Source organism: Bradyrhizobium sp. WSM3983 (genome assembly GCF_000473045.1).
Lineage (GTDB): Bacteria > Pseudomonadota > Alphaproteobacteria > Rhizobiales > Xanthobacteraceae > Bradyrhizobium.
In genome coordinates this window covers 57,672-166,885 of record NZ_AXAY01000002.1, presented here as the reverse complement: position 1 = coordinate 166,885, position 109,214 = coordinate 57,672, and the positions used below count along the sequence as shown (strand labels likewise).

Below are 109,214 nucleotides of genomic sequence, written 5' to 3'. Positions count from 1 at the left end.
GTTTGACGTTCGTCCGTCCCATGCGACAAACGTTCATCCGCCATTCAGCCAGCGCCGGCTGATATCGGCCGATCTCGCCTCGTGTTCTCACCGGGACCTCATTCGTGGCTTTGATGGTGGCTTGGCGCCGCATCGTGTTTGCTTTGCCGCTGCTGGCGCTGCCGCTGGGCGGCGCCGATAGCGCGTGCGCATCGGATGCGATCGAGCTCGCGCAAGCGCAGCCGCAGGCACAACCGACGCCCGCGCCCCCGCCGGCCTCATCAGCCTCGCCGACGCCAACCGCCGATGCGCAGCCCGCTGCCGTCGAGCCGATCGGCAATGTCGCGACGGTGACGGGGATTGCGACCGTGATCCGCGATAAAAACTCCTATCCGGTGAAAGTCCGCGACGACATCTATCTCAACGACGTCGTGCAGACGTCCTCGAATTCCTCGCTCGGCATCACCTTCAACGACGCCACCACGTTCAATCTCTCCGCCAGTTCCAAGATCACCATCGACAACTACGTCTATGAGGACGGCGGCAAGCAGAATTCGGCGATCTTCGACATCGGCAAGGGCACGGTCGCCTTCGTCGCGGCTGCCGTGGCGAAGACCGGCGACATGAAGATTGCAACGCCGACCGCGACGCTCGGCATTCGCGGCACCACCGGCGTCGTCGACGTGCCCGAGGGCGCGGCCGCGAGCAGCGCCAACAACGTCAACATCAAGCTCTATCCCGACGCCGATGGCCGGGTCGGCCATATCGACGTCAACGACCGCGCCAGCGGCACGCGTCTCGGTGTGCTGACGCAAGCCTCAAGCGGCTTTGCAATCCGGCCGGGCGCGGCCGGCCCGGGCGGCATGCGCTTCGCCGCAGTGCCGATCACGATCCCGCCGCAGCAGATTGCCCGCGACCGCGGCTTCGTCAGCCAGGTGCACGCGGCGCAGACCACCGGCCGCCAGATCGTCACCGAGCAGCGCGACTTCCGCCGCGCCAATCCGGCCGCGATCAGCCGGATTCCGCGCCCGGCACAGCCGCCGCAGCAGCAACAATTGCGTCCGAACACCGCGCCGAACCAGCAGCCGCAGCGGCCGAACGGCCAGCCCGGTCAGAACAACCGTCCGGGTCAACAGCCGCCGGGTGCGCCGAACCGCCAGGGAACGCAACAACGAACGCAACAGCCGCAGCGTCAGGGACAAGGCGGCGCCCAGCCGGGCACACCGCGCGCGGGCCAGAGTCAGCAGCAACAGGGCACGGGACACCCGTCCGGCCAGCCGCGCACTGGACAAGGCACGTCGCAGACACAGCCACAGCGCAGCGGACAATCTCCGCAAGCGCCTGGCGGCGCCACGCCACAACCGCAATCACCGCGCAACGGATTGCAGCCCGGTACACAGCCGACCGCCCAACCACAACAAGGTGCCGCGCCACGCCAGCCCGGCTTGCAGCAGCGCCTGCCCGCCGCACAACGCCCCTCCGCGCCGCGCAGGCCCGCGCCTGCTCCCGCGCCGAAGGAAAAGAAGAAGCGATAGATTGGAGGGCGCCGCCCCTCTCCGTCATTGCGAGCGAAACGAAACAATCCAGAGTCCCTCCGCAGAAAGATTCTGGATTGCTTCGCTACGCTCGCAATGACGACTTGGAGAGAGCTGACGCTAACTCAATCATGCTGACTCGCGGGTGCTCGCCCTCACGTACAAGCGGAGGCGAAAAGAGGTCACGCCTCGCCGCGCAGCCAGGCCCGCACCTTTTGCAGCAGGCCGTGCTGCAGTTCGTCGACGGAAGCAGCCTCAGCCGGTGTCGGGGTCTGCAACGCGGCATCGATGTCGTCGGCCGCCAGCGTTGGTGTCGGCTCGGGCGCGGGGGACGATGCGAAGCCGGCCGCGGCGATCGCGATCGGGCCGACCTGGGTGAGGAAGGCGCGCTCATATTCGCGCGACAGGCGCGCGAGCGCGTCGTCCAGCGATACCCAGTCGAGCGCCTCGATGTCGTTCGTCAGCTTGCGGACCTGGCCGCCCTCGGCTTCCATGCGCCAGAAATGCGCGACCTTGGATCGGCCACCCGACTGATAGACGAGCGTGCCCAGAAATTCATGGATGGCGACCTCGTGGCCGGTCTCCTCCAGCACCTCGCGGTGCGCGGCCTGTTTCGGCGTTTCGCCGTCGTCGAGCTTGCCCTTGGGCAAAACCCACTCGTTACGTTTGCGCTGGCGCACGATCGCAACCAGCGGCGGCGCGCCACGCCGCAGCACAATACCACCCGCCGCCATCACAGGCGCCCGTGCCATCACCAAATCCGTGTCGATATTCGTCCCCGCAGAAGATATAGGCGGCCGAAACGGCAGATTGAAGGCTAGATTTTCCTCAGCAGCGCTTGACCGGCGCGGATGCGCGTCCCTTCGCCGATCCCGTCACAGAAGGTAAAATCGCCGGGCGCGAGGATGATGATGGTCGAGCCATGCTCGAACCAGCCGAGCTCCTCGCCCTTGGCCACGTTGACGTCGCAGGGGAAATTGACCGGGCCTTTCGTCTGGGCATTCAGCACCATGTCGAGGAAGTGCAACCGGATGCTGGCGACCAGGATCGCTGCGACCGGCACCAGCGTCACGACCTCACCGGTTGCGAGATGCGTGCGGATCACCGCCCGCTCGTTCTTGCAGAACAGGCGCTCGACCCGCTTCAGCGCGATCGGGTTGACGTTCCAGACGTCGCCATGGATCAGCGTGACGCGCTCGATATGCGCATCGTACGGCGCGTGGAAGCGGTGATACATGCTCGAGGTCAGCCGCAGCGTCACGAAAGAGCCGTTGCGGTGCTGCTCAACGAGCGTGGGGTCGCCAAGCAGGTCGAGCAGCGAATAGGGCGCGCCCTTGACCTGGAACAGCTCGGTGTCGGCGATCCTTCCATGGGCGCCGACGATGCCGTCCGACGGGCTGGCGACCACCGAAGGATCGGGATCAAACGGCCGCAGGCCTGGCTTGAGCTCACGCGTGAAGCAATCGTGCAGGCTCCTGAAATGGTCTTTCTTGGCCTCCGACAGATCAAGGTCGGAGAACAGCTTCCACAGTGCGATGGAGCCGTCCCGCACCAGCGGATTCTCGATCTTGGAGAACCAGCCCATGAAGCGGGTCAGCGCCGCGCGGGGGATGCGGTTGGTCAACAGGAAGTTGAGGTCTTCCTGCTGGGTGAAAGAAGCGATGAGGGCTTTGACTGTCATGAATCTGTCAGCTCGCAGTATTAGCGCTTGTTGTCATGGAAACGACACTCCCGATTCTCTCATTTTCCGTGGCCGCCGCAGCGTCTGCTGCCGCCGTCTTCCCGAAGCTGAAAGCGCGCATCGCACTGTCCCGCGCCAAGCACCGGTCGCTCGCCGGACACTCCAAGATGTCGCGCCGGGTGGCAAAACTGCTCCCGTTCTACGAATTTGAGGGTGATCGTTACTTCGGCTGCGACGGCGCGCCGGCGAACGTGGTGATGCAGCGCAAGGACGCCTTCTTCCGTCTCGCGCGCGTCTACGCCGATCGCTACCCCAAGGGGCGCGCGATGACGAAGGAAGCGGCCGAGACGATCTCGGACCTCAACTTCACCGAAACCTACCGCGTGCCGTTCCAGTTCTCGCGTCTCGTTCGCGAGCATCTGGGCACCTCGACCTTCATGGAATCGTCGAGCGGCGTCACCGTCACGGATATCGACGGCAACACGTCCTACGATCTCACGGGGTCCTACGGCGTCAACATCTTCGGCAACGACTTCTACAAGGAGTGCATCGAGGGCTCCGAGAAGCGTGCGCATGCGCTCGGCCCAGTGCTCGGCCCCTACCATCCCGTCATCCTCGAGAACGTGCAGCGGCTCTGCCGGATCTCGGGCCTCGACGAGGTCTCGTTCCACATGTCCGGCACCGAAGCCGTCATGCAGGCGGTACGGCTGGCGCGCTACCACACCAAGCGCACGCATCTGGTTCGTTTCGCCGGCGCCTATCACGGCTGGTGGGGCGACGTGCAGCCCGGCGTCGGCAACCCGATCACCGCGCACGAGACCTACACTCTCGCCGAGATGTCCGAGAAGACCCTTCACGTGCTGCGCACGCGCAAGGACATTGCCTGCGTGCTGGTCAACCCGCTGCAAGGCCTGCATCCGAACGGCAATGCGCCCGGCGATTCCTCGCTGGTTGATAGTTCCCGTGGCGGCAATTTCGATCGCGCAGCCTACACCAAGTGGCTGAAGAAGCTGCGCGAGGTCTGCACCGAACGCGGCATCGTTCTGATCTTCGACGAGGTGTTCGTCGGCTTCCGCCTCGCTGCCGGCGGAGCCCAGGAATATTTTGGCGTCAAGGCCGACATGGTGACCTACGGCAAGAGCCTCGCCGGCGGCCTGCCGGTTGGCGTCGTCTGCGGCAGACGCGAATTGATGCGCCGCTTCCGCGACGATCGTCCCGCCGACATCTGCTTCGCCCGCGGCACCTTCAACTCGCATCCCTACGTCATGACGGCGATGGATGAGTTCCTGAGCCGGCTCGCTAGCCCGAACTTCCGCGCCATCTATGACGGACTGGATGCGACCTGGAACGGCCGCGTCCAGAAGCTCAACAAGATGATGACCGACGCCAAGCTGCCGGTGCAGTTCGCCAATTTCTCGTCGATCTGGACGGTGAAATACACCACCCCGTCCCGCTACAACTGGATGCTGCAATATTACCTGCGCGCCGAAGGCCTGTCGCTGAGCTGGGTCGGCACCGGGCGCCTGATCTTCAGCCTGAACTACACCGACGCCGACTTCAGCGAAGTCGCCGACCGCTTCGTCCGCGCCGCCGAGAAGATGAAGGCCGACGGCTTCTGGTGGCACGACGGCGCGCTCACCAACAAGAACATCAAGCGGCAGATCCTGAAAGAGATGTTGGCCAAGCGCTTGGGTCGCTGAGGCTGATTCCTCCAACACCGTCATGGCCGGGCTTGTCCCGGCCATCCACGCGCCTCTGCACGAAAGCTCAAAGACGTGGATGCCCGGGACAAGCCCGGGCATGACGTAGCCAATCGACATCGGAGTAATTTGTGAGAACAGCGCGCTCAGGCGTGCTGCTCTTCGAGCGTGGGCTCGGAGATCAGGCCCAGCGTGTGCTCGGGATTGAGGTGCAGGCCGGGGTCCATCAGCTCGCCGCGCATCAAAGCGAGCGGGGCGCTGCGATAGAGCATCAGATCATGGAAGGGGTCGGTCAGGATCTTGGTCATCCAGACGAGGCCTGTCTCGACATCGCGGATGAAGAACAGGTGCACGGTGCGAAACAGGAGACCACCGCCGCCGATCGCGAGCCAGATCTTGGCAACCTGACGCATGAAGTCCGCCGCGCTGGCCCAGGGCGTGAACAGGCCGAACAGCGTGGGATCGACGAACAGCACCAGCGGCGACAGCGCCCAGATCGCCATCAGCACCACCTTGCGCTGAAGGTTGTAACCGACCTTGATGTCTTCCTTGTACTCGTGCGTCGCCTGGTTGATATGGTCGTAATCATGCGGCTCGAAGAAGAAGTGACCAGCCTGGCGCGAGGTCATCGAGACCAGCCAGCCGACCAGTGCGGAGATCATGGGGTCGACGAACAGCCAGAGATAGGCAAAGAGAAAGCTCAGCGCGCTGACGAAGTGCAGGCTCTGATTGATGCGGCTGTGGTGATAGTAGCGATGGTCGTCCCAGCGCTGGATCCGCAGCTGCTCGAGATAATTCTTGATCATGCTCTCCCCCAAAATGCTTTCGGGTTCAGGATTTACAGGGATTCGATGTAGGTCGTGTGACATCATCATTTTGTCATATGACAATGTGCAGCGACGCGATGACGCACGCGAACGCGTGAGCGGCGGACCGAACCGCCGCTCCGACGCAGCCTTGCTCAGGCCGCCTTGGCGACGTCGACCTTGCGGAAGCGCACCAGCGAGAAATGACCAAGCGGCGGAATCAGGCGGCGCTCGGCGAGCTCGATGCCCTTGGCACCGGCGAGCCATTTGGCATAGCGCGACCAGGCGAACTCGGCGGTGCGGAAGCCGAGCGGACGCACCACCGGCTGGAGCTTCTGCTCGATGAAGCGGCGCATGCCGGTATCGGCGCTGACGCGGGTGAGAATGATCAGCTCACCGCCCGGACGCAGCACGCGGGCGAATTCATCGAGCGCCGTCTCCGGATTCGGCACCGCGGTGACGACGTACTGCGCCATCACGACGTCGAAGGAATTGTCGGGGAATTCGAGCTTCTCGGCGTCCATCACCGCGAGACCCTCGACGTTCTTCAGATTGCCTTCGCTGACGCGGCGGCGCGCCTTGTCGAGCATCGCTTCCGAAATGTCGGTGCCGAAGATGCGCAGGTTGGGGGCATAGAGCGGCAGCGAGATGCCGGTGCCGACGCCGACCTCGAGCACCCGACCACCGATCTTGTTGGTGGCTGTGATCGCGGCCTGACGGCCCTTGGCGAACACACCGCCGAACACGAGATCGTAGACCGGCGCCCAGCGATCATAGGCTTGCTCGACCGTGCCGCGGGTGAGGTCGAGCTGCTGGGTGCCGTCAAGGTTCATGATCTTAGCCATCGATGAGGTTCTCGCTGTGGGTCAAAGTATGGATCAGCCGCGCACCGGCCGCCGCGCCATGCGAGGCGAGGCGCGCAGGATGCGGCTGGGCTGGAGTGAGGTCAGATTGCCGACGAACTGGCGCGCGCTGTTCTCCCAGGAGCGCTCCAGCGCGAAGTTGCGGCAGGTCTCGCGCGACATTGAGAGTGCGCGCAAGCATGCGGCGCGCAGATCGTTGTCGATCGCGCCGATCGGATGATCGGCGATGACATCCTTCGGTCCCGTTACCGGAAACGCCGCAACCGGCGTGCCGCAGGCGAGCGCTTCGAGTTGCACCACGCCGAACGTATCGGTGAGGCTCGGGAAGACGAAGACGTCGGCGGCGGCGAGATGCGCGGTCAGGTCCGCGCCCTTCTTCTCGCCAAGGAAGACCACGTCGGGATATTTCTTCTCGAGCGCCGCCTTCTGCGGACCGTCGCCGACGACGACCTTGGTGCCGGGCAGATCGAGCGCGAGGAACGCCTCGAGATTCTTCTCCACCGCAACGCGGCCCATCGTCATGAAGATCGGGCCTGGCAGATCGAGCTTGGCTGGAGCGTCCGGATGAAACAGCTCGGTGTTGACGCCGCGTCCCCAGAAGCCGAGCCGCTTGAAGCCGCGACCTGACAGCTCCTGCCGCAGCGACGGCGTCGCCACCATGGTCATGGCGGCGGCATCGTGGAAGTGGCGCAGCACGGCATAACCGACGGCTGCCGGGATGCCGGTCCGCACCGAGACATATTCAGGAAAGCGCGTCGTGTAGGAGGTGGTGAAGGCGAGCCCGTTGCGGCGGCAATAGGCGCGCGCGGCCCAGCCGATCGGGCCTTCGGTTGCGATATGCAGCGCTTCGGGCGCGGCCTTCTCGATCCGCCGCGCGATCTCTTTGCCACTCGGAAGCGCCACGCGCAGGCCCGGATAGGTCGGCAGCGGCCACGACCGAAAGCCGTCCGGCGTCAGGAAGTCGATCTCGACATCGAGGGCCTTGGCGGCGGCCGCCAGCGAGGTCAGCGTCCGGACCACACCGTTGACCTGCGGATGCCAGGCGTCAGTCGCGATTAATACCCGCATGGGAAATCCCGAGAGTTTGATGATTCTCGGCTTAGGACCATCAACCACGGATATTTCAGGCGTGTGACGTCACATAAGTGTCGGCCCGCTGTTTTGTTCGTTAACGGTCTCGCGCAGCCACGAAACTGTCATGAAACAATCCTTGCCACGACGAAACCGTTTTCGGTTTTCCGCGCAAATGTCCCGAAACGTTTTGTCGTTAGTGATTTTACGCAACGGAGCACCGAAACGGTGCCGGGGTGACCAAGATCACCAAGCAAACAGGGGCGACCAATGTTCAAACTGGACACGTTCAAGACGTTTTCGCGCGCCGTTGCTGTCAGTGCAGTGGCCGTGACCGCAATCGCATTTGCCGGCCCGGCCAAAGCGGCGCCGGTGCAGCTGTTTCCGTTCTTCCAGCCGCTGCCGACGATGACCGCTCCGCAGCCGCTTCAACCGTACCAGCCCCATCAGGCGCCGGCCTATCAGGCCGCGCCGTCCGAGGATCAGGACGCCGTCGAGACGCCGGCGCGCTTCCGCCGCCAGACCGTCAGCTACTCAACACGTGAAGCCCCGGGCACCATCATCATCGATACGCCCAACACCTATCTTTATTACGTGCTCGGCAACGGCCAGGCGATCCGCTACGGCATCGGCGTCGGCCGCGACGGCTTCACCTGGTCCGGCACCCAGTCGGTGACCAAGAAGGCCGAGTGGCCGGATTGGACCCCGCCGCCGGAAATGATCCAGCGCCAGCCCTATCTGCCACGCCACATGGCCGGCGGCCCCGGCAACCCGCTCGGCGCGCGCGCCATGTATCTCGGCGGCACCGTCTACCGCATCCACGGCACCAACGCCCCCGACACGATCGGCAAGCACGTCTCCTCCGGCTGCATCCGCCTGACCAATGACGACGTCTCCGACCTCTACTCCCGCGTCAACGTCGGCACCAAGGTGATCGTGCTGCCGATGACCGACCGCCGCGCCGAGCTTCGGTAACGCGAGGCGCGGACGAGGTTGAAATGCGAGCGGCCCCGGCGAGACCGGGGCTGTGTTCGTTTGGAGCCGGGATTGCGGCCATCCTTCGAGACGCCCGCCTTTGGCGGGCTCCTCAGGATGAGGGCGGAGTGTGCGGCGACGAATTTTTCATGCTTGCCGCCCGTCATCGATGCCAGTTAGCCTCATCCTGAGGAGCGCGCCTTTGCGCGCGTCTCGAAGGATCGGGCGGGCACGATGATCGAAAGCGCGTACCTCTACATTCTCAAGTGTGCTGATGGCAGCTACTACATTGGCACGACACGAACCGAACTCGAGATAAGAGTCGCGCAGCACAACGCGGGCACGTTCGGCGGCTATACAAAGTCGCGCAGGCCCGTGACGCTCGTCTTCTCGCAATGGTTCGATCGGATCACCGACGCGATCGAATGCGAACGCAAGCTTAAGAAGTGGAGCCGCGCCAAGAAGGAAGCCTTCATGCGCGGCGATTTTACCGAGCTCCATGAACTGGCGAAGCGCGGACCTCATCATCCTTCGAGACGCCCGCCTTTGGCGGGCTCCTCAGGATGAGGGCGGAGTGTGCCGCGACGAATATTCATGCTTGCCGCCCGTCACGGATGCCAGTTGAGCCTCATCCTGAGGAGCCGCGTCAGCGGCGTCTCGAAGGACGAGGCGGGTGCGGGATAGCCGCTTACCGACCGCTTGCCCGCCTCCCCGAGATCAGCCGCAGCCACGCCGCTGAGTGAAACGCGCTCATCAGCAGATACATCGGCACCATCCCGCCCAGCGACAGTCCGTGGCCGGCGGAGCAGAGCATGTCCGCTTGTCCGCCGCCGATCATGGCCGTCAGCACGGCCATGATCGCGAAGGTCGGCGTGGCCGCAAGACTGAGCCATCGGGCGAGGCGGGATGCGGCGACGACCTCCCGGCCATCGCGACCGCCATCGGCGGCCGCGTTGACTGAGCAGATCTCCGTCACTGCGCGCCCGCCTCGCGGAGCGCCTTCTCGCCGGCGTCCGAGACCTCGACCCATTTCTTGTCGGGCGCGGCACCTTGCTCGTAGCTGTCGTGCCAGTTCCACCATTTGTAGGTCGGGGTCTGCGGATAGCCGGCCGGCGAGTCCTCCCAGACCTCCTGGCGACCGAGCGGCGTGATGTCGAGATAGTTCCAGGTGCCGCCCATCTGCTCGTCGCCGCGGCTCTTGATCAGATAGGTCCGGAAGATGCGCTCGCCGTCGCGGTAGAACACGTTGGTGCCGTGCCACTCGCCGACGCCGAAATCGGCATCAAAACTGTCGGTGATGGTGACCCACGGGATGTTCCAGCCCATCCGCGTCTTCAGCCGCGCGATATCGGCTTGCGACGCGCGCGAGGCGAACACCAGCGTGGTGTCGCGGGTGTTCAAATGGGAGACGTGGGCGACCTGGTCGGCCACCATGGAGCAGCCGCGGCAGGCATGGTCGGGCCAGCCGAACACGCCCGGCTCGAAGAAGGCCCGGTACAGGATCAGTTGCCGCCGGCCTTGGAACAGATCGAGCAGACTGGCCTTGCCCGAAGGCGCCTCGAATGCATAGGTTTTGTTCACTTCCATCCACGGCATGCGCCGGCGTTCGGCGGCGAGTGCGTCGCGGGCGCGGGTATGCGCCTTTTCCTTCACGAGCAGTTGCTGACGGGCTGCCTCCCAGTCCTGCGGCGACACCACCGGCGGTGTTTGCATGGCGGGCTGTCCTTTGGTTCCTGCGTTGTCTGCTGATGTCATCTTGGCTCTCCAAACCTCTTGCTCAATCTCTCTCCTGGGCGATGATCCCGCGCCTGGCGGAACCGCTCGCCCCTCACCGCACGTCGTCGGCCGTCAACGATTTCTGGCACCAAGCGGTTGCGCGGTGGGAGTAACAAGTGTGGCGGGATTTTCATGGAATCGCTGATCACGGCCGCGGCGCGCGCGTTAGAGGCCGGCGATCCGCTCGGCGCCCTGAACCGTGTCGCGTTGCGCAACGATGCGCCGTCGCTGGCGCTACGCGGCATCGCGATGGCGCAGCTCGGCGATCTCGCGAAAGCGAAGGTGCTGCTGCGCAGCGCCGCGCGCGCCTTCGGTCCGCGAGAAGCCGTCGCGCGCGCCAGATGCGTGGTGGCTGAGGCCGAGATCGCGCTGGTCTCGCGCGACCTCAGTTGGCCGGCGCACACGCTCGCAGCGGCGCGGGCGACGCTCGCAAGCCATGGCGATCTCGCCAATGCCGCCCATGCGGGCCATATCGAGGCCCGCCGTCTGCTCCTGCTCGGACGCGTCGACGAGGCCGAGCGCACGCTGGCCGAGATCGGCGTCTCCCCGCTCCCGCCTGCATCCCTGGTCGTTCGCGAGCTCGTCGTCGCCGGCATCGCCATCAGGCGGTTGAAAACACGAGATGCGCGCGCAGCACTCGACCGCGCAGGCAAGGCCGCGCGGCTGGCAAAAATCCCGGCGCTCGTCGCCGAGGTCGACAGCGCGAGCCTGATCCTGAACACGCCGGCCGCGCGCCTGATCGCGCGCGGCAGCGAACACCCGCTGTTGCTCGGAGAAGTCGAGAGGCTGGCGACCTCGACAGCTCTTGTCGTGGACACCTTCCATCATGTCGTGCGCAGGCAAGGCGTCGCCGTATCGTTGGGAACGCGGCCCGTGCTGTTCGCACTCGCCCGTCTGCTGGCGCAGGCATGGCCTGCGGATGTCTCGCGCGAGGCGTTGATATCAGGCGCGTTCCAGGCGAGACACGTCGATGAGTCGCACCGCGCGCGCTTGCGCGTCGAGATCGGGCGGCTTCGCACGCAGCTCAAGGCGCTGGCCGGGATCAGCGCGACCAAGCAGGGTTTTGAGCTGGCGCCACGGAAGACGCGTGACGTCATCGTGCTGGCGCGGCCGGTCGAGGAGAAGCACGCCGCCGTGCTTGCCATTCTTGCCGACGGCGAGCCATGGTCGAGCTCGGCGCTGGCGCTCGCGCTTGGCATGAGCACACGCACTGTACAACGGGCGCTCGAGGAGCTGGCGCGATCGAGCAAGGTGCAGTCGTTCGGACACGGCCGGGCACGCCGCTGGATGACCCCGCCCGTCCCCGGATTCCCGACAGGCTTGTTACTCCCCGGACCGCTATTAAAAGCGTAGGTTGGTCGCATCACAGGGATCGAACACATGAAGCGTTCTGCCGCCGAGATCGTCAAGGAGTACGGCCCTTTTCCGAGCGTCGAGGCCGTCCATGGCGTCACCTATGACGGCACTCATGTCTGGTTCGCATCGGGCGACAAATTGAACGCGGTCGATCCGGCCAACGGCAAGATCGCGCGCTCGCTCGATGTCGCCGCACACGCGGGCACGGCGTTCGATGGCCGCCACCTGTTCCAGATCGCGGAGGATCGCATCCAGAAGATCGACGCTGCGACCGGCAAGGTGCTCACCACGATCCCCGCGCCCGGTGGCGGCGGCGATTCCGGACTGGCCTGGGCCGAAGGCTCGCTCTGGGTTGGGCAATACCGCGAGCGCAAGATCCATCAGATCGATCCAGACACAGGAAAGATTCTTCGCACCATCGAAAGCAAGCGCTTCGTGACCGGGGTCACCTGGGTCGACGGCGAGCTCTGGCATGGCACCTGGGAAGGTGAGGACAGCGACATCCGGCGGATCGACCCTGACACCGGCAAGGTGCTTGAGCAGCTCGACCTGCCGGCCGGGACGATGGTTTCAGGGCTGGAATCCAACGGCGGTGATCGCCTGTTCTGCGGCGGCGGCGAGTCCGGCAAGGTGAGAGCAGTCCGCCGTCCCAGGCGCGGCTAGCTGCACGGCTCGCGGCCTGAACAGACGGACACGGCACGGCCGCAGCCGTTAACCGATTTGCCGCAATTCCACCCCATCGGTGCGCTCTAGCGCCCTCCTCGCCCGCCCTGTAGAATCCCAGTCGGGGCGGCTTGGGGGATTGATGCGCCTGACCTTGAACTTGAAGACTGGCCTGATCGCCATTGCGGTGCTTGCGGCGTCGTTTTTCATCAGCCTGAAGGCGATGGACTTGCTGTCGCCGCGCGCGACCAATTCGGCGCCGCCGCTCGCGCAACTGCCGCCGCTGCCGCCGGTCTCGAAAAGCTCGATTGTGGTCGCGCCAGTGGCGATCGCGTTGTCGGCGATCCGGGACCAGGCCGAGAAGGCCTCACCGCGCAATTTCGCCGGCAAGGCCGAGAATCCGATCTCGCAGATCCTGCAGGACGCCGATATCGGCTGGACCGCCGCGCGCGGACCGATGTCGGCCACCGGCGACAAGGATTTGCTGACGCTGTCGACGCCGATCACCGGCAAGCTGAACGTGACGGGGTCGTTGTCGTCGAAGGCGACCGGTGCGCTCGGCGAGGCGCTCGGCAGCGTGCTCGGCGGCGACGCGGCGAAACGGATCGGCGCGGTCAACATCAAGAATTTGAATGCGAGCGCCGAGATCAAAGGTAGCGTGGTCGTCACCTCGCGTCCAAAACTCGCGGCCGCCTGGCATCTCGAGCCCAATCTCGGCGCGCAGGTCAATCTCGGCGACACCAACCTCAATGTCGCGGGCGCCAAGGTCAATGTGCCCGCGCAGGTGAAGCCGCTGATCGACAAGACGGTCGGCGACCAGCTCAACGTCGTCTCCGAGCGCATCCGCAACGATCCCAGCCTGCGCGAGAACGCGAAGCTGCAATGGGCCAAGGCCTGCCGCTCGATCCCGCTGCAAGGCAGCGGTTCGTCGGCCGCGCTGCCGCCGCTCTGGCTCGAGATGAAGCCGACACGCGCCATCGCGGCGCAGCCGCGCGTCGACGCGCAGAACGTGACGCTGCTGCTTGGCCTCGAGGCCGAGACGCGCGTGACGTCGGCGCCGACCAAGCCGGACTGCCCGTTCCCCGACAAGATCTCGATCGTGCCGCCGACCGGCACCGGCGTGAACATCGGCGTGCCCATCGATGTACCCTTCACCGAGATCAACAAGCTGATCGCAGCCCAGATGGTCGGCCACACCTATCCCGAGGACGGCTCAGGTCCGGTCGACGTCACGGTGAAGAGCGTCAACGTCGTCCCGTCCGGCGAGCGGCTTCTGATCTCGCTGCTGGTGCGGGCCAAGGAGAAGAAGAGCTGGCTCGGGCTCGGCGCCGAGGCGACCGTGCATATCTGGGGCCGGCCGATGCTCGACCAGGCGCAGCAGACGCTGCGGCTCGCCGACATCCAGCTCGCGGTGGAGTCCGAGGCGGCCTTCGGCCTGCTGGGCGCCGCGGCCCGCGCAGTGGTGCCGCAGATGCAGCAGGCCCTGGTGCAGAAGGCGACGCTCGACCTGAAGCCGATCGCCGCCAACGCGCGTGAGAAGATTGCGGCCGTCATCGCCGACTTCCAGAAGAGCGAGGACGGCGTCAAGGTCGAGGCCAATATCAGCAGCCTCACGCTGGCCGACATCGCCTTCGATTCCAGGACGCTACGCGTGGTCGCGGAAGCCGGCGGTACACTCAACGTGTACGTGACCAAGCTGTCGGGCATGTAGCACATCTTCGCGGCACCTGCCGCCTCGCGCGCCGCTGGCATTCTCGTCGGAGGGTGCTAAGCTATTCGTGGCAACCTCGAAAGAGGTGCTGGGAGCATTGTAGGGGACACGCGAGGACAACATGGAAGCCGGCATGGTCACGCCTGCGCCGGCATTGGTGCGATTTTCCGGGATTCAGAAGACCTATGATGGCGAGCATCTCGTGGTGAAGAACCTCGATCTCGACATCAAAAAGGGCGAGTTCATCACCCTGCTCGGCCCGTCGGGCTCGGGCAAGACGACCACGCTGATGATGCTGGCCGGCTTCGAGGTTCCGACCCAGGGCGAGATCTACCTCGCCGACAGGGCGATCAAGAACATGCCGCCGCACAAGCGCGACATTGGCATGGTGTTCCAGAACTATGCCCTGTTTCCGCACCTGACGATCGAGGAGAACGTCGCCTTCCCGCTGTCCGTACGCAAGGTCAACAAGGCGGACACGCAAGCGCGCGTCAGGGCGGCTCTGCGCATGATCAAAATGGAAACGCTGGCGCAGCGGCGGCCCGGGCAACTGTCCGGCGGCCAGCAGCAGCGCGTGGCGCTGGCCCGCGCGCTGGTCTTCAACCCGCAGCTCGTGCTGATGGACGAGCCCTTGGGCGCCCTGGACAAGCGCCTGCGAGAGCAGATGCAGCTGGAGATCAAGCAGCTGCACGAGACGATGGGCATCACCGTCGTCTACGTCACCCACGACCAGAGCGAAGCGCTCACCATGTCGGACCGCATCGCCGTGTTCAACGACGGTATCGTGCAGCAGATCGACAGGCCCGATGCGCTCTATGAGCATCCCGTGAACAGCTTCGTCGCCAACTTCGTTGGCGAGAACAATGTGCTGGCCGGCACGGTGGAGACGGTCGACAAGGACTATTGCCGCGTCACTCTGGCGGCCGGTGGCTCCGTCATGGCCCGTGCGGTCAACGTATCAGGCGCGGGCACATCGACCTCCCTGTCGGTGCGGCCGGAGCGGGTCGCCATTATCCCGGACGGCAGCTCCAGCGACGGACCGAACCGGCTGCCGGCCAAAGTGCAGAACACCATCTATCTCGGCGACCACGCGCTGGCCGTGCTCGATGTCTCAGGGAACGCCGAGTTCATGGTCAAGCTTCAACTCGGGGCGCATGACAGCCTGCGGCACGGCGAAAGCGTGTTCATCACCTTTCGCCCCGAGGACTGCCTCGCGCTCGATCCCGTCTGATCCCAACGCAAGCGAACCTGCATCAATCAACCTCAACGCAACGCAGATGAAGAAGGAACAAGGACCATGCTGAAGCGCAAGATTGGCAAGATTGCTCTGGGTTTCGCCGCGGCGTTCAGCGCCAGCGCCGCGCTGGCCACGGTCGCGCAGGCGCGTGACCTTACCGTCGTGTCATGGGGCGGCGCGTATCAGGACGCCCAGAAGAAGGTCTATTTCGAGCCGTTCAAGAAGGCGGCCGGCATTGCCATGAACGACGAGTCCTGGGACGGCGGCGTCGGCGTGTTGCGCGCCAAGGTCCAGGGTGGCGCCGCCACCTGGGACGTCGTCCAGGTCGAGAGCGACGAACTCGCAGTCGGCTGCGAGGAAGGCCTGTTCGAGAAGCTGGACTATTCCAAGATCGGCGGCGAGGCGGCTTACATACAGCCGTCGGTCAATCCCTGCGGCGTCGGCGCCATCCTCTACGATTTCGTGCTCGGCTACGACAAGGACAAGCTGAAGGACGCGCCCAAAGGCTGGGCTGACTTCTTCGACACCAAGAAGATTCCGGGCAAGCGGGCCTTACGTCAGGGCCCGAAGACCACGCTCGAGATCGCCCTCATGGCGGACGGCGTCGCACCGAAGGACGTCTACAAGGTGCTGGCGACCGACGAGGGCGTCGATCGCGCGTTCAAGAAGCTGGACACCATCAAGGGCGACCTCGTCTGGTGGAAGGCAGGCGCTCAGCCGCCGCAATTGCTCGCCTCCGGCGAGGTGGCGATGACCTCGGTCTACAATGGCCGCATCGACACCGCGAACAAGAATGAGAAGAAGAACTTTGGCATGGTGTGGGACGGAGCGCTCTTTACCCTCGACAGCTGGGTCATCCTGAAGGGCAGCCCGAACAAGGACGCGGCTTACAAGTTCCTGGACTTCGCAGGCAAGGCGGAGAACCAGTCAAAACTGTCGGAGAACATTGCCTACGGCACCTCGAACAAGGGCGCCGCCGCCCTGATCCAGCCGGCCGTCCTGAAAGACCTGCCGACCGCGCCTGACAACATCAAGAATGCGGTCGAGATCAACGTCGCCTTCTGGCTCGAGAACATCGACCGCCTGACCGAGCGCTTCAACAAATGGGCCGCGAAATAGCGCGCGGACGCATGGGCGTGCGGCACAGGCGGAAGGTCGATCCCCTTTCGCCTGTCCCTCACCCCCTTACCTAAAATGGAAGGGCCACCGCATTTGAGAGCAGTTTCGTTGCGGCCATCCTTCGAGACGCCCGCTTTAGGCGGGCTCCTCAGGATGAGGACGGTGTGTGCGGTAGCCGATCCAGAGGCACCGATGTCGATGAGCCTCATCCTGAGGAGACCGCAAAGCGGTCGTCTCGAAGGACGAGGCGCGCGCTCAGGCCGCTCCAAAACATCACATGCGATTGCCCTACCCGAAATGGCGAGGGATGTCCGATCAAAGAGGCTCGCGCCATGACAGCAGCGTCCCTGACCGGCATCGATGCGCAGACTGAGGTGCCGCTCAAGCGCCGCCTCAAGCGAGCGGAGCGCGCACGCCAGATCAAGGCGCTGGCACTGGTTGTGCCGCTTCTGCTGTTTCTGCTCTTCACCTTCGCAAGCCCCATCGCCGGCATGCTGTGGCGCGCGGTCGATGACCGCGAGGTGCGCCAGGTTCTGCCTCAAACCGTCACTGCGCTCGCCAATTGGGACGGCAAGGACCTGCCGGACGAAAAGGCCTACGCTGCGCTGGCGAGCGACATCCTGGCGGCGCGCGCCTCCGGCACCGTCGCCATCGCGGCCAAGCGGCTCAATTACGCCCTGAACGGTTTTCGCACGATCCTGACCAGCACCGCACGCAGTCTGAAGGCGGCGCCCGAGCCCGGCACCGCCAGGGAAACGCTGGGCAAGATCAACCCGGCCTGGCGCGAGCGCGCCACCTGGACGACGATCAAGGATGCCAGTGGCCCGGTGACCGGCTTCTATCTTCTGGCAGCACTCGACCTGACGCGGAACGCGGACGGCGCGATCGTCGCAGCCGCGCCGGATCAGGCCATCTACCGCGGCGTCTTCGCCCGCACCTTCCTCATCAGCTTCAGTGTCACGGCACTCTGCCTGATCCTTGGCTTCCCGGTTGCCTACCTGCTGGCGACGCTGCCGCCCGGCCGGTCGAACCTGCTGATGATCTTCGTGCTGCTGCCGTTCTGGACATCGCTCCTGGTGCGCACCTGCGCCTGGATCGTGCTGTTGCAGAGCAAGGGCGTCGTGAACGACAGCCTGCACTGGCTTGGCATCATCGACGAGCCGCTGCGCCTGATCTACAACCGCTTCGGTGTCTGCGTGGCCATGACCCACGTGCTGCTGCCGTTCATGATCCTGCCGCTGTACAGCAGCATGAAGGCGATCTCGCCGGCTTACATGCGTGCCGCCGCCTCGCTCGGTGCGCCCCCCCTCATCGCCTTCCTGCGGATCTATCTGCCGCAAACCCTGCCCGGCATCGGCGCCGGGAGCCTGCTCGTCTTCATCCTGGCGCTTGGCTACTACATCACGCCTGCACTGGTCGGCGGCGCCGCCGACCAGATGATCAGCTACTTCATCGCGCTCTACACGACCGAGACGGCCAATTGGGGCCTTGCGTCGGCGTTGGGTGCGGTTCTGCTGCTGGCTACTATTCTGCTCGCTCTCGTCTACGGCAAGCTGGTGCAGGGACAGCAGGTCACGGGAGGGATGAAGAATTGAGCGACAATCCTTCCCTCCGCACGCCGAGCCAGCGCATCGCGTGGACCATCACCATCGTGATCTCAACGCTCGTGTTCATCTTCCTGATCACGCCCATCCTTGCGATCATGCCGCTGTCCTTCAGCTCGGGCTCGTACCTCACCTACCCGCTGCCGGGTCTCTCCCTGCGCTGGTACGACGATTTCATCAATTCGCCGCGCTGGATGAATTCGCTGAAGAACAGCATGATCATCGGCGTCGCCTCGACCTTGCTGTCGATGGTTCTGGGCACGCTGGCCGCGCTGGGGCTCGCGCAGTGGAAGAGCCGGTTCAAGCCGCTGGTGCTGGCTTTCGTGCTGTCGCCGGTCGTCGTGCCCGGTGTCATCACCGCGGTCGGTCTGTATTTCTTCTTCGCGCCGATCGGACTGACCGGCAGCTATCTCGGCTTGATCCTGGCTCACACTGCGCTTGCGACGCCGTTTGTGGTAATCACGGTTGGCGCGACGCTGCAAAGCTTCGACACCAACCTGGCGCGCGCCGCTGCCTCCCTTGGCGCCTCGCCACTTGATGCGTTCCGCCGCGTAATTCTGCCGCTGATCCTGCCGGGGCTCGCGTCGGGCGCGCTGTTCGCCTTCGCGACCAGCTTCGACGAGGTCGTGATCGTGCTGTTCATGGCGGGGCCAGAGCAGCGCACCCTGCCGCGCGAGATGTTCAGCGGCATCCGCGAGAACATCAGTCCGACCATCACCGCAGCGGCGGTCATTCTGACGACGGTGTCGGTCATCCTCCTCGCCGCCCTGGAAGGTCTGCGCCGGCGCAACGAACGGCTCAAGGGCAGCAGCGCCTGAGCGGTGGCGCCTTCTTCCCCCTTCGGCCTGTCCGTCACATGTATCGTCTTACGCTGTCGAGAAATCGTTGTTTCTCGCCGGGCGCGTAACCTTGGGAAGCTCCATAATACGGTTCATTGTATTGATTATACGGTGCGGACCGGGAGTGGATCGGCGGCGCAGGTGGCGTGTACGATCTGGTCTCGGCGGGCGCGGGCGATCTTGATCCGACTTGGCGAGAATAATGCCGATTGCTCCCCCTCACCGGCGCCGGCGCACGAGCGTAATACGGGTTGAGGACGCACATCTGACCGTTGGCTGACGCCCTGCATTGGTCCATCGTCGCGTAGCTGCATCGATAGTAAGGGGTGGCTCCGAATGAGACGACGTACAGGCAAACAGGAAAAGCCGGATCATATCTCTGAGCCCGGGCGTGCCCTGCTGTTAAAACGATACCCATCGTCAAAATCGTCAAAGCCAATGTGCGCATTGGAACCTCCAAGTCGTCACAACACTGGTGGCTCGTCCGACATCACCGGGATGCATCAGCGGCAATAGTCCGGATTGCTTCGTCGCTTCAGCGCAAAATTGCTTTTGCAACTTTGTCGCGAGCTCCTCGCAATCACGGGAGCCTGAAAGACACGACAGCGCGCTCGGTGAAAACCGGGCGCGCTTCATTTAGGCCGTCACGTGAACTGCATTACTCCGAGTACTTGAACTCGGGCATGTTCTTCAGCTCGTCCTTGGACGCGTTGAACACGGCGTGGTCCGGATACCATTTCGAGCCCGACGGCGCCGTCGTGGCCGTCTTCTCGGTGCCGGTCGCAGCGCCGGTGGTGGTGGTGGTCGACTTGCTCATGTTGCCGGGGGCGCCCGGAGCCGCGCCGGTGCCGGTGTAGGCTATCGCCTCATTGACGAATTTCAGCTTCTCATAGGGCACGGCGACGAGATGCTCGCCCATGCCGAGGAAGCCGCCGACGCCGATGACGGCGATCTTCACGGCGCCGGTCTTGTCCATCAGCAGGTCGTTGATCGAGCCGATGTTCTCGTTGGCCTCGTTATAGATCTTCACGCCCGCCATTTTCGAGGCGCGCCATTCGCCCGACGCGCTGGTGGTGGTCGTCGTCGCGGCGGCCGCAGGTGGAGACTTGTCGGTGGTGGCGGTCGGGTTTTGCGCAAACGCGACGGTTGCAAGCAAAGCTGTGCCGGCAAGGCCGGCGGCGATCGATTTCATCAACATTGTTGTCCTCTCCTTCAGCAGAAACTCATGCGGAGAGAACAGCCGCGATCACGTGCAGTTCCTGAGCTGCGGCAATTTCGTTGCGCCATTGCTGCACTGCATTGCGGGGAAGGTTCCTGCGTCACACAGAGAACGGTTTGCGGTTCCCCGCCGACGATCACGCGCCCTGGGATGTCACACGATCGCGGCGAGGAACGCGCCGACCCGCGTCGCGCGGGTCAGCTCTTGTAGTCGATCAGCAGCGCCGAAAAATCCGAACTGCTTGAGGAGGTGGTCGTGCCGTTGGCACCGTAGGATGAGCTCGAGGACTGCGACTGCTGCAGCGCCTGGAGGAATTGCTCGAGGATCTTGGCCGCGCTGCTATCGGTCGAGCTGCTGCTGGCCGTCTGGCCCGTCGACGACGCGGAATCCGAGGAGCCGTCATCCGACGGCGGTGGACCGGGAGGCGGGCCACCCGCGCCGCCGGGACCGCCGGGCCCTTTGGAGAAGGCAGACTGAAACACGCCCTTCAGCTCGTCGGCCTGGTCCGACGTCAACGTCCCGTTCGAGACCTCGGTGGAGATGAGATCGTCGATCTTCGATTTCAGCCCGTCCTTGGACGGCTTGCTGCCGCTCGACTGATCGCTGGACTTGCTCTGCTGAAGCGCCGTGTCAATGTCTTGCAGGGCGGTCGTGAGCGCGGACTGGTCCGACGACGAGATCGTCCCGTCGGACACTTCCGATTGCAATTCCTGCTGCAGCTTCTGCAGCGGCGACTGGTAGTTGCCGGCGGAGGCCGCCGAAATCGAGGTCATGATGGCTCCGTGGGGTTACGGGATTTCTTGCACTTCCACGCCACGGTATGGTTAACGGGCTTAACGAGACCTTGCCGTATGACTACGCGGTCGTTGCGAGGTGTTGCGGGAATACATTCGGAAACAATCTGAAACAAAAATCTTCGCCTTTTGGCCCGAATCTTGGACAAACAAAGCTCATGGCCATTCCCTCTCCCAACATCCTGGTCGTCGAGGACGACCGCGAAACCCGGACGTTGATTGCGAAGTATCTCCGCAACAACTCCTGCAACGTTACCGCTGTGAGCGACGGCCGCGAGATGTCGCGTGCCATGGCCGACCACCGCGTTGATCTCATCATTCTCGACGTCATGCTGCCGGGCGAAGACGGTCTCAGCCTGTGCCGCAAGGTGCGCGCCGAGGCGCAGACGCCGATCATCATGCTGACCGCGCGCGGCGAGGATGTCGACCGCATCGTCGGCCTCGAGATGGGCGCGGATGACTATCTGCCGAAACCGTTCAACCCGCGCGAGCTGCTCGCCCGTATCAACGCGGTGCTGCGGCGTCAGGCCTCCGCACAGGCCGCGAGCTCGATCGAGGGCGCCTCGACGCTCGCCTTCGAAGGCTGGCGCATCGACCTGCGCCTGCGCGAGCTGCGCAATCCGGAAGGCGCGCGCGTCGCGGTGACCAGCGCCGAGTTCGACCTGCTCAGGACGTTCTGCGAGCGTCCCGGCCGCGTGCTGTCGCGCGACAGCCTGCTCGACCTCACGCAGGGCCGCAGCACCGGCTCGTTCGAACGCTCCATCGACGTGCTGGTCAGCCGCATCCGCCGCAAGATCGAGCCCAATCCGGCCGATCCCACCATCATCAAGACGGTGCGTTCCGGCGGTTATTTGTTTACGCCCAGAACGGAAGCGGTTACGACGCCCCTGAGCAACTGACGGGGCTTTAAGACGATGAGGCCGTTCGGGTTCTTCCACCTCAAAGGCATCGGCGGGCAGATCGCCGCGCTCGTGCTGGCCTCGACCGTCGCGCTGCATCTCGTCGTCACCGCCGCCTTCCTGATCAGCCGGCCCGACCGCCCGGACCAGCCGCCGGACGGCGCGCCCCAATTGATGGATGCCGCGCTGCTGCTCGGCTCGGCCAAGCCCGACGACCGGCCGCGCCTCACCGCAGATCTCGCGCGCGCCTTCCCCAAGCTCAACATCGAGACGCACGCGCGTGATACGGCGATGGTGATCGAGGACAGTGAAAGCCAGCACCTGCGCGGGCTGCGCCGCCATCTCGGCCGCGGCTACAAGGTGATGCAGCTTGCGCCCGAGGGCGACGCCCGTCGCATCGGCGTGGAATTGCCTGACGGCACCATAATCGCGGGCCATGTCGAGAACGGCCCACGGCCGTGGTTCTGGGGCGGGCCGTGGCTGGTGACGCTGATGACCGCCTTCATCTCTATCAGCGTGCTCGGCCTGTGGGCGGCGCGCGCGCTGGCGACGCCGCTGTCATCCTTTGCCAAGGCGGCCGAGAATTTCAGCCTCGACGGCGCCGCCGAGCCGCTGCCCGAGCGCGGCCCGGAGGAGATCCGCTCAGTCGCCCGCGCGCTCAACCGCATGCATGAGCGGATCGCACGGCTGATGTCGGATCGCACCAAGATGCTGGCGGCGATCAGCCACGACCTGCGCACCCCGATCACGCGGCTGCGGCTGCGCGCCGAGTTCATCGAGGACGAGGGCAATCGCAAGCGCATGCTGATCGATCTCGACCAGATGCGCTCGATGCTGGAAAGCGTGCTGTCGCTGCTGCGCAACGACCGCAAGATCGAAGCCGTGACGCTGGTCGATATCGCCAGCACGCTGCAGCTGATCGCCGACCAGTTCGGCGACATGGGCCACGTCGTGCACTATGACGGCCCGACATCGGTAACCGCCGCCGCGCGCCCCGACGATCTGCATCGCGGCGTCACCAATTTGGTCGAGAACGCGGTGCGCTTCGGCGCCGAGGTGACGATCCGCCTCGATGTCGCTGGCACCAAGCTCGTCATCGACGTCGAGGATGACGGCCCCGGCATTTCGGATGCGCGCAAGCAGGAGATGCTGGAGCCGTTCGTGCGCGGCGACGATGCGCGCACCATGGACGATTCCACCGGCTTCGGCCTCGGCCTGTCGATCGCGCGCGCGATCGCGATCGCCCATGGCGGCGAGCTGTCGCTGCATGACCGCCAGCCGCACGGACTGATCGTGCGGATGCAATTGCCAGTGTGGCAGCAGCCGCGGCTGGCGGCGTAAGTCGCCGCTTAAGCGGCGAGCGGCGGGTGCTCGATCGCGGGCTGGTCGAAGATCGCCACCGCCTCGAAGCGATAGCCGCAGGCCTGGCAATTCCAGAGATAGGAAACGCGGCCTTCTCCCGGCTCGATCCAATCCGGGAACGGGATCGGCGTGCCGCATTGGGCACACGGGTTCTGCATGGGGATGTCGTCGATGTGTGCTCTGGTCATGGACGTCCTCCCAAAATGCCGTTTCTGACTTGCAGTTTTTGGGCGAAGGCGCGCGAATGGGCAGGCCTGTTGTCGCGCGCAACGCGCTCCGCCAGTATTGCTATTAACCCAAGTTTAAGTCGCAAAAACGACGAGGCAGCCAAAATCGGCGATGGCGGCGTTTCGCCACATCATCGCCGCGTTCCCACGGCCTAACGCGCACGGGCGCAGGTCCGTTCTGCCGAGGAACATTTCCGAGGAACATTTCGATGAAAATTTTTCGTATTGCCGTGCTCGTCGCGGCCGGACTGGTGTCGCCGCAGGCCGCATTCGCAGGCCAGACCGAATATGCCGAGATGGTCGCGATGCATGCGCGTGCCAACGGCGTGCCGGAGGCGCTCGTGCATCGCGTCATCATGCGCGAGAGCCGCTATCAGCCGGGCCTGGTCGGCCGTGGCGGCACCATCGGCATGATGCAGATCAAGCTCGCGACCGCCCGCGGCCTCGGCTACACCGGCGATGCCGCCGGCCTGCGCGACCCCGACACCAATCTCACCTATGCGGTGAAATATCTCGCCGGCGCCTACCATGCCGCCAACGGCGACCACGACCGAGCCGTGCGTTATTTCGCGGGCGGCTATTACTACGTTGCAAAGCGGCAGCGCCAGGAGATGGTGCAACAGGCGAGCTTCGAGCCTCAGCTCGAGCCGAACGGCAATCCGCAGCCGATATTTGGCACGTTGCAGCACCACAAGCTGGCCCAGCGCGTCCGCAACGCGCGGGCGCAGGCGTCCAAGTAGTCTCCTGTTCCGGGCCAAACGCGTTGACACAGGCCCCCACAAGCCTACATTAGAGCCGTTCCGAGGGGTGCTCCGAGGAGGAGCTGAGATACCGCTAAATGGGCAAAACCCGCCCAGGACCGTGGTGACCCTTTGAACCTGATCCGGGTCATGCCGGCGAAGGGACAGGGATGTTGCAGACGACCAAGCGATCGGATTCTCCGGTATCCATCATCGGTGCAGGCATAGCCGGAGCCTGGCAGGCGCTGTTGTTCGCGCAGGCCGGCCATTCCGTGACGTTACACGAGCGCGGTGACGCGGCCATGACCGACGCCACCAGCCATTGGGCCGGCGGCATGCTCGCGCCCTGGTGCGAGGCGGAGGTCGCCGAACCTATCATCAGCCGCTTAGGCCAGCGCTCGCTCGATATCTGGCGGCGCGAATTGCCGGATACCCCGTTCAACGGCTCGCTGGTGGTGGCCCATCCGCGCGAGCGCAACGACTTTGAGCGCTTTGCCCGGATGACCGACGGCCACCGCCGGCTCGATGCCACGGCTCTTGCCGAGATCGAACCGTCGCTGGAGGGCCGTTTCCGCGATGCGCTGTTCTTCCCGGCCGAGGGCCATGTCGAGCCGCGCCGCGTGCTGCCAAAACTGCACGAGCGCATCGTTGCCGCCGGCGGCACCATCAAGTTCGGCAGCGATGTCGCCGCCGCCGATCTCGCAAACCTTCATCCTAAGGGCATCGTGATCGACTGCCGCGGCCTTGGCGCACGCGATGAGCAGCCGGAGTTGCGCGGCGTCAAGGGCGAGATGATTTTGATCGAGACCAGCGAGGTGCAGCTGGCGCGCCCCGTGCGGCTGATCCATCCGCGCTGGCCGCTCTACGTGATCCCGCGCGAGGCCGACCTGTTCATGCTGGGCGCGACCTCGATCGAGGCCGAGGACACCGGCGTCAGCGTCCGCTCCGCACTGGAGCTTTTGGGCGCGGCCTATGCCGTGCATCCCGCCTTTGGCGAAGCCCGCATCGTCGAATTCGGCTCGGGCCTTCGCCCCGCGTATCCAGATAATCTGCCGCGCATCGGCGTGCGCGGCGGCAAGATCAGCGTCAATGGGCTCTACCGCCACGGCTTCCTGCTAGCGCCGGCGCTCGCCGAGCTGACGCTTTCCTATGTCGAGCGCGGCCAGATCGACAATGAGGTGATGCAATGCGCGTGATCGTCCAATGCTTGTGATCGTCAACGGCGAGCAACGCGAGGTGAACTCGGCCAGCGTCGATGCGCTGCTCAGCGAGCTCGACTACGAGGGCACGCATTTCGCGATCGCGCTCAATTACGACGTCGTGCCGAAGAGCCGCTGGGCCGAGACCCACCTCAAGGCCGGCGACGAAATCGAGATCATCACGCCGCGGCAGGGAGGGTGAGGATGCTTTTGAATGCGGGCACCGCCTTCCTTCGCCTCTCCCCGCGCGCGGGGAGAGGCCGGAATTTGCAAAGCAAATTCCGGGTGAGGGGGACTCTACACGAGTCCGACTCTCACCTCGCTTGCGGAGACTCCCCCTCACCCCAGCCCTCTCCCCGCAAGCGGGGCGAGGGAGCGCGCTGCATCTGAGGAGACACCTTCCACATGGTGACCTTCTACGGCAAAACTTTCCCCTCCCGCCTGCTGATCGGCAGCGCGCTCTATCCCTCGCCTGCGATCATGCAGGACGCGATCCGCGCCTCAGGCTCGAACATCGTCACGGTGTCGCTGCGGCGCGAATCCGCCGGCGGCAAGACCGGCGATGCGTTCTGGAAGCTGATCCGCGAGCTCGACGTCACCGTGCTGCCGAACACCGCCGGCTGCCGCAGCGTCCGCGAGGCCGTGACCACCGCAAAACTCGCCCGCGAATTGTTCGGCACCAGCTGGATCAAGCTCGAAGTCATCGCCGACAACGACACGCTGCAGCCTGATGTCGTCGGCCTGGTCGAGGCCGCCACCATCCTGATCAAGGACGGCTTTGAGGTCTTCCCCTATTGCACCGAGGATCTCTCCGTTGCGAACCGGCTGGTCGATGCCGGCTGCAAGGTGGTGATGCCGTGGGCCGCGCCGATCGGCAGCGCGAAAGGCATCACCAACCGCGACGCGCTCAAGCTGCTGCGCGAGCGGCTGCCCGACATCACGCTGGTGGTCGACGCCGGCATCGGCGCGCCCTCGCATGCGGCTGAAGCACTCGAGCTCGGCTATGACGCCGTGCTGTTGAACACCGCTATCGCAAAGGCCGCCGATCCCGTCGCGATGGCCAACGCCTTCCGCCTTGGCATCGAAGCCGGCCGCACCGCTTTTGAAGCCGGGCTGATGAACGCCCGCGACTTCGCCTCCCCCTCCACCCCTGTCGTTGGGACCCCGTTCTGGCATGCCGTATCCTGATCGTTTCTATCCCGTCGTCGACAGCCCCAAATGGGTCGAGCGCCTGACCAAGCTCGGCGTCGGCACCATTCAGCTGCGCACGAAAGATCTCGACGACTCGCAAGCGCTCCAGATCGTCACCGACGCACTGGCGATCACTGAGGGCACGCAAGCCAAGCTAGTCGTGAACGACTATTGGCGCGCGGCGATCGTCGCGGGTGCAAAATATCTGCATCTCGGCCAGGAGGATCTGGCGGATGCGGACCTCAAGGCCATCCGCGAGGCCGGCCTGTCGCTGGGCGTCTCCACGCACGACGACGCGGAGCTTGAAACCGCGCTCGCGGCAAAACCCGACTACGTCGCGCTCGGCCCGATCTTCTTCACCACGCTCAAATCGATGCGCTTCGAACCGCAGGGCATTCCAAAGATCACGGAGTGGAAGCAGCGCGTCGGCAACATCCCGCTGGTCGCGATCGGCGGCATCAAGTTCGAGCACGCCGCGGAGATCTTTGCCGCAGGCGCCGATTCCATCGCCGTGGTGTCTGACGTCACCCAGAATGCCGACCCGGATGCCCGGGTGCGGCAGTGGCTCGGCCTGGCAGCGGAGGCGGCGTGATGGACACACTCTCTCCCCACCGTCATTGCGAGGAGCACTTGCGACGAAGCAATCCAGACTGTCTCCACAGAGAGATTCTGGATTGCTTCGCTGCGCTCGCAATGACGGAGAAGCACTCTTCACCCCGTCACCCTGAGGTGGCCGCCTCTTCGGCGGCCCTCGAAGGGCGACGGCCCGGCTCGTTCATCCTTCGAGGCGCGCAAGTGCGCGCACCTCAGGATGACGAGATTGAAATTGCACCCAGGAATTAAAGAGTAACCGGAGGATCCCATGAACATCCGCTCCAACCCCGACAAGACCGTCCCCGCCGTCACCACCGGCCCGCTGCCCTCCTCGCGAAAAATCTTCGCGTCGCCCGACGCCGCGCCCGACATCCGCGTGCCCTTGCGCGAGATCATCCTGTCCGAAGGCGCGGGCGAGCCGAACCTGCCGGTGTACGACACCTCCGGCCCCTACACCGATCCGTCCGTGACCATCGACGTCAACGCCGGCCTCGCCCGCGGCCGCAAAGCCTGGGTGCTGGAGCGTGGCGGCGTCGAGGAATATGAGGGCCGGCAGATCAAGCCGGAGGACAATGGCAGCGTCTCCACCGACAAGGCCGCGCGCGCGTTCTCGGCCTATCACCAGCCGCTGCGCGGCCTCGACGGCCACAAAATCACCCAGCTCGAATTCGCCCGCGCCGGCATCATCACCAAGGAGATGATCTACGTCGCGGAGCGCGAAAACCTCGGCCGCAAGCAGCAGCTCGAGCGCGCGGAAGCAGCGCTTGCCGACGGCGAAAGTTTTGGCGCCGAAGTCCCCGCCTTCATCACGCCGGAGTTCGTCCGCAGCGAAATCGCGCGCGGCCGCGCCATCATCCCCTCCAACATCAACCACAGCGAGCTCGAGCCGATGATCATCGGCCGCAACTTCCTGACCAAGATCAACGCCAATATCGGCAACTCGGCGGTGACCTCGTCGGTCGAGGAAGAGGTCGAGAAGATGGTGTGGGCGATCCGCTGGGGCGCCGACACGGTGATGGACCTCTCCACGGGGCGCAACATCCACACCACCCGCGAATGGATCTTGCGCAACGCGCCGGTGCCGATCGGCACCGTTCCCATTTATCAGGCGCTGGAGAAGTGCAACGGCGATCCGGTGCAGCTGACCTGGGAGCTCTACAAGGACACGCTGATCGAGCAGTGCGAACAGGGCGTCGACTATTTCACCATCCACGCCGGCGTGCGCCTGCAATACATCCACCTCACCGCCAACCGCGTCACCGGCATCGTCAGCCGCGGCGGCTCGATCATGGCGAAGTGGTGCCTGGCGCATCACAAGGAGAGTTTTCTTTACACGCATTTCGACGAGATCTGCGACCTTATGCGCAAGTATGACGTCTCGTTCTCGCTCGGCGACGGCCTGCGCCCAGGCTCGATCGCGGACGCCAACGACCGCGCGCAGTTCGCGGAGCTGGAGACGCTCGGCGAGCTGACAAAAATCGCGTGGGACAAGGGCTGCCAGGTCATGATCGAAGGCCCCGGCCACGTGCCGATGCACAAGATCAAGATCAACATGGACAAGCAGCTCAAGGAATGCGGCGAGGCGCCGTTCTACACGCTTGGACCGCTGACCACCGACATCGCGCCGGGCTACGACCACATCACCTCAGGCATCGGTGCGGCCATGATCGGCTGGTTCGGCTGCGCCATGCTCTGCTACGTCACACCGAAGGAGCATCTCGGCCTGCCCGACCGCAACGACGTCAAGACCGGCGTCATCACCTACAAGATCGCCGCGCATGCGAGCGATCTCGCCAAGGGCCACCCGGCAGCCCAGCTTCGCGACGACGCGCTCTCCCGCGCCCGTTTCGACTTCCGCTGGAGCGACCAGTTCAACCTCGGCCTCGACCCCGACACCGCCAAAAACTTCCACGACGAGACCCTGCCGAAGGAAGCCCACAAGGTCGCCCATTTCTGCTCGATGTGCGGCCCAAAATTCTGCTCGATGAAGATCACGCAGGACGTGCGGGATTATGCTGCGACGCTGAATGATCCGAACTCGATCGGCATGTCCATGAGCGGCATCGCCGAAGACGGCATGAAGCAGATGAGCGCGAAGTTCAAGGAGATGGGCTCAAGCGTGTATCTCGATGCGGAGAAGGTGAAGGAGAGCAATCGGGTGTTGTGACACTATCTCCAGCTCATCGCCGGGCTTGATCCGGGCAGGGCGCCTCGACAAATTCACCTTCCGCGCCTATTCTGATTGCATGAACATCATTCGTCGCACGCTGGATATCGACGCCGAGACCGATGCGCGTTTGCGCGAGATGGCCGACGAACGCGGGCAGGATGTCGCCGCCGTGCTCGCGGAAGCCGTTGCGCTGCTCGATTCCGTGGTCGATCTCGCCGGCCCCGACATCGCTGAGGACCGCCGCCGGCTGGATGACTTCAGAAAGACGCGCGCAGCTGTTCCGCTCAACGAGGTGAAGGACTGGGTCGCGAGCTGGGGTTCGGCGAAGGAACTGCCGCGCCCGGCGGTGCGCAGGATCGGATGATCCTGCTTTCGCCCGATGCCATTGAGGACGTCGAGCGATTGCACCTGTTTCTGGATGAACACAACCCGGGGGCCGCGCAACGGGCGCTCGCGTCGATCTAGCGGGCGATCGAGCGGTTGCAGGAGTTTCCCAATCTAGGAATGCAGACCGAAGATGCCGAGCTTCGCCAGATCGTGGTCCGCTTTGGCACGTCCGGCTACATCGTGCGCTATGCGGTGTTGGCGGATTCGCAAGACATCCTTATCACGCGGATATGGCATGGCCGCGAAGCCCGCAAGACGGACGAGTGAGCGTCAGCCACGGACGATTAACTTGCCCGAAGCCCACCGCCTCCCCGACCAACTCCGTCCCGACCTCCGCCTCGTCTTCGTCGGCACCGCCGCCAGCACGCGCTCGGCTGAACTCGGGCACTACTACGCCCATCCCGGCAACCGCTTCTGGCGCGCGATCCACGAGGCCGGGATTACGCCGCGGCGCTATCAGCCGGGCGAGTTCGCAGGGCTGATCGAACTCGGGATCGGCTTCACCGATCTCTCCAAGTCGGGCGCGGGGATGGATCATCAGATCGCGACGGAGACGATCGACGTGCCGGGGTTCAAGGCCAAGATCGAAAAGTATCGGCCGCGGACGATTGCGTTCACGAGCAAGAAGGCAGCGAGCTTGTTTTATGGCAGGCCGTCGAGCGGGATTACGCTCGGGCGGCAGCCTCGCGATGCAGGCTTGCCGGAAATATTTGTGTTGCCGTCGCCGTCCGGTGCTGCGTCAGGGCATTGGACGCTGGAGCCGTGGCGGGAGCTGGCGAAGTGGATCAATGCGTAGATTCGATTGACGACAGCGCGTCTCAATCTCAGCCGTCGTCCCGGCGAAGGCCGGGATCCATAACCACAGGCAGAGGTTTGGCGAAGACTCGTCGTTCGGTACTTCTACCGCCCGCCACAGATAGATTCCGCGCTATGGGTCCCGGCTTTCGCCGGGACGACACCGTGGGTTTGACTCGCGGTCCTGCTCAAATACGAAGCTGCGTAGGGTGGGCAAAGGCGCAAAGCGCCGTGCCCACCATCTCTCCGTGAGTCCGATAGAACGGTGGGCACGGCGCGCGAAGGGCGCGCCTTTGCCCACCCTACAAAAGCACACGCCCTAAAGATCGAAATTGGTCGGCAGCATGACCACGTCGCGAATTGTCATGCCGCGCGGCCGTGTCAGCATGAACATCACCACGGCAGCCACTTCGCTGGCCTCCAGGAGGCTTCCTGAGTCCCTGGCTTCCTTCAGCTTCTCGGCTGGCCAGTCCGCGAGCAGCGCGCTCACCACCGGGCCGGGGGAGATCGAGCCGACGCGAATGCCGTGCTTGAAGACCTGGCGCCGCACCGTCTGGACAAAGCAGTTGATCGCCCATTTGGACGACGCATAAACCGGCTCCCACGGCGTCGGAAAATGCGCCGCCAGCGAACTCGTGACGATGATGTCGCCGGTCCGGCGCGCGATCATGTGCGGCAGCACGTCGTGCACATTCTTCATCACGACGTTGACATTCAGGTTCAGCATCCGGTCGATCGCCATCGTGTCGGCATCGACCAGGTCGCCACCTACATAGGTGCCCGCATTTGCATGCAGGATGTCGAGCTGCCCCGCCTGCTCCAGGACGCGCGGCAGCAGCGTTGCGCAAGCATTGGGATCCAGGAGGTCGACGACCAGCGGGATCACCGCGTCGCCATGCTTGTTGCAGAGCGCCTTCAGCGCGGCCTCGTCGCGGTCGACCATCACCACCCGCGCGCCCGAGGCCAGCATCGCCTCGGCACTCGCCAACCCGATGCCCGACGCGGCCCCGGTTACGGCGGCAACCTTGCCTTCCAATTCTCTCGCCATGAGGTCACCATCCTGCTGATGGCCGGCAGTATAGCGATCCCAAGCGAATTGGCGAAGTGGATCGCCGTCTTCGTAGGGTGGGCAAAGGCGCTCTTGCGCCGTGCCCACCATCTCTCCGCGAGTCCCAGTAGAACGGTGGGCACGGCGCGAAGAGCGCGCCTTTGCCCACCCTACGGCACCGTCAGCTCCTCACCCCGCATACGCCTTGTCCAGATCCGCAATCACGATCTTCCGCATTCCCATCATCGCCTGCATGACGCGGTTCGCCTTGGTGCGGTCGGGGTCGCCGAGATAGCGGCCAAGCGCGGTCGGGATCACCTGCCAGGACAAGCCAAACTTGTCCTTGAGCCAGCCACACCTCGATTCCTCACCGCCATCAGCAGTGAGCCGGCTCCAGAAATAGTCCACCTCGCCTTGCGTCTCCACGCTGATGAAGAACGACACCGCCTCGTTGAAGCGGTACTGCGGCCCGCCATTGAGCGCGTTGAAGCGCTGGCCTTCGAGCTCGAACACCGCCATGAAGTCGCTGACGGTCTCGACTTTCGCATTCGGAAACACCGATTTGTAGAAGGCCACGGCGTCCGGGACGTTGTTGTCGAACCAGAGAAACGGCGTGATCGAGGTCATATGGTTATCCTTTCGCGTCGAGCCGGACGCGGCTTGCGCGCGCCGTCGCTCGAAGGACGAACGCGCGGACGATAATCCGACAGGCGGAATGGCATTTTTTTCGCTCCTGGAAGGCACCCGTCCCGCATCCTCCGACCGATCGACGTCGCGCGCGGACTATTGCAAGGATGCGATTGCAGCGATACGACTTGGGGTGGAAGAACTTGAGGTGGAAAAGCCGGGCCTCAACCGGCGCACATATCGAGGAAGCCGCCGTCATGAGCGACGATCTCTCCGGTGTCTGGGACGGCACTTACATCCAGCCCGGCACGGGAATGGTCACGTTCACGGCGACGCTGGTCGAGGCCGGCGGCGCGATCAGCGGCAGTGTCACCGAGCCCTGCTCGAATCCGCGCTGCCCCTTGCGAATCCACAGCGCCTCGATCACTGGCCATCGGGCCGGCAGCGTCGTATCCTTCGTCAAGCGCTACGAACCGCCGGGCTACGGTTTCGGCATGGTCCAGTACGACGGCATCATGAATGGAGAGGCGACCGAGATCGACGGGCGCTGGCGGCTGCCGGGCACATCAGGATCGTTCCTGATGATCCGCTCGAGCAAGCGCGCGCAAGCGAGTACGACGGACAAACGGGCGGACGAACCGGCCCGCGAGTAAAGGGAGCCACCATGCTGACCCTCTATTCCTACCCGCAATTATTCGGCGTCGCCGACAACAACGGTTATGGCCTCAAGGTCTACGCCTTCCTGAAGCTCGCCGGCGTGCCATTCGTGCACGAGCACGTGTTCGATGCCTCCACCGCGCCGCGCGGACAGCTGCCCTACATCGTCGATGACGGCGAGACCATCGGCGACAGCGAGACGATCATCGCGCATGCGATCGCGAAATATCATCTGACCATCGATGCCGCGCTGTCACCCGCACAGCGCCGGACCCGTCATCTCGTCACGCGCATGCTGGACGATCTCTACTGGGTGATGTCCTATTCGCGCTGGAAGGACGAGCGCTACTACCCCGCGTTTCGCGACGGCTTCATCGCGCAGCATCAGCAGATCGACGCTGATGGCTTGGAGAAGGCGAAGGCCTACAATGCGCAGCGCTATCACTACCAGGGCATCGGCCGCTACACGCCCGAGCAGGCTTACGCGCGGGGACTTGCCGATCTGCAGGTGCTGGCCGAGATCGTGCCCGCGACCGGTTTCGTGGATGGCGAGCGGCCAACCAGCTGTGATGCCGGCATCTACGGCTTCATCGCGAACATCTATTACTTTCCGATCCCGACGCCGCTGAAGGCGTTCGTCGATACGCACAAGAACCTCGTCGCGCATTGCGAGAAGATTCATGCGATGGTGAGTTTGTAGGGTGGGTTAGCCCCGCGGCTACGCGAAGCGTAGTCCGCTGGCGTAACCCACCGCTTCTCCATCCGCGTGGAAAGTAAAGAGGTGGGTTACGGCTTCGCCTAACTAACCCACCCTACGGCAGCCTGCCCTACCGCATCGTGATCGCGAGTCCGCTCAAATCCGCATTCGCCATCAGGCCGGTCTGGTAGCCCGACAGCTCCAGCACCGCGCCCTTCTGGTTGGTCAGCACGATGGCGCGGGCGCCGCGGCCGACGGCGAGGCCGGCGCCGGCAGCGCCGTAGACGCCGGCGACATCGGAGGGACGGTTGATGTTGGAGACGCGGCCGCGCAGCACGGTCTTGGAGCCGCCGAAGACGAGGCCGTAATCGAGCCCGCCGGTCGAGAGCGAATAAGAACGGCCGCGGAAGTTCAGCACGCCCGAACCGCCGGAGCCGCCGATGATCCAGCCCGCCTTGTAGATCGTCAGCACCACGGTGCCGCCGTCGGCCAGCGCCGCGGTCGAGAGGCCGGCCAGCGCGGCCATGGCGACGAGCGCAGCACGCAAGGTGGAAGCAATCTTCATGGGGCGTCTCCGGGGGCTATTTTTCAAGGCGGGGAATCGAAAGGAATCGAATCAGATGCTGCAATCTATCCGATCGATCGCGGCGGCAACATGATGGGGGACGGTGGTGAAACGCGAGCTGCGAACCGCGCATTCAACTGTCATCGCCCGGCTTGACCGGGCGATCCAGTATCCCAGAGACGGACGTCGGAGATCCCGCTCTCACCACGACGGCCGCGGCGTACTGGATGCCCCGGTCAAGCCGGGGCATGACAGCGGAATTTCGTGCTGCCACCCACGCCATCCGCCATCATGCAATCCTGCCCCTGTTTTGCCCGACGCGTCAATCAGATATTTCCGCCTTCCCGAAATTCAAATTTCGCCAATCATTTCTACTGTGCATGGGGTTGTTTTCGTGTTTTCTGTTGGAGCAGGCCCCGCACACAGCTACGCTCGTCCTGCTCCATCACCATCGCATCCGAGGTCCCCATGCCGATCCAGCATTTCGCGCCCCCGCCGCATGTCAAGGCGCCGCCGCTCTCCTTTGCGACCCGTGTCGGCGACCTGCTGTTCGTCTCCGGCATTCCCGGCTTCGACGCCCATGGCGCGCTGCCCGACGGTTTCGAGGCGCAGTTCGCCAACGTCGTCGTCAACATCAAGCGTGTGCTGGACGAGGCCGGCGCCACGACGCGCGATCTCGTCAAGGTCAACGTGCTCTTGACCCGCGCCTCGGACGTAGCCGCGATGAACGCGCTCTATGCCGGCGCGTTCGGTCCCGCGCCTTTCCCGGCACGCACCACCTGCGTGGTGCAGGCGCTGCCCGATCCGAAGATGCTGATCGAGATCGAGGCGGTGGCGTCGCTGGCGAAAGGATAGTCAACGGGGGCGCCCTGACATATCCGTGATCGGCCGCGGCGCAGCTTGCAAGCCGTGCAGTTTTGCCGCACCAGTCTGCGGTCACGTTCCTATCAGGAGATTTTTCATGCGTCGCGTTCTCGCCCTCTGTGCCGTTGCCGGCATCGCCACTTCCGTGTTTGCCGTGCCCGCATCCGCAGCGGCTGGCTATTACGTGATCCGCTGGGACAACACCGGCGTCTGCCAGGTCTGGAACGAGGACCTCCGCTACAAACCGTTCCAGTGGGGCGTGTCGACCTACAAGGTCGTCAGTAAACCGCTCCCGACCTTCACGGCTGCCTCCGAGCTCCAGATCAAGATGCGCGCCGAGCGCCGCTGCACGCTCTGAGAAGGCCACGTCCAATCCAATGCGAGGGCGGGTTGCGCGAGCAGCCCGCCCTTTCCTTTTGCGCCGACGCGTGGCCGTTGCCCCATTTTGGCTAGCGAATTCCGCGATTTCCCCCGCGCCCGCTTTGAACCTCATCCGCACACGGAACTACTCACGTCTTGTCCGGGGCGCACGCCCAAAAGCGTCCCGCACCCCCTCCCCGTCATTGTCGGGAGGCGCATCACATCTTTCATTTTGAGGAGCTGATCCATGCGTCGTATTTCCATGCTGTGCGCTGCCGCCGGTCTCGCCGCTGCCGCCTTCGTCGCCGCGAGCCCGGCCGAAGCCGGCTATCATTTGATCCGCTGGCAGGACAGCGGCGTGTGCCAGATCTGGGACGAGAGCATTCCGACCACGCCGTGGCCGGCCGGCTACCATCGTGCCAGCGCCTCCGTTCCGACCTTCCTCGACGCGCTCGAGTTGAAGGATCACGCGTTGAAGGCCGGCCACTGCAGCTGGTAAGAATTCGATCGGCGGTCGACAAGGGCCGGGCAAGGATGCGATGCTAGCATCCTTGCCCGGTCGTTTTTTCACCTCGCGGATTTGGAGCAGGTCGATGCGCGCACGGACGATGACAGTCGCGGCCCTCACCGCTTCGCTCCTGCTCGCCACAACGGCGCAGGCGCAGGCTCCGCAATCCCTCCGCGTGATCTCGCCGATCTTCGGCCAGCTCGTCAGCTTCGCGATGCCGTCGAATTTCGCAGCCGTGTTCGAGAACACCAAGGGCGGCCATTACATCCGCGAAGCGGTGCTTCAGGGCGAGACGCCCGACCGCTGGACGCAGATGATCACGGTCACCGGCGAGAAGGGCATGACGTTGATGCCAGGCAGCTCGCCGCAGATCTTCGCGGGCACCATCGCAGGCGGGTTCAAGGCGGCATGCCCCGACAGTTTTGCCGCCAGGCCGCTCGGCGCCACGACGTTCGGCCGCTTCGAGGGCTTTGTCGCGGTGATCGGTTGCAGCCGCATCGACAGCGGCCCGACGCGGCACAGCGAGACCGCGCTGCTGATCACGCTCAAGGGCGCGACCGACTATTACACCATCCAATGGGCCGAGCGCGGCCCCGAAAGCGACGAGCCGCCGGTCAACGACGAGCGCTGGGAGGCGCGCCTGCGCGATCTGAGCCCGATCGGATTGTGCCCGATCGTAGCCGGCGAAGCCGCGCCCTATCCGAGCTGCGTGAACAAGAGCTGAGCGCTCTCACGCGTCCTTGTACGCGCGGGGATGAATCAAAATGTCGCGCGCGGCGGAGAGGTCGATGAAGGCCTGCGCGCTGCCGCCCTGGTCGGGATGCATGCCCTTGGCGGCGCGGCGATAGGCCTGGTTGATGTCCTCGCAGGTCAGCTGCACCGCCAGCGGCAGCCCCAGCATCTTGCGCGCGCGATCCTCGCTGGACAGCTTCTTCGGCAACGCGTTGCGGCGGCCGAAGCGTGGCGCGGTCAGATCATGGACGACATCGAGGATCACGCCGACGCGGCGCCGGGCGGCCAGCGTGACGCTGTGATCGTCATTGTCCGCGGCCTGGCGCAGCACGGGCAGCGCCTGCTCGGCAGCCTGCCGCAACATCACATCGGTGCTCATCCGTGCGATCTCGGCCACGAGCCGTCCCGCCTCGGCCCAATCAGCGAATTCCGCCGACCGCAGGCGCTCGAGCGCCAATTTCCAGGATTCAAGTCGTTCCATCATGCGCGCAACGATTAGCAATGGAGATCAGTATGCCAAGGCCGCCGTTTCCGCCCCCTTAATTTCGAGTTAGCCTTTCATGAAACTTAGAAACGAATCCGGGAGGAAATTGTCATGGCATTGCTCGCAAACCATATCGCTGTCGTCACGGGCGCCGGTTCCGGCATCGGCCGGGCGATCGCTGCCGGCTACGCCCGCGAGGGCGCGCAGGTGGTGCTGCTCGACGTCAACGCCGACACGGTCGCGGAGGCCACCCAGGAGATCCGCAAGGCCGGCGGCAAGGCCGAGAGCTTCGCGCTCGACGTCACCAGGCGTGACGACTGCTTTGCGCTGGCAAAGCAAGTCGCCGACAAGGTCGGGCAGGTCTCGATCCTCGTCAACAATGCCGGCATCACCCGCCGCAATGCCTTCACCGCGGAGACTGAGACGGTGGCGAAGGACTGGAACGACATCATCGCGCTCAACCTCAACGGCGTCTTCAACACGACGCAAGCCTTCCTCGCCCCGCTGCGCGCAAGCAAAGGCCGCATCGTCAATATCGGCTCGATCCAGTCCTTCGTGCATCTGCGCACGCCGAGCTCGGCGGCCTACACCACTTCCAAACACGGGGTGCTCGGCTTCACCAAGGCGCTCGCGGTCGAGCTCGGCAAGGAAGGCGTGCGCGTCAACGCGATCGGCCCGGGCTTCATCGAGACCAACATCAACGCCAATGTGCGCGCCACCAATCCCGCGCTGGTTCAGGCCTTCGTCGATCACACCCCGCTCGCGCGCACCGGCAAGCCCGAGGACATCGTGGGCCCCGCGATCTTCCTCGCCTCGGACCTGTCATCTTACGTCACGGGAACGATCGTGATGGTGGACGGCGGGTATCGCACGGTGTGAGCGCGAAATCGGTCCGCCTCGCTATGCAACTCGTGCCAATCGCGGCAACGCGGCGGCATTCCCAAGGTCAATTGGTGCGGCCATCCTGCAATTAACTTTTCATTAACCAAACCCGCCCACCGTGGATCTACGGCTTGGGGGTGTTTTGTTCTCGATCCGCTTCCACGATGGAAGCGGGCGTTGATCGGGGAGTATGTTGATGACCACTGTTCATGTCGCGGCGCCCGAGCAGGGCACGCAATTCCTTGCACCCAACGAAATCGTTCCACTGTTGATCGGCGCGACCGTCGGCGAGGTCGAGCGTGAGCTCGTGCTCCAGACACTCGCCCGCTGCGATGGCAACCGCACGCGTGCCTCGCGCGTGCTCGGCCTGTCGGTTCGCACGCTGCGCAACAAGATCAGGATCTACGCGGCCTCCGGCATCGAGGTTCCGGCATATCACGACTAGCGCGTGGCGGCGCCAATCATTCCGCGCGCGGTATCGTTCGGAAGACCATCTGATACAGCTTGACGCCGACGAGCAGCGACAGCGCGATAATCGCGACCCAGGCCGCGGTCAGCGCGATCGCGCGCAGGCCGAAGGCCGTCAGGATCGCCCATGACGCCTGCGGCTCCTCGGCGTAGCCGACCGCCACGACATCGGGCACCAGCAGATGGGCGAGGCCGACCGCCGCCGCGAAGATGATCGCGGACAAGCAAAACAGTTTCCACGCTGCGCGCATCGGTCGTTCCTCGCGAGGGTTGGGGCCGTGCGTCATCAATGACACGGCGCCCCGCTGCGCCGATTGATGTTGATCAAGCCGGCAGGATGCGCGGGCGGAATTGCTGCCGTCGTCAAACGCCGCTAAGTAGCTTGCGTGCGCAGAAGGAGTAGCGGCGTGGCAGACGAACAGGGACGGCAGGGACCTCAAGGTCCGCGCGGACGGCAGGGCGAGCCGGGACGGCCGGGGCCGCAAGGTCATCCGGGCAAGCGGGGCCCCGACGGCGCACGCGGCAAGCCGGGTCCGCAGGGCAAGCCGGGACCGGCCGGAAAGGCCGGAGCGCAGGGCAAGGCCGGTCTGCCGGGCAAGGCGGGCGAAGCCGGCGCACGGGGCGCAGCTGGACCGCAGGGCGCCGTGGGTCCGCAAGGGCCCGCCGGTTCTCAAGGTCCGCGCGGCGAGGCCGGCCCGCCCGGCCAATTGCCGTCGATCGAGCAGGTGCTGCCGTGGCTCGAGCAACTGTTCGACGCCTGGGACGAACGCCGCCGCCAGCGCGAGCAGGAGGCCGCGGAGCGCGCCGCGCTCGAAGCCGCCGTGCACGAAGCTGACGATGCGCCCTCCGACGACGAGAGCGACGAGGTCGATGGCGACGACAAGAAGAAGAAAAAGAAGAAGAAGCACGGCCACTAGGACTAGCGGCGGCTACTTCGCCTCGTCCTCACGCCCTGGCAGCATGCCCATGCGCTCGAATTGCCAGCGCATGGCGCGGTACCAGAGATAGCCAACCGCCGCGCCGCAGACGGCCAGGATCACCACGGTTGCGCTCGAGAACGAGCCGCTCCACCACATCATCCACGCAGTCCACAACAGCGTGAAAACGATGGCACCTGCTTTCAGCGGAAGAAGGAGGCGGTTCATGGTCGAGCTCCGGGTTGTCAAAACCCCGGCGAACATCATCGCGCGTGACGGCCATCGCTTCCGTGAGCCAGATCACGGTCGAGCTTTGCGGAACCGCTAACCGAAACGCTGTCGCGAACGTTCCTTGGCTTTCTCCGCCTCGACCTCGCGGTCGCGCGTCGGCGCGTGGGTGTGCAGCGAGCTCAGCAGTTTTCGCGCAGCTGCCGAGACCTCGGCGACCGCGCGGTCGAATGCCGCCTCATTGGCCTGCGACGGCCTGTTGAAGCCGGAGAGTTTTCGCACGAACTGGATCGCGCTGGCATGGATCTCGTCCTCCGTCGCCGGCGGCTCGAAATTGAACAGCGTCTTGATGTTGCGGCACATGCAGTCTCTCCCGTGGCAGGCCCGATTTGATCCAAGGACGGATGGAGAAGCTGAAATCCTACAACGCATGTAGCCGCTTGTCACAAGCGCCCGAATATTCCACTTGCGCGCCGCAACATCGAGGAAATGTTTTTTCAGGGATGAGCAGCGCTCTGCTCTCGATCCCAGGACCCGGGCTGATAAGATCGCGCGCAAGGCGGCCACGGGCCATGAGCCGCACATGGGGAGACAAACATGAAAGCTTCTTGCGCGGCGCTGTCGGCCGTTCTGCTGTCCATCTCGACATCGGTATTCGCCGCCGACTATCCGGCGCCGAAACAGGGCGATTGGGTCGCCAAGGATTTCAAGTTCCACACCGGCGAGGTCATGCCGGAGCTGAAGCTGCATTACACCATTGTCGGTGAACCGACCGGCCACGGCACCACCGGCAACACGAAATTCTACAGCGAGCAGGTTCGGCAATTGCTGCAAACCGCGCCGCAGCGCACGATGTAGGCATCGTCGGAGCTGCGCCGATATCGCAACGCATCATATGCGGCGCCTCGGCGCCGCATATTATTTGAGCATGCAATGAGCTGACGGCTCGGGCTTAATCGCGTCAACGATACGAATCGACACGCGATGAGGAGGATTGCATGCACAGGCTTGCGCTGTGCGTTTGGCTCGCCGCGATGACCAGCGCCGCGTTCGCGTTCGACAACGGTCAATACGACAACATTGCGCCCGACGTCCGCGCCTGGTTCAAGAGCGTAATCGCGCCGAACGGCGTGCCCTGCTGCGACATCTCCGACGGCCATCGCACCGACTACGACGTACGCAAAGGCACGTATTGGGTGCCGATCGAGGGACAATGGATGGAGGTGCCCGAGCGCGCCATCATCCGCGATCGCGGCAATCCGGTCGGTCAAGCCGTGGTCTGGTACGTCCGCCACCGCGGCGCTATCATCATCAGTTGCTTCGTGCCCGCGGACGCAGTGTAGCGCGCCATGGCGCCCGACCGCCGTGCGTGTTAGTTCGGCTGATGGCCCCTGCAAAACGACCGAACACGCAATGCGCTTCGTGCTGGCGGCGTTCTACCTTGCGGCGGGCATCGCGCATCTCCGGATCCCGGACAAGCAGGCCGGGGAGTGATATCCTTAAAGCCTCAATCATGGAGACCTTCGTGACCGACCTTTGCGCCGAGGACCTCGCCACCATCTATGCGAAGCCGACACCGCGCGTGATCGCGAAAGCACGTCCTGCGATCGACGCGCATGCGAAGAAGTTCATCGAGATGTCGCCATTCTGCGTGCTCGCGACATCAGCTACCGATGGCAGCGTCGATGCCTCGCCGCGCGGCGGCGGTATCGGCTTCGTTCACGTTGCCGGCCCCAATCAACTGCTAATGCCCGATCGTGCCGGCAACAACCGCATCGACAGTTTTCGCAACGTCGTTGAAGGCTCGGGCTTCGTGCATCTGCTGTTCTTCGTGCCAGGGATCGACGAGACGCTCCGCGTCGGCGGCCGCGGCACGCTGTCGGCCGATCAGGATCTGCTCGCTTCGATGGTGGAGTTCGGCAAGCCGCCGCGCGCGGTGCTGAGCGTCGCTGTCAGCGAAGTCTATTTCCACTGCGGCAAGGCGCTGATGCGCTCAAAGCTGTGGTCGCCGGAGAAGGTGCAGCGCTCGGTGATGCCGAGCATCAGCCAGGTCATTCACGACCAGACCAGCCTCGGCGAGCCGGAGAGCCAGGAGATCGTGGAAGAGCGCTACAAGACGCAATTGTAGGTGGGCGGTTCGCAAATGGACCGTCGTGCCCGGGCTCGTCCCGGGCATCTACGTCTTCGTCGCGCGGCAAAACGTGAATGGCCGGGTCAAGCCCGGCCACGACGAATGGAGAGAGCAGAACGAGAGCTTAGTGCCCCTCGCCCTCGAGCCCGCCGACGTGCTTCTGGGTGTAGAGTTCGAGGCCGATGCGGCCGATCAGGTCGAGCTGGGTTTCGAGGAAGTCGATGTGGTGCTCCTCGTCGCTCATCAGCTTCTCGAACAGGTCGCGCGTGACGTAGTCCTTGACGCCGTGGCAATAAGTCGCCGCTTCCTGGTAGAGCGCGCGCGCGCTCATTTCAGCGGCGAGATCGCACTCGATGATCTCCTTGACGTTCTGGCCGATACGCAGGGGATCGAGCACCTGCATGTTCGGGAAGCCGTCGAGGAACAGGATGCGCGCGGTGAGCTTGTCGGCGTGCTCCATCTCCTCGATCGACTCCTTGCGCCAGACCTTGGCCATGTCCAGCAGGCCCCAATTGTCGAGGAAGCGGTAGTGCAGCCAGTACTGGTTGATCGCAGTCAGCTCGTGACGCAGTGACTTGTTGAGATAGTCGATGACTTTTGCGTCGCCCTGCATGGTTCACTCCAGCTCTTGTAGTCCAAATCGGCCCTAAATCGAATTTAGAACGCTTCTAAATGAGTTCAAGGACGAGGGCAACCGGCTGCGGAGACGTAGCCGGGGAAAAGCTCAGCCGAATTTGAGGAGGTCTTCAGCAGGCCGCGAGGGCAAACTGCGCGGGCTGGGCCGTCTCGTCGTTAGCTGCCACCGTGTGGCTGTGCGGGCACCCGGAACAGCAGGACTTGGCACAGGGGCCGAGCGCTTCGTCGATGATGGTCTTGATCGTCCGGGCGCAGCGGCCGCATTCGGCGCTGCAGCCGAGGCATCCATAAACCTGTCTGGCATGGCGCACAGCATCGTCGGACTCGGCGACGGCGGCGCGGATGTCGTCATCGCTCAGCACGTTACAGGAACAAACGATCATGGAAGCGGTAGGCCCTTGGTGATGCGCCATCATCGATATTTAAGGGGCCGCCCGGATGCAAAGGGAAAAACCGGTATTTCAAGCTATTCCAAACTGGCCCGGAAACAGCCTAGAACGGCTCTAAAATAGGGAGTTGCGCTGGATCAAGATGATGCCTGATAGGGCCTAGTCGCTGCTCCCGCCTCCCCCACCATCGCCGCCGCCTCCGCAATCTCCATCCCCACCACTATCGCTCGTGGAGCAGCTGCCGCTGTCGGTCGCGCTGTCGGAACTGTCGCTGGAGAACCAGCTCCCCAGCGAGAAGCCCTCATTCGTCGTATCCGAGTAGCTGTCGCTTCCCCCGCCTGCTCTGGCCCGCGAGCGCGGCACGCGGTTCTGTAAATGGGTCATCAGGGCATAACCAGCCACGCCGACAGCCCCGATGGCGATCAGGGCATTGGTCAGGACGGTCATCATCGTCTCCCAAGGCCAAAGATCGGCCAATTCTACCAATTGGTCGCACCCGGCCAATGCGCCGTTCATTGATCGTTCAAGCGAAGTGTGGAACTTTGGCGCAGGAGTTCCGCGTTCGCGTTGAAAGGTCGCCCCATGAAGAAGTCGCTTATGGCAGTCGCTGCCGCCGCCCTGGTTTTGGCCGCGGGTACGCCGGCCCATGCACAGCGCGGTGTCGCTGCCGGCGTAGCCGCCGGGATCATCGGTGGCGCCATCGTCGGCGGCGCGCTGGCATCTCCGTATTATTACGGACCCGGACCGGGCTACGCGTATGGCCCGGGTTACGGCCCCGGCTATTATCCGCCCCGCTACTACGCGCCGGGTCCCGGCTACGTTGCCGACGACTATTACGGCGATGGCTGTGTCTGGCAGAAGCAGCGCTTCTGGGACGGCTACGCCTGGCGCATCCGCCGCGTCAGAGTCTGCGGCTGAGGCGCGTTAGGCCGCTCGGTTGAACCGATTCAAATGAGCCGGTTCACTACGGGTGCGCCGTTCATCTCCGGGCCTGAAAAAGACCGCTTTTTCTCGTCACAGCTCCGTGTGCGTTTACCGTGGATTGACCATTTGCGCGCTTCCTAGCTGCAAGGCCAATTCCATCAGAGTGTGCGTGAACCTTTGAAACCCGGACGCTCCCAACGAGGAGCGTCCATCTCCCAGGAGAGCCAAGAGCATGAAGAAGACTATTGTTGCCGCCCTCACGGTTGCGACGATCGCCGGTTCGCTGGTGACCGCCACTCCGTCCGCTCAGGCCCATGACGGCGTTGGCGTCGGTATCGCGGCCGGCCTGCTCGGCGGCGCGATCATCGGCGGCGCCATCGCGTCGAGCCGTCCCGCTTACGGCGGACCGGTGTACGTGGCCGAGCCTGGCCCGCCGCCCCCGCCCTGCTACTGGCAGCGTCAGCGCTACTGGGACGGCTATGGCTGGACCGTTCGCCCGGTTCGCGTCTGCTACTGATCTGGTCGCACCGCGCTGATCAAGCGCCGCGACGAAGCCCGGCCGAGACCATCGGCCGGGCTTTTTCTTTTTGACGACTTGTTAGCGCGCCGCCTGAATCGAACGCAGCACCTCTTCGCTCGGCCAGCAATCGACCTTGAGCCCGGCCGACCTCTGATAGGCGCCAAGCGCAGCGCGCGTCTGCATGCCGGCCTTGCCGTCGATCTTGTCTTTGTAGAGCCCGGCGCGCGTCAGCCCGAGCTGCATCGCCTCGACATCCTTCGTGCGCAATTGCTTCGACGTCGCCCAAGGCGTCGCGAACGGCAACGGGCTCGTCATGCGGTCACTGAGATGACCGACGAACAGCACATAGAGGTCGGAGAAATTGTATTCCTTGATGACGAAGTAGTTCTTCGTGGTCAGGAACGCCGGACCATAGATGCCCTCCGGCTGGAGCAGTGATGCCGGTTGCGCCTGCTCGGCCGCGCTGAGCCTCTCGCCGCGCACCGGCACGAAGCCTTCACGCAGCCACTGGCCGATCGGCTTCGTCACCTCGGGCACGCCGGTGGTGCAGTCGACCCTTGCCGGCGCCTTCACCTCATAGGCCCAACGCACGCCGCTCTGCCAGCCCTTGTTGACGAGCTGCTGCGCGGCCGAGGCCAGCGCATCGGGCACCGAGTGCCAGATGTCGACGCGGCCGTCGCCGTCGAAATCGACGCCATGCTTGTAATATTCGGACGGCAGGAACTGCGTGAGCCCGGTGGCGCCGGCCCAGGACGAGCGCATGTCCTTGCGCGTCACCACGCCCTCGCCGAGGATCTTCAGCGCGAGGATAAACTCGTTGCGATAGGTGTCCTTGCGCCGGCCGACATAGGCCTGCGTCGCCAGCACGCGGACGAGATCGTAAGGCAGTGTGTAGCGGCCGTAATCAGTCTCGCGTCCCCAGATCGCGAGCATCACGGTGGCGGGCACGCCGGAGCTCTTTTCGATCTTCGTCAGCGCGGCATTGTATTTCTGCAGCAACCGCTGCCCCTCGCCCGCGAGGCTCGCGATCGCGCCTTCCCTGACATAGTCCGCCGGCACCTGCACGAACTCGGCCTGCGACGGCGCGCCGGTCGCAGGTCGCCCGGGCAGGATCAGATCAGGCAGCTTGTAATCCGGATCGAGCCCGCGCGTCTGTTGATCGAACGTCGCGCGGGAAACGCCGGCCCCTTGCGCTTCCGGCCAGAGCGAGCCGATGAATTGGGTAAAGGCGGCATCGGCGGCGCGGGCGGACGTCCATCCGCAGGTGACGACAATCACCGCAGCGATGAGCGCCCGTCGCATCATGCCGAGATCACCGCGTCAGCTTCTTGTACTTCACGCGGTGCGGAATGATGCTGTCCTGGCCGAGCCGGCGCATCTTGTCCTTCTCGTAGTCCTGGAAATTGCCTTCGAACCATTCGACATGGCTGTCGCCTTCGAAGGCCAGGATGTGGGTCGCGATGCGGTCGAGGAACCAGCGATCATGGCTGATGATGACGGCGCAGCCGGCGAAATCCTCCAGCGCCTCTTCGAGCGCGCGCAGCGTGTCGACGTCGAGGTCGTTGGTCGGTTCGTCGAGCAGCAGCACGTTGGCGCCGGACTTCAGCATCTTGGCGAGATGCACGCGGTTGCGTTCACCGCCCGAGAGCGCGCCGACCTTCTTCTGCTGGTCGGCGCCCTTGAAATTGAACGACGAGCAATAGCCGCGCGAGTTTACTTCCTTCTTGCCGAGCAAGATCAGCTCGTTGCCGCCGGAGATCTCCTCCCACACGTTCTTGCTGCCATCGAGCGCGTCGCGCGACTGGTCGACATAGCCGAGATGCACTGTCTCGCCGACCGTGATGGTGCCCTTGTCCGGGGTTTCCTGCTTGGTGATCATCCTGAATAGCGTGGTCTTGCCGGCGCCGTTGGCGCCAATCACGCCGACGATGCCGCCAGGCGGCAGCTTGAAGGTGAGATCGTCGATCAGGAGACGATCGCCATAGCCCTTGCTGAGGGTTTCGAAGTCGACGACGTTGGCACCGAGCCGCTCGGCGACGGGAATGATGATCTGCGCGGTCTGGGTCTGCTTATCGCTCGCCTGCTTGAGCAATTCCTCGTAGCGCTGATAGCGCGCCTTGGACTTGGCCTGGCGCGCCTTCGGCGAGGACGCCACCCATTCCTGCTCGCGTGCGATCGTCTTCTGATGCGCGGCGTCCTCGCGGCCTTCCTGCTCGAGCCGCTTCTGCTTCTGCACCAGCCAGGACGAGTAATTGCCCTCGTAGGGAATGCCCTTGCCGCGATCGAGCTCGAGGATCCAGCTTGTGACGTTGTCGAGGAAGTAGCGATCGTGGGTGACGATCAGGATCGCGCCGGGATAGGTGCGCAGATGGCCTTCGAGCCACGACACCGACTCGGCGTCGAGATGGTTGGTCGGTTCGTCCAGCAGCAACAGCTCAGGCTGGTCGAGCAGCAGCTTGCACAGCGCGACGCGGCGGCGCTCACCGCCTGAGAGTTTCGTCACATCGGCATCATCGGGCGGACAGCGCAGCGCATCCATGGCCTGGTCGACCTTGCTGTCGAGATCCCAGAGGCCCTGGGCCTCGATCTCGTCCTGCAGCTTGGTCATCTCGTCGGCGGTTTCCTCGGAGTAATTCATCGCCAACTCGTTGTAGCGATCGAGGATGGCCTTCTGCTTGGCGACGCCTAGCATGACGTTCTCGCGCACGGACAGCGCCGGATCGAGATGCGGTTCCTGCTCGAGGTAGCCGACGCGGGCGCCCTGCGCGACCCAGGCCTCGCCGTTATATTCCTTGTCGAGGCCGGCCATGATCTTGAGCAGCGTCGACTTGCCCGAGCCGTTGACGCCGAGCACGCCGATCTTGGCGTCCGGGTAAAACGACAGATGGATGTTATCGAGCACCTTGCGGGTCGGGTAGCTCTTGGTCAGGCCCTGCATGAAATAGATAAACTGGCGCGCCATCGGTCCCGAAAACCTTCGATTTGAGGAGATTTGCTTGCCGCCGATGTAACGATCCCGCCCCCAAAGGGCAATGTTTTCCCTCCGTTCACCACGGATGAATACCGGGCGGACACCATCCGGACCCCGTCCCGGACAATTGAAACCTTCTTTTAATAAATCAGGCCAAAGCTCGGTTTCGCGCGGAAACAGCGCCACCCGCCCAGAATGAACGGGAGCACAGCGAGGCCCATCATGGCTCTGATCGAGACCAATTCCCTTCCCGTTCCGGCGGAAGCCGGCCGCGCCTCCGCGCTCGTCTCGGAGATCAAGGGCTTCTGGACGCGATTCTTCGCCACGGCCTTCAACCCCTACCGGCCCGAACTGCACTACATGCGCGGCCCCGGCCCGGCCTGGCGCGCCAAGCACGGCATGGATGCGCCGATCCGGCTGAAGCCCCGCGATCTCTGAGCTGCGCCTCCCTATCGGATCTTGCCTACGGATTTTTGAAGACCCAGACTGCTTGCGCGCAGGCGTGATTGCGCGCAACCATGGCCCGGTTCCGACGATGGGGCCCCTCCGCCTGGCGCTGCCACCTCTCGCCATGGATGAACGCTGATGACGCGGCTGCGCTGTGCAATTCTCGACGACTACTTCAACCTCGCTCTCGACGTCGCCGACTGGCCGAAACTGTCCGACCGTGTCGATGCCACCGTGTTCAGCCATCCCTTCGCCTCGGAACAGGCCGCAGCCAGCGCGCTGGCCGATTTCGACATCATCTGCGCGATGCGCGAGCGCACGGCGTTCCCCAAGAGCCTGTTTGACAAGCTGCCCAAGCTGAAGCTGCTGCTCACCTCCGGCATGCGCAATGCCGCGATCGACGTGGAGGCCGCGAAGGCGAAAGGCGTCACCATCGGCGGCACGCAATATTCGCGCGATCCGACCGCGCCGCTGACCATGGGCCTGATCCTGGAACTGACCCGCGGCATCGGCCGCGAGAATGCGCGCATGCATGCCGGCGAGCCCTGGCAAACCTTTGCCGGTGTCGAGATCGAAGGTCTCACGCTCGGCGTTGTCGGCCTCGGCAAGCTCGGCACCAAGATGGCCAGTATTGCCAAGGCCTTCGGCATGAACGTGATCGCCTGGAGCCCGAACCTCACGCCGGAGAAGTGCGCGGCGGCCGGCGTTGGCTACGCCAGCAAGGAGGAGCTGTTCGCCAAGGCCGATGTTGTCACCATCCATGTGGTGCTGAGCGAGCGCTCACGCGGCCTCGTCGGCCGCGCAGACCTCGCGCGGATGAAGCCGACCGCGTTCCTCGTCAACACCGCGCGCGGGCCGATCGTGGACGAGCAGGCGCTGCTCGAAGCCTTGCAGCAGCGGAAGATTGCGGGCGCCGGCATCGACGTGTTCTCGGTCGAGCCGCTGCCGGTCGACCATTCCTTCCGCAAGCTCGACAATCTCGTGCTGACGCCGCATCTCGGCTACGCGACCGAGGACGGCTTGCGCATCCATTACGGACAGATGGTCGAGGCGATCGATGCCTGGACCAGGGGAAGCGAGCTGCCGCGGAAGCTGGCCTGAGGTAGGCCCGTCACGCCGCGGCGCGCTGTGCTGCCGAGGCCCTCGCGAATTCAGCAAATCCCTGGCGCCACGACGACTTCGCCGGCTGCCAATCGAGTTCGCGTCTCGCCTTGGCATTCGACGCCCCACGCACCTCTGTCATCATCGCCACCATGTGCTCGCCCGCAAGCAGGCGCCCGAGCCAGGCAGGAACGTGGAGCGGCGGCTTGGCACCGATCAGTTCGGCCAACGCCGGCAACCAATCCTTCACCTGCGCCGGATGATCGTCGACGACGTTGTAAACGTTGCCGGCGCGTCCGCGCTCGACCGCAGCAAGCGTGGCGGAGGCGGCATCCTCGGTGTGAATGAACGACCACGTGCCGGCGCCACTGCCGATCACCGGCACACGGCGGTGGCGCAGCTGGTCGATCATCGCCGGCGAGAGCGTGCCGGTCTCAGGCCCATAGAAGAATCCATAGCGCAGCACGATCCCTTCCGGCGTCGTCGATGCGGTGACGGTCCGCTCCAGATACCGGATTGCCTCAAGCGTGCGTCGCAGTTCCTGCGGCGGATGTGGGTCAAGTTCATCGACCTCGGTCTTGACCGTTCCTCCGTTGCGGCTGAAGGTCCAGCCGCAGAAGCTTTGCGCGATGAAGCGCCTGGCGCCGGCCTCGCGTGCAGCGTCGAGCAGAATGTCGGTTCCGCGCGTGCGGAGCTCGTTGGTTCGCGCGAAGGCGCGATCGAAATGGCGGAGGTCGGTGGCGGCCGCGAGATCCGTCATCTGATGGACGACCACGTCCGGCTTTGCCGCAGACACCGCAGCGCGCATGCTGCCGGCATCGAGGCCGTCGGCGACGGCCGGCTCCGCACCCAATCGACGCACGAGGTCTGCTTTTGCCGCACTCCGTGTCGTACCAACCACCGAATGCCCCGCCGCGATCAGCGCCGGAACAAGATACTGCCCGACCGCACCGGTCGCGCCCGCAACAAAGATTCGCATCGTGCGCTCCTCGAATTCGTTGCAACTTCCTCGGCAGGTAGTCAACGTCTGTGAGGATTCAACGGGGCGAATGCACGGGAACCGGACGGGCATGCATCAAACGAAAGCGGCGCGTGGCCGATGCACACGCGCCGCTGATTCAATCAGCACTGACGAGGAGAGTTAGCGCACGGTGACTGGCGCGGGCAGCGGCGGCACCACGGTCGGTTGCGTACCCGGAGCCGGGCCGGCCTGGGCGGCCATCGGAGCCGGCGCAGGCGCTGCCGATGCGGTCGCCGTTCCCGGCGCAGGGCCGCCCGGCATCACCACCACGCGGGTGCCGACCTTGGTGCGCTCGAACAGGTCCGAGACATCGTCGTTCAGCATGCCGATGCAGCCGGAGGACACGAACTTGCCGATCGTCGAGGGCTGGTTGGTGCCGTGGATGCGATACACGGTCGAGCCGAGATACATCGCGCGGGCACCGAGCGGATTGCCGGGGCCGCCGGCCATGAAGCGCGGCAGATAGGGCTGGCGCTCGATCATTTCCGTCGGCGGATGCCAATCCGGCCATTCGGCCTTGCGCGTGATCTTCTGCACGCCGGTCCAGGTGAAGCCGTCGCGGCCAACGCGAACGCCGTAGCGGATCGCACGGCCATTGCCGAGGACGTAATACAGGTAGGTGTTCGGAGTATCGACGATGATCGTACCGGCCGGCTCCTTGGTCGCCAGCGACACTTCCTGACGGCGCAGGTTCGGCGCCAGTTGCGCCGGTGCTGCGTCAGGCTGCTCCTCGGGCGGCAATGAGGCGACCGACATCGGCCGGCCATCGGCACCGACAGCGGGCGGCTGCGAGACCGCGCCGGTCGCGGCCGAACCACCGACGGCTTCCGGCGGACGCATGCCGTCGCTGGCGGGCGCCTGGCCCGGACGGTCGGCATAGATCACCGAGGGCGCGCCAGCGGGGCGGCCATAACGGGGATCATCGGGTGACATCACCGGACCCTGCGGCGGGGCGGCGGAATAAACGGGCGGAGCGCCAGCCGGACGGCCGTAACGCGGATCATCCGGCGACATGACCGGGCCCTGCGGCGGGGCGGCCGAATAGACCGGGGGAGCGCCGGCGGGGCGGCCGTAGCGCGGATCATCGGCGGGACCCGGCGGCGGCAGCGAAGCCTGCGGCATCGCGTCGTCGTCATCTTCCAGAGCGTCGAAATTCGGGGTGCGGTCGCCGGGCCGGTATTCGGCCGGAGCGCCGTAGCTCGGCGCCTGCTGAACCGGATAGCTCTGGGCCTGTGCGAGCGAGGTTCCCGCCGCAGCGACTGTTGCGGCAGCGCATATCGTCAGAAAATGTTTGATCATCATCGCTCTTGTTAGCCCCCGGGCCCCGTCCGAGCCGTCAACGGCCAGATGACCGAAGATAGCGGCACATTCAAGACATAACAGGCTGAATTGTGCCTGATTTAGCGATTTGTGATGCAATCGCACACAGTTGCCCCGTTGCATCACGGGACGGAAATCGCATCACGCCGTAGATTGCCGGAGTCATCCGTCCGATTTTTTGCGGAACTGAGCGGAGGCGTTGCGATATGTTCGAATCAGCCTGATTCGCCATCGCTTTGAGCTCGAATTCCCGCATGGCGAACGCGGCAATCAGTACCGTCACCGCGTTCAGATGGCTCATGGGCCCTGGCCACACGCCGGGGCGGAAATTTGTAACCCGTCCGATGCTTCCCGGCTTTCGCTTCCTGCTTGCCGCGATCCTGCTGTCAGCCTCCATCCTGGTATTCGGCTTAGGCGCCGCCTCGCTGCTACGGGCGAGCCACGAGCAGTATGTCAGCAATCCCTCTTGGCGGAACGGCCCGCAGGAGCGGATGTTCGCGCAGGCCTCCGAGCCGGCCCAGCCGGTGCTCGCGGCGCTCCGGGTGGCGCCGGCGGCCAATGAGGCGGCGCCTGTGGTGCCGGAGCAGGTCCCGAGCATCGGGCTGCCCGCGGTCGAGACCGGGCCCGAGCAGATGGCTGCAGTGACGCTGGAGGCCCAACCTCAGGCCCAACCGGAGCCTCGGGTCGTTGCCGTCGCGCCACCCGCAGAGACGGCTCCGCCCGCCACCGAAGGGCCGGCCCCTGAGCCGGCCAAGGGCGAGGCTGCGGCTCCCGCACCCGCTGACACACTGACCCCGGCCGACACGGCGGCTTCTACCGCGACGACAACGCCCGCACCAATCGTCAGCGCCACCGAGGTGCCGCGCACCGCGACACCAGCGCTGGCATCGCGCGTGAGCGACATTGCAGCGGCCAGGATGGCCGCGCTGAACGAGCTTGCGCCGGCGAAGACCAAGGCCGACAGCGCAACGGCCAAGCCGCGTGCGCACAAGCCGAAGAAGCGGCACCGCATCGTGCGGCGCCCGCCGCCTCAGCAGCTACAGCAGGCGCTCGATCCGTTCGGCCGGCAGCAGCAGCAGACGCTCGCCACGACGGCCACGCGCACGCGCCAATAGGATTTACGCCGGCCCGGTCGCGATCGGCGGGCCCTTCTCCTGGCCCCATTCCGACCATGAGCCGTCATAGAGGGCGGTGTCGGTGACACCCAGGCGATAGAGCGCGAGCGTCAGCACGCCGGCCGAGACGCCGGAGCCGCAGCTCGTGACGATCGGCGCATCGAGCTTCACGCCGGCGCCGGTGAAGGCGGCGCGCAGATCCTCGAGCGGTTTCATCGTGCCGGTCACGGCATCAAACAGCTGGTTGTAGGGCACGTTGCGCGCGCCGGGGATGTGACCGGAGCGGATGCCCGCGCGCGGCTCGGGCGCGCGGCCTTCGAAGCGGTCGGCGGCGCGTGCGTCGATCACCTGCTCGGCGCGGCTTTCGACATTGGCGATCAGCTGCTGCATGCTGCGCACGCGCTTCGGATCGTAGCTCGCCTTGAACGTCGCAGCCTTCGGCTTCACCTCGCCGCTCTCGACCGGACGCCCCTCGGCGCGCCACTTCTTCAGGCCGCCATTGAGGATGCGCACATTGCTGTGGCCGAAGGCCAGGAACATCCACCATGCGCGCGGCGCGGCGACCCAGCCGCCGGCATCGTAGAGCACGACCGTGTCGGCATTGGAGATGCCGAGATTGCCGACATCGCGGCCGAACTGCTCGGCGCTCGGATACATGTGCGGCAACGGGTTGGAATGGTCCGACACCGCATCGACGTCGAAGAACGCGGCACCCGGCAGGTGCGCGGCGAGATAGTCGTCCTTCGGCAGCGGCAGCACGCCCGGCAGCTTGAAGCTGGCGTCGAGCACTTTGACGTTGGCGTCGGCGATGTGGGCGGCGAGCCATTCGGTGGAGACGAGGGGGTCGGTGGCGGAGGTCATCGGTCTTTCCTTTATGGTCATTCCGGGGCGTGTAGCGCGAGCGAGGTTGAAGCCGTGCGCGTCAAACTCCGCTGTCATCGCCCGGCTCGACCGGGCGATCCAGTACGCCGAGACGATTGTGATTCAACCGACAGGCCGCGGCGTACTGGATTCCCCGCTTTCGCGGGGAATGACGGGTGGAGAGAGCAGCGACTGCACCCTCACTCCTTCTTCTTCGGCTCCCACTGCTCCGTCGGGCCGCCGGCGTCGCGCCAGGCGGCGTAGCCACCGGCGATGTGGGCGACGGGCTTCAGGCCCATGTCCTTCGCGGTCTTGGCCGCGAGCGCGGAGCGCAGGCCGCCGGCGCAATGGAACACGAACTTCTTGTCTTCCTGGAAGACCGGCTTGGCATACGGGCTCTGCGGATCGATCCAGAATTCGAGCATGCCGCGCGTGCAGGAGAACGCGCCCGGGATGCGGCCGTCGCGCTCGATCTCGCGGGGGTCGCGGATGTCGACGATGACGACGTCGCCGTTCTTGGAGATCTCGATGGCGTCCTTGGCGGTGAGCGTCTCGATCTCAGCATTGGCCTCGTCGATCAGCGCCTTGATGCCGCGGGTGATGTTTTGGGGCATGTGGTTCTCCCTTGTCATTCCGGGGCGCGCAGCGCGAGCCCGGAATCCATTTCTCCACTAACTCTGCGGCCCGATGGATTCCGGGCTCGCGACTTCGTCGCGCCCCGGAATGACAAAGAGCTAGTGCGTCAATTCTTTCATCGCCCCCTCAAGTCCCTCGATCGTGATCGGGTACATGCGGTTGGCGAAGATGCGTTTGATGATGGTAGTCGATTCCGAATAGTCCCAGTGCTTCTGGGCGACCGGATTGAGCCACACTGAATGCGGATAGGTGCGGATGATGCGGTCGAGCCAGACCGAGCCGGGCTCCTCGTTGACGTGCTCCACCGAGCCGCCGGGCACCATGATCTCGTAAGGCGACATCGAGGCGTCGCCGACGAACACGACCTTGTAGTCGTGCGGATATTTGTGCAGCACGTCCCAGGTCGGCGTGCGATCGGTGAAGCGGCGCTTGTTCTGCTTCCACACGCCTTCATAGAGGCAGTTGTGGAAGTAGAAATACTCCATGTGCTTGAACTCGCTCTTCGCCGCCGAGAACAGCTCCTCGACCTGCTCGATATGCGAATCCATCGAGCCGCCGATGTCGAAGAACACCAAAAGCTTGACCGCATTGCGCCGCTCGGGACGCATGTGGACATCGAGATAGCCGTGATTGGCGGTCTCGCGAATGGTGGTGTCGAGATCGAGCTCATCTGGTGCGCCGGTGCGCGCGAACTTGCGCAGGCGGCGCAGCGCCACCTTGATGTTGCGGATGCCGAGCTCGACATTGCCGTCGAGATCCCTGAACTCGCGCTTGTCCCACACCTTCACGGCGCGGTTGTTGCGGTTCTTCTCCTGGCCGATGCGGACGCCTTCGGGATTGTAGCCATGCGCGCCGAACGGCGAGGTGCCGGCGGTGCCGATCCATTTCGAGCCGCCCTGATGCCGGCCCTTCTGCTCCTCGAGGCGTTTCTTCAAGGTCTCCATGAGCTTGTCCCAGCCCATGGCCTCGATCTGCTTCTTCTCTTCCTCGGAGAGGTATTTCTCGGCGAGCTTCTTCAGCCACTCCTCGGGGATCTCCGCCTTCTCCATGGCGTCGAGCAGGCTCTCCAGCCCCTTGAACACCGTGCCGAACACGCGGTCGAACTTGTCGAGATTACGCTCGTCCTTCACCAGCGAGGTGCGCGAAAGATAGTAGAAATTCTCGACCGAATAGTCCGACAGGTCAGCGTCGAGTGCCTCCATCAGCGTGAGGTATTCGCGCAGCGTCACGGGGACCTGCGCATCGCGCAGAGAGGTGAAGAATTGCAGGAACATGGGTGACAGATTGCCTTTCGGATGGCTGGCGTCAAGGGGACGGGCACATCCAGGGCGTCTGGGCTGGATTGTCCGCGTGGCGGGATGGGTGCGGTGATTGTGCTCGTCATCCTTTCGCTGATAAAACGGGTCTGAAAGCCTGACCGAACCAGGAACGGCCGCCATGAGCGGCCGTTCCCTTGTCGCGACCGAGGACCGCTTCGGCCGACGACCAACAAGGACGCGCAATGAAATTTACCGGCACCAAGGACTATGTTGCGACCGACGATCTCAAGGTCGCGGTCAACGCCTCGATCGTGCTGGAGCGCCCGCTCCTCATCAAGGGCGAGCCCGGCACCGGCAAGACGGTGCTGGCGGAGGAAGTGGCGAAGGCGCTGAACGCGCCACTGCTCACCTGGCACATCAAGTCCACCACCAAGGCGCAGCAGGGCCTCTACGAATACGACGCGGTGTCGCGCCTGCGCGACAGCCAGCTCGGCGATGCGCGCGTGTCCGATATCAAGAACTACATCAAGCGCGGCAAGCTGTGGGACGCCTTCGCCGCCGAGCAGCGCCCGGTGCTGTTGATCGACGAGATCGACAAGGCCGACATCGAATTCCCGAACGATCTCCTGCTCGAACTCGACCGCATGGAATTCCATGTCTACGAGACCGGCGAGACGATCAAGGCCAAGCAGCGCCCGATCATGATGATCACCTCCAACAACGAGAAGGAGCTGCCGGACGCGTTTCTGCGCCGCTGCTTCTTCCACTACATCAAGTTCCCCGACGCCGACACGATGGGCCGGATCGTCGACGTCCACTTCCCCGGCATCAAGAAGCGCCTGGTGGAAGAAGCGCTGCGCATCTTCTTTGAGGTGCGCGAGGTGCCCGGCCTGAAGAAGAAGCCGTCGACGTCCGAGCTGCTCGACTGGTTGAAGCTGCTGCTCAACGAAGACATGAGCGTCGAGCAGCTCCGCGAGCGCGACCCGCGAAAACTGATCCCGCCGCTGCACGGCGCGCTGCTCAAGAACGAGCAGGATGTGCATCTGTTCGAGCGCCTGGCGTTCTTGAGCCGACGGGAAGTGTAAGGGAGCGTTCTTTCGATAGCGCTTCGCTCTCGCTCCAGTCACCGGTGTCATTCCCCGCGAAGGCGGGGAATCCAGTACGCCGCGACCTCTCGGCTCAATCACTGCCGTCTCGGAGTACTGGCTCGCCCGGTCAAGCCGGGCGATGACAGCGAGGGTGTAGCGCCAGACACACCTTCGCATCCTCGCGGCACATCTCGCCCGAGCTTTGCTTTGATCTCTCCACCCTCTTCAAAGAGGGCGCAGGGAAGGCCGGGTGCTGACCTCGCACCCACGGTCCGCTGTGCGCATGGTGCGCAAAAAGGACTGCACAGCGGCATACAGGTGAAGCCGAACACACGGCCTTCCCTGCGCGATGGGTTGACGGCTTATGCCGCGCTCTCCCGGGAGCCGAATTCCTTCTGGCCTCCCTCGCCCCGCAGATTAGCGGTGCCGTCCGCCCGGTTGGGCTCGCTGACACCTCCGCGACAGGCTTGACCGTAGCGACGACGGCCAGGACCACACGGTTTTGCCGTACGCGTTCAGCGCCGTTCGTCCGCACGCGGGTCTCAAGCTCACAGGGACTACCCGCCCTGCCCGCCCCATCTCGTGCCGACGCTGCCGCGTCCACCGCAACCCGGCCCGCGTTTCGAACGACTCGCGAACCGCCCCTCTTCGTCGGGCCGGGCTGTTTCGACTTATGCCGCAATTCCGAATTTCGGTAAAGTGGAATATTTTTGCAGAGAGGGGTTGACGGGGTGTGGGGTGTTTTGCCCGACGGGACACGAAGCAGGTCTCGTAGGGTGGGCAAAGCGAAGCGTGCCCACCGCTTCTATCGCAACAGCGGAGCGACGGTGGGCACGGCGCGTTGCGCCTTTGCCCACCCTACGCAGCTGTGACCACGGCGGCGTCGGGGATGCGGGCGGCTTCCATCGGCGCCTTGCCGCGGATCAAGTCTGACGCGCGGTCGGCGATCATCATCGTGGACGCGTTGAGATTCGCCGAGATCATGCGTGGCATCACCGAGGCATCGATCACGCGCAGGCCTTCGAGCCCGTGGACGCGGAGCTTGTCGTCGACGACGGCCCAGGTGGAATCCACCGGGCCCATACGGCAGGTGCAGCCGGGGTGGAAGGTGGTGGTGCCGCGCTCGGTGGCGGCGGCCAGGAATTCGTCGTCGCTGTTGATGTTTGGCCCCGGGAAATCCTCGTAGGCGTAATAGGGCGACAGCGGCGCGCTCTTCAGAAGGCGCCGCGCGAGCTTCATGCCGCCGACGATGACGCGGCGGTCGAGCTCGGCGTCCAGATAATTGGTCTGGATGATCGGCGGCGCGAACGGATCCGACGAGCGGATGCGGACATAACCGCGGCTCTCCGGGCGCTGCTGCCAGGAGGCGACCGTCATGCCGGGCTCGTCCTCGAGCTGGCCTTGCACGCCTTCCTTGTAGCTCGCAGGTGTGAAAGTCAGCTGGAGGTCAGAACTGTCGGCGCTCTCGCCGGAATGCCAGAAGCAATAGACCATGGTCGGCGACAGCGAGAGCAGGCCGCGGCGCGCGGTCGCCCATTTCAGCGCTTCGATCCACAGCGAGAAGCCACGACGAAGCTCGTTGATGGTCTTGATGTCCTTGACGCGCGCCACGGTGCGCGGGGCGTAGTGGTCCTGCAGGCCTTCGCCGACCGGCAGCGCGTGACGCACCTGGATGCCGTGAGCACCCAGCAGATCGGGCGGGCCGATGCCGGAGAGCTGGAGCAGCTGCGGCGAATTATAGGTGCCGCCGGACAGGATCACTTCCTTGTTGGCGCGAACCTCGACCGGCGTACCACCCTTGCCGCCCTTGGTATAGCGCACGCCGACGGCGCGCTTGCCTTCGAAAATGATCTCGGTCGCATGCGCATGCGTCTGCACATGCACGTTGGGCCGCTTCATCGCAGGCTTCAGGAACGCGGTCGAACCGGACACGCGCAGGCCCTTGTCGATGGTGCGTTGGCAATAGGAGACGCCCTCCTGAATCTTGCCGTTGTAGTCGGGGTTGCGGGGAATGCCGAGCGAGACCGCGCCTTCCATGAAGGCCTCGCAGAGCGGATCGCGCCAATCCATGGTGGTGACCGTGAGATTGCCGTCGCGCCCGCGAAAAGTGTTGTCGCCCTCGCCGACCCGCTTCTCCAGCCGCTTGAAATAGGGCAGCACGTCGGCATAGCCCCAGCCGCGATTGCCCATCTGCGCCCAGGTGTCGAAATCCATGCGCTGGCCGCGATTGTAGATGTGGCCGTTGATCGAGGACGAGCCGCCGAGCGTCTTGCCGCGCGGCGCGTAGATGCTGCGTCCGCCGGTGTAGGGCCCGACCTCCTGCTGGTAGGCCCAATTGATGCTCTTCATGTGGAAGGTCTTGATGAAACCTGCCGGCAGATGAATGTAGGGGTGCCAGTCGCTCGGACCTGCCTCCAGCACGCAGACGCTGGTGTTGGGATCCTCGCTGAGGCGGCTGGTGAGGACGCAACCGGCCGAGCCCGCGCCGATGATCACATAGTCAAATCTATCCATGGTGCCTCTGCCGCCCCTAGCGCGGCTTGTCGTTGAGTTGATATTCGAGATGCGCCTTCACCGTCGGCCATTCCGCCGCGGTGATGCTGTACACGACGGTGTCGCGCAGCGTGCCGTTCGGCGCGACCTGGTGGCTGCGCAAAATGCCGTCCTGCTTGGCGCCGAGGCGCTCGATGGCGCGGCGGCTCTGGTGGTTGAAGAAATGCGTGCGGAATTCGACCGCGATGCAGGTCAGCGTCTCGAAGGCGTGGGTGAGCATCAGCAGCTTGCATTGCGTGTTGAGCGGGCCGCGCTGCGCGCTCTTGCCATACCAGGTCGAGCCGATCTCGACACGGCGGTTGGCGGCATCGATGTTCATGTAGGTCGTCATGCCCACGATATTGCCGCCGGCGTCGAACACCGTGAACGGCAGCATCGAGCCCGCGGCCTGGAGCCCCAGGCGGCGGTCGATCTCCTTGCCCATGTTCTCCGGCAGCGGGATCGCGGTGTACCAGAGCTTTGAGAGCTCGCCATCCTTGACGGCCTCCACCAGCGCTTCGCGATGCTCTTTCGACAGCGGCTCGAGACGGGCGTGCTGTCCACGCAGGGTGATGGGATCAGGCCAGGGCATTGCAGTCTCTCCTTACGTCGCGTCATTGCGAGGAGCGAAGCAATCCAGACTGCGAGACCCTCATCCTGAGGAGCTTGCGAAGCAAGCGTCTCGAAGGATGAAGGCCCCGACCGGTGGCCTCGCCCTTCGAGACGCGCGCCAGATGCGCGCTCCTCAGGGTGAGGGTCTGAGAGTTGCCTCGCCTCCCGTACAATGACGGCTTGGCTCACTTGTTCAGAAAGTTCAACGGCAAACCGCCGCGCGGCCAGTCCATGGCGACGAGTTCGCCCTTGCCTGACAGCGTGATGTAGGCAGTCTTCAGCTCGGGGCCGCCGAAGGCGATGTTGGTGGTGACGCGGTCGCCGGTCGGGATCTGCTCGACCAGGGTACCGTCCGGCGCGATCACCGAGATGCAGCCGGAGACGAGGGTCGCGACGCAGACATTGCCGTTGGCCTCGACCGCGAGCGAATCGAACATCTGGTAGCCGCCAAGGCCGCAGATCGGCTTGCCGCGCTCGCCGCGATAGATCACGTCTTGCGGCTTGAGCGTGCCGGGCTCGGAGAGCTCGTAGGCCCAGAGCCGCCCCGTCGGCGTTTCCGCGATGTAGACGGTGTTCTCGTCCGGCGACAGCCCGATGCCGTTGGCCGGCAGCACGCCGTGCACGACCTCGACGATTTCCTTCATGCCGGGCTTGAGATAATACATCCCGCCGACATCCATCTCGCGCGCGCGGCGCTTGCCGAGATCGGAGAACCACAGACCGCCGTGCTTGTCGAACACCAGATCATTCGGCCCGCGCAGATCGTGCTCGCCGCATTTGGTGACGACGGTCTCAACCCTGCCCGATTGCAGGTCGACACGCTGGATCGAGCCGCCGAGATAATCCTCGGGCTGCGGACCCGGCATGATCATGTTGCGGGTCGGGATCCAGGAGAAGCCGCCATTGTTGCAGATATAGATCTTGCCGTCCGGCCCCAGCGCCGCGCCATTCGGGCCGCCCGGCACCTTGGCGACGATCTCCTTGCGGCCATCAGGATAAACGCGAGTCAGGCGCTGGCCGCGGATTTCCACCAGCACCACCGAGCCGTCCGGCATCACGACCGGCCCTTCTGGAAATTCGAGGTCGGTGGCGAGAACGCGGACGTTGGACGTGGCAGTGGACATTGGGGGGACCCTCCCGGCTGCTTGTTATGGCTTGCTCGGGATGTCCGGCACGGGCCCCGCTGGCAAGTTTTGCCAGCGGTTATGACAAAGTAGGTCCCCGTTGCCAAGCAAGCGGGATGGTATGCCAGCGTTGCGCGTTACTCCCGCACTGGTATCCAAATCTCGAAGCCGCCATTGCCGGTCACGGGATCGAACTTCTCGTCATAGCGCTCGAAGTTCGGCGCGTCGGCGGCCCTCATGCCGGAGGACGGCAGCCATTGATTCCAGATCGCGTTGACGGTGCGGCGGACCGAGGCGACGTGGTCGGTGTGGGTGAACACCGCATAGCGCTGCTCGGGGATGCGGATGCGACCGAGCCCGCGGGGCAGGTCGGAGAAGTCGGCGACCTCGACGCCGGCGATGTAATCGAAATTGCCGGAATCATCGCCGTTGCAGCAGACGCCGTAAGCGACGTTGCCGACGCGTTCGGGAATGCCGGCGACCTCCTGGTGGAAGCGAGCCCACATCCCGGGAATGATGGCGCCATTGTCGCAGGCGATGCGCTCGGCGAGGCCGGCGACGAGGAAGGCCTTTGCGGTTTCGAAACGCGGGGCTTTGAGGTTGTCTGATATGGTGGAGTCCATGAGGATCGGCTCCTGAAGCTTGAGTTGATCGACGCACGTCGCCGCCCTCACCGCTTCGGGCGTGGTGCCGAATTGGTCGCGGAACGCGCGGGTGAATGCTTCGTGCGAGCCGTAATCCGCCTCCAGCGCCAGCGACAGAATGTCCGGTGCGCCATTGGCAAGACTGCGCGCCGCTTCCGTCAGCCGCCGTGCGCGCACGTAACGCATCACCGGATCACCGGTGGCTGCGGCAAACGCACGCACCATGTGGAACCGCGACACGCCAGCGATCGCAGCAATCTCGTCGAGCGTCATCGGCTCGGCCAGATGGCTCTCGATATACCAGAGCGCGCGCTGGGCTGGGTTCATGGGTTACGACTCTCGTTCGAAGCGTGGCCATGATGCGCCCCGCCGCCGTAGCGCGCTTGATCAGGATTGCTGTCGCACCGCGAACGCTGAACTCGTAGGGTGGATTAGCCGAAGGCGTAATCCACCAACCCGTATTCGCTGAAGCATGGTGGGTTACGCCCAGCGGACTGCGCTTCGCGCAGCCGCAGGGCTAACCCGCTACTTGTCCTTCGCATCCTTCGGCGGCGGCGCGTCCTGTTTCTTCTTCAGATCCTCTGCCTGCTTGACCTGCGCCGCCTGGAGATCGCCGATAGTCTTCTGCAGACCTACGAGCGTCACCTTCAGCGCGTCGATCTGGCGGTTGGCGGCATCGATCTTCTGCTGGTGATCGAGATTGAGCTTGGTGATGGTCTTCTGGAGGAAATCGACATTGCTCTGGAGACAGCTGGTGCGCCGCTCCATGGTCTTCTCGACCGTACAGATCTCGATGCCCGGCACGTCCTGCGCAAACGCCGGCGCGTGTACGACGAGCGGTAACATGGCGAAACACACGGCAGCGATCCGGCGCGGCATCAGGTTCCTCATCAAATTGATCACGGCAATGTGCGCCGATTGCGCGCAGCCGCCAAAGGCTACCACACTCGTACCGCATTCTCGCGTTGAGCTTGGCGTGTTCCCTTCGGACGGGGAGCAGTAAACCGCGCGCGGAAGAAGTGGGCGCTCTTTCCGCGGCTTTGATTAGGGGAGATTTTTGGAATGGCAACGCGCGATAGACGACTGGCGGAGTTCGATGGCGCCGGAGAACCGCCACCTGGCCTGCCGGTCGAAGTTTTGTGCGAGGATCACAGCGGGACGTATCAACTGCCGTTCGCCTGCCGCTATGTCGAGGGTCGCTGGCAGAACGACGCGGCCGGCGTCCCGGTCGAGGCAACCGTCATCGGATGGCGCGTACCGCGCATGAAGCATTCCGGCGTGGCCTGACGGCCCGCTTCTGTCTCAAAATGCAACGGGGCCGCGCTCTGCCTTAACGAACGGAACGCGGCCCGAACGAATCACGTCCGAATCGGACGTTTAGCCCTGTACGCGGCTGTTCACGGCTAGATGTCGACAAGGCCCTCCCGGCACGCACAATATCTGCGCATCGCGATGTTGCCCCCGCCAAATACCGGCGGCAAACGTTAACGATGGCAAAGACATAAGGGCTAGCGAGGACGCGGTCCACCGCCGCCCAGGAAACAGGCAGAGCCGTGAGCCGCCTGCCTAATATTCGACCTCCAGCTCCTCGATCTCGGCCGGCTCTTCCTTCGCCGCCGCGATCCATTCCTTCATCTCGGGCATCGCCATGATGGTATCGGCATAGGCCTTGAGAGATGGCTCGAGCTTGACGTCATAGGTGACGAAGCGCGTCACCACGGGAGCGTACATCGCATCCGCCATGGTGCGCGTCTCGCCGAACAGGAACGGGCCGCCCGATTTCGCCAGGCAGTCGCGCCAGATGAACCAGACCCGGTCGATGTCGGCCTGCGCGCGCGACCAGATCTTGAAGCCGGGGAAATGCCCCTTCAGATTGACCGGTAGCGAGGCGCGCAGCGTGGTGAAGCCGGAATGGATTTCGCCGCAGATTGAGCGGCAATGTGCGCGCTGGACGCGGTCGGCCGGCAACAGCCCAGCGTCCGGCATCGCCTCGTTGAGATATTCGGCAATCGCGAGCGTATCCCAGACCGTGGCGCCGTCGTGCCGCAGGCACGGCACCAGGATCGAGGACGACAGCAGCAGGATTTCCGCGCGCGCGGACGCGTCGTCCGGCGCGGTGACGATCTCCTCGAAATCCAGCCCGGAAAATTTCGTCAGCAGCCAGCCACGCAGCGACCAGGACGAGTAGTTCTTGCTGCTGATGGTCAGTGTCGCCTTCGCCATAGGGCCTTCCCTCACACGTGCTCATTGCCGGTGCTTCTCGCGAAGAGAGCAGCAAGCGACGTGCCAATTTTGGGGGCGGCCTACCTCCTGTCTGGCTCCGATATTGCATGGCAGCACCGGATAGGTGTGGGCGCTTCAGTATGATGTCGATGTATTATCAGGCTTTTCAGAACCAGATGGACCTGACGGCGCCGTGGCGGGCGGGAGCCTCGTCCGCGCTCAAATTCCTCAATTTGGTGCCGCAGGGGATGTCGGACCAGGTCGTCGGCCGGCTCTCGGCGGCGCTGGAGTTGATCTCGCGCTCCACACTCACCTATCACCGCCCGGCCTACGGCATCGACAGCGTGATGGTGGGCAATCGCGAATTCGGCATCACCGAAGAGGTCGCCTACGCCACGCCGTTCGGCTCGTTGCTGCACTTCAGGAAGGACGGGGCACCGGAGCAGCCGCGCATGCTGCTGGTGGCGCCGATGTCCGGCCATTTCGCCACGCTGCTGCGCGGCACCGTGAAGACGCTGCTGCAGGACCACGACGTCTACATCACCGACTGGCACAATCCGCGCGACATTCCGCGCAGCGAGGGCCGCTTCGGGCTCGACGACTACACCGAGCATCTGATCGACTTCCTGGGACAATTGGGTCCGCGCCCGCATATGGTGGCGATCTGCCAGCCGTCAGTCTCGGCGCTCGCGGCCGCCGCGATCATGTGCGAGGGCAACCATCCCTCGCGGCCGGCGACGCTGACGCTGATGGCGGGCCCGATCGACACGCGCATCCAGCCGACCAAGGTCAACGACTTCGCCAAGAGCAAGCCGATCGAATGGTTCGAGCAGAACCTGATCAATTACGTGCCGGTGCAGTGCCGCGGCGCGCTCAGGAAAGTCTATCCCGGCTTCGTACAACTCACGGCTTTTGTCTCGATGAATCTCGAGCGCCACATCAAGCAGCACATGGATCTCGCCAACCACATCTCCAAGGGCGAGAAGGAGAAGGCCGCCAGCATCAAGACCTTCTACGACGAATATTTCGCGGTGATGGACCTGCCGGCCGAGTTCTACATCGAGACCGTGCGCGACGTCTTCCAGGAGCACCTGCTGCCACAGGGCAAGCTGATGCATCGCGGCCGTCCGGTGGACACCAGGGCGGTCAGCCGCATGGGCCTGATGACGGTCGAGGGCGAGAAGGACGACATCTGCTCGATCGGCCAGACGCTCGCAGCCCAGGACCTCTGCACCGGCGTGCGCGCCTATCGCCGGGTGCACCACATGCAGGCCGGCGTCGGCCATTACGGCGTGTTCTCCGGCAAGCGCTGGAACAACGAGATCTATCCGCTGCTGCGGGATTTCGTGCACGTGAACTCGTGAGCCGGCGGCCGTCTCATGCCGACCACTCCTCGCCCCAGACCTGCACGACATGGCCGGGTGAGACTTCGCGATATTGCCGCGCCGGCGGCTGGTAGTCGGCCGCGCGCACCGGGCTTCTGATCTCGTCGTTGGCGATCTCGCGCCTGGTGCCGCGGCGCGCGGGGTCGGGCACCGGCACTGCGGCCATCAGCTTCTTGGTGTAGGGATGCTGCGGGTTACCGAACAAAGCAGCCCGCGGGCCGACCTCAACGATCTCGCCGAGATACATCACGGCGACGCGATGGCTCATCCGCTCGACCACCGCAATGTCGTGGGAAATGAAGAGATAGGCGAGCCCCATGCTGGCCTGAAGGTCGAGCATCAGATTGACGACTTGCGCCTTGACCGAGACGTCGAGCGCGGAAACCGCCTCGTCCGCGACGATCAGCTTTGGCCCGAGCGCAAGCGCCCGCGCGATGCAGATGCGCTGGCGCTGGCCGCCGGAAAATTCATGCGGAAAGCGCGCGGCCATGTCGGCGGTGAGGCCGACGCGCACGAGGAGATCGGCGACCTTGTCGCGCGCCTGCGACGTCGTGGCGAGCCCGTTGGCGAGCAGCGGCGCGGCGATCGCCGTTCCCACCGACATGCGCGGGTTGAGGCTCGCGAACGGATCCTGAAACACGATCTGCATGTGCTTGCGGAAATCGCGCAAGGTGCGGCCGTTCATGGCGAGCACGTCCTGGCCGTCGATCAGGACGGTGCCGGCGTCCGGCTCGGTCAGCTTGAGGATGGAGCGGCCCGTGGTCGATTTGCCGCAGCCGGATTCGCCGACCAGTGCCAGCGTCTCGCCGGCCCGCAAGGTGAACGAGATGTTCTCGACCGCATGGACGCGGCCCGAGACCTTTCCGAACAGGCCCGAGCGGATCGGAAAGCGCGTGGTGAGATTTGACACCTCCAACAGCGGACGCTCCGCACTCGACACCGTGTCCGGCGTCTCCGCCGGTTCGTCCGAGGTGCCCGTCACCTTATCGACGATCGGAAAACGCATCGGCCGCGTCCGGCCGTCCATCGAGCCGAGCCGCGGCACGGCCGCGAGCAGTGAGCGCGTATAGGGATGCGAGGGGGCGGCGAAAATACGCGACGTCGCGTCGGTCTCCACCGCCTGCCCGCCATACATCACCACGGTCCGGTCGGCGATCTCGGCGACCACGCCCATGTCGTGGGTGATGAAGAGGATCGACATTCCCTCCTCCTGCTGAAGCTCCTTCAGCAGCTCCAGGATCTGGGCCTGGATGGTGACGTCGAGCGCGGTGGTCGGCTCGTCCGCGATCAGGAGTTTTGGCTTGCAGGCCAGCGCCATCGCAATCATCACGCGCTGGCGCATGCCGCCGGAGAAACGATGCGGATGCTCGTGGAAGCGCGACTTTGCCGCGGGAATGCGGACCCGGTCGAGCAGGCGGATGGTCTCGGCTTCCGCCGCGGCACGCGACAGGCCGCGATGCTGGATCAGCGCTTCCGCGATCTGGAAGCCGATCGTGAGCACCGGATTGAGGCTCGTCATCGGCTCCTGGAAGATCATCGCGACATCGTTGCCGCGGATGTCCTTCATATCAGCTTCGGGCAGCGTCAGCAGATCGCGGCCAGAAAGCATGATGCGGCCCTCGCTACGGCCGCTCTCTTTGGGAATGAGCCGCATGATCGAGAGCGCGGTGACGCTCTTGCCCGAACCGGACTCGCCAACGATCGCGACGGTTTCGCGCGGCGCGATCTCGAAGGAGACGTCGCGAACAACCGGGATCGATTGCCGCTCGCGCATGAACGAGGTCGTGAGGCCTGAGACCGACAGCACGGGCGCCTGCGCTTCGGCAAACACCTGATCAGATCTGCTTGCGCCGCTGCTCATGCGAGGGCCCCAGCACCTGTTGCGGAGATGGTGCGCTCCCTCCCCCGCTTGCGGGGGAGGGTTGGGGAGAGGGTATCTCCGCAGTCGAGAACCCCCAAGAGGAGACAACCCTCACCCGCGCCTTTGGCGCGACCTCTCCCGCAAGCGGGAGAGGTAAGAGGAGCCCGTGGCTGCACCGATGTCATCATGACCGTCTCGCCCTTAGTAACCACGACGACGGTCGACCAGCCCCGGCAGCTCTTCGCCGCGGCGGTGACGTGCGATCACGTCGAGCACGAAATCGACGGCCGTGTCCGGGCTCGTCATGCTGGCATTGTGCGGCGTCAGCAGGATACGCGGATGGCTCCAGAACGGATGCGCCGCCGGCAGCGGCTCGGGATCCGCGACGTCGAGCACGGCCCCCGACAGCACGCCGCTGTCGAGCGCCGCGAGAAAATCGGCTTCGACCAGATGCGCGCCGCGCCCGACATTGACGAGCCCCGCCCCGCGCGGCAGGCGCGCGAACAGGTCAGCGTCGAGGATGCCGCGGGTCTCGTCGGTCAGCGGCAGCAGGCAGACGAGAATGTCGGATTGTGCCAGGAATTCCGGCAACGCGCTCGCGCCTGCATAACAGGTGACGCCCCCGATCTCGCGCGGCGAGCGATTCCAGCCGAGAAGCGGAAATTCGAATGCCTTGAGGCGTTCGAGCACAGCCTGGCCGAGCTGGCCGAGCCCCATCACACCGACACGACGACCTTTGGCCGGCGTGATCCGGATCTCGCGCCAGACCTGCGCCTTCTGCCGATTGATGAATTGCAGGAGATCGCGATGCAGGCCGAGCACGGCCATGGTGACGTATTCGACCATGGTCTCGGCGATGCCGGGCTCCAGCATGCGGACCAGCGGAATATGCGCCGGCAGCCTTGTGGCGTCGAACTGATCGACGCCGGCACCGACCGAAAACACCAGCTCGAGATTGGGAAAGGTCGTTGCGATGTCGTCCGGCGGCACCCACGCCACGAGATAGCGAACATCCGTGGGATGACCGATGTCGGGCCAGAGCCGGAACGGAACGTCGGGCGCGCGCTCGGCGAAGAAGTTCGCCCATTCCGCGCCGCGCACCATGTTGGCCTTGTAGAGAACCGTCATGCCACCCTCAGAACGGGCTGACCGGCGCGAGACGCCGGCCGTCGATCATGCGCTTGTGGCTGTAGGCGGCGGGATCGACCAGCGGCGTCGCGCCGGTCACGATGTCGGCGGCGAGCTTGCCGGCGGCGGGACCGATGCCGAAGCCGTGGCCGGAGAAGCCCGTCGCGAGGAAGAAGCCCGGCAGCGCATCGACCGGCGAGATCACGGGGATCGTGTCCGGCGTGCAATCGATGGTGCCGCCCCAGGCTTCCGCGATCTCGATGTCCTTCAACTCAGGATTTGCCTTGATCAGCGAGGCCAGCGCGGCGGTGACCAGCGACATATCGGGCTCGGGATCGCGTACGCGCTCGGTCTCGAACGGTGACGGCTTGTCGAAGCTCCAGCTGGTGCCGCGCGCGAGCTGATCGAAGAACGACTTGCCGAATGACATCTTCAGGCCGTTGCGGCGATGCAGATAGGTCGGCCAGAAGGTGCGCGCATAGCGGAACAGGTCCGGCGACAGCTCGACCGTGCCACGGTTGCGCAGCGCCAGCGTGAAGCCGCCGTCGAGACGGCGGCGGATGCAGTAGAGATCGGTGCCGAGCGCGCCCGACGTGATCTCCGGTGCCGGCGTGGTCCGGCATGCGGTGGCGTTGACGAGGCCGATCGGCAGCTCGATGCCGTGACGGCGGCAGAACAGCGACGACCACGCCCCGCCCGACAGCAGCGCCGCTTGCGTGCGGATGGTCCCCTTCTCGGTGACGACGGCGCTGACGCGCCCGGCTTGCGTCTCCAGCCCGCGCGCGGCGCAGCCTTGATGGATGGTGACGCCATGTTTGCGCGCGGCGGTGGCGAGCGCGGGCACGGCCATCGACGGCTCGGCGCGACCATCGCTCGGCGTGTGCAGGCCGCCGACCCATTTGTCGGTATTGCCGGGCATACGCTCGGCGACTTCGGCCGGCGTCAGCACGGTCGAATGCACCTGCATCTCGCGCGCGGTTGCGGCCCAGCGCTCCCAGCTCGCGAGCTCGTCCCTGTTCTTGGTCAGGAACAGCACGCCGCTGCGGCGGAAGCCGGCATCGACACCGGCGTCGTTCTGCATCTCTTCCCACAACCGCAATGCTTCGCGGGCAAGCGGAATCTCCTCACGCGCGCGGCCCTGCTGGCGGCACCAGCCCCAATTGCGGCTCGACTGCTCGCCGCCGACATGGCCCTTCTCGACGAGGGCGACGGAGAGGCCTTTCTTCGCGAGATGATAGGAAGCGGAGACGCCGATGACGCCGCCGCCAATGACGACGACGTCCACCTGCGCCGGCAGGCGTTCGTCGCTGTTTATACGGTTGAGCGGCGGGGACATGGGACACTCCAGATGTTCGGTTCGATCGAAGCACGTTTGCCGATCATGGGATGTTCATTCGCGGATCGAGCGCGTCGCGCAGGCCGTCCCCGAGGAAGTTGAAGCTCGTCACGGCCAGCGTGATGGCGACGCCCGGCGCAATCGCGAGCCACGGGGCGCTGGTGAGATATATCTGCGCGTTGTTGAGCATGTTGCCGAGGCTCGCGGCCGGCGGCTGGATGCCGTAGCCGAGATAGCTGAGATAGGATTCCAGCAGGATCGCCTTGGCGACGTTGAGCGTCGCCGCCACCATGATCGGCGCAACCGCATTGGGCACGAGCTCGCGGAACATGATCCGCAGGTTCGACGAGCCGAAGGCCAGTGCAGCCACCGCAAACTCGCGTTCCCGCAGCGAGCGCACCTGGGCCTCGACGACGCGGGCCACCCACATCCAGGCGGTCGCCGCGATCAGCACGGTAGTGGTGACGAGGCCGGGCTCGGTGAGCGCTGCCAGCGCCAGCAGCAGGAAGATGGTCGGAAAGCACAGCACGGCGTCGACGAGCCGCATCAGCACCGCGCCGACCACGCCGCCATAGAAGCCGGCGAAGGCGCCGACGACGATGCCGACCACCATCGCCATCACCATCGCGACGATGCCGATCGACAGCGAGACTCGCGCGCCCATCATCAGCCGCGCCAGCACGTCGCGGCCGAGTTCGTCGGTACCCAGGATGTGCGCGCCCGAAAACGGCGGCGCGAACCGCTTCATGATGTCGATATAGGTGTCGTCGAACGGCAGCAGATAGGGACCGATCGCCGAGCCGAGGACAAGGACCACAATGATCACCGCACCTGCAAGCGCCAACCGGTGCCGGCAGAAGCGCCGCCAAGCCGCCTGGCCGGGCGCGGGTTGAGCGGTGGAGAGAGCAGCAGTCGCCATCGCCTAGCCCACCCGGATGCGCGGATCGACGACGGCATAGAGGATGTCGGCAATCAGCGAGCCGATCAGCACCATCGTCGCCGAGAACATCAGGATGCCCATCACCACGGGATAGTCGCGATAACCGATGGAATCGAGAAACAGCCGGCCCATGCCGGGCCAGGTGAATACGGTCTCCGCCACCAGCGCGCCGCCGAGCAGCGTCGGAAACTGGAGGCCTGCCACCGTGATCATCGGCAGCAGCGCGTTACGCAGGGCGTGTACCGTGAGGATCCGCCATTCCGGCAGGCCCTTGGCGCGCGCGGTGCGGATGTAATCCTGGTTGATCACTTCGAGCATCGAGGAGCGCATGAAGCGGCCCCACATCGCGGTCTCGACCAGCGCCAGCACCATGGCCGGCGCGATCAGATGATGTGCCAGATCAAGGAAGGAACCGTCGCCGACGGTTTCGCGGTTTCCCGCCGGCAGCCAGCCGAGCGTCACCGAGAAGACGTAGATAGTCACAAGACCGAACCAGAAGGTCGGGATCGACAGCGCGATCATGGCGCCGACGGTCGCGAGCGAGTCGAATAGCGAATAGCGCCGGAGCGCGCCAAGTATGCCGATCCAGCAGCCGAGCAGCACCGCGATGACGGTCGCCGTCGTCATCAGTTCCAGCGTCGCGCCGAGATGCGAGGAGATCACCGACAGCACCGCCTCACCGTCGCGATAGGATTTGCCCCAGTCGCCTTTCAGCATGCGGCCAAGCCAATCGAGATACTGGATCGGCAACGGGCGATCGAGCCCGAGTTGTCTGGTGACGCGGTCGAGATCCTCCTGCGTCATCTGTGCGGAGGCCGCGAATTGCGACAGCGGACCGCCGGGCGCCAGATGCAGGAGGGCGAAGCCGATCGCGGAGACGATCGCCAAGAGCATCGCCGCCTGCGCCAGGCGATTCAGGACGTAACGAGCCATCTCAGGGGATCCAGCCAGCCTGAGGCATCAGGCCCAGTACCATTCGCGGATGTTCCAGCAATTGGTCGAGGTGTTGATGTTGGGACGGAAGCCTTGCAGTCCCTCCTTCACACCCTCGGCGATGAAGCCCTGGAACAGCGGCAGGATCGCGAGGTCGTTGCGGATGAGCTTTTGCAGATCACCATAGGTGGTCTTGCGCTGCGCGAGATCGAATTGCTTGGCGCCTTGCGCGAGCAGCCGATCGGCGTCCGCACTCTGGTATTGATAGGTGTTGTAACCACGGCCGCCCTTGGCTGGAATCGCACCGGAGCCGAAGCGCGGCGTCACGTCGGGATCGCTGCCCAGCATGAAGTTCACTCCTACGATCACCGAGTTGAACTTCGACTGTTGCCAGAAATCGCCCCAGATCACGGCAGCCGGCATGTTGTTGACGCGCATGGTCGCGCCGATCGCGCGCCAGTCCTGGATCAGGAGTTGCTGGGTCTGCTCGCGCACCGCATTGCCTGATGTGGTCGAATTGGTGAATTCGAGCTTCACCCCGCCCTTCTCGCGCACGCCGCCGGAGCCACGCACCCAGCCGGCCGCATCGAGCAGCGCATTGGCTTTCGTCGGATCGTATTTGTGCTGCGGCAGACCCTGCTGGAACGACCACGCCTGCTGCGGCACGAAACTCTCGGTCTGCGTCGGCAGGCCGTAGTTCAGCGCATCGATGATCGCCTGCTTGTTGATGGCGAGATAGAGCGCCTCGCGCACCGTGCGGTCGGCGAAGGGACCGAACTCCAGATTGGGCGCGATGTGCTCCACCGACGACGTCGACGAGACGAAGATCTTGCGCGCCTTCAACGTCCTCGCCTCCTGCACGAAGTTCGGCAGGATGCCCTGCAGGCCGGTGTAGTCGACCTGGCCGGTGCGGAACTGGGTGTAGAGGACGGTGAGATCTGGAATGTACTTGAAGACCACGCGTTCGACGTAAGGTCCCTTGCCGTGATAGCCGGCATAGGCGTTGAACTGAATGTGGTCGCCGGGCACGCGCTCGCCCCAGCGGAATGGCCCGGTGCCGACAGGCGCGTTGTGGAACGGTGACGAATTCGGATCGGACACCTTCTCCAAAATGTGCTTCGGCACGATGAAGGTAAGCGACAGGATCGACATGTAGGGCGAATAGGGAGCTTCCATTCGCCAGTGGATCTCGTCGGGCGCGACGACCGTGATGTCCTTGACCAGGCTATGGCCGACGCGGTTGCGGACGCGGAAATCGGGATTGTTGATCAGCTCCAGCGAGAACTTGACGTCCTCGGCCGTGAAGGCCGTGCCGTCGTGCCATTTCACGTCGCTGCGCAGCTTGATCTTCCAGGTCAGGCCGTCGGCCGAGAGGCCGCCATTCTCGATCGTCGGAACTTCACGCGCGAGGTCGGGAACGACCTTGCCGTCGGGATCGATGAACCAGAGCGGCGAGAACACCTGCCACCAGACGCCCTGGTCGACTTCGATGCCGGGCATCAGCGGATGAAACACGGTCGGCTCCTGCGACAGAGCCGCGATCACCTGCCCGCGCGGCTTGTCCGGCGGATTAGAGGGGCGCTCGCTCTGCGCAAAGGCGCTGCCTGACAACGTCCATCCGGCGGCAGCGCCTGCGCCGAGCTGGAAGAATTGTCGGCGATTTGGAATGCCGAGATGATGCAGTCCGCCAACGCCGAACTTGCCGGTGCTGTCTGCCATAACCAGTCTCCGTTCCCGCACGCGGCACCTCTCCCGCGCCCCCGAGACCCGGCAAAGGGACAGGAGTGGGCTTTAGTGCTTCTATATTTTTCAGTCGAAATTTCATCATGACTAAATACAGCTGTCAATCAGATTGCTAAGATGCGCGACCTTTTCACACCGCCGCCGGTCATTCCGGCGGCGAGTAAATGCATGGGAGAGCGACATGGATGGTCGCGGCGACACGAACGATCCGAAGGACGCCCCGACGATCGAGGTCGATGATGCGGTTGACCGGCGGCTCGGCGAGACCGTGCGGCTGTTGCGCCAGCGCGCCGGTCTCTCGATCCAGGACGTCGCCAACAAGACCGGCCTCTCCAATGGCATGATCAGCCAGCTCGAACGCGCGCGCGCCATGCCGTCGATCCGCACGCTACGCCTGCTCAGCATCGCGCTCGACGTTCCCATCTCCTATTTCTTCGAGACCAGCGATCCCGCCGCCGACGTGCAGCGCTACATCGTGCGCAAGAACAACAGGCGTCTGCTGCGGCTGACCGCCAGCGGCGTCGTCAAGGAGGCACTGACGCCGGAAGGCAAGGGACAGCTCGAGCTCTACGAGCTCACGCTCAATCCCGGCGCCTCCTCAGGCACCGACTTCCTGCAGCACACTGGCGAGAAGGCCGGCTACATCCTCTCCGGCAGCCTGCGGCTGTGGCTCGACAACCAGGCTCATGTGCTCGAGGCCGGCGACAGTTTTCGTTTTCCGAGCATCGTGCCGCACATGTTCGACAACCCGACCCAGCAGGCCGCGCGTGTGATCTGGGTCACGACGCTGCGCCAGACCGATTCGCCGGCTGGTTGAGGCGCGCCCTCGCCCCGATGCCGCCGGAAATTGCCCTCGACGCCGCCGCAGGGAGTCTGTAGCTCACATGGAGCCGGACTCATTTGACAGGGCGGACTTGGGGGTCCGCGGCTGACGTCGTTGGTGCGAGACCATGAAACTCAGGGGGCTTCTGACACTCGCGATGGCCGCGCAGGTCGTCGTGACCGCCGCGGCTCTCTTCGTCTCCTATGCCGCGGCCGGACCGGGGTTCGGCGTTGTCCAGATCATTGCCCTGCTCGCAAGCACCGCCGTTGCCGTGCTTCTCGCGTGGCTCTGCACGCGCACGATCGAGACGTCGCAGGACAAGCGCGCCGCCGCGCAGCTGGCCGAGCAGGCGCAATCGAGCGCACAGATGACCCAGGCCGTCATCAAGACCGCGCTGGATGCTTTCGTCCAGACCGACGCGAACGGGATCATCCTGGAGTGGAGCGTTCAGGCCGAGGCGTTGACCGGATGGACGCGCAAGGAGGCGATCGGCACTGACGTCGTCAACCTTCTCATCGCCGAGCCGCTCCGCGACGGTTTCAGGCAACGCATGATGCGCCTTCTGCCCGAGCTCTCGAATACGCCGATCGGCATCCGGTTTGAGGCGGCCCTGCTGCACCGGAAAGGCGACGAGATCCTGATCGAGGCATCGAGCACCACGCTGCAGCTCGGCGGGCGCACCGTCGTCAACAATTTTGTCAAGGACGTCACCCAGAAGCGCGCCGCCGAGGAGCAGCTGATCCAGGCGCAGAAGATGGAAGCGGTCGGCCAGCTCACCGGCGGCATCGCGCATGAATTCAACAACATGCTCACTGTGATCACGGGCACGATCGAGATCCTCGCCGATGCCGTGAAGAACGACCCGCCGCTTGCCACCATCACCAAGCTGATGAGCGAGGCCGCCGACCGCGGCGCCGCACTGACCTCGAGCCTGCTGTCCTTTGCCCGCAAGCAGGCGCTGCAGCCGGCCGATATCGACGTCAACGACCTGCTCGAAGAGCTCGCAAGGCTGCTGCTGGCGACCTTCGACAAGAAGATCGAGATCGTGAGGAGGCTCGACGGCACCATCTGGCTCGCCTTCGCCGACCGCGGGCAGCTCTCCTCGGCGCTGCTCAACCTCGCGATCAACGCCCGCGACGCGATGCCCGAGGGCGGCAGGCTGACGCTGACGACGCGCAACGTGGTGTTCGGCGTGCGCGAGGCGGTCTCGGTCGGCGCCGGCTATGCCGGCGACTATGTCGAGATCCAGATTGCCGACACCGGCACGGGCATTCCGCAGGCGATCCTCGAACGCATCTTCGATCCGTTCTTCTCGACCAAGGAGGTCGGCAAGGGCACAGGCCTCGGGCTCAGCATGGTGTTCGGCTTCGTCAAGCAATCCGGCGGCGGCATCAAGGTTGATTCCGCCGAAGGCCGCGGCACGACATTCACGATCTACCTGCCGAAGGCCGAAACCAGCGCGCTGCGCCCGACCGGCTATGACGAGCGCAAGATCGTGGGCGGGACGGAAACCATCCTTTGCGTCGAGGACGACCGCGACGTCCGCCACTACGTCAGGGTCCAGCTCGAAAGCCTCGGCTACAAGGTCATCCCCGCCGCCAACGCGAGCGACGCGCTCGCCATCGCGGCGAAGGGCACGCCGTTCGATCTGCTCTTCACCGATATCGTGATGGCCGGCGCCTTGAATGGACGGGAGCTCGCCGACCAGATGGTGGCCGCGCGGCCCTCCTTACGGGTGCTGTTCACGTCGGGCTATGCCCACGATGCCCCGCATGGGCCGGGAGGCGCGACCATGGGCTCGCCGCTTCTGACCAAACCCTACCGAAAGGCTGAGCTGGCGCGCATGCTCCGCCGCTCGCTCGACACTGCCGTCGATGCGGCAGGCGACCCGATCCCGACACCCTATTCGGTGCAGGCCGAAGTCGAGGGGTTCTTGCGCAAGCAGTAGACCGACGACGGCGCGACGCGATCGCCAAAATAACTTTGCGACGCCTCTCGCTAGCTGATCCGCCGCCGCAGCGTTGCCGACGGCGTCTCGCCGAATTTTTCGCGGTACGCTCCAGCCATGCGGCCGAGATGGGTGAAGCCGAGATCGAAAGCGATGTCGGTGATTGAAACGTCTGGTGACGCCTGCGCGAGCCTCGCATGGAGACCAGCAAGGCGCATATCGAGCAGCATCTCCGAAATCGACACCCCGAAGTGACGGCGGAAGCCAAGCTGGAGCGCGCGGATGCCGATGCCGGACGCGCAAGCGAGCTGCACGAGGTCGAGCGGCTCATCGGCGTTTTCCGCAAGATGATCGCGCGCGGCGCGGAGTGCGCGCGGCAGACGTTCGGCTTGCCCTGAGAACGTCCTGATCGCATCCGACAAGCCGTGCCGCTGGCCGTTGAGGAGACGATCGAGCAGCGCCTCGCGCCAGTCTGCCATCGCGACCGGTGAAAGCCGGCCGGACGGCCCAAGCCGTTCGGCAAGCCTCATCAGCTCGGCAAGCCCGGCTTGCAGGTGGCGGCCGGACGGCGCGTTCAGGTCGATCGCGGGATCGAACTCGACCGCACCGGCCGCCCTGCCCGACAGCGCCGCGGCACGCTGCTCGACCATGCGACGGTCGAGCAGCAAAATCGCTTGCGCACAGTCGCGCCACATCATCCGGGTCGGAATGGTTGGCGACAGCAGGGACGCCGTCCGGTCCGGCGCGACATCGAATCCGCCAGTGCCCGCACAAATGTGGGCGGTGCCCGTGAGCGGGATTTGTACGAGGAAGAACCGGTCAAGGCAGCCCGGATCGATGCTGACCGATCCTCCGTAGGCGACGTAGTTGATGGAAAAGCCCTCGAACGCTGCGCAATTGTGCCGGGCGGAAAATCCGGAAGCGCGGGCCTGCGCCGGCTTGAGGTCATGCGGGCAGAAGATGCGTCCGATCTGCTCGGCTGCCTCGTCGACATCATCCGTCGTGACGCGGGCGAACTCCGCAAGCCTTTCGGCTTGGGACCACCGCGTGCTCATTTCCTGCACGGCTGCGGACATCATCGACCACGCTTCGCGTCACGGAATTGCTTTAAGCCTATAATAGTTCCCCGGACGCGAAAAGGGCCGCGTCGCAAAATCGTCGTGTTGCATGGCACCAGCCACCGCCGGATTCGTTTAGCGGATAGACAGACGCCCCATCGCTGGCCGAAGCTCGGTACCCGCTGGAGTTCACATGGAGGCGAGCATGACTGCACTCGAAAAGGGCATTACCGCGAACGGCACAGGCTATGGCGGCAAAACCTGGAACATCCTGGGTCAGGTCTATTTCCCCAAGGCCGTCACCGAGTCCACCTTCGCGTTCGAGACCAACAGCGATCCCGGGCAGTTCGTGCCGGTGCACATCCATCCGACCCAGGACGAGTTCATCCTGGTGCAGGAAGGCACGCTCGACCTCAAGCTCGACGGCAAATGGGTCAAGGCCCATGCCGGCGACCTCGTGCGCATGCCGCGCGGCATCCCGCACGGCTATTTCAACAAGTCCGACAAGCCGTGCCGCGCGCTGTTCTGGGTCTCGCCGATGCAGAAGCTGGAGGCGCTGTTCAACCAGCTCCACAATCTGACCGACCCCGCCGAAGTCGTGCGCATCTCGGCGCTGCACGAGGTCGACTTTTTGCCGCCCGAGGCGAACGACTAGGCAACCGCCTCCTCGTCTCTTTCATCTGCTTGCAGCTCGGCCGGCCGCGCCTTGCGGCCGAACGTGGTCGCTTGCGCGCGAAACACATTGATTGCGAGCCATCCCATGGTCAGTCCAAAGCATGTCTGCGTGATCGGCGCCGGCGTCTCCGGCCTCGCCACCGCAAAAGCGTTCTCCGCCCGCGGCCACCGCGTGATCATCGTCGAGCGCAGCGCCGATTTCGGCGGCGTCTGGGAGCCGGCGCGCTCCTACCCGGAGGTGCAGACGCAAAGCCCCAAGGATCTCTACCGCTACACGGATCGCGCCATGCCGGACTCCTATCCGGAATGGCCGACCGGGCCGCAAGTCCACGCCTATCTCGCAGACTACGCGAAAAGCTTCGGTCTCGACCGCATGCTGCGCCTCAATACTGCGGTCGCCGGCATGGCGCGGCGCGCTGACAGCAGACCGGGCTGGACGCTCGCGCTGTCAGGCAAGGACGGTACGACCACGAACGAGGATTTCGATTTCGTCGCGGTGTGCACCGGGCAGTTCAACGAGCCGCGCGAGCTGCATTGCCCGGGCGAGGACGGCTATCTCGCGCGGGGCGGGCAGATCCTGCACTCGTCGAAATACAGCGATCCCACGCTGGCGAAAGGACGCCGCGTTGTCGTGCTCGGCGGTTCGAAGTCCGCGACCGACATCGCCGTGAATGCAGTGAAATCCGGCGCGCGCGAGGTGACCATCGTGATGCGCGAGCCGGTCTGGCGCATTCCCTATTTCATCGGCGGGCTCGTGAACTTCAAGCGCATCCTCTACATCCGCGCGCAGGAGGAGATGTTTCCGGGCTGGGGCATCGGTGCGACGTCGCGGCTGGCGTACCGCATCGCCGCGCCCCTGATCTGGGCGAACTGGCGCGGGCTTGAGAGCCTGTTGAAGGCGCAGCTCAAGCTCAACCGGTGCAAGATGGTGCCGAAGGAGCGGATCGAGGACGGCGTCAACTGCTCGGTACCGATCGCAACGCCCGGCTTCTATCCGATGGTCGCCGATGGCCGCATCAAGGCCGTGTTCGGCAGCTTCGATCACTATGAAGGCGACACCATCGTGACGAGCGCCGGCGAGCGCATCAGTGCCGACGTCGCCGTACTCGCGATCGGCTACAGGCTCGGCGTGCCCTTCCTGCCGGACGCCTGTCAGGCGAAGCTGGTCGATGCGGACGGGCAGTACCGGCTCTACCGCCTGATCGCCAACCCTGACCTGCCCGACCTCGGCTTCGTCGGCTTCAACTCGTCGTTCTGCACCGTGCTCTGCGCCGATCTCGCCGCAAACTGGCTGGTGCGCTACGCTGACGGGAAACTCGCCAACCAGCCGACGGCGCAGCAGATGCGCGACAACATCGAGATGATGCTGCACTTCAAGCGCGTGGAGCGGCCGGCCGCCGGCGTCTATGGCGGCTTGTGCGTCGCGCCTTATCACTACCGCCATTTCGACGAGCTGATGGCCGACATCGGCGCAAAGACCCGGAAGCGCGGCGGACTCGCCGGACACTTCCTGCCGCCGGATGCGGATGCCTACGCCAAGTTTCTGACGTCGACGCCGGAGTACCAGGCAGCGGGATGAGATCGGGCAACCCGATTTGCGGCTCGCCAGGCCGCGGGTTTGATGTTTACGATCCCATGACCGACGAATCTCCGGGACATGGGAACCCGCCATGGGACGACGATGTCACACCGCTGCAGCCATGGCGGTGCTTGGACTGCTCCTCGCAACGCCCGTCGCGAGCCAGGCGCAAGCGCTCACGGCAACGGAATCGGACGCGCAGGCCGCCTACGATCGCGCGCTCAGCGATTTCAAATCAATCCTTGCCGAGCGGCGTCGCCAGATCGAGGCGAAACAGCCGCTGCCCAACCTGCCGGGCCAGGCGGTTTACCTCGCGCGCGTCGCGGTCATCAGCACATACAAGGATCTCACCGATGCCGTACCGTCGCGGATCGGTAAGCCGAACAAGTTCGAGATTCCTCCGGCCTATTTCGACGCCACGATCGAGCCGCTGGTCGACGAATATGCTGATCTGTTCGAGATCATGGAGGCGCCACCGGCGAGCGCGCAGAATTCGGCCACGCCGTTCAAGGACGTTATCGACCTCGCTTCAGCGATTGCGCGCGTCAAGGGGCTTGCGCCTGTTCACGCTGAAGCCGCCGGCCGCATCAGCCTCGGGCTGTTCTTTGCCGAGACCAATGGCAAGCAGAACGTCCGCAATGCGCGCTCGAACACCTATATGGGCAGCCTGCAGACCGGCCCGTCCGAGGACCGCAACGGCCAGCGCAAATGGGAGGCCATCAAGGGTGCGATCGCGGCCACCGATCCCGCGCTGAACGCGCGCGACGACAAGGAAGAGGCACGATCCCGCGGTACCGATCGCCGTTTCAATCACTGGACCAATGTGCGCGACGGCCTGATGAACGCGCATGCGGAGCTGTTTGCCGAGATCCCCGCGATCGTGAAGACGCTGCCAGATCCGATCGACCAGATGAAGCTGTTCGAGCTGATCCAGATCATCCCGACGCCGACGCGCGCGGCACTCACGTCGGGCGACCTGCTGAACTACCGGGTGTCCAATCCCACCATCATGAAGCACCTGCGCAACAACAGCATCTTCGCCTTCGGCAAGGCCGACCGGGCGCGAAGCTCAGCGAGCTTCCGCGAGATTCTCGGCGCGATGTGGCTGTTCAAACGGAAGTTCGAGAAGGCGATGGCGAAATACGCGGAAATCAAGCCACACTAGGGTCACGCCGCGCACGCGCCCTAGTTCTCCACCTTGTAGCCGTCCGTCAGCGTCTTCAGGAAAGCGATGATGTCGGCTTCCTCCTGATCCGTCATCGCCGGCTTGTCGCCGGGGCGGCGATCGAAGGGCGGATCGGTGATGTCGACATTGGCGTGATATTTTTCAGGCAGGTCGTCGTATTTCTGCACCGAGCCGTCGGCAGCGCGTCGGAACACTTTTTCCGGATTGGTATCGCGGAAATTGTAGAAATCCATCACCTGCTCGAGGGTCGAGAAAACGCCGTTGTGGAAGAAGGAATGGCGGGTCGCCGTGTTGCGCAGCGTCGGCGTCAGGAACATGCCGCAATACTGCGTCTGCTCGGCAACGTCGGTGCGTTGCGGACCGCAGACACCGAGATCGAAATAATTCGGGTCGCGATTGGCGACGAGCGAGGCATTGCGCGGCGCGCCGAGCGCTTCGTATTGATGATCAGTGAACAGCGGCGGCAAGCCGTCGCGGGTCGGCGCTGAGGTGTGGCAGCCGGCGCAGTTTGCCTTGCCGGGATCGTTGAACAATTGCAGGCCATGCAATTCGCTCTCCGACAACCGCGCCTTGCCCTCGAGCCAATAGTCGTACTTGCTGGTGTAGGGATGGAAGCTCGGCTCTTCGACCTGGTAGCGCGCAACCGCAAACATCGCTTCCGCAATCAGCAGCCCTTGATTCTTCAATACGCCGGCGCCGAACAGCTCGACGAAGCGGTTGACATAAGGCGCGCGGCGCAGCTTGTCGGCCACGATCGCCGCGCTGCCACCGTCCATCTCGTTGGGATCGAGCAGCGGAAACAGCGCCTGGTCCTGAAGCGTGTCGGCGCGGCCGTCCCAGAACAGGCCGCCCTGCGGCACGATGTTCGCCGATGCACCCGTGCCGCCCGCGGTCTTGGTGGTACGCGCGGCCTGCTGGCCGAGCGCGGCCATCTGCGCGAGGTCGATGATGTTGTCGTCGTCGCCCTTGTCAGGGCCGATGCTGAAATTCGGCTGGCGATCGAGATAGGTCAGCGACGGCACTGCGCGTGCGCCTTGTCGCGACAAATTGGCGCCGCCGAGCATCACCGGTCCGTCATTGGGCGGGCCGTAAGCGTGATCCGGGCTGTGACACGACGCGCAAGACAGCGACCCGGACGACGACAGCGAGGCGTCGTAGAAGATCTCCTTGCCGAGCAGCGCCATCGCGGACAACCGGGCGACGGGCGGACGCATGAGGCGAACCGGGTTCGGGTTCGTGCCCGCCGAGTTCGCCTCAGCAAGTCCTTGCGTCTCGGCCGCAAAGACAGCGCCGGCCAGAGCGATCAGGCCGGCGCCGAGAAGCCACAAGGCGCGGCTGTTCATTATGACGTCCCATTGGACTAGTGGTGGTGGTGCTCGTCCGTGGGGCTGACCATCACGGTGCCCGTGGTCGGATCGAGGAACAGCGCATCGATCCGGAAGTCGTGGCTGTGATCCTGGTCGAAGTCGAACAGGTCCATGAGCGATCCGGAGGTCGCATCGAACGAGCCACCGCCGAGACGCTCACCGCGCAGCCAATTGTCCTCGATGAAGCGAACCACCGAAGCCTGGGTAGTGTAGGTGTGGCTGACATAGTTGGTCTTGGCGTAGGGCGAGACCACGATCAAGGGAACGCGCGTTCCCGGACCGCAGCGGCCGTTGACCGGCTTGCCGCCGAGGCCCTTCGGCGCCGGCTGCTTGGTCGGACCAAGGCCGCACAGGCCGGGGCCGTTGACCTGATCGGCGGTCGCATCATACGAGGCGTTCTTCGGCGCAACGTACTGGTGATCGTACCAGCCGTCCGAGTCGTCATAGGTGATGATGATGGCGGTCTCGCGCCATTCCGGCTGCTTCTGGAGGAAGTTGATCAGCTCGACATTACCGGCCTGCTCATCGAGCGGGTCGGAGTTGCCAGCGTGACCGTCCTGGAAGGCAGGCATCTTGACGTAGGAGACGGCCGGGAAATTGCCGGCCTTGATCGCGGCATAGAGATCTTCGAGGTCGTAGTTGTGGTTCGCCGGGTCGACCTTGCCATTGAAGTCATGCGTGTGGCCGATCGCGTGGACCGAACTCGGCCGCGCATGGGTCGGGTTGGCCGTGGACGCGTGATACTGGAAGAAGGCGTGGTGCGGGATGTAGTCGACGATGGTGCCGTTGACATTGATCGAGAACGTGCTGCGGCCACAACCGGTGGTGCCGTTGGCATTCTTGAGCGTCAGGTCGAAGCCGCCCATGAAGCTGCCCCAGCTGATACGCTCGTCGGTGAGCAAATTGCCGATGTTCTTGCCGCCCATCAGCATTGTGCTGGTCGTGCTCGAGCAAGCGTCGTTGCCCGGATCGGTGTCGCCGGTCAGCGTGAGGCCGCCCTGGCCATCCGCGATCGACGCCGTAGTGCCGATGACAGGCTGCACGCCGTTGGTCTGGCCACCGACGACTTCCAGCACGCCAGGCGTCGACGGACCGAAGGTGTCGGTCCAGTTGTTGTCGCTCATGGCGAAGTGCTGAGCGTAGTTCCAGAGCGCGGTGGTGGTGTTGCCATCGAAGTAGCCCATCACCTGGCCGTTGGTGCCGAACGCGCCGGCGCCGCCGGCGGTGCCGCGGCCGGTGAATTTCGGGAACAGGTCTTCCTTGCCGTTGTCGACGGCCTGCTGCTCGGGCGTATAGGCGTGGTTCTGCGAGCGCGTGTTGGCCTGGGTGCGGTCGAGGCGGAACGGGTCCGTCGCGCCGGTGCCGTTGGCCGGATTGTTGTTCGGGTTGTTCACCAGCAGATTGGCGTTGGCGAGGTTGTTGACCCGGGGCGTATGCGGCTTCGGCACGAAGGGGATCGAGCCCGAGGGATTGGCCGCGTTCGGATAGGTCGCGAAATAATGGTCGAACGAGCGGTTCTCGTTGAAGATGATCACGAGGTGCTTGATCGGCGTTTCCGTATGAATGTCATGCGGATCGCGACGGTTATCGCGATCATGGTCCTGGTCCCGACCGCGACCGAAATCGTCTGCGAGGACTGGCAAGGAACACACAAGGGCAGCCGCGGCCGCGAAAATCGCAGCCGTCGTCAAAAATCTGGATTTCATTTTTGTTACCCCGAACGAGTGAGGCCGCAAGCCTAGCGATCACGGGTGACAGAGCTGTGTCAGTTTGACGCAAGAGACATTTTGCGCAGTTGTCGGGACAAAAGTTTTAGAGGTGCCCACTATCGGCAATTATTCCATGCGTGGAATAAAAAATTGCGGTTCCACGCCGGTGGCAGAGGCGAAGATCGGCCATTGGCGCCAGGACATGGTGTGTAGTCGAAGGACTCCAAATATGTCGTCGCCCAATGCATGGTCGAGAGCGAGCTTGTCGCCTTCTCGTTCGACGGCAAGGCGCTGACCAAGACATCCACGTTCAAGATGCAGGTGAGCCCCGCGGGAATCCGCGCCGCCGAGCCGTAAGGCGTCCGCTGAAATTATCGGTCGAGTGAGGTGAGGTACTGGTCGGCGGCCGCGCGCCAGCGCTCGGGATAGAGCCGTAGCAAATGGCCGTCGCCGGGAACACCGTGCAGCAGCTCAAAGCGTGCGTTGCCGCCGGTTGCCGCGAACGCCTGCTGATATTGGCGGATCAGGTCTTCCTTGTAGAGGCGGTCGTTGTCGGCATAGAGCCAGAGCTGCTTGACCTTGTCGGCCGCACCGCGGCCGGCATTCGCGTAATAGTGCGTGGTCACCGGTCCATACGGATACCAGCCGCCGCAGAAGTTCACCACGCCCATCACCTCGCCGGGCTTAAGGCCGGCGTAGTGCATGGCGAGGAAGCCGCCGCGCGACTGGCCGGCGAGCAGCACCTTGCCCGGTTTGACGCCCCGCAGCGTACGGCCATAGGCGATCGCCGACTCGAGATCCTCGACGGCCTCGGCGACACCGGCCGAGACGTCAATCAAGCTGCCGTCGTATTCGCGTCCGAAATTTTCCTCACCATTGACGCCTTCGGAGTTGCCGCGTCCTCGGCGCATCAGCACCAACACGGCAAACCCGTTGTCGCGCAGCCAATGCGCCTCGGTCGAAAACGACCAGGACCTGAGCTGATTCCGACCGACGTCGGATCCGTGGGTGAAGATCGCGAGCGGTGCTGGCCCCTGCCCCGACGGCGGATAGAACGTGCCCTCGAGCGTGATCGGACGCGCGCCATCGGGCGTTCGAACCGTGAGATGCGGAATCCGGACGCGCTCGCCAGGCCACGGCCAGTCGTTCGGCCGATCGCCTGCAGCAAGATGCGCCGGGTCGGCGCGGACCAGCGTCCCTGATGTGACGGCGCCATTCTTGAGCGTGGCTGTCATGTACAACCGGTCGGGGCCATCGAAGGCATAACGGAAGATGCGAAACCCCGTCATGGTCAGCACGCCATCCACGACCGTCGCCTGGTCGCGCCACCATTCGCGATTCATGCCGTTGAAGGCCGAGTCCGACCGGGCGAAGACGAGGTCTGCATGACCCTCAGCCCTCACGTGCTCGACCACGAGGATGTGCCTGTCGTCCTGCCAGGTCCCGATCCACGCGCCCTGAAAGCGGGCGATCTCGGGCGGCACGTCGGGCGCCGGCGGCTCCATCTCGAACCCCGGCGGCAACGGGACGATGGTCTCGGGATCGACCGTCAGCGGTTGGGCCTGGGCGCTTTGCATCATCAACACCAGCAACAATATCGCGGCTGCAATCCAACGTCCAAACATGTGCGCCCAATCGAAATCCAAGCAGCCGGAAGGAAAGACCTATTCGGTGCGGATCGGCAGATCCTTGCGCCCATCGCGCGGCGTTTGGCACAATTCTGGTCGATCATGCACACGATGAAAAGCGATTTGTCATGACAAACCTGTCAAAGGCCACGCCACCCTCTGCAGAAGGGCTGTGACTGCCATGGCTATGGTGTTCCACGGCCGGGCATTTGTTGGTAGCCTGCCGCACCGACAGACAGCTATCGGGGGCCACCGAATGACTTGCGCGAATCCCGCTCGACGCTATGGACAGTGGAGACATCTTGGTCTGACGCTGGCCACGACAGCGGCCGTGGTCGCGCTCGCCGGCTGCGAGGACAAGAACGCTTTTGTGGCGCCGCCGCCGCCGAAGGTGGACGTCGCAACGCCGGTGCAGCGCCCGATCACCCGCTATGTCGAGGCCACCGGCAACACCGCGCCGATCAAGAGCGTCGATCTCGTCGCCCGCGTGCAGGGCTTCCTGCAATCGCAGGACTATCAAGACGGCACCTTCGTCAAGCAGGGCACCCAGCTGTTCACGATCGAGCCGGAGACCTACAAGCTGAAGCTGGATCAGGCGCAGGCGGCCGAGGCGGGCGCGCAAGCGTCGCTCAAGCAGGCGGAAGCCGACTTCAGGCGACAGAGCGACCTGGTGCAGCGGCAGGCCGTGTCGCAAGCCACGCTCGACACCTCGACGTCGACCCGTGACAACGCCCAGGCCAATCTCCAGCAGGCCCAGGCCAATACCAGGATTGCGGAGGTCAACTACGGCTACACCAAGGTGAGCGCGCCGTTCGATGGCATCGTCAGTGCGCACATGGTCTCGATCGGCGAGCTCGTCGGCGTCTCCTCCCCGACCCAGCTCGCCACCATCGTTGCGATGGATCCGATCTATGTGAACTTCACCGTCAACGAGCAGGACGTGCTGCGCATCCGCGCCGAGGCCGCGCGCCGCGGGCTGATTGCCGCCGACCTCAAGCAATTCCCGATCGAAATCGGCCTCCAGACCGAGACCGGTTATCCGCATGAAGGCCACCTCGACTACGTCGCCCCGACCCTGAACTCATCTACGGGCACGCTCGCGGTGCGCGGCCTCGTGCCCAATGACAAGCGCGTGCTGCTGCCCGGCTATTTCGTCCGCGTCCGCGTGCCCTTCACCCAGGAGAAGGACGCCCTTCTCGTCCCCGACACCGCGCTCGGCAGCGACCAGGGCGGCCGCTATCTCCTCGTCGTCAACGCCGACAACGTGGTCGAGCAACGCAAGGTGCAGATCGGTCCGGTCGACAACGGCCTGCGCGTGATCGAAGGCGGGCTGAAGCCGGACGACCGCGTGGTGATCGCGGGGCTGCTGCGCGTGATCCCGGGCCAGAAGATCGACCCGCAGGTGACGAAGATGGACCAGCCCCAGGCGTCCAGGTAGGAGCCGCCGGTCATGATCTCAAAATTCTTCATCGAGCGGCCGGTCCTCTCGAACGTCATCGCGCTCCTGATGATCCTGATCGGCGGCGTTGCGCTGTTCAACCTCGCGATCGCACAATATCCCGACGTGGTGCCGCCGACGGTACAGGTCACGACGCGCTATCCCGGCGCCAGCGCCAAGACCGTGATCGACACCGTGGCGCTGCCGATCGAGCAGCAGGTCAACGGCGTCGAGGACATGCTCTACATGCAGTCCTACAGCGGCTCCGATGGCACCTATACGCTGACGGTAACCTTCAAGATCGGCACCGACCTCAACTTCGCGCAGGTGCTGGTGCAGAACCGCGTCTCCAGCGCGCTGTCGCAATTGCCGTCCTCGGTGCAGAACCAGGGCGTCACCGTGCAGAAGCGGTCGACCTCGATCCTCTTGTTCGTGACGCTGACCTCACCGGACAAGACGTTCGACAGCCTTTACCTGAGCAACTACGCCACCATCAACCTCCGCGACGAGCTCTCGCGCCTGCCCGGCGTCGGCAACGTCACGGTGTTCGGCGCCGGCCAGTATTCGATGCGGGTGTGGCTCGATCCGAACAAGCTGCAAGTGCGCAGCCTCGTGCCGCAGGATGTCATCAACGCGATCCAGCAGCAGAGCCAGCAGGTCTCCGCCGGCCAGGTCGGCGCGCCGCCGACGCCGCCGGGGCAGGCGTTCCAATACACGCTCAACGTCAACGGCCGGCTCGACGACACCAGCCAATTCGAGAACATCATCGTCAAATCAGGCACCGGCGGCGACGTCACGCGCGTGCGCGACGTCGGCTGGGTCGAATTGGGAGCGCAGACCTACAGCCAGATCTTCTCGCTCAACAAGCAGCCGGCCGTCGGCATCGGCGTATTCCAGTCACCGGGCGCCAACGCGCTCGAGGTCGAGCAGGCCGTCGAGAAGAAGATGGTGGAACTCGCGAAAGCCTTCCCGCAAGGCATGAAATACGACACGCCGTTCGACACCACGAAGTTCGTGCAGGCCTCCGTGCACGAGGTCTATATGACCCTGATCGAGGCCGGCCTCTTGGTGCTGGTCGTGATCCTGGTGTTCTTGCAGGACTGGCGCGCGATGCTGGTGCCGGCGACCACGGTGCCTGTCACGATCATCGGCGCATTCGCCGCGATGGCCGCGCTCGGCTTCACCATCAACATGTCGACGCTGTTTGCGATCGTGCTGGCGATCGGCATCGTCGTCGACGACGCCATCGTCGTGGTGGAAGGCGCGGCGCACAATATCGAGCAGGGCCTGAACGGCCACGACGCCGCGATCAAGGCAATGGACCAGCTGTTCGCGCCGATCGTCGGCATCACGCTGGTGCTGATCTCGGTGTTCTTGCCGGCCTCGTTCCTCGCCGGCCTCACCGGGCGGATCTATTCGCAATTCGCACTGGTGATCGCGGCAACCGCGCTTCTGTCCGCCATCAACGCGGCCACGCTGAAGCCGACGCAATGCGCGTTGTGGCTACGGCCGACCGTGCCGCCCGAGCAGCGCAATTTTTTCTACCGCGGCTTCAACGCGGTCTATAACCGCGTCGAGCGCGGCTACACCCGGCTGATCACCTTCCTGGTGAAGCACGCGACGATCTCTGTCGCGTTCGCACTGATTGTGATCGGGTTCAGTGGCTACGGCCTGTCGCGGGTGCCGACCGGCTTCCTGCCGATCGAGGACCAGGGTTATCTGATCGCCGCGGTGCAGCTGCCCGACGGCGCCTCGCTGGAGCGGACCCAGAAGGTGCTCGACAAGGCCGCCGATATCATCAAGGACACGCCGGGTGTCCAGCAGGTCATCACCATCGCCGGCATCTCGGCGCTGGACAACAGCGCCAGTCTTGCCAATGCCGGCGTCGCCTACATCATCCTGAAGGACTGGGCCGCGCGCGGCAAAGGCGAGGATCTGCGCTCGCTGGTCTATGGCCTGAATGACAAGGTCGCGACCATCATGGAGGCGCGCACGCTGGTGCTGCCGCCGCCGCCGATCCAGGGCATCGGCAACGCGGCCGGCTTCTCGATGCAAGTCGAGCTGCGCGACGGCAACAGCGACTTCGCCAAGCTCCAGGCGATCACGAGCGCGATGGTCAGCAACGGCCAGAGCCAGAGCGCGCTGCAGCGCGTGCAATCCTCGTTCCGCTCCTCGGTGCCGCAATACAACGTCGAGATCGACCGCATCAAGACCCAGACGCTGCACGTGACCACCGATCAGGTGTTCGCGGCGCTGTCGACCTATCTCGGCTCGTCCTACGTCAACCAGTTCAACAAGTTCGGGCGGGTGTTCCAGGTTTACACCCAGGCCGATCCGGCATTCCGCGTCACCGAGCGCGACATCGCCAACATGATGGTGCGCAACTCGAACGGCGACATGATCCCGATCGGCACTGTCGCCACGATCACGCCGGCCATCGGTCCGTCACTGATCAGCCTCTACAATCTCTATCCCTCCTCGACCGTCATCGGCCTGCCGGCGCAGGGCTACTCGTCCGGCCAGTCGCTCAAGTTGATGGAGGACATCGCGGACAAGACGCTGCCGCCGGGCACCGGCTTCGAATGGACCGCGATGTCCTATCAGGAGAAGGCGGTCTCCAACCAGATCTACTGGGTGTTCGGCCTGGCCATGCTACTGGTCTATCTCGTGCTCGCCGGCCAGTATGAGAGCTGGTACGCGCCGATCTCGGTGATCCTGGCGGTGCCGCTGTCGCTGCTCGGGCCGATGCTGATCCTCTCCGGCCTGAAGATCGACAACAACCTCTACTGCCAGATCGGTCTCATCCTGCTGATCGCGCTCTCCGCCAAGAACGCCATCCTGATCGTCGAGGTCGGCCTCGAGCTGCACAACCGCGACGGCAAGCCGGTCGCGGAAAGTGCGATCGAGGCGGCGCGCGCCCGCTTCCGCCCGATCCTGATGACGTCATTCGCCTTCATCCTCGGCGTGGTGCCGCTGGTGATCGCGACCGGCGCCGGCGCCAGCGCGCGCAAGTCGATCGGCATCACGGTGTTCTCCGGCATGCTGGCCTCGACCTGCCTTGCGGTGCTGTTCGTGCCGGCGTTCTTCGTGGTGGTGCAGCGCTTCGAGAACTGGCGCGCGTCGAAGAAGGTACCGAAGGCGGAGCCGGCCGCGGAGGTGAAGTCCTAGGCATTCTCCGCCGGAGCCTGCCGCGGCTCGCCGCTCGACACCAGCAGCACCGAGACTTTCGACTGCCTGAGCACGGCATCCGCAACACCGCCGAAGGAGAGGTGATCGGCCTGGATGCGGTCGACGCCCATGACGACGAGATCGACATCGGTGGTGTCGATCTCGCGCAGGATCGCAGCCTCCGGCGCCCGGTTCACGCGCAGCGTTGTGGTGATGTCGACGTCGTAGCGGGCAGCGAGATCGCTGGCGTCCTTGAGGATGCCGGCCTCCTGGCTCAGCCCGCGGGAGGCGCCGCGCTGCGCGCCCTTGTCCCGGGTCGTCGCGACATAGATCACCCGGAGCGAGCCTGATCCGGCCTGCGTCAACGCAACCGCGACCTCGGCGCCGCGCTTGGAGACGCCGCTGCCGGAGACCGGAACGAGGATGTTGAGTCGCTCCGGCATCGGCTGCTTCAGGTGCTTGCCCTTGGCTGCCACGATCGCGAGCGGGCCGTCGAATTTTGCGGCGATGTCCTCGATCTTTCGATCAAAAAGGTCCTTGGTGGCCGCGACCTTGTCGACGCCGACGACGAGGAGATCAAAACCCTTGCGCGCCTCGTCGGCGATGGTCTCGCCGAGCTCCGCGCGCCGCGCACGGGTGACGACATCGACGCTGCCGGCATCGCTGTCGGCATTGGCAGAGACGGTTTCGGCCGCCTTCTTCACGACCGCCTCGTGGCTCTCCTCCTCGTCAGGAGTCTTCTCCTGCTCCCTGGCACGCTCGCCGATATGCAGCACGGTGATCGGCAGGCCGCGCATGCCCGCGATCAGGCCGACAACGTGCGACGCAAAGGTGGCGTTGACGCTTTCGTCGACGGCCAGCAAGGGGCGTTCGAGATTGGCGACAAAGCCGCGCTTCTCGAACTCCTCCCGCTCCAGCCGCCCCTTCTCCTCCTTGTTCATCGGCAGCCTGGCGAGCGCCCCGCGCAGCATCGGCGGCATCGCCATCGTGGTCACGATCGCCATGGTCACGATCATCGTGAACAGGTTCTGGCTGAGAACGCCGATGGACAGGCCGATGGTGGCGATGATCACTTCGGTCGAGCCGCGCGCGTTCATGCCGCTTGCGAGCGCCAGCGACTCCCGCGTGCTCAGGCCGCCCAATGTGCCGCCGACAAAGGCGCCGCCGAACTTGCCGACGCTGGCGATCACGACCAAGAGGCCGGTGAGCATCAAAAGGTTCGGATCGCGCAGCACCGAGAGATCGGCGCTTAAGCCCGCAAGGCCGAAGAACACCGGCATGAAGAAGCTCGAGATCAATCCTCGCAACCGCTCGTCGATCTGCCGCGTCAGGATCGGGGACTCCCCGACCAGGATGCCGGCGACGAAAGCACCTAGCACGGTGTGGACGCCGATCAGGTGGGTGATCAGCGCCATGACGCCCATCAGCAGCAGGATCACGGTTATGACCGCCGCCGTGCTGACGAGGTTGTCGTTGGTCCAGCGGATCAGCTGAAACACCAGCCGCCGACCGATGGTGAAGCTGACCGCAAGGAAGGCGAGCGTGCCCAGCACGGCCTTCGCCACCGAGGCAATATCCGGCGTGCCCTGCGAGGCCAGGCTGAAGATCACGGCGATGATGATCCAGCCGATGGTGTCGTCGATGACCGCGGTCGCGACGATGATCTGGCCGACATTGCGGCGCATGAAATTCATCTCGCGCACGACGACGGCGACGATCTTCACCGATGAGATCGACAGCGCCGTGCCCATGAACAGCGAGGCCACGAGACGCTGCTCCGGCTTCGGCAGCAGCGCATCCGGCAGAAACTCGCCAAGTGCAAAGCCGCAGGCGAAGGGCACCAAAATGCCGGCGATCGAGATCGCGATCGCGGCTTTGCCGACCTTCCTGACCAGCTTGAGGTCGGTCTCCATGCCGGTGAGCAAGAGCAGCAGCAGAATGCCGAACTGGGCGATGCCGTCGATCATCGCCTTCTGCTCGGGCGTCTTCGGGAAGATCGCGTGCTGCGCCTCCGGCCAGATCCAGCCGAACAGCGACGGCCCGAGCAAAATGCCGGCGAGCAATTCGCCGATCACCGAGGGTTGGCCGATCCGCTGCATGATTTCGCCGAGGCCGCGCCCCACCGCGATCAGCAGCACGATCTGCGCCACCAGCAGGAATTCGGACGGACCTGCCGATTTGCCGCCCTCGGCGCTGGCCGCAATGGTGGTGAGGACAAGCGCCGCGGGGACAAGGCCGACCGGTCGGAGCAGGCTCCACTGCATGCAGGTGTCTTTCCCCCTTCACCGGGTCCCGGCAAGGTACCGGGGCCACAGCGGATAGAACCCGCGGAAGGTGGAGCGGGTTCCCGGCTCGCGCGGCGGGTTAAGGGGCGAAAGTCGAAAACAACCCCATGCGCAGTAGAGATCAGGTCGAAAAAGCTTGAGAAATTTCGGTCTTACCGAAATAACTTGCTCCGTCGGGCAAAACACCGGCATGATGGCATCATGGAGGGTGTGCGCGACGCGGTACGACGTCCCCCCCGCCTCTCCGGCGTTACGCCTCGCTCGTGCCCCGGACGCAGCGCAGCGTCACTTCGGCGGTGCGCTGCAGAGCCGGGGCCCATGCGAAACGGGAATTCGCAGCCCCTGGGTCCCGGCTCTGCGCCGCAACGTTCACGCGTTGCAGCTTGTCCGGGACACGATAGCTCACGCCGCCGCCAGCGTCCTGATCTCGCGCGGCAGGATGATCGCTGCCGCAATCGCCAGCAGGCAGAGCGCAGCAAATGCGTGCAGCATGGTGACGAAGCCGCCCTGCTCGTAGAGCCAGGCGACCAGGCCCACTGACGCGCCGGCCGCGGTGAAGCCGATGAAATAGCGCACCGCATAGGCCCGCGAGCGCCATTCCTCGCTGGTGTATTTTCCGACCATGGCGTCGTTGACCGTGACCTGCCCGAACGCGCCCATGACGATGCCGATCGAGACCAATATCAGCGGCAAATTGCTCAGGCTCGCGGCGAGATAGAGGAACGGCGCCAGCATGAAGGACAGCGGCAGCGCCACCGTCTTCAGCGAATAGCGGTCGAGCAGCCGGCCGATCGTGTACTGCGTCATCGCGCCGAACACGTAGACGCAGGCCGCGATGACGCCGAGCAGCGCCGGGCTCTTCGTCAGGTCCGCGAGCCGCTCCGCAAACAACTTCGGTAGCGCGACAGTGACGGCGTTGAACGTCGTGGAGATCGCGATCACGACGATCAGAAGCGACAGCACCACGCGCCACATGTCCTGCTTGGCGACGCGCGCCTGTGCCGCCGCCTGCTTCGAGCCCTTGCGGTCCTCATGCACGACCAGCATCGCAAACGCGATGCCGATCAGGATGGTGACGATGCCGGGGACGATGAAGGCGAAACGCCAGCCGAGATACTGGCCGATCACGCCCGTGACCAGCGCCGACGAGGCAACGCCGAGATTGCCCCAGACGCCGTTGATGCCCATCTCGCGGCCGAGCCGGTCGGCATAGGACACGATCATCGCGGTGCCGACGGGGTGATAGATCGAGGCGAAGACGCCGATCGCAAACAGCGCCGCGCCGAGCTCGACCTGTGTCTGCACGAAGCCGACCGAGATCATGGCAAGGCCGATGCCGACGAAGAAGATCAGCATCATGTGGCGGCGGCTCCAGCGGTCCCCTAACCAGCCGGTGAGCAGCGAGCCGGCGCCGAAGGCGATGAACCCCGGGGTCGCGTAGGGAAGCAGTTCCGAATAGGCCATGCCGAGCGCCGGCCCCATGATGATCACCGCGGCGGCGAAGATCAGCATCGCATAATGGTCGATGAAATGGCCTGCGTTGACGAAACTGATGACCCGGCTGGGGCTGTTCATACGAATCCTCTCCTGCTCCGAAATGAGTTATATGTCTTGGCCATGACGGGATGCTGCCAATGACTGTCGTCGAAACGCCAATCCTGAGGGAGGTCCGGGGCAACCACCGCTCCACCGCGGGCGTGCATTTGGTCGCGCGCGATTATCCGAAGGGCATGCGGCTCGACCCGCACATGCACCGCGAGGCGCAGCTGGTCTATGCCGCGAAGGGCACGATGCAGGTGACGACGCCGGGGGGACGGTGGCTGGTGCCGCCGGACCGGGCGGTCTGGGTGCCGGCCGGGCTCGAGCATGCCCTCGATCTGCTTGCCGACATCGAGATGCGCACGCTGTATTTCGACCTCGCCTGGCTGAAGCGCGAGCAGCGCTACGAGGGACTGACCAAGGAGTTCGTGGTGCGGGTGTCGCCGCTGCTCAATCAGGCGATCCTCGCTTTGTTCGACGCGCGCAACACCGAGGAACGCACCGAGCTGCTGGTCCGCCTGGTGATGCTGGAGCTGCACGAGGCCGAGGATTCCGCGACCTTCGTGCCGCTGCCGCACGAGCCGCGCTGCCGGCGCGCCGCCATGATCGTGCTCGACGATCCCACTGGGCTACACGATATCGACACGCTGGCACGCGAGGTCGGAACCTCCGCGCGTACGCTGTCGCGGCTGTTCTCGACAGAGACACAACTGACCTTCAAGAGCTGGTGCCAGCGCGCGAGGATTGCGGCGGCGATCCAGCGGTTGTCGACGGATGCGAGCGTCTCGGTGAAGCAGCTTGCGACGCAGCTCGGCTACGCCAGCGTGCCGGCTTTTTCGGCGGCCTTCCGTCAGGTGACGGGACGGACGCCGACGGAGTTTGCGGGGAAGGTGTAGCTGTTGCTCCGCTCTCCGTGTCATCGCCCGGCCTTGCTTGACCGGGCGATCCAGTACGCCGAGACGGCGCGGCTAGAACCGAGACGCCGCGGCGTACTGGATGCCCCGGTCAAGCCGGAGCATGACAGTGTACCGTGAGGCGCATGGCCTAACTAAAGTTGCCAAATTCGCCTGCTTGATTGTGATCGGCTTTCGCCTAAATCCCATGTAAGCTTCCGCATTGCACAAACCCGGATTCGAAAAGCCAAATGGCCAATGCCTTCTTCTCTGACCTGCTCGCCACAATTTCCGAGCGCGGCCGCACGCTGCTGCGCCGGCGGGATTCCGCTGACACCAGGCAGGATGCCGAGGGGCTGATCGAGCTCTGTGGCGCGCTGCTGTCGGGTCGGGGCGAGGCCTCCGGCACCGCCATGGCGCGCGAAGTGCTCGACATCTACCAGGAGTTGGATGCGGCAGGACGGCGCGCCTTCTTCGAAGGACTGGTGCGCGATTTCGGTCCGGATCGGGAACGGCTATCCAAGGCGATCGAGAAATGGCGCGCCGAGCCGAGCGACGAGGACGCAAGCTCGCTGCATTTCGCCTCGGAACCGCGGCGGCAGGAGCTGATCCGCCGTCTCAACCGCGCGCCGGGCGGCACCGGCGACCTCGTCGCCATGCGCGCCGATCTGTTGGGCATGATGAACGGACACACCGACTTCGCCGCGCTCGACCGAGACGTCTCGCATCTTCTCTCTTCATGGTTCAACAGGGGGTTTCTCGTGCTGCGCCGGATTGACTGGTCGACCCCGGCCAACATCCTCGAAAAGATCATCCGCTATGAAGCCGTGCACGAGATCAGCGACTGGGACGATCTGCGCCGCCGCATCGATCCGGTCGACCGCCGCTGCTACGCGTTCTTCCATCCCGCGATGGTCGACGAACCCTTGATCTTCGTCGAGGTGGCGCTGACCGAAACCATTCCGGGCGCGATCGCGCCGCTGCTCGCCGTCGATCGCCAGTACCTTCCCATCGAGAAGGCGCGCACCGCCGTGTTCTATTCGATCTCCAACACCCAGCGTGGGCTTGGCGGCATCTCCTTCGGCAGCTTCCTGATCAAGCAGGTGGTCGAGGAGCTCCGCCGCGAGACGCCGAAGCTCGACACCTTCGTGACGCTGTCGCCGGTGCCGGGCTTCATGCCATGGCTGAAGCAGGACAAGGATCTGCCGCTGTCGGACGAGGACCGCGAGATCCTCAAGCGCCTCGACGATCCCAAATGGTACGAGAATCCCGAGACGACCGCGCAGCTGCGCAGCCTGATCGAACCGCTCGCCGCGCACTACTTCCTAAGGGCGCGCACGTCGAAGGGCCGCCTGATCGATTCCGTCGCCCGCTTCCATCTCGGCAACGGCGCCCGGCTGGAGCGCATCAACTGGCTCGGCGACCTCTCGCCGAAGGGTCTGCGCGAGTCCGCCGGCGTGATGGTGAACTACCTCTACCGCCTCGACGACATCGAGAAGAACCACGAAGCCTACGCCAATGACGGCGAGGTCGTGGCGTCCAGCGCGGTGAAGAAGCTCTTGAAGGGCGAAGGGCGACGGTTGCTGGATATGCGGCTGTCGTAGCGACAACATCGGTGTCATCGCCCGGCTGGGCGATCCAGGTATTCCAGAGGCCAGCGTTAGAGAACTCGCTCTCGCCACATCCGCCGCGGCGTACTGGGATGCCCCGATCAAGCCGGGGCATGACAGCGGGATTGTGGATGCGCCCGCTCGCAATGACGTAGAATGTGGCGGCATCTCGCCGCCCGGCTACGACGGAATTCAGACCGCGATGACCTCCGATAGCGCCGTAATCCCCAGGCCGACGCCCTCCTCGGAGCGGATCGACGCCATCGACGTGCTGCGGGGCATCGCCCTGTTCGGCGTCATGGCCATCAACATCGTCATGGAATTTCGCGTTTCGATCTTCGACCAGTTTCTGGGTCCCCGGATGCTGGCGTCGCCGGTCGATCGCGCCATTGAAGCGATCCTGACCCAGGCCGTCGAACTCAAGGCGTTCGCGCTGTTTTCGCTGCTGTTCGGCGCAGGCCTTGCCATTCAGTTCGACCGGCTCGCGACCAGCGAGCGCCGCACTGTGCTGCTCGTGCGCCGGCTCGCCGTTCTGCTGGTGTTCGGCATCATTCATCTGTGCCTGATCTGGAACGGCGATATCCTCACCGAATATGCGCTGGCCGGATTCATCGTGCTGCCGTTGCTGTTTGGTCCGCGCTGGCTGCTGACGCTTGCCGCGCTGGTGTCTCTCGCGCTGTATCTGGCCATGCAGGCCTTTCCGCCGGCCGGATTGTTTCCGAGCAGGGCCGCGATCTGGCAGGACGTCATGGATGCCAATCGCATCTATGCGACGGGCGGCTTCCTCGACGTGCTGGCGTTTCGCTTCCGCGAAATTCCCCTCATCGCCTCCCTGCACGCGTTCGTCTTCCTGCGCACGATCGGGTTGTTTCTCGTCGGCGCGCTGGCCTGGCGCAGCGGCATTCTGCAGAATGTCCGCGCCCTGTTCGCCATCGCGATTCCCGCCATCGGCCTCGGTGCAGCCTTGCTTTATCGCGGCAGCGAGCCGCTCGGCACCATCCTGCTCGCGCTGGGCTATGGTGCCGGCATCCTCGGCATCGCCCATTTCGAGCGCGGCAAGAAGTTGCTTGGCTGGGCCGCGCCGCTCGGCCGGATGGCCTTCACCAACTACGTCGCACAATCCATTATCTTCGGTTGGATCTTTTACGGCTACGGCCTTGGCCTGTTCGGCCGGCTCGGCATCACCCCGGCCCTCGCCATCGGCATCATCGTCTATGCCGGACAGTTGCGCTTCAGCAAATGGTGGCTGCGCCACTACCGCTACGGCCCGCTCGAATGGCTGTGGCGGTCGTTGATGTATGGGGTACGGCAGCCGATGGTGCTGGCGGAGATGGCCTTGCGAACTCAGCTGTCGTCCCGGACAAGCGAAGCGCAGATCCGGGACCCATAACCACAGGATTTGATTTGGCGAAGGCTCGGAGTGACCAGCGCGCGCCATAACCACTCCCTGGGGTTATGGGTCCCGGCCTTCGCCGGGACGACACTGTATATTTGGCGCGGCCGTCGTGCGCCAATGCGCCCGCTACTCCGCCAGCGCCTTCATCTCCTTGTAGAGATCGGACTTGCCCTCAAAACCGATGCCCGGGAGATCCGGCATGGTGATGTGGCCGTTCTCGACGCGGACACCATCCGGGAAGCCGCCATAGGGCTGGAACAGATCGGGGTAGCTTTCGTTGCCGCCGAGGCCGAGGCCGGCGGCGATGTTGAGGGACATCTGGTGGCCGCCGTGCGGGATGCAGCGGCTGGGCGACCAGCCGTAGGTTTTCAGGACTTCCAGCGTGCGCTGGTATTCGCACAGGCCATAGGAGAGCGCGCAGTCGAATTGCAGCCAGTCGCGATCGGGGCGCATGCCGCCGTAGCGGATGAGATTGCGGGCGTCCTGGTGGCTGAAGAGATTCTCGCCTGTGGCCATCGGGCCGGGATAGAATTCGGCAAGTGCTGCCTGCAGCGCGTAGTCGAGGGGATCGCCGACTTCCTCGTACCAGAACAGCGGATAATCGCGCAGCATTTTTGCGTAGGCGATGCCGGTCTCGAGATTGAAGCGGCCGTTGGCGTCGACGGCGAGCTGCGCGTCCTTGCCGATCTCCTTCAGCACCGCCTCGATGCGGGTGCGGTCCTCGTCGATATCGGCGCCGCCGATCTTCATCTTCACAACGTTGTAGCCGCGATCGAGATAGCCGCGCATCTCGCCGCGCAGCATCGAGAGATCCTTGCCGGGATAGTAATAGCCGCCGGCGGCATAGACGAAGACGCGCGGATTGGCTTTGACGCCGTGGCGCTCGGCCAGCAGACGGAACAGCGGTTTTCCTGCGATCTTCGCCACCGCGTCCCACACCGCCATGTCGATGGTGCCGACCGCGACCGAGCGCTCGCCATGACCGCCCGGCTTCTCATTGGTCATCATCGCGCCCCAGACCTTGTCGGGGTCGAGATTGTCACCGGCCGCATTCAACAGCGACTTCGGATCGGCCTCGGTGATGCGCGAGGCAAAGCGCTCGCGGATCAAACCGCCCTGCCCGTAGCGGCCATTGGAGTTGAAGCCGTAGCCGACGACGCGCTTGCCGTCGCGCACGACATCGGTGACGACGGCAACCAGGCTCGTCGTCATCTTGGTGAAGTCGATATAGGCGTTGCGGATCGGCGATGAGATCGGTTTTGTAATTTCGCGGACGTCGACGATGCGGACGGACATGACCTACTTCTTGTCCCTGAAATACGGCTCGACCGGGCCATGCACCTTGATGGTCAGCTGATTGCCGTAGCGATCCTTGGCATTCCCTGCGGCGACGCGGACCCAGCCTTCGCTGATGCAGTACTCCTCGACATTGGTCTTCTCGACGCCCTTGAAGCGGATGCCGACGTCGCGCGACAGGATGTCCGCGTTGTAATAGGGGCTGTTCGGGTCGACCGACAGGCGGTCCGGAAATTCGTCGCTCATGATTGTCTCGCTCATAACAGGGTCTCGATCTTCTGCCGCAATCCTTCCGGCCGCGCGGTCGGCGCGTAGCGCGCGATCACGTGGCCGGCACGGTCCACCAGGAATTTGGTGAAATTCCATTTGATGGAGGCCCCCAGCAGGCCGGATTGCTGGCGTTTCAGGTACTCATACAAGGGGTGCGCGTGGGCGCCGTTGACGTCGACCTTCTCGAACAGCGGAAAGGTGACGTCATAGTTGGTCGAGCAGAACGCCTGGATCTCGGCTGCCTGCCCCGGCTCCTGCGCGCCGAACTGGTTGCAGGGAAAGCCGAGCACCGAAAAGCCGCGCGGCGACAGATCGCGATGCAGATCCTCAAGCGCGCGATATTGCGGCGTGAAGCCGCATTTGCTCGCGGTGTTGACGATCAGCAGCACCTGCCCCTCGTAGTGGCGCATTGGCACCTCCTCGCCGAGAAGCGAATTGGCCTTGAAGTCGTAGATCGCAGACATCGCTAACCCACAGGGTCGATGGGCGACGGCGGCACACCACCCGCCTCGATCGCTTCGCCGGCGAGCAGGCACAGATCCTCGCGGTAGCGGCCGGAGACGATGTGCACGCCGACCGGCGCCTTGCCGACGAGGCCGGTGGAGACGACGAGACCCGGCAGCCCCATGAAGGGCGTCGCGATCTGCGGCAGCTGCGCCTCCCAGACGCGCTCGAAGGAGGCTGCGTCCTTGCGGTCGAGATGGTCGGGGAACGGCAGCTCGCCGGAGACCGGCGTCAGCACGACGGCGTATTTCTCCAAGAACAGCATCCAGTCGCGGGTCAACGTGGCGCGGCGGGTCAGCGCCTGCGCGTAATTCGCCTGGTCCATCGGCGTGACCTTGGCGCGGTTGCCGCGCAAGCACGCCAGCGCGCCGGGATCACCCTCGCGCTCGGCCATTTCGAGCTGCGCCTCGTAGGCATCGCCGAGCCAGAGCTTGCGCTGCCACTCGACCGCTTCGCGCATCGGCGGGGTGTTTTCGATTCCCTCGACGGTCCAGCCGGCACGCTCCAGCCGCTTGCCGGCGTCGGTCACGGCGGCCTTCACCTCCGGCGTGGTCGCAAGGCCATCCGGGTTGAGGCAGATCGCGGCGCGCTTCGGCACTGCCGGGCCTTCCAGTGGCGCCGGCACATACCAGGGATCGCGCACGTCGCGAGCGGACATCGCGGCGAGCGAGATCCGCAAGTCGTTGACGGTGCGCGCGAGGGGTCCCGAGACCGCCATGATCTGCGGGCCGATCGGGCGTTCCGGCAGCGCCGGATTGAAGGCCGGGATGCGGCCGAGCGTCGGACGCAGGCCGTGCACGCCGCAGGCATAGGCGGGATAGCGGATCGAGCCGGCGATGTCGGTGCCGTGGGCGATGTGGCCGATGCCGGCCGCAACCGCGGAGCCGGCGCCGCCGGACGAGCCGCCCGGCGTCAACGCGGCGTCGCGGGGGTTCTTGGTGTCGCCATGGACGAGGTTGGTGGTGAACCAGCGATAGGAGAAGGCCGGGCAATTGGTGCGCCCAAGGAGAACCGCGCCGGATTTGCGGAAATTGGCGACCACCGGATTGTCCTCGCGCGCAATCAGGTCGCGCTGGAGTTTCAGGCCGTTGGTGGTGGCAAAGCCTTCCTGGTCGACATTGGCCTTGATGGTGACGGGCACGCCGGCCAGCATGCCGGGGTCCTCTCCCCGCGCGATGGCGGCATCGACGGCGTCAGCCTGCTTGAGCACGTCCTCGGGCCGGTGGTCGATCACTGCGTTGAGCTTCGGATTGACGGCGTCCAGGCGGTCGAGGCCGGCCTTGGCCGCCTCCCGGGCGGACACTTTCCTGGATTTGACGAGGGTGGCGAGGTCGGCAGCCGACAGGCGCCAGAGATCTTGCATGACGTGCTCCGTGTGACCGGCGTCTTTTAGCGCCGGGAACGCGGCAAAGCCATGCGGATTTCGCAGGGACGAAGGTGGTGGTTCACCTCTCCCGCAGGGAGAGGTGGCACCGCTGCATCGGCCACAGCTAATGCCGCGTCGCGGATTGGTCCGGAATGTCCAGCAGGGCCTCGCTGAAGGGAAACTCCAGCACGATATCACCGTCGTTGTCGGTCACTTCAATGACCGCTTCGAGCAGCGCCGGCTGGGTCCCCTCGGATTTCAGCACCTCCAGGATCATCTGGCGGGCGACCTCCCAGGCGCGGTCCGGATTGCGCAGATCCTCGCCATCGGGATCCACGATCAATTCATCGCCGATACGGGTGTTGAAGAAGTATTTGGGCATCACAAGATCCAGCTAAAGTCGCCTGTATCGGATTGAAAGCCGCACTGCACTCACAACTGCTTTATCAGGACAGGGTTCGCGACCGAATGCGCCATGCGCAAGGCGGCATCACCAGAACTGATGTTCCACCATCATTTTTCGCGACGCAACATGCCTTTCTCGGGAAGATTTCACTAGCGAACTTCCACGCCCGCATTACTTTAACCGGCGGGCGGATACGTCCGGATTTGCGACAATGGAGAGCCAAAATGGCCTGGAAAGCCCCCAAGATCGTCGAAGTGCCCTGCGGCATGGAAATCAACATGTATGTGAGCGCCACCCGCAAGTAAGCGGTTGGTGAGTACGCGTTCTGCGCAGGTGGGTCTTTCGGTCACGAATCGTTTCCGGAAGTCAGGAATTGTGTCGGCGTGAGATCCACCTCGCGACGTTGCCTCCAGGAGACGTAACATGCTTCGCGTCGTCGTCCTGGGCGCCGGGGCGGGCGGCGGAGTCCCGCAATGGAATTGCGGTTGCGAGGGCTGCCGGGCGGCCCGTAGCCACGGCCATGAGCTTTATCGAACCCAGGCCTCGGTTGCCTTCAGCGGCGACGGCGAGCACTGGTTTCTGATCAACGCCTGCCCCGACCTTCGCCAGCAATTGAATGCCACGCCGCAGCTGCATCCGAAGGCCGGCGCACTGCGCCATACCCCGATTGCGGGCGTGATCCTGACCAACAGCGAAGTCGATGCGGTCGCGGGCCTGTTGTCGATGCGCGAGGGCTCGCCCTTCACGGTCTATGCGCATGAGAAGGTGCTGGCGATCCTGAAGAGCAACAGCATCTTCAACGTGCTGAACGAGAAGAACGTCAAGCGTCAGCCGATCGGAATCAGCGAGCCGTTTGAGCCGCGCCTCACCGATGGTGCACGCTCAGGGCTGGAGGTGCTGGCCTTCGCCGTGCCGGGCAAGTCGGCCTGGTATCTTGAAGGCAAGGCACATCCCGGCGGCGAGAGCGGCGACGGCGATACGCTGGGCCTGAAGGTCACCGACAAGGCGACCGGCAGGTGCTTCTACTTCATCGCCGCCTGCGCCGAGGTTACCGATGCGCTCAAGGCCGAGATCGACGGCGCGGCGCTGGTGTTCTTCGACGGCACGGTCTGGCAGGACGACGAGATGATCAGGGCCGGGCTCGGCCACAAGACCGGCAAGAGCATGGGACATGTCGCGATGTCCGGCGACGATGGCGCGATCGCGCGGCTGGCCGATCTCACTATCGACAGGAAGATGTTTCTGCATATCAATAACTCGAACCCGGCGCTGCTGCCGACCTCGCCTGAACGCAAGACAGCCGAGGCGGCGGGATGGCAGATACCAGCCGACGGAACGGAGATCGTGCTGTGAATGCCGCGTCCATGACTGGCAAGACACTGACTGGCAAGACACTGACTGGCAAGACACTGACTGGAATGACTGCGCTCTCGATCGGCAAGGACCTCAAGCTCACCAGCGCCGAGGAGCTGGAGGCGACGCTGCGCCACATCGGCGCCACGCGCTATCACAGCCTGCATCCGTTCCATAAGCTTCTGCACGGCGGCAAGCTGAACAAGGGCCAGGTGCAGGCCTGGGCGCTGAACCGCTACTATTACCAGAGCACGATCCCGATCAAGGACGCGGTGGTGATCTCGCGCTTCCGCGACCGCGCTACGCGGCTGGAATGGCGCCACCGCATCGAGGATCATGACGGCGATGTCGGCAGCGAGGGCGGCATCGAGCGCTGGCTGAAGCTGACCGAGGGCCTCGGCCTCGACACGGCCTATGTGGAATCCACCGAAGGCATTTTGCCGGCAACGCGCTTCGCGGTGGAAGCTTACGTGCACTACTGCCGCGAAAAAAGCCCGCTGGAGGCGATCGCCTCTTCGCTGACCGAATTGTTCGCGCCGAACCTGCACGAAGAGCGCATCTCCGGCATGCTGGAGCATTATGACTTCGTCAATTCCGACATCATGAGCTATTTCAAGCGACGGCTGGCGCAGGCGCCGCGTGATGCCGGCTTTGCGCTCGACTATGTCAAGGCGCATGCCACGACGCCGGAGCAGCGCGCGCAGGTCTGCAACGCGCTGATCTTCAAGACCAACGTGTTGTGGGTGCAGCTCGACGCGCTCCAGCACGCCTATGTCGAGGGCAACATTCCGCCGGGCGCGTTCGTGCCCAAAGCGAGCTGAGGGATCAGAGCAATGGCCGGGCCGCGGAACATCAGCGTCAGCGAGGCAAGTCGCCCCGTGCTGCCGCGGCATGCCAAGCTGAAATACGACGAGACGCGGAAAGTCTGGGTGATCCTGGCGCCGGAACGCGTACTGGCGCCGGACGAGATTGCCGTCGAGGTCTTGCAGCTCTGCGACGGCGAGCGCAATGTCGGCGACGTGTCCGACCAACTGGCGGCGAAATACGCAGCCCCCCGCGAGGCGATCCTGGCCGACGTCATCGTCATGCTGCAGGGTCTCGCCGACAAGGGCTTCCTCACCGAAGCCCGGGAGAAGACGCCATGAGCGATGTGCTCCCGATCATCCCGCCTGATAGCAGCGACAGCCTCGCGGTGCTGGAGAAGAGCCGCTCGACGGCCGAGACCTTTGGCATTCCGCTCGCGGTGCTGCTCGAGATCACCCATCGCTGCCCGCTGCAATGCCCCTATTGCTCCAACCCGGTCGAGCTCGATCGTTCCGGCAAGGAGCTGACCACAGACGAGTGGAAGAAGGTGCTGAGCGAGCTCGCCGAGATCGGCGTGCTCCAGGTGCACTTCTCCGGCGGCGAGCCGACGGCGCGGAAAGACCTCGTCGAGCTGGTGAAGCATGCCAGCGACGTCGGGCTCTACACCAACCTCATCACCTCGGCCGTGCTGCTGACGCGCGAGCGGCTGAGCGAGCTTGCCGATGCTGGCCTGTGCCACGTGCAAATCTCTTTCCAGGGCATCGAAGAAGGCCTCGCCGACCGTGTTGCCGGCCACAAGGGCAGCCATCGCAAGAAGCTCGAAGTGGCAAAGTGGACGCGCGAGCTGGACCTGCCGCTCACCGTGAATGCGGTGATGCATCGCCAGAACATGCACCAGCTTCCCGATATCATCCAGATGTCGATCGATCTCGACGCCGACCGCTTAGAGGTCGCCAATGTCCAATATTACGGCTGGGCGCTGAAGAACCGCGCCGCGCTGATGCCGACGGTGGCGCAGCTCGATGAGTGCACCCGCATCGTCGAGGAGGCTCGCGAGCGGCTGAAGGGCCGGCTGACGATCGACTACGTCGTTCCCGATTATTACGCGTTGCGGCCGAAGAAATGCATGGGCGGCTGGGGCCGCCAGTTCTTCAACATCTCGCCGGCCGGAAAGGTGCTGCCCTGCCACGCCGCCGAGAGCATCACCGGGCTCGATTTCGAGTCGGTGCGCTCCAACCATTCGATCGCCTGGATCTGGCAGAACTCGGACGCCTTCAACCACTATCGCGGCACAGGCTGGATGAAGGAACCGTGCAAGACCTGCGAATTCCGCGAGATCGATTTCGGCGGTTGCCGTTGCCAGGCCTTTGCGCTGACGGGCGACGCCGCCAACACCGATCCGGCCTGCGCGCTGTCGCCGCTGCACGAGACCATCTTCAAGCAGGCCGAGCGCGAGGCCGAGGGCGAGACCAACCGCTTCCTCTATCGCAACTTCGCCGGCGGCACTCTGGAATCCGAGAATGGTGCCTGACGCCGACGCGGCCAACTCAGTCAGACGCGCCGATCCCTTTGCGCCGCTGACCTCCGACATGCTCGACGTCGGCGACGGCCATGAGCTCTATGTCGAGAGCGTCGGCCGCGCCGATGGCATCCCCGCGATCTATCTGCATGGCGGACCCGGCAGCGGCTGCCAGCCCGATCATCGCCGCCTGTTCGACCCCGATCGCTTCTGCGCCGTGCTGTTCGACCAGCGCGGCTGCGGCCGCAGCCGCCCGAAGGGATCGCGCGAACACAACACCACGGCGCATCTGATCGCGGACATGGAAAAGATCCGCGAAAAGTTCGGCATCACGCGCTGGATGGTGGTCGGCGGCTCCTGGGGCGCGACGCTGGCGCTGGCTTATGCGGAGGCCCATCCCGAGCGCGTCTCAGGCATTGCGCTACGCGCGACTTTCCTGGGTACACAGGCAGAAGTCGAGACGGCCTTCACCTCGCGCCTGGCGCAATTCTATCCCGCGCTTTGCGAGGATTTCCTGAGCGTGCTACCGCCGGAGGAACGCGCGCGACCGGTGGAATCCTATTATCGCCGCATCCTCGATACTGACCCGGCCGTGCATGGACCGGCGTCGCGCGCCTGGCACGACACCGAGCGCGCCTTGTCTGAACACAAGCCCGCGAAAACGCGGATCGATCTGCCGTCGCTGAACGTGTGGCGCACGCTGCCTGCGACGCCGTTCATGGAGGCGCATTATTTCGTCAACAATTCCTTCATGAGCGAAGATCAGTTGTTGCGAAACGCGACCCGGCTCGCCGGCATTCCCGGCATCATCGTGCAGGGCCGGTACGACCTGCTGTGCCCTCCTGAGACATCACAGCGGCTAGCGAAAGTTTGGCCGGGTTCCGAGATTCGGATCGTGGAAGAAGCCGGACATTCGCTCTATGATGCCGGCGTGAGGGACGCGGTCATGAAGTCGATCGCCGACCTCGCGTCGAAGGCCGCGCGTTAACGCGCGAAAAAAGGACAACAAGAAAATGCCGCTCGCCGGGAAAGGCATGCTGCTGACGTCGATGAACATCGATGCAGCCGACGAAGCCGAGTTCAACCGCTGGTACGATCGCGAGCATCTGGAAGAGCGCGTTGCGATCGAGGGGTTCCTGGAAGCGCGCCGTTATGTCGCGTACGCCGCCAATCCCAAATATCTCTCGCTGTATTCGACTGCGACGCTCGACGTGCTCGACAGTCCCGCCTACCGGACGCGGCTCGCGAACCAGACCGAATGGTCGCGGCGAACCATGGCGCATTTCAAGAACATGCTGCGCGTGGTCGCGCGCATCACCATCAGCAAGGGCGCCGGTCGTGGCGCCGCGCTCGGCCTCGTGCGGCTGCGGCCGACACCGGACAATGCCGGCGCTTGGCGTGATGCACTGCAAGAAAAGCTGTCGCCCGGAGAGCGCGAAGGCGTGGTCTCGATGCATCTGCTCGAGAGCGAGCCGGAATTGTCGGGCGCGACGGCGGACATTCCAGCGGTGCGCAACGAAGGCGCGCGCGACTGGTTCGTGCTGATCGACGGCACGCGTGTCGGTGCAGTCTCGGCTGTCATCGCCGAACGCTTCACCGGCCCTGCCGCCGCGCCCTTTTCGCTGCCGGTCTCGGTCGGCACTTACTGCCTGATGTGGGACCTCGCCAAAGGCGACTTGCCGCGACCACGCGCCTAGCCGATCGCCTCCGCCTTGGTCGCGCTTGTATCGGCGTCTGTGAATCCCCGCAATTCCGCAATCTCCTCGAACGACGCGCGCTCGGTCACGAGGCCATTGATCGGGTGCGCCGCGTCGGCAAAGCCGAGCGAAACTCCGCAAAACACGATGAACTCCCCCGGAAGAGCAAGGTGCGCGCGCACCGTCTCGTGCATTGCCGCCCACGCGGCTTGCGGACAGGTCGCAAGCCCCCGTTCGTGCGCGAGCAGGAGGATCGATTGCAGGAACATGCCGACATCGGCCCACTGGCCCTGCTCCATGCTGCGGTCGATCGACAGGATCATGCCGACCGGAGCGCCGTAGAAGTCGAAGTTGCGTGCGAACTGCATCAGCCGCGCCATCTTGTTCTCGCGCGCAATGCCGATCGTGCCATAGAGATCCTCGGCGCATGTGATACGTCGGCGGTTGTAGGGATCCTTCAGATTGGCGGCGTAGATCCTGTATTCCGAACCCTCTGCGGAGGGATTGGCGGCAAGGCTTTGCCGCACTGCGCCCCTCAGGCGGTCGAGGTCGGCCCCTGCCATCACGCTAAGCCGCCAGGGCTGCATGTTGCTCGACGACGCGGTACGGCGGGCGATCATGATGATGTCGCGAATGGTGTCGACCGGAACCGGTTTGCTCAAATAGGCCCGCGCCGAACGGCGCTCGAGCATCGCCTGGGTCACGTTGATCATGAATGCAGCCCTCAATGAATAACTGGCTGCGCAGGCTTATTCTGGCTATCATCGGATTAATACGGCAGGATTTCGATATCATAAATTCGTCAATTGCATGAATGGGCCTAACTTTCAGGAAGCAGAGGCGTTTCTCACGGTCGCCGACCGCGGTGGGTTCGGCGCGGCCGCGCGCGAACTCGGCGTCACGCAGTCCACCGTCAGCCGGCGCATCGCCTCGCTCGAGCTGCGCATCGGCAAGCGGCTGGTCGAACGCACCACCCGGCGGGTCGGCCTGACGCAGGCAGGTCTCGCCTTCGCCGCCGATCTGCGCGACGTGCTGACCCGGCTCGCCGAGGCCGAGGGACGCGTGCAGTCGGAAGGTGGCGAACCGGAAGGCCTGCTGCGCATCACCATGCCGACGGCCTACGGCCGCACCACAATCGTGCCGCGGCTGGCGGCCCTTGCCAGACGTCATCCGCGGCTCCGGCTCGAGCTTGATCTGTCGGATCGTTACGTCGACATTCTCGAGGACGGTTTCGACGTCGCGATCCGGATCGCCGAGCCGACGCAGTCGGGCCTCGTGGCCGCGTGCATCGATCGCTTCACGCTGCACATCTGCGCCGCTCCGCAATATCTCGCCCGGCACGCGCCAGTCGCCTCGCCGCAGGATCTTGCCGATCACAGCTGCATCGTGCAGCGAACCTACGCGCCGCGCACCAACTGGCGATTGGAGTGGTCTGGCAAGACCGTCGAAATCGAAATCATGCCACGGATCATCGCCAGCGACATGATGGCGGTGCGGTCGCTGGCGCTGGATGGCGCCGGCATCGCCGTGCTGCCATCGTATCTGGCGCGCGGCGATCTTGCGTCCGGCGAGCTCGTCGAGGTTCTCACTGACGCGGGCTTGCCAACGATGAACGTCTTCGCGGCCTGGCCGCATCATCGGGCAAATCTGTCGAAGATCGCCGTTCTCGTTCAGGACCTCCGATACATCGCCGGCTGACGTTCCAGCACGCAGCGCACATGCTGCATCGCCGCATAGTGCGCCCCTGTTAATGCTACGAGCGCGCAGCTCCCATGAAAGCAAGGGATCGCGAATATTTGCCGTTGTACTTCGGAGTGGTTCTAATAAGCTAACCCAATGACGTCATTCAGAAACCAGATCGCGGCGCGTTAAGCGTTCGACAAGCTCAAGAAAAGGCCGCCGGGTCTTTGGGCCTGCGCGGACAGGGTAGGAATGAAACCGACCGATATCGCGGCCCCCGACTACTTTCATAAAGTGGTCGACTGCCAGTGGGCCTGTCCTGCGCACACCCCGGTTCCCGAATACATCCGACTGATCGCACAAGGCCGCTACAGCGACGCCTATATGATCAATTGGAAATCGAACGTGTTTCCCGGAATTCTGGGACGCACCTGCGATCGTCCATGCGAGCCGGCGTGCCGGCGCGGACGCGTCGAGGAAACGCCGGTGGCGATCTGCCGCCTCAAGCGCGTCGCCGCCGACTTCAAGGACGACATCAAGCAGCGCCTGCCTCACCCCACGGCGAAGAATGGCAAGCGCGTCGCGTTCGTCGGTGGTGGCCCGGCCTCGCTGACGGTGGCGCGCGATCTCGCGCCGCTCGGCTATCACTGCACCGTGTTCGACGGCGATCCCGAAGCCGGCGGCATGATGCGGACCCAGATCCCGAAATTCCGCCTGCCCAATTCGGTCATCGACGAGGAGACCGGCTACATCCTCAATCTCGGCGTCGAATTCAAGGGCGGCCACCGCATCGAGAGCATGAAGGCGCTGCTTGCAGAGAAATACGACGCGATCTTCGTGGGCTCCGGCGCGCCGCGCGGCCGCGAGCTCGACATTCCCGGCCGCAAGGAAGCAGCTGCCCACGTCCATATCGGCATCGACTGGTTGTCCTCGGTGTCGTTCGGCCACACCGACAAGATCGGCAAGCGCGTGATCGTGCTTGGCGGCGGCAACACCGCGATGGATTGCTGCCGCACCGCGCGTCGCCTTGGCGGCGAGGACGTCAAGGTGATCGTGCGCTCGGGCTTCGAGGAAATGAAGGCCTCCCCCTGGGAGAAGGAAGACGCGATCCACGAGGACATCCCGATCATCAACTTCCTCGTCCCCGTCGCCTTCATCCACGACAACGGCAAGCTCACCGGCGTCACGTTCCAGAAGGTGAAGGCCGAATACGACGCCAGGGGCAAGCGCAACCTGGTGCCGTCGGGCGAGCCGGACCAGACCATCGAATGCGACGACGTGCTGGTCGCGGTCGGCCAGGAGAACGCATTCCCCTGGATCGAACAGGATTGCGGCATCGAGTTCGACAAATGGCACATGCCCAAGGTCGATCCGAAGACCTTCGTCTCGACCAACCCGAAAGTGTTCTTTGGCGGCGACGCCGCATTCGGGCCGAAGAACATCATCTGGGCCGTGGCCCAGGGTCACGACGCCGCCCTGTCGATCCACAAGCTGCTCTCGGGCGAGGACATCACCGAACGGCCGCTGCCGGAGGTGCATGTCTCCTCGCAGAAGATGGGCATCCACGAATGGAGCTATGACAACGACATCTCCAACGACAAGCGCTTC

General features: G+C 64.5%; 113 protein-coding genes, 1 pseudogene and 1 riboswitch (1 of these 115 only partly in view). Of the genes and pseudogenes, 61 read left to right on the top strand and 53 right to left on the bottom strand.

Translation table 11 applies throughout. The features are described from left to right. Nucleotides 1–113: 113 nt before the first annotated feature. Entirely contained in the window at nt 114–1,514 is a 1,401-nt protein-coding gene (locus tag YUA_RS0103715) for a FecR domain-containing protein (RefSeq protein ID WP_027529453.1), read from the top strand. 182 nt (nt 1,515–1,696) lie between these two features. Here YUA_RS0103715 and YUA_RS0103710 read toward each other — a convergent pair whose 3' ends face one another. Together YUA_RS0103710 and asd are read right to left on the bottom strand one after the other, a co-directional pair. Further along, entirely contained in the window at nt 1,697–2,266 is a 570-nt protein-coding gene (locus YUA_RS0103710) for an NUDIX hydrolase (protein ID WP_027529452.1), read from the bottom strand. A gap of 65 nt (nt 2,267–2,331) precedes the next feature. Further along, nucleotides 2,332–3,195, bottom strand: coding sequence for an archaetidylserine decarboxylase (gene asd / locus YUA_RS0103705; protein ID WP_027529451.1), 864 nt, complete (start codon nt 3,193–3,195; stop codon nt 2,332–2,334). Nucleotides 3,196–3,230: 35 nt separating this feature from the next. On the opposite strand from asd, the gene YUA_RS0103700 reads away from it, so the two are divergent. Next, a complete protein-coding gene (locus YUA_RS0103700) occupies nt 3,231–4,895 on the top strand; it encodes an aminotransferase class III-fold pyridoxal phosphate-dependent enzyme (protein ID WP_027529450.1) in 1,665 nt (554 codons plus the stop codon). A 146-nt stretch (nt 4,896–5,041) separates the two neighbouring features. Here the strand turns inward: YUA_RS0103700 and YUA_RS0103695 are convergent, their stop codons facing one another. The 3 genes from YUA_RS0103695 to YUA_RS0103685 all read right to left on the bottom strand — a co-directional run bounded on the left by YUA_RS0103695 (nt 5,042) and on the right by YUA_RS0103685 (nt 7,632). Continuing rightward, on the bottom strand, nt 5,042–5,701 hold the full coding sequence (locus YUA_RS0103695) for a hypothetical protein (protein WP_027529449.1): 660 nt from the start codon (nt 5,699–5,701) through the stop codon (nt 5,042–5,044). Between the two features lie 155 nt (nt 5,702–5,856). Further along, complete coding sequence (locus tag YUA_RS0103690; RefSeq protein WP_027529448.1) at nt 5,857–6,546, bottom strand: methyltransferase domain-containing protein; 690 nt, start codon at nt 6,544–6,546, stop codon at nt 5,857–5,859. 33 nt (nt 6,547–6,579) lie between these two features. Beyond that, nucleotides 6,580–7,632, bottom strand: a complete 1,053-nt coding sequence (locus YUA_RS0103685) for a glycosyltransferase family 1 protein (protein WP_027529447.1) — start codon at nt 7,630–7,632, stop codon at nt 6,580–6,582. A gap of 273 nt (nt 7,633–7,905) precedes the next feature. On the opposite strand from YUA_RS0103685, the gene YUA_RS0103680 reads away from it, so the two are divergent. Then, nucleotides 7,906–8,610, top strand: coding sequence for a L,D-transpeptidase (locus YUA_RS0103680; protein ID WP_027529446.1), 705 nt, complete (start codon nt 7,906–7,908; stop codon nt 8,608–8,610). A gap of 234 nt (nt 8,611–8,844) precedes the next feature. Then, nucleotides 8,845–9,177: a GIY-YIG nuclease family protein gene (locus YUA_RS0103675; protein WP_027529445.1), complete on the top strand. Its 333-nt coding sequence runs from the start codon at nt 8,845–8,847 to the stop codon at nt 9,175–9,177. Between the two features lie 121 nt (nt 9,178–9,298). Here the strand turns inward: YUA_RS0103675 and YUA_RS0103670 are convergent, their stop codons facing one another. Both YUA_RS0103670 and YUA_RS0103665 read right to left on the bottom strand, forming a co-directional pair. Next, a complete protein-coding gene (locus YUA_RS0103670; RefSeq protein WP_245285095.1) occupies nt 9,299–9,586 on the bottom strand; it encodes a hypothetical protein in 288 nt (95 codons plus the stop codon). Next, nucleotides 9,583–10,365 carry a DUF899 domain-containing protein gene (locus YUA_RS0103665; RefSeq protein ID WP_027529443.1) on the bottom strand — a complete coding sequence of 261 codons (783 nt, stop codon included), beginning with the start codon at nt 10,363–10,365 and terminating at the stop codon, nt 9,583–9,585. The genes YUA_RS0103670 and YUA_RS0103665 overlap by 4 nt, the downstream gene beginning before the upstream one ends. 153 nt (nt 10,366–10,518) lie before the next feature. Here YUA_RS0103665 and YUA_RS0103660 point away from each other — a divergent pair, with 153 nt between their 5' ends. From YUA_RS0103660 to YUA_RS0103630, 7 genes are all read left to right on the top strand, one after another. Beyond that, nucleotides 10,519–11,739, top strand: a complete 1,221-nt coding sequence (locus YUA_RS0103660) for a hypothetical protein (RefSeq protein ID WP_027529442.1) — start codon at nt 10,519–10,521, stop codon at nt 11,737–11,739. A gap of 27 nt (nt 11,740–11,766) precedes the next feature. After that, nucleotides 11,767–12,405: a PQQ-binding-like beta-propeller repeat protein gene (locus tag YUA_RS0103655; protein ID WP_027529441.1), complete on the top strand. Its 639-nt coding sequence runs from the start codon at nt 11,767–11,769 to the stop codon at nt 12,403–12,405. A 142-nt stretch (nt 12,406–12,547) separates the two neighbouring features. Then, complete coding sequence (locus tag YUA_RS0103650) at nt 12,548–14,116, top strand: DUF4403 family protein (protein WP_027529440.1); 1,569 nt, start codon at nt 12,548–12,550, stop codon at nt 14,114–14,116. A 121-nt stretch (nt 14,117–14,237) separates the two neighbouring features. Further along, entirely contained in the window at nt 14,238–15,347 is a 1,110-nt protein-coding gene (locus tag YUA_RS0103645; protein ID WP_027529439.1) for an ABC transporter ATP-binding protein, read from the top strand. A gap of 66 nt (nt 15,348–15,413) precedes the next feature. Continuing rightward, nucleotides 15,414–16,472, top strand: a complete 1,059-nt coding sequence (locus YUA_RS0103640; RefSeq protein WP_027529438.1) for an ABC transporter substrate-binding protein — start codon at nt 15,414–15,416, stop codon at nt 16,470–16,472. Nucleotides 16,473–16,804: 332 nt separating this feature from the next. Next, entirely contained in the window at nt 16,805–18,067 is a 1,263-nt protein-coding gene (locus YUA_RS0103635) for an ABC transporter permease (protein ID WP_027529437.1), read from the top strand. After that, entirely contained in the window at nt 18,064–18,894 is an 831-nt protein-coding gene (locus YUA_RS0103630) for an ABC transporter permease (protein ID WP_027529436.1), read from the top strand. The genes YUA_RS0103635 and YUA_RS0103630 overlap by 4 nt, the downstream gene beginning before the upstream one ends. Before the next feature lie 34 nt (nt 18,895–18,928). Here YUA_RS0103630 and YUA_RS47750 read toward each other — a convergent pair whose 3' ends face one another. The 3 genes from YUA_RS47750 to YUA_RS0103620 form a co-directional block, all read right to left on the bottom strand. Beyond that, the gene (locus tag YUA_RS47750; RefSeq protein ID WP_084292050.1) at nt 18,929–19,363 is read right to left on the bottom strand and encodes a DUF3551 domain-containing protein; all 435 of its coding nucleotides are present in this window, start codon (nt 19,361–19,363) and stop codon (nt 18,929–18,931) included. A gap of 210 nt (nt 19,364–19,573) precedes the next feature. Beyond that, a complete protein-coding gene (locus YUA_RS0103625; protein ID WP_027529435.1) occupies nt 19,574–20,113 on the bottom strand; it encodes a PRC-barrel domain-containing protein in 540 nt (179 codons plus the stop codon). A 218-nt stretch (nt 20,114–20,331) separates the two neighbouring features. Continuing rightward, nucleotides 20,332–20,907 (bottom strand): hypothetical protein, encoded by a 576-nt coding sequence (locus tag YUA_RS0103620; RefSeq protein WP_027529434.1) that lies wholly within the window; start codon nt 20,905–20,907, stop codon nt 20,332–20,334. Between the two features lie 179 nt (nt 20,908–21,086). On the opposite strand from YUA_RS0103620, the gene YUA_RS0103615 reads away from it, so the two are divergent. Continuing rightward, on the top strand, nt 21,087–21,827 hold the full coding sequence (locus YUA_RS0103615; protein WP_027529433.1) for a response regulator: 741 nt from the start codon (nt 21,087–21,089) through the stop codon (nt 21,825–21,827). A 15-nt stretch (nt 21,828–21,842) separates the two neighbouring features. Further along, a complete protein-coding gene (locus YUA_RS0103610; protein WP_027529432.1) occupies nt 21,843–23,168 on the top strand; it encodes an ATP-binding protein in 1,326 nt (441 codons plus the stop codon). Nucleotides 23,169–23,176: 8 nt separating this feature from the next. Here the strand turns inward: YUA_RS0103610 and YUA_RS0103605 are convergent, their stop codons facing one another. Beyond that, nucleotides 23,177–23,377 carry a hypothetical protein gene (locus tag YUA_RS0103605; RefSeq protein WP_027529431.1) on the bottom strand — a complete coding sequence of 67 codons (201 nt, stop codon included), beginning with the start codon at nt 23,375–23,377 and terminating at the stop codon, nt 23,177–23,179. Between the two features lie 248 nt (nt 23,378–23,625). On the opposite strand from YUA_RS0103605, the gene YUA_RS0103595 reads away from it, so the two are divergent. The 9 genes from YUA_RS0103595 to YUA_RS0103555 all read left to right on the top strand — a co-directional run bounded on the left by YUA_RS0103595 (nt 23,626) and on the right by YUA_RS0103555 (nt 30,493). Continuing rightward, entirely contained in the window at nt 23,626–24,156 is a 531-nt protein-coding gene (locus YUA_RS0103595) for a lytic transglycosylase domain-containing protein (protein WP_027529430.1), read from the top strand. 53 nt (nt 24,157–24,209) lie between these two features. Beyond that, nucleotides 24,210–24,339: riboswitch (TPP riboswitch) on the top strand. Then, a complete protein-coding gene (locus tag YUA_RS0103590; RefSeq protein ID WP_027529429.1) occupies nt 24,327–25,352 on the top strand; it encodes an FAD-dependent oxidoreductase in 1,026 nt (341 codons plus the stop codon). It overlaps the preceding riboswitch by 13 nt. Nucleotides 25,353–25,359: 7 nt before the next feature. After that, nucleotides 25,360–25,557 carry a sulfur carrier protein ThiS gene (gene thiS, locus YUA_RS0103585; RefSeq protein WP_027529428.1) on the top strand — a complete coding sequence of 66 codons (198 nt, stop codon included), beginning with the start codon at nt 25,360–25,362 and terminating at the stop codon, nt 25,555–25,557. Between the two features lie 203 nt (nt 25,558–25,760). Next, nucleotides 25,761–26,543 carry a thiazole synthase gene (locus YUA_RS0103580; protein WP_027529427.1) on the top strand — a complete coding sequence of 261 codons (783 nt, stop codon included), beginning with the start codon at nt 25,761–25,763 and terminating at the stop codon, nt 26,541–26,543. After that, entirely contained in the window at nt 26,530–27,138 is a 609-nt protein-coding gene (locus YUA_RS0103575) for a thiamine phosphate synthase (protein WP_027529426.1), read from the top strand. Before YUA_RS0103580 ends, YUA_RS0103575 begins: the two co-directional genes overlap by 14 nt. Before the next feature lie 270 nt (nt 27,139–27,408). Next, nucleotides 27,409–29,307: a phosphomethylpyrimidine synthase ThiC gene (gene thiC / locus YUA_RS0103570; RefSeq protein WP_027529425.1), complete on the top strand. Its 1,899-nt coding sequence runs from the start codon at nt 27,409–27,411 to the stop codon at nt 29,305–29,307. A gap of 79 nt (nt 29,308–29,386) precedes the next feature. Continuing rightward, entirely contained in the window at nt 29,387–29,674 is a 288-nt protein-coding gene (locus YUA_RS0103565) for a hypothetical protein (RefSeq protein ID WP_027529424.1), read from the top strand. A gap of 116 nt (nt 29,675–29,790) precedes the next feature. After that, complete coding sequence (locus YUA_RS47735) at nt 29,791–29,964, top strand: type II toxin-antitoxin system RelE/ParE family toxin (RefSeq protein WP_256375357.1); 174 nt, start codon at nt 29,791–29,793, stop codon at nt 29,962–29,964. Nucleotides 29,965–29,986: 22 nt separating this feature from the next. After that, nucleotides 29,987–30,493: a mismatch-specific DNA-glycosylase gene (locus tag YUA_RS0103555; protein ID WP_027529423.1), complete on the top strand. Its 507-nt coding sequence runs from the start codon at nt 29,987–29,989 to the stop codon at nt 30,491–30,493. A 318-nt stretch (nt 30,494–30,811) separates the two neighbouring features. Here YUA_RS0103555 and YUA_RS0103550 read toward each other — a convergent pair whose 3' ends face one another. After that, nucleotides 30,812–31,540, bottom strand: a complete 729-nt coding sequence (locus YUA_RS0103550) for an SDR family oxidoreductase (protein ID WP_027529422.1) — start codon at nt 31,538–31,540, stop codon at nt 30,812–30,814. 189 nt (nt 31,541–31,729) lie between these two features. Next, complete coding sequence (locus YUA_RS0103545; protein WP_027529421.1) at nt 31,730–32,167, bottom strand: VOC family protein; 438 nt, start codon at nt 32,165–32,167, stop codon at nt 31,730–31,732. A gap of 257 nt (nt 32,168–32,424) precedes the next feature. Here YUA_RS0103545 and YUA_RS0103540 point away from each other — a divergent pair, with 257 nt between their 5' ends. Continuing rightward, entirely contained in the window at nt 32,425–32,820 is a 396-nt protein-coding gene (locus tag YUA_RS0103540) for a hypothetical protein (protein WP_027529420.1), read from the top strand. 11 nt (nt 32,821–32,831) lie between these two features. Next, nucleotides 32,832–33,524, top strand: a complete 693-nt coding sequence (locus YUA_RS0103535) for a glutathione S-transferase family protein (protein ID WP_027529419.1) — start codon at nt 32,832–32,834, stop codon at nt 33,522–33,524. Between the two features lie 127 nt (nt 33,525–33,651). Here the strand turns inward: YUA_RS0103535 and YUA_RS0103530 are convergent, their stop codons facing one another. Then, the gene (locus YUA_RS0103530) at nt 33,652–34,086 is read right to left on the bottom strand and encodes a hypothetical protein (RefSeq protein ID WP_027529418.1); all 435 of its coding nucleotides are present in this window, start codon (nt 34,084–34,086) and stop codon (nt 33,652–33,654) included. A gap of 468 nt (nt 34,087–34,554) precedes the next feature. Here YUA_RS0103530 and YUA_RS0103525 point away from each other — a divergent pair, with 468 nt between their 5' ends. From YUA_RS0103525 to YUA_RS0103510, 4 genes are all read left to right on the top strand, one after another. Continuing rightward, the gene (locus YUA_RS0103525) at nt 34,555–34,941 is read left to right on the top strand and encodes a RidA family protein (protein WP_027529417.1); all 387 of its coding nucleotides are present in this window, start codon (nt 34,555–34,557) and stop codon (nt 34,939–34,941) included. A 106-nt stretch (nt 34,942–35,047) separates the two neighbouring features. Continuing rightward, nucleotides 35,048–35,308 (top strand): hypothetical protein, encoded by a 261-nt coding sequence (locus tag YUA_RS0103520; RefSeq protein ID WP_027529416.1) that lies wholly within the window; start codon nt 35,048–35,050, stop codon nt 35,306–35,308. 249 nt (nt 35,309–35,557) lie between these two features. Then, nucleotides 35,558–35,809: a hypothetical protein gene (locus YUA_RS0103515; protein WP_027529415.1), complete on the top strand. Its 252-nt coding sequence runs from the start codon at nt 35,558–35,560 to the stop codon at nt 35,807–35,809. A 109-nt stretch (nt 35,810–35,918) separates the two neighbouring features. Continuing rightward, nucleotides 35,919–36,542, top strand: a complete 624-nt coding sequence (locus tag YUA_RS0103510; RefSeq protein WP_035970481.1) for a hypothetical protein — start codon at nt 35,919–35,921, stop codon at nt 36,540–36,542. A gap of 6 nt (nt 36,543–36,548) precedes the next feature. Here YUA_RS0103510 and YUA_RS0103505 read toward each other — a convergent pair whose 3' ends face one another. Further along, the gene (locus YUA_RS0103505; RefSeq protein ID WP_027529413.1) at nt 36,549–37,034 is read right to left on the bottom strand and encodes a molecular chaperone DnaJ; all 486 of its coding nucleotides are present in this window, start codon (nt 37,032–37,034) and stop codon (nt 36,549–36,551) included. A gap of 111 nt (nt 37,035–37,145) precedes the next feature. On the opposite strand from YUA_RS0103505, the gene YUA_RS0103500 reads away from it, so the two are divergent. Together YUA_RS0103500 and YUA_RS0103495 are read left to right on the top strand one after the other, a co-directional pair. Then, nucleotides 37,146–37,913 (top strand): SDR family NAD(P)-dependent oxidoreductase, encoded by a 768-nt coding sequence (locus tag YUA_RS0103500; RefSeq protein WP_027529412.1) that lies wholly within the window; start codon nt 37,146–37,148, stop codon nt 37,911–37,913. A 199-nt stretch (nt 37,914–38,112) separates the two neighbouring features. Beyond that, the gene (locus YUA_RS0103495) at nt 38,113–38,361 is read left to right on the top strand and encodes a helix-turn-helix domain-containing protein (protein WP_027529411.1); all 249 of its coding nucleotides are present in this window, start codon (nt 38,113–38,115) and stop codon (nt 38,359–38,361) included. A 16-nt stretch (nt 38,362–38,377) separates the two neighbouring features. Here YUA_RS0103495 and YUA_RS0103490 read toward each other — a convergent pair whose 3' ends face one another. Continuing rightward, entirely contained in the window at nt 38,378–38,608 is a 231-nt protein-coding gene (locus tag YUA_RS0103490; protein WP_245285094.1) for a hypothetical protein, read from the bottom strand. A gap of 183 nt (nt 38,609–38,791) precedes the next feature. Between YUA_RS0103490 and YUA_RS0103485 the strand changes: the two genes are divergently transcribed. Continuing rightward, the gene (locus YUA_RS0103485; protein WP_027529409.1) at nt 38,792–39,301 is read left to right on the top strand and encodes a collagen-like protein; all 510 of its coding nucleotides are present in this window, start codon (nt 38,792–38,794) and stop codon (nt 39,299–39,301) included. A 12-nt stretch (nt 39,302–39,313) separates the two neighbouring features. Here YUA_RS0103485 and YUA_RS0103480 read toward each other — a convergent pair whose 3' ends face one another. Further along, entirely contained in the window at nt 39,314–39,529 is a 216-nt protein-coding gene (locus YUA_RS0103480; protein ID WP_027529408.1) for a hypothetical protein, read from the bottom strand. 96 nt (nt 39,530–39,625) lie between these two features. After that, nucleotides 39,626–39,892: a DUF2277 domain-containing protein gene (locus tag YUA_RS0103475; protein ID WP_027529407.1), complete on the bottom strand. Its 267-nt coding sequence runs from the start codon at nt 39,890–39,892 to the stop codon at nt 39,626–39,628. Between the two features lie 234 nt (nt 39,893–40,126). Here YUA_RS0103475 and YUA_RS0103470 point away from each other — a divergent pair. From YUA_RS0103470 to YUA_RS0103455, 3 genes and pseudogenes are all read left to right on the top strand, one after another. Then, nucleotides 40,127–40,324 (top strand): annotated as a pseudogene (locus YUA_RS0103470) (hypothetical protein); the annotation flags it as partial. Nucleotides 40,325–40,527: 203 nt separating this feature from the next. Next, complete coding sequence (locus YUA_RS0103465) at nt 40,528–40,872, top strand: hypothetical protein (protein ID WP_027529405.1); 345 nt, start codon at nt 40,528–40,530, stop codon at nt 40,870–40,872. Between the two features lie 182 nt (nt 40,873–41,054). After that, complete coding sequence (locus YUA_RS0103455; RefSeq protein WP_027529404.1) at nt 41,055–41,657, top strand: MSMEG_1061 family FMN-dependent PPOX-type flavoprotein; 603 nt, start codon at nt 41,055–41,057, stop codon at nt 41,655–41,657. A gap of 127 nt (nt 41,658–41,784) precedes the next feature. Here YUA_RS0103455 and bfr read toward each other — a convergent pair whose 3' ends face one another. The 3 genes from bfr to YUA_RS0103440 all read right to left on the bottom strand — a co-directional run bounded on the left by bfr (nt 41,785) and on the right by YUA_RS0103440 (nt 43,201). Beyond that, nucleotides 41,785–42,273, bottom strand: coding sequence for a bacterioferritin (bfr, locus tag YUA_RS0103450; protein ID WP_027529403.1), 489 nt, complete (start codon nt 42,271–42,273; stop codon nt 41,785–41,787). Between the two features lie 133 nt (nt 42,274–42,406). Next, nucleotides 42,407–42,679, bottom strand: coding sequence for a bacterioferritin-associated ferredoxin (locus YUA_RS0103445; protein WP_027529402.1), 273 nt, complete (start codon nt 42,677–42,679; stop codon nt 42,407–42,409). A 165-nt stretch (nt 42,680–42,844) separates the two neighbouring features. Continuing rightward, nucleotides 42,845–43,201 (bottom strand): hypothetical protein, encoded by a 357-nt coding sequence (locus YUA_RS0103440; RefSeq protein WP_371259864.1) that lies wholly within the window; start codon nt 43,199–43,201, stop codon nt 42,845–42,847. A 66-nt stretch (nt 43,202–43,267) separates the two neighbouring features. Between YUA_RS0103440 and YUA_RS0103435 the strand changes: the two genes are divergently transcribed. Then, a complete protein-coding gene (locus tag YUA_RS0103435) occupies nt 43,268–43,603 on the top strand; it encodes a hypothetical protein (RefSeq protein ID WP_027529400.1) in 336 nt (111 codons plus the stop codon). Nucleotides 43,604–43,841: 238 nt separating this feature from the next. Then, nucleotides 43,842–44,126, top strand: coding sequence for a hypothetical protein (locus YUA_RS0103430; RefSeq protein WP_027529399.1), 285 nt, complete (start codon nt 43,842–43,844; stop codon nt 44,124–44,126). Between the two features lie 81 nt (nt 44,127–44,207). On the opposite strand, the gene YUA_RS0103425 is transcribed toward YUA_RS0103430, so the two are convergent. Both YUA_RS0103425 and ettA read right to left on the bottom strand, forming a co-directional pair. Then, nucleotides 44,208–45,434 (bottom strand): lytic murein transglycosylase, encoded by a 1,227-nt coding sequence (locus YUA_RS0103425; protein WP_027529398.1) that lies wholly within the window; start codon nt 45,432–45,434, stop codon nt 44,208–44,210. A 7-nt stretch (nt 45,435–45,441) separates the two neighbouring features. Further along, nucleotides 45,442–47,091, bottom strand: coding sequence for an energy-dependent translational throttle protein EttA (gene ettA, locus YUA_RS0103420; protein ID WP_027529397.1), 1,650 nt, complete (start codon nt 47,089–47,091; stop codon nt 45,442–45,444). 231 nt (nt 47,092–47,322) lie between these two features. Here ettA and YUA_RS0103415 point away from each other — a divergent pair, with 231 nt between their 5' ends. After that, nucleotides 47,323–47,538 (top strand): hypothetical protein, encoded by a 216-nt coding sequence (locus tag YUA_RS0103415; RefSeq protein WP_027529396.1) that lies wholly within the window; start codon nt 47,323–47,325, stop codon nt 47,536–47,538. Between the two features lie 147 nt (nt 47,539–47,685). Beyond that, nucleotides 47,686–48,648, top strand: a complete 963-nt coding sequence (locus tag YUA_RS0103410) for a D-2-hydroxyacid dehydrogenase family protein (RefSeq protein ID WP_027529395.1) — start codon at nt 47,686–47,688, stop codon at nt 48,646–48,648. Nucleotides 48,649–48,658: 10 nt separating this feature from the next. On the opposite strand, the gene YUA_RS0103405 is transcribed toward YUA_RS0103410, so the two are convergent. The 3 genes from YUA_RS0103405 to YUA_RS50860 all read right to left on the bottom strand — a co-directional run bounded on the left by YUA_RS0103405 (nt 48,659) and on the right by YUA_RS50860 (nt 51,290). After that, a complete protein-coding gene (locus YUA_RS0103405) occupies nt 48,659–49,627 on the bottom strand; it encodes an NAD(P)-dependent oxidoreductase (protein ID WP_027529394.1) in 969 nt (322 codons plus the stop codon). A 162-nt stretch (nt 49,628–49,789) separates the two neighbouring features. Further along, nucleotides 49,790–50,968 carry a L,D-transpeptidase gene (locus YUA_RS0103400; protein ID WP_035970478.1) on the bottom strand — a complete coding sequence of 393 codons (1,179 nt, stop codon included), beginning with the start codon at nt 50,966–50,968 and terminating at the stop codon, nt 49,790–49,792. A gap of 70 nt (nt 50,969–51,038) precedes the next feature. Then, a complete protein-coding gene (locus tag YUA_RS50860; protein WP_027529392.1) occupies nt 51,039–51,290 on the bottom strand; it encodes a hypothetical protein in 252 nt (83 codons plus the stop codon). Between YUA_RS50860 and YUA_RS0103390 the strand changes: the two genes are divergently transcribed. Next, nucleotides 51,289–52,104: a hypothetical protein gene (locus tag YUA_RS0103390; RefSeq protein WP_035970476.1), complete on the top strand. Its 816-nt coding sequence runs from the start codon at nt 51,289–51,291 to the stop codon at nt 52,102–52,104. The two genes, YUA_RS50860 and YUA_RS0103390, sit on opposite strands and share 2 nt — an antisense overlap. 3 nt (nt 52,105–52,107) lie before the next feature. Here the strand turns inward: YUA_RS0103390 and sseA are convergent, their stop codons facing one another. From sseA to YUA_RS0103375, 3 genes are all read right to left on the bottom strand, one after another. Then, nucleotides 52,108–52,965 (bottom strand): 3-mercaptopyruvate sulfurtransferase, encoded by an 858-nt coding sequence (gene sseA / locus YUA_RS0103385; RefSeq protein ID WP_027529390.1) that lies wholly within the window; start codon nt 52,963–52,965, stop codon nt 52,108–52,110. A 200-nt stretch (nt 52,966–53,165) separates the two neighbouring features. Next, complete coding sequence (locus YUA_RS0103380) at nt 53,166–53,579, bottom strand: rhodanese-like domain-containing protein (RefSeq protein ID WP_027529389.1); 414 nt, start codon at nt 53,577–53,579, stop codon at nt 53,166–53,168. Nucleotides 53,580–53,699: 120 nt separating this feature from the next. Beyond that, nucleotides 53,700–54,875 carry a VWA domain-containing protein gene (locus YUA_RS0103375; protein WP_027529388.1) on the bottom strand — a complete coding sequence of 392 codons (1,176 nt, stop codon included), beginning with the start codon at nt 54,873–54,875 and terminating at the stop codon, nt 53,700–53,702. Between the two features lie 227 nt (nt 54,876–55,102). Between YUA_RS0103375 and YUA_RS0103370 the strand changes: the two genes are divergently transcribed. Next, entirely contained in the window at nt 55,103–55,945 is an 843-nt protein-coding gene (locus YUA_RS0103370; protein WP_027529387.1) for a MoxR family ATPase, read from the top strand. An 861-nt stretch (nt 55,946–56,806) separates the two neighbouring features. Here YUA_RS0103370 and YUA_RS0103365 read toward each other — a convergent pair. The 5 genes from YUA_RS0103365 to YUA_RS0103345 form a co-directional block, all read right to left on the bottom strand. After that, nucleotides 56,807–58,462 carry a GMC family oxidoreductase gene (locus YUA_RS0103365; RefSeq protein ID WP_027529386.1) on the bottom strand — a complete coding sequence of 552 codons (1,656 nt, stop codon included), beginning with the start codon at nt 58,460–58,462 and terminating at the stop codon, nt 56,807–56,809. A 16-nt stretch (nt 58,463–58,478) separates the two neighbouring features. After that, nucleotides 58,479–59,072: a GNAT family N-acetyltransferase gene (locus tag YUA_RS0103360; protein WP_027529385.1), complete on the bottom strand. Its 594-nt coding sequence runs from the start codon at nt 59,070–59,072 to the stop codon at nt 58,479–58,481. A 205-nt stretch (nt 59,073–59,277) separates the two neighbouring features. Further along, entirely contained in the window at nt 59,278–60,216 is a 939-nt protein-coding gene (locus YUA_RS0103355) for an SMP-30/gluconolactonase/LRE family protein (RefSeq protein ID WP_027529384.1), read from the bottom strand. A gap of 137 nt (nt 60,217–60,353) precedes the next feature. Beyond that, nucleotides 60,354–61,187: an AraC family transcriptional regulator gene (locus YUA_RS0103350; protein WP_027529383.1), complete on the bottom strand. Its 834-nt coding sequence runs from the start codon at nt 61,185–61,187 to the stop codon at nt 60,354–60,356. Between the two features lie 198 nt (nt 61,188–61,385). Further along, entirely contained in the window at nt 61,386–61,739 is a 354-nt protein-coding gene (locus YUA_RS0103345) for a hypothetical protein (protein WP_027529382.1), read from the bottom strand. A 183-nt stretch (nt 61,740–61,922) separates the two neighbouring features. Here YUA_RS0103345 and YUA_RS0103340 point away from each other — a divergent pair, with 183 nt between their 5' ends. Beyond that, nucleotides 61,923–62,147, top strand: coding sequence for a hypothetical protein (locus tag YUA_RS0103340; protein WP_027529381.1), 225 nt, complete (start codon nt 61,923–61,925; stop codon nt 62,145–62,147). A gap of 279 nt (nt 62,148–62,426) precedes the next feature. Here YUA_RS0103340 and YUA_RS0103335 read toward each other — a convergent pair whose 3' ends face one another. Further along, nucleotides 62,427–63,083, bottom strand: coding sequence for a glutathione S-transferase family protein (locus YUA_RS0103335; protein ID WP_027529380.1), 657 nt, complete (start codon nt 63,081–63,083; stop codon nt 62,427–62,429). Between the two features lie 140 nt (nt 63,084–63,223). On the opposite strand from YUA_RS0103335, the gene YUA_RS0103330 reads away from it, so the two are divergent. Next, entirely contained in the window at nt 63,224–64,447 is a 1,224-nt protein-coding gene (locus YUA_RS0103330) for a polyhydroxyalkanoate depolymerase (protein ID WP_027529379.1), read from the top strand. Nucleotides 64,448–64,460: 13 nt separating this feature from the next. Here YUA_RS0103330 and YUA_RS0103325 read toward each other — a convergent pair whose 3' ends face one another. The 6 genes from YUA_RS0103325 to YUA_RS0103300 all read right to left on the bottom strand — a co-directional run bounded on the left by YUA_RS0103325 (nt 64,461) and on the right by YUA_RS0103300 (nt 72,385). Further along, the gene (locus YUA_RS0103325; protein ID WP_027529378.1) at nt 64,461–66,329 is read right to left on the bottom strand and encodes an ABC transporter ATP-binding protein; all 1,869 of its coding nucleotides are present in this window, start codon (nt 66,327–66,329) and stop codon (nt 64,461–64,463) included. Between the two features lie 201 nt (nt 66,330–66,530). Then, complete coding sequence (locus YUA_RS0103320) at nt 66,531–67,457, bottom strand: glyoxylate/hydroxypyruvate reductase A (protein ID WP_027529377.1); 927 nt, start codon at nt 67,455–67,457, stop codon at nt 66,531–66,533. A 7-nt stretch (nt 67,458–67,464) separates the two neighbouring features. After that, nucleotides 67,465–68,793 carry an FAD-binding oxidoreductase gene (locus YUA_RS0103315; RefSeq protein WP_027529376.1) on the bottom strand — a complete coding sequence of 443 codons (1,329 nt, stop codon included), beginning with the start codon at nt 68,791–68,793 and terminating at the stop codon, nt 67,465–67,467. A 43-nt stretch (nt 68,794–68,836) separates the two neighbouring features. After that, nucleotides 68,837–69,712 carry an ABC transporter permease gene (locus tag YUA_RS0103310; RefSeq protein WP_027529375.1) on the bottom strand — a complete coding sequence of 292 codons (876 nt, stop codon included), beginning with the start codon at nt 69,710–69,712 and terminating at the stop codon, nt 68,837–68,839. A 3-nt stretch (nt 69,713–69,715) separates the two neighbouring features. After that, nucleotides 69,716–70,666 (bottom strand): ABC transporter permease, encoded by a 951-nt coding sequence (locus tag YUA_RS0103305; RefSeq protein ID WP_027529374.1) that lies wholly within the window; start codon nt 70,664–70,666, stop codon nt 69,716–69,718. A 27-nt stretch (nt 70,667–70,693) separates the two neighbouring features. After that, nucleotides 70,694–72,385 (bottom strand): peptide ABC transporter substrate-binding protein, encoded by a 1,692-nt coding sequence (locus tag YUA_RS0103300; RefSeq protein WP_027529373.1) that lies wholly within the window; start codon nt 72,383–72,385, stop codon nt 70,694–70,696. A 205-nt stretch (nt 72,386–72,590) separates the two neighbouring features. On the opposite strand from YUA_RS0103300, the gene YUA_RS0103295 reads away from it, so the two are divergent. Then, a complete protein-coding gene (locus tag YUA_RS0103295) occupies nt 72,591–73,226 on the top strand; it encodes a helix-turn-helix domain-containing protein (protein ID WP_027529372.1) in 636 nt (211 codons plus the stop codon). A 133-nt stretch (nt 73,227–73,359) separates the two neighbouring features. After that, nucleotides 73,360–75,180: an ATP-binding protein gene (locus YUA_RS0103290; protein ID WP_027529371.1), complete on the top strand. Its 1,821-nt coding sequence runs from the start codon at nt 73,360–73,362 to the stop codon at nt 75,178–75,180. Nucleotides 75,181–75,230: 50 nt separating this feature from the next. On the opposite strand, the gene YUA_RS0103285 is transcribed toward YUA_RS0103290, so the two are convergent. Beyond that, nucleotides 75,231–76,256, bottom strand: coding sequence for an AraC family transcriptional regulator (locus YUA_RS0103285; RefSeq protein WP_084292112.1), 1,026 nt, complete (start codon nt 76,254–76,256; stop codon nt 75,231–75,233). Between the two features lie 187 nt (nt 76,257–76,443). Between YUA_RS0103285 and YUA_RS0103280 the strand changes: the two genes are divergently transcribed. From YUA_RS0103280 to YUA_RS0103265, 3 genes are all read left to right on the top strand, one after another. Continuing rightward, nucleotides 76,444–76,893: a cupin domain-containing protein gene (locus YUA_RS0103280; protein ID WP_027529369.1), complete on the top strand. Its 450-nt coding sequence runs from the start codon at nt 76,444–76,446 to the stop codon at nt 76,891–76,893. Nucleotides 76,894–76,998: 105 nt separating this feature from the next. Next, nucleotides 76,999–78,492, top strand: coding sequence for an NAD(P)/FAD-dependent oxidoreductase (locus YUA_RS0103270; RefSeq protein ID WP_027529368.1), 1,494 nt, complete (start codon nt 76,999–77,001; stop codon nt 78,490–78,492). A 91-nt stretch (nt 78,493–78,583) separates the two neighbouring features. After that, on the top strand, nt 78,584–79,657 hold the full coding sequence (locus YUA_RS0103265) for a hypothetical protein (RefSeq protein WP_027529367.1): 1,074 nt from the start codon (nt 78,584–78,586) through the stop codon (nt 79,655–79,657). A gap of 20 nt (nt 79,658–79,677) precedes the next feature. Here the strand turns inward: YUA_RS0103265 and YUA_RS0103260 are convergent, their stop codons facing one another. The 3 genes from YUA_RS0103260 to YUA_RS0103245 form a co-directional block, all read right to left on the bottom strand. Then, a complete protein-coding gene (locus YUA_RS0103260) occupies nt 79,678–81,021 on the bottom strand; it encodes a cytochrome-c peroxidase (RefSeq protein ID WP_027529366.1) in 1,344 nt (447 codons plus the stop codon). A 17-nt stretch (nt 81,022–81,038) separates the two neighbouring features. Beyond that, entirely contained in the window at nt 81,039–82,697 is a 1,659-nt protein-coding gene (locus tag YUA_RS0103255; protein ID WP_371259868.1) for an alkaline phosphatase family protein, read from the bottom strand. Nucleotides 82,698–83,125: 428 nt separating this feature from the next. Beyond that, on the bottom strand, nt 83,126–84,379 hold the full coding sequence (locus YUA_RS0103245; protein WP_035970426.1) for a S9 family peptidase: 1,254 nt from the start codon (nt 84,377–84,379) through the stop codon (nt 83,126–83,128). A gap of 259 nt (nt 84,380–84,638) precedes the next feature. Here YUA_RS0103245 and YUA_RS0103240 point away from each other — a divergent pair, with 259 nt between their 5' ends. Continuing rightward, a complete protein-coding gene (locus YUA_RS0103240) occupies nt 84,639–85,820 on the top strand; it encodes an efflux RND transporter periplasmic adaptor subunit (RefSeq protein ID WP_027529363.1) in 1,182 nt (393 codons plus the stop codon). A 12-nt stretch (nt 85,821–85,832) separates the two neighbouring features. After that, nucleotides 85,833–88,988 carry an efflux RND transporter permease subunit gene (locus YUA_RS0103235; protein ID WP_027529362.1) on the top strand — a complete coding sequence of 1,052 codons (3,156 nt, stop codon included), beginning with the start codon at nt 85,833–85,835 and terminating at the stop codon, nt 88,986–88,988. Here the strand turns inward: YUA_RS0103235 and YUA_RS0103230 are convergent. Together YUA_RS0103230 and YUA_RS0103225 are read right to left on the bottom strand one after the other, a co-directional pair. Next, nucleotides 88,985–91,252 (bottom strand): cation:proton antiporter, encoded by a 2,268-nt coding sequence (locus tag YUA_RS0103230; RefSeq protein ID WP_027529361.1) that lies wholly within the window; start codon nt 91,250–91,252, stop codon nt 88,985–88,987. The two genes, YUA_RS0103235 and YUA_RS0103230, sit on opposite strands and share 4 nt — an antisense overlap. 423 nt (nt 91,253–91,675) lie before the next feature. Further along, the gene (locus tag YUA_RS0103225; protein ID WP_027529360.1) at nt 91,676–92,848 is read right to left on the bottom strand and encodes an MFS transporter; all 1,173 of its coding nucleotides are present in this window, start codon (nt 92,846–92,848) and stop codon (nt 91,676–91,678) included. 50 nt (nt 92,849–92,898) lie between these two features. On the opposite strand from YUA_RS0103225, the gene YUA_RS0103220 reads away from it, so the two are divergent. The 3 genes from YUA_RS0103220 (at nt 92,899) to YUA_RS43405 (ending at nt 96,705) form a co-directional block, all read left to right on the top strand. Next, the gene (locus tag YUA_RS0103220; RefSeq protein WP_027529359.1) at nt 92,899–93,708 is read left to right on the top strand and encodes a helix-turn-helix transcriptional regulator; all 810 of its coding nucleotides are present in this window, start codon (nt 92,899–92,901) and stop codon (nt 93,706–93,708) included. Nucleotides 93,709–93,956: 248 nt separating this feature from the next. Continuing rightward, nucleotides 93,957–95,309, top strand: a complete 1,353-nt coding sequence (locus tag YUA_RS0103215) for a malonyl-CoA decarboxylase (protein WP_027529358.1) — start codon at nt 93,957–93,959, stop codon at nt 95,307–95,309. 208 nt (nt 95,310–95,517) lie between these two features. After that, nucleotides 95,518–96,705, top strand: coding sequence for a DUF418 domain-containing protein (locus YUA_RS43405; protein WP_051383098.1), 1,188 nt, complete (start codon nt 95,518–95,520; stop codon nt 96,703–96,705). A 132-nt stretch (nt 96,706–96,837) separates the two neighbouring features. Here YUA_RS43405 and tarD read toward each other — a convergent pair whose 3' ends face one another. The 5 genes from tarD to YUA_RS0103185 form a co-directional block, all read right to left on the bottom strand. Further along, nucleotides 96,838–98,007, bottom strand: a complete 1,170-nt coding sequence (gene tarD, locus YUA_RS0103205; RefSeq protein ID WP_027529357.1) for a D(-)-tartrate dehydratase — start codon at nt 98,005–98,007, stop codon at nt 96,838–96,840. Nucleotides 98,008–98,010: 3 nt separating this feature from the next. Continuing rightward, entirely contained in the window at nt 98,011–98,268 is a 258-nt protein-coding gene (locus YUA_RS0103200; protein WP_027529356.1) for a DUF3297 family protein, read from the bottom strand. Continuing rightward, nucleotides 98,265–98,741 carry a glutathione peroxidase gene (locus YUA_RS0103195; protein ID WP_027529355.1) on the bottom strand — a complete coding sequence of 159 codons (477 nt, stop codon included), beginning with the start codon at nt 98,739–98,741 and terminating at the stop codon, nt 98,265–98,267. Before YUA_RS0103195 ends, YUA_RS0103200 begins: the two co-directional genes overlap by 4 nt. 2 nt (nt 98,742–98,743) lie before the next feature. Beyond that, nucleotides 98,744–100,144: an amidase family protein gene (locus YUA_RS0103190; protein ID WP_027529354.1), complete on the bottom strand. Its 1,401-nt coding sequence runs from the start codon at nt 100,142–100,144 to the stop codon at nt 98,744–98,746. Nucleotides 100,145–100,271: 127 nt separating this feature from the next. Next, on the bottom strand, nt 100,272–100,529 hold the full coding sequence (locus tag YUA_RS0103185; RefSeq protein WP_027529353.1) for a hypothetical protein: 258 nt from the start codon (nt 100,527–100,529) through the stop codon (nt 100,272–100,274). A 248-nt stretch (nt 100,530–100,777) separates the two neighbouring features. Here YUA_RS0103185 and pqqA point away from each other — a divergent pair, with 248 nt between their 5' ends. From pqqA to YUA_RS0103150, 7 genes are all read left to right on the top strand, one after another. Continuing rightward, nucleotides 100,778–100,858 carry a pyrroloquinoline quinone precursor peptide PqqA gene (pqqA, locus tag YUA_RS43400; RefSeq protein WP_007595659.1) on the top strand — a complete coding sequence of 27 codons (81 nt, stop codon included), beginning with the start codon at nt 100,778–100,780 and terminating at the stop codon, nt 100,856–100,858. Between the two features lie 118 nt (nt 100,859–100,976). After that, nucleotides 100,977–101,906 carry a pyrroloquinoline quinone biosynthesis protein PqqB gene (gene pqqB / locus YUA_RS0103175; RefSeq protein ID WP_027529352.1) on the top strand — a complete coding sequence of 310 codons (930 nt, stop codon included), beginning with the start codon at nt 100,977–100,979 and terminating at the stop codon, nt 101,904–101,906. A gap of 65 nt (nt 101,907–101,971) precedes the next feature. Continuing rightward, nucleotides 101,972–102,727: a pyrroloquinoline-quinone synthase PqqC gene (gene pqqC / locus YUA_RS0103170; protein WP_035970466.1), complete on the top strand. Its 756-nt coding sequence runs from the start codon at nt 101,972–101,974 to the stop codon at nt 102,725–102,727. 12 nt (nt 102,728–102,739) lie between these two features. Further along, on the top strand, nt 102,740–103,051 hold the full coding sequence (gene pqqD, locus YUA_RS0103165) for a pyrroloquinoline quinone biosynthesis peptide chaperone PqqD (protein ID WP_027529350.1): 312 nt from the start codon (nt 102,740–102,742) through the stop codon (nt 103,049–103,051). Then, on the top strand, nt 103,048–104,241 hold the full coding sequence (gene pqqE, locus YUA_RS0103160) for a pyrroloquinoline quinone biosynthesis protein PqqE (protein WP_027529349.1): 1,194 nt from the start codon (nt 103,048–103,050) through the stop codon (nt 104,239–104,241). The genes pqqD and pqqE overlap by 4 nt, the downstream gene beginning before the upstream one ends. After that, a complete protein-coding gene (pip, locus tag YUA_RS0103155; RefSeq protein ID WP_027529348.1) occupies nt 104,231–105,217 on the top strand; it encodes a prolyl aminopeptidase in 987 nt (328 codons plus the stop codon). The genes pqqE and pip overlap by 11 nt, the downstream gene beginning before the upstream one ends. A gap of 25 nt (nt 105,218–105,242) precedes the next feature. Beyond that, nucleotides 105,243–105,926, top strand: coding sequence for a DUF4286 family protein (locus YUA_RS0103150; RefSeq protein ID WP_027529347.1), 684 nt, complete (start codon nt 105,243–105,245; stop codon nt 105,924–105,926). On the opposite strand, the gene YUA_RS43395 is transcribed toward YUA_RS0103150, so the two are convergent. Beyond that, complete coding sequence (locus YUA_RS43395; protein ID WP_245285093.1) at nt 105,923–106,639, bottom strand: nitroreductase; 717 nt, start codon at nt 106,637–106,639, stop codon at nt 105,923–105,925. The genes YUA_RS0103150 and YUA_RS43395 overlap by 4 nt on opposite strands. A gap of 97 nt (nt 106,640–106,736) precedes the next feature. Between YUA_RS43395 and YUA_RS0103140 the strand changes: the two genes are divergently transcribed. Together YUA_RS0103140 and YUA_RS0103135 are read left to right on the top strand one after the other, a co-directional pair. Then, nucleotides 106,737–107,624 carry a LysR family transcriptional regulator gene (locus tag YUA_RS0103140; RefSeq protein WP_035970423.1) on the top strand — a complete coding sequence of 296 codons (888 nt, stop codon included), beginning with the start codon at nt 106,737–106,739 and terminating at the stop codon, nt 107,622–107,624. Nucleotides 107,625–107,858: 234 nt separating this feature from the next. Next, nucleotides 107,859–109,214: the 5' portion of an FAD-dependent oxidoreductase gene (locus tag YUA_RS0103135; protein ID WP_027529345.1), read on the top strand. It continues 444 nt past the right edge of the window; only the first 1,356 of its 1,800 coding nucleotides appear in the window; the start codon lies at nt 107,859–107,861; its stop codon lies off the right edge, out of view.

Excerpts from the sequence above, each read along its gene's own strand:
- YUA_RS0103655 (WP_027529441.1), top strand. The coding sequence starts at position 11,767 with ATGAAGCGTTCTGCCGCCGAGATCGTCAAGGAGTACGGCCCTTTTCCG.
- YUA_RS0103405 (WP_027529394.1), bottom strand. The coding sequence starts at position 49,627 with ATGCGAATCTTTGTTGCGGGCGCGACCGGTGCGGTCGGGCAGTATCTT.
- YUA_RS0103505 (WP_027529413.1), bottom strand. The coding sequence starts at position 37,034 with ATGATGGAACGACTTGAATCCTGGAAATTGGCGCTCGAGCGCCTGCGG.
- YUA_RS0103315 (WP_027529376.1), bottom strand. The coding sequence starts at position 68,793 with ATGTCCCCGCCGCTCAACCGTATAAACAGCGACGAACGCCTGCCGGCG.
- YUA_RS0103260 (WP_027529366.1), bottom strand. The coding sequence starts at position 81,021 with ATGAACAGCCGCGCCTTGTGGCTTCTCGGCGCCGGCCTGATCGCTCTG.
- YUA_RS0103430 (WP_027529399.1), top strand. The coding sequence starts at position 43,842 with ATGAAGAAGACTATTGTTGCCGCCCTCACGGTTGCGACGATCGCCGGT.
- thiS (WP_027529428.1), top strand. The coding sequence starts at position 25,360 with ATGCTTGTGATCGTCAACGGCGAGCAACGCGAGGTGAACTCGGCCAGC.
- YUA_RS0103590 (WP_027529429.1), top strand. The coding sequence starts at position 24,327 with ATGTTGCAGACGACCAAGCGATCGGATTCTCCGGTATCCATCATCGGT.
- YUA_RS0103550 (WP_027529422.1), bottom strand. The coding sequence starts at position 31,540 with ATGGCGAGAGAATTGGAAGGCAAGGTTGCCGCCGTAACCGGGGCCGCG.
- YUA_RS0103660 (WP_027529442.1), top strand. The coding sequence starts at position 10,519 with ATGGAATCGCTGATCACGGCCGCGGCGCGCGCGTTAGAGGCCGGCGAT.
- pip (WP_027529348.1), top strand. The coding sequence starts at position 104,231 with ATGGTGCCTGACGCCGACGCGGCCAACTCAGTCAGACGCGCCGATCCC.
- pqqB (WP_027529352.1), top strand. The coding sequence starts at position 100,977 with ATGCTTCGCGTCGTCGTCCTGGGCGCCGGGGCGGGCGGCGGAGTCCCG.
- YUA_RS0103700 (WP_027529450.1), top strand. The coding sequence starts at position 3,231 with ATGGAAACGACACTCCCGATTCTCTCATTTTCCGTGGCCGCCGCAGCG.
- YUA_RS0103540 (WP_027529420.1), top strand. The coding sequence starts at position 32,425 with ATGAGCGACGATCTCTCCGGTGTCTGGGACGGCACTTACATCCAGCCC.
- YUA_RS0103220 (WP_027529359.1), top strand. The coding sequence starts at position 92,899 with ATGCTGCCAATGACTGTCGTCGAAACGCCAATCCTGAGGGAGGTCCGG.
- YUA_RS0103215 (WP_027529358.1), top strand. The coding sequence starts at position 93,957 with ATGGCCAATGCCTTCTTCTCTGACCTGCTCGCCACAATTTCCGAGCGC.
- YUA_RS0103635 (WP_027529437.1), top strand. The coding sequence starts at position 16,805 with ATGACAGCAGCGTCCCTGACCGGCATCGATGCGCAGACTGAGGTGCCG.
- YUA_RS0103225 (WP_027529360.1), bottom strand. The coding sequence starts at position 92,848 with ATGAACAGCCCCAGCCGGGTCATCAGTTTCGTCAACGCAGGCCATTTC.
- YUA_RS0103355 (WP_027529384.1), bottom strand. The coding sequence starts at position 60,216 with ATGTCCACTGCCACGTCCAACGTCCGCGTTCTCGCCACCGACCTCGAA.
- YUA_RS0103290 (WP_027529371.1), top strand. The coding sequence starts at position 73,360 with ATGAAACTCAGGGGGCTTCTGACACTCGCGATGGCCGCGCAGGTCGTC.
- YUA_RS0103150 (WP_027529347.1), top strand. The coding sequence starts at position 105,243 with ATGCCGCTCGCCGGGAAAGGCATGCTGCTGACGTCGATGAACATCGAT.
- YUA_RS0103390 (WP_035970476.1), top strand. The coding sequence starts at position 51,289 with ATGGGCCCTGGCCACACGCCGGGGCGGAAATTTGTAACCCGTCCGATG.
- YUA_RS0103370 (WP_027529387.1), top strand. The coding sequence starts at position 55,103 with ATGAAATTTACCGGCACCAAGGACTATGTTGCGACCGACGATCTCAAG.
- YUA_RS0103685 (WP_027529447.1), bottom strand. The coding sequence starts at position 7,632 with ATGCGGGTATTAATCGCGACTGACGCCTGGCATCCGCAGGTCAACGGT.
- YUA_RS0103235 (WP_027529362.1), top strand. The coding sequence starts at position 85,833 with ATGATCTCAAAATTCTTCATCGAGCGGCCGGTCCTCTCGAACGTCATC.
- YUA_RS0103680 (WP_027529446.1), top strand. The coding sequence starts at position 7,906 with ATGTTCAAACTGGACACGTTCAAGACGTTTTCGCGCGCCGTTGCTGTC.
- YUA_RS0103620 (WP_027529434.1), bottom strand. The coding sequence starts at position 20,907 with ATGACCTCGATTTCGGCGGCCTCCGCCGGCAACTACCAGTCGCCGCTG.
- YUA_RS0103230 (WP_027529361.1), bottom strand. The coding sequence starts at position 91,252 with ATGCAGTGGAGCCTGCTCCGACCGGTCGGCCTTGTCCCCGCGGCGCTT.
- YUA_RS0103510 (WP_035970481.1), top strand. The coding sequence starts at position 35,919 with ATGACAGTCGCGGCCCTCACCGCTTCGCTCCTGCTCGCCACAACGGCG.
- YUA_RS0103445 (WP_027529402.1), bottom strand. The coding sequence starts at position 42,679 with ATGATCGTTTGTTCCTGTAACGTGCTGAGCGATGACGACATCCGCGCC.
- YUA_RS0103340 (WP_027529381.1), top strand. The coding sequence starts at position 61,923 with ATGGCAACGCGCGATAGACGACTGGCGGAGTTCGATGGCGCCGGAGAA.
- YUA_RS0103690 (WP_027529448.1), bottom strand. The coding sequence starts at position 6,546 with ATGGCTAAGATCATGAACCTTGACGGCACCCAGCAGCTCGACCTCACC.
- YUA_RS0103410 (WP_027529395.1), top strand. The coding sequence starts at position 47,686 with ATGACGCGGCTGCGCTGTGCAATTCTCGACGACTACTTCAACCTCGCT.
- YUA_RS0103185 (WP_027529353.1), bottom strand. The coding sequence starts at position 100,529 with ATGCCCAAATACTTCTTCAACACCCGTATCGGCGATGAATTGATCGTG.
- YUA_RS0103350 (WP_027529383.1), bottom strand. The coding sequence starts at position 61,187 with ATGAACCCAGCCCAGCGCGCGCTCTGGTATATCGAGAGCCATCTGGCC.
- YUA_RS0103575 (WP_027529426.1), top strand. The coding sequence starts at position 26,530 with ATGCCGTATCCTGATCGTTTCTATCCCGTCGTCGACAGCCCCAAATGG.
- pqqC (WP_035970466.1), top strand. The coding sequence starts at position 101,972 with ATGACTGCGCTCTCGATCGGCAAGGACCTCAAGCTCACCAGCGCCGAG.
- YUA_RS0103295 (WP_027529372.1), top strand. The coding sequence starts at position 72,591 with ATGGATGGTCGCGGCGACACGAACGATCCGAAGGACGCCCCGACGATC.
- YUA_RS0103285 (WP_084292112.1), bottom strand. The coding sequence starts at position 76,256 with ATGTCCGCAGCCGTGCAGGAAATGAGCACGCGGTGGTCCCAAGCCGAA.
- pqqE (WP_027529349.1), top strand. The coding sequence starts at position 103,048 with ATGAGCGATGTGCTCCCGATCATCCCGCCTGATAGCAGCGACAGCCTC.
- YUA_RS0103270 (WP_027529368.1), top strand. The coding sequence starts at position 76,999 with ATGGTCAGTCCAAAGCATGTCTGCGTGATCGGCGCCGGCGTCTCCGGC.
- YUA_RS0103435 (WP_027529400.1), top strand. The coding sequence starts at position 43,268 with ATGAAGAAGTCGCTTATGGCAGTCGCTGCCGCCGCCCTGGTTTTGGCC.
- YUA_RS0103615 (WP_027529433.1), top strand. The coding sequence starts at position 21,087 with ATGGCCATTCCCTCTCCCAACATCCTGGTCGTCGAGGACGACCGCGAA.
- YUA_RS0103545 (WP_027529421.1), bottom strand. The coding sequence starts at position 32,167 with ATGACCTCGATCACGCCGTTTCTCTGGTTCGACAACAACGTCCCGGAC.
- YUA_RS43405 (WP_051383098.1), top strand. The coding sequence starts at position 95,518 with ATGACCTCCGATAGCGCCGTAATCCCCAGGCCGACGCCCTCCTCGGAG.
- YUA_RS0103380 (WP_027529389.1), bottom strand. The coding sequence starts at position 53,579 with ATGCCCCAAAACATCACCCGCGGCATCAAGGCGCTGATCGACGAGGCC.
- YUA_RS0103345 (WP_027529382.1), bottom strand. The coding sequence starts at position 61,739 with ATGCCGCGCCGGATCGCTGCCGTGTGTTTCGCCATGTTACCGCTCGTC.
- YUA_RS0103300 (WP_027529373.1), bottom strand. The coding sequence starts at position 72,385 with ATGGCAGACAGCACCGGCAAGTTCGGCGTTGGCGGACTGCATCATCTC.
- YUA_RS0103675 (WP_027529445.1), top strand. The coding sequence starts at position 8,845 with ATGATCGAAAGCGCGTACCTCTACATTCTCAAGTGTGCTGATGGCAGC.
- YUA_RS0103695 (WP_027529449.1), bottom strand. The coding sequence starts at position 5,701 with ATGATCAAGAATTATCTCGAGCAGCTGCGGATCCAGCGCTGGGACGAC.
- pqqA (WP_007595659.1), top strand. The coding sequence starts at position 100,778 with ATGGCCTGGAAAGCCCCCAAGATCGTCGAAGTGCCCTGCGGCATGGAA.
- bfr (WP_027529403.1), bottom strand. The coding sequence starts at position 42,273 with ATGCAGGGCGACGCAAAAGTCATCGACTATCTCAACAAGTCACTGCGT.
- YUA_RS0103240 (WP_027529363.1), top strand. The coding sequence starts at position 84,639 with ATGACTTGCGCGAATCCCGCTCGACGCTATGGACAGTGGAGACATCTT.
- YUA_RS0103665 (WP_027529443.1), bottom strand. The coding sequence starts at position 10,365 with ATGACATCAGCAGACAACGCAGGAACCAAAGGACAGCCCGCCATGCAA.
- YUA_RS0103200 (WP_027529356.1), bottom strand. The coding sequence starts at position 98,268 with ATGAGCGAGACAATCATGAGCGACGAATTTCCGGACCGCCTGTCGGTC.
- YUA_RS0103365 (WP_027529386.1), bottom strand. The coding sequence starts at position 58,462 with ATGGATAGATTTGACTATGTGATCATCGGCGCGGGCTCGGCCGGTTGC.
- YUA_RS0103280 (WP_027529369.1), top strand. The coding sequence starts at position 76,444 with ATGACTGCACTCGAAAAGGGCATTACCGCGAACGGCACAGGCTATGGC.
- YUA_RS0103375 (WP_027529388.1), bottom strand. The coding sequence starts at position 54,875 with ATGTTCCTGCAATTCTTCACCTCTCTGCGCGATGCGCAGGTCCCCGTG.
- YUA_RS0103495 (WP_027529411.1), top strand. The coding sequence starts at position 38,113 with ATGACCACTGTTCATGTCGCGGCGCCCGAGCAGGGCACGCAATTCCTT.
- YUA_RS0103330 (WP_027529379.1), top strand. The coding sequence starts at position 63,224 with ATGATGTCGATGTATTATCAGGCTTTTCAGAACCAGATGGACCTGACG.
- YUA_RS0103565 (WP_027529424.1), top strand. The coding sequence starts at position 29,387 with ATGAACATCATTCGTCGCACGCTGGATATCGACGCCGAGACCGATGCG.
- YUA_RS0103305 (WP_027529374.1), bottom strand. The coding sequence starts at position 70,666 with ATGGCTCGTTACGTCCTGAATCGCCTGGCGCAGGCGGCGATGCTCTTG.
- YUA_RS0103475 (WP_027529407.1), bottom strand. The coding sequence starts at position 39,892 with ATGTGCCGCAACATCAAGACGCTGTTCAATTTCGAGCCGCCGGCGACG.
- YUA_RS0103595 (WP_027529430.1), top strand. The coding sequence starts at position 23,626 with ATGAAAATTTTTCGTATTGCCGTGCTCGTCGCGGCCGGACTGGTGTCG.
- YUA_RS0103415 (WP_027529396.1), top strand. The coding sequence starts at position 47,323 with ATGGCTCTGATCGAGACCAATTCCCTTCCCGTTCCGGCGGAAGCCGGC.
- tarD (WP_027529357.1), bottom strand. The coding sequence starts at position 98,007 with ATGTCCGTCCGCATCGTCGACGTCCGCGAAATTACAAAACCGATCTCA.
- sseA (WP_027529390.1), bottom strand. The coding sequence starts at position 52,965 with ATGACCTCCGCCACCGACCCCCTCGTCTCCACCGAATGGCTCGCCGCC.
- YUA_RS0103640 (WP_027529438.1), top strand. The coding sequence starts at position 15,414 with ATGCTGAAGCGCAAGATTGGCAAGATTGCTCTGGGTTTCGCCGCGGCG.
- YUA_RS0103605 (WP_027529431.1), bottom strand. The coding sequence starts at position 23,377 with ATGACCAGAGCACACATCGACGACATCCCCATGCAGAACCCGTGTGCC.
- YUA_RS47750 (WP_084292050.1), bottom strand. The coding sequence starts at position 19,363 with ATGCGCACATTGGCTTTGACGATTTTGACGATGGGTATCGTTTTAACA.
- YUA_RS0103190 (WP_027529354.1), bottom strand. The coding sequence starts at position 100,144 with ATGCAAGATCTCTGGCGCCTGTCGGCTGCCGACCTCGCCACCCTCGTC.
- YUA_RS0103610 (WP_027529432.1), top strand. The coding sequence starts at position 21,843 with ATGAGGCCGTTCGGGTTCTTCCACCTCAAAGGCATCGGCGGGCAGATC.
- YUA_RS0103140 (WP_035970423.1), top strand. The coding sequence starts at position 106,737 with ATGAATGGGCCTAACTTTCAGGAAGCAGAGGCGTTTCTCACGGTCGCC.
- YUA_RS0103535 (WP_027529419.1), top strand. The coding sequence starts at position 32,832 with ATGCTGACCCTCTATTCCTACCCGCAATTATTCGGCGTCGCCGACAAC.
- YUA_RS0103320 (WP_027529377.1), bottom strand. The coding sequence starts at position 67,457 with ATGACGGTTCTCTACAAGGCCAACATGGTGCGCGGCGCGGAATGGGCG.
- YUA_RS0103530 (WP_027529418.1), bottom strand. The coding sequence starts at position 34,086 with ATGAAGATTGCTTCCACCTTGCGTGCTGCGCTCGTCGCCATGGCCGCG.
- YUA_RS0103465 (WP_027529405.1), top strand. The coding sequence starts at position 40,528 with ATGCACAGGCTTGCGCTGTGCGTTTGGCTCGCCGCGATGACCAGCGCC.
- YUA_RS0103515 (WP_027529415.1), top strand. The coding sequence starts at position 35,558 with ATGCGTCGTATTTCCATGCTGTGCGCTGCCGCCGGTCTCGCCGCTGCC.
- pqqD (WP_027529350.1), top strand. The coding sequence starts at position 102,740 with ATGGCCGGGCCGCGGAACATCAGCGTCAGCGAGGCAAGTCGCCCCGTG.
- YUA_RS0103425 (WP_027529398.1), bottom strand. The coding sequence starts at position 45,434 with ATGATGCGACGGGCGCTCATCGCTGCGGTGATTGTCGTCACCTGCGGA.
- ettA (WP_027529397.1), bottom strand. The coding sequence starts at position 47,091 with ATGGCGCGCCAGTTTATCTATTTCATGCAGGGCCTGACCAAGAGCTAC.
- YUA_RS0103715 (WP_027529453.1), top strand. The coding sequence starts at position 114 with ATGGTGGCTTGGCGCCGCATCGTGTTTGCTTTGCCGCTGCTGGCGCTG.
- YUA_RS0103400 (WP_035970478.1), bottom strand. The coding sequence starts at position 50,968 with ATGATCAAACATTTTCTGACGATATGCGCTGCCGCAACAGTCGCTGCG.
- YUA_RS0103335 (WP_027529380.1), bottom strand. The coding sequence starts at position 63,083 with ATGGCGAAGGCGACACTGACCATCAGCAGCAAGAACTACTCGTCCTGG.
- YUA_RS0103625 (WP_027529435.1), bottom strand. The coding sequence starts at position 20,113 with ATGTTGATGAAATCGATCGCCGCCGGCCTTGCCGGCACAGCTTTGCTT.
- YUA_RS0103265 (WP_027529367.1), top strand. The coding sequence starts at position 78,584 with ATGGGACGACGATGTCACACCGCTGCAGCCATGGCGGTGCTTGGACTG.
- YUA_RS43395 (WP_245285093.1), bottom strand. The coding sequence starts at position 106,639 with ATGATCAACGTGACCCAGGCGATGCTCGAGCGCCGTTCGGCGCGGGCC.
- YUA_RS0103500 (WP_027529412.1), top strand. The coding sequence starts at position 37,146 with ATGGCATTGCTCGCAAACCATATCGCTGTCGTCACGGGCGCCGGTTCC.
- YUA_RS0103580 (WP_027529427.1), top strand. The coding sequence starts at position 25,761 with ATGGTGACCTTCTACGGCAAAACTTTCCCCTCCCGCCTGCTGATCGGC.
- YUA_RS0103360 (WP_027529385.1), bottom strand. The coding sequence starts at position 59,072 with ATGCCCTGGCCTGATCCCATCACCCTGCGTGGACAGCACGCCCGTCTC.
- YUA_RS0103650 (WP_027529440.1), top strand. The coding sequence starts at position 12,548 with ATGCGCCTGACCTTGAACTTGAAGACTGGCCTGATCGCCATTGCGGTG.
- YUA_RS0103245 (WP_035970426.1), bottom strand. The coding sequence starts at position 84,379 with ATGTTTGGACGTTGGATTGCAGCCGCGATATTGTTGCTGGTGTTGATG.
- YUA_RS0103195 (WP_027529355.1), bottom strand. The coding sequence starts at position 98,741 with ATGTCTGCGATCTACGACTTCAAGGCCAATTCGCTTCTCGGCGAGGAG.
- YUA_RS0103325 (WP_027529378.1), bottom strand. The coding sequence starts at position 66,329 with ATGAGCAGCGGCGCAAGCAGATCTGATCAGGTGTTTGCCGAAGCGCAG.
- YUA_RS0103525 (WP_027529417.1), top strand. The coding sequence starts at position 34,555 with ATGCCGATCCAGCATTTCGCGCCCCCGCCGCATGTCAAGGCGCCGCCG.
- YUA_RS0103310 (WP_027529375.1), bottom strand. The coding sequence starts at position 69,712 with ATGGCGACTGCTGCTCTCTCCACCGCTCAACCCGCGCCCGGCCAGGCG.
- YUA_RS0103480 (WP_027529408.1), bottom strand. The coding sequence starts at position 39,529 with ATGAACCGCCTCCTTCTTCCGCTGAAAGCAGGTGCCATCGTTTTCACG.
- asd (WP_027529451.1), bottom strand. The coding sequence starts at position 3,195 with ATGACAGTCAAAGCCCTCATCGCTTCTTTCACCCAGCAGGAAGACCTC.
- thiC (WP_027529425.1), top strand. The coding sequence starts at position 27,409 with ATGAACATCCGCTCCAACCCCGACAAGACCGTCCCCGCCGTCACCACC.
- YUA_RS0103645 (WP_027529439.1), top strand. The coding sequence starts at position 14,238 with ATGGAAGCCGGCATGGTCACGCCTGCGCCGGCATTGGTGCGATTTTCC.
- YUA_RS0103520 (WP_027529416.1), top strand. The coding sequence starts at position 35,048 with ATGCGTCGCGTTCTCGCCCTCTGTGCCGTTGCCGGCATCGCCACTTCC.
- YUA_RS0103440 (WP_371259864.1), bottom strand. The coding sequence starts at position 43,201 with ATGAACGGCGCATTGGCCGGGTGCGACCAATTGGTAGAATTGGCCGAT.
- YUA_RS50860 (WP_027529392.1), bottom strand. The coding sequence starts at position 51,290 with ATGAGCCATCTGAACGCGGTGACGGTACTGATTGCCGCGTTCGCCATG.
- YUA_RS0103710 (WP_027529452.1), bottom strand. The coding sequence starts at position 2,266 with ATGGCACGGGCGCCTGTGATGGCGGCGGGTGGTATTGTGCTGCGGCGT.